Source organism: Acidobacteriota bacterium (genome assembly GCA_016196035.1).
Classification (GTDB): domain Bacteria; phylum Acidobacteriota; class Blastocatellia; order RBC074; family RBC074; genus JACPYM01.
Map to the genome: position 1 here is coordinate 57672 of JACPYM010000099.1, position 115343 is coordinate 173014.

Sequence of the window (115343 nt, forward strand, 5' to 3'; positions counted from 1 at the left end):
ACTTGTTAATTGAAATTCAGCGCTTTTGCGGCAGTCACGCTGACACGTTGCCAGCGCGGCTGCCGGGGGAGGTGCCTACTTTACGCATGAGTCGCTCAGCTTCCAAACGGCTGGCCGCAACCCGGCGCTGCCGTTGGGCGGAATTCGCCCAACGGTTGACGTTGCGTGTCCTTTTTTGGAGAAGCGAATTTGGATTCCGGCTGCGGCTCAGCGCCGCCAAAAGAGCTTGGCCAACCAAAATGGCGCAGAAGCACCGGCTCCTACGCCATTGAAAATTTCTCTAGCTTGTTTGCGTTCACTTACGACAACGCGATGTCGAACTGCTCCCGCTGCACTCCCGACGCGCGCTTGATCGAAACGCCGCCGCCGTCGAGGTACGTCTCAATCTCCCGCAAGACGTCACGTTCGGATAAGCGCCAGGCATTGGTGACAGCGCAGACACGCAAAGAACACGCCGCCCGGTAACACACCGCTACTCATTTAACGTTGACCAGCAAGCCATTCGCCGCGCGCCCCTCCGCAGACAACGCCAGATTGCCATCGCCCCGCCCGCGCAAGGAACGCGGCACCCGCAGATTGACCTGATCCAACCCAACCAAGCCTGCCACCTGGTCGGCAAACAAGACTTCAGCATTCGCCCCACCCAGCGTCGCGGTCACAGCGGTCAACGAGCTGCGCCCGCGAATGCCTGTGCCAAACAGCACCAGGAACACCTGATCGCTGGCCGTGCCCAAGTCCGGCCCCAAATCAATCGGTACGGCGACAAAGCGATTCTGCGCCGCATCGAAGCGCGCCAAAGCTTCATAGCTTTGTGTGCCGTCAGCCTTGACGCGCAACACCACGCCCGAAGGCACGCCTTGACCGTTTGCATTGGCGCTGAACAACCCCGGCGCAACCGGCAAAATCTGTAGCGTCCCGGCGGACACCACACCATTCCCACCCGTGATCGTCACGGAAGCCGTTCCGGGCAACGTGCCCAGCGGAATTTGATAATTGACCTGTGTCGGCGCGACGAAAAAGAGCGGCGCGAGCCGTTCGATGCCCAGACTGTCTTTGACCAAGACCCGCGTGCCCGCCAGCGTGGTCGGCAAAGGCACCGTGGCTGCCGCTTGCGTAGCGGTCGCTAACTCTGAGCCGAATGCCGCCACGATGGATTCAGGCGCAAAGGCGGCGGCACTGAAACTGGCGGCTGAGACACTGGCGACAGCGCCGGTCGGCAAGCGATCCAATGCCGCGATTTCATTGCTCGACAGCGCCGTGTTGAACAGTCGAAGGCGCGCCACGTAGCCGCCTGACGCCTCGCCATCGCCCACATTGTCGCGAAAGAACCGCAGCGTGTTGCCTTCGAGCAGCGCGTCGCCGTTGGCGTCCACAAACGAAAATTGATTGACGCCGTTCAGGTAGACCGCCACGCCGCCCGCCGCATTGCGCGTCATTGCCAACTGCACAAAGTTATTCGCCGCGATGACGCGATTGTTACTATCGAGGTACGAGTTATTGACGCGTTTGAAGACCAAGCGGCCTTCATAACAATACAGGCCGTTCTCGCTCGTGCCATTTTTGAAATCCAGCAACCGGCGATACTCCGAGACGGCGCTCAGCGCCAACAAAGCGACCACAGTGTACGCCTGATTGGAGACGACGCCGGCGGTCGAAAACAACGCCACGCCATTGTTCGGATCGAATTTCAAGGCGCGGCGCACACGACCATCCACCTCCACATTCTCAAAGCCGTTGCCGCCCAGATTGAGCAGCACGGGCGGAAAACCTGCCGCGCTGCCGAGCGTGCCTTGAAATTGATAATCCGCCGCGAGCGCCGGCGTCGTCGCGTTCGACACGCTGAACACGGCGTTGGTTTGCGCCTCGCTGCAACCGGCTTTGCTCAAGGCGAGCGTGCCGGTGACGGCGCCGGCAGGCACGGTCACGTTGAGTTGCGTGTCGTCATTGCTGGTGAACACCGCATTGAGGTTGTTGGGAAAGCGCACGCTCGTCACGCCGCTCAAGCCCACGCCATTGAGCAAAAAACTCGCGCCCGCCGCGCCGCTGTTTTGCGCGAAGCCGCTGGGGCTGGGGCAACCGGCCTGCGCCTGCGGCAAACGATCCAGCCCGGCAATCTCGCCGCCCGCCAGCGGCGCGTTATAGATACGTAACCGCGCCACCACGCCCGCCGACGCCTCGCCATCGTTGTCACGGAAAAAGCGCAGCGTGTTGTTCGCGCCAACGCTCGCGTCGCCCGCCGCGTCCGTGAAAAAGAATTGCCGTACACCGTTGACGTAGGCCGTCACATCGCCCTCGGCGCTGCGCGTCAGCACCAACTGGGCAAAGGTGTTGGGCGCGAGAATCAGCGTGTTGCTATCAATGTAGGAGTTATTGACGCGCTTGAAGACCAGCCGGTTGTTATAGCAATACAGCCCGTTGTCGGTTGTGCCGTTTTTGAAATCGAAGAGGCGGCGATAGCCGGAAACATTGCCGAGCGCGAACAACATCACGATGGTATAGCTTTGATTGATCGCCAGCGCCGTTGTCGGCGTCAGCGATAACCCGTTGTTCGGCTCGAAATACAACGCGCGGCGCGTCACGTCGTCAATCGTCGCGTTGTCGAACGAATCGCCGCCGAGCTGCGTCAGCATAAGCGCATTGCTGAGGGAGCTATTCAGGTCATTCCGAAATTGATAATCGGCGACGAGGCCAGACGCCGCGCGGGGATCAAAAACGGCGCGCGGTTGTTTAGCCGCTATTCGGCGTAAGCCTGATAGCGCGCAAAACAAAGCGAGCAGTAACGCAATGACAAATCGTGAGCGGTTCATGTTTCCCTCTTGTTTCTTGCTGCCCAACCGGATGTTTATGGGAAAGGCAAAATTTCAACTTGTGCCGCTGGTTTCCCGCGAATCCCGCCAACCCCGGTTGGCGGGATTCAAACGCTGCGGGGTTCACGGTTGACCGGCATTTGATAGCTGCACACCTTGCCGCCGCAGGCAAGCCAATGCGCTACGATTTGCCGGAGCCTTTGCACACCGTGCAATTGCCCGAGCCTTTGCACTTTTCGCAGTCATACGGTGGCAGGATGCTGCCGTTGGAGCCGCTGCCGTGACACTTCGAGCATTTGCCCGTGCCGTGACAACCTTTGCATTCAGCCATAGCGCTTTACCCCCTTTCGCGAAAGTTGGGCGTCGTGACCACCGCTATACCGGGCGACGAAAGGTCACGACGAAATACTCCACCAGCGATTGCCGCGCGCCGAATAACATCGCCAGACAGCCTGGCTGCACGACGACGCCGATGGTGTCCACGCGGTAAAACTCCCAGCCTTGCGCCGCCTGTTCGTTGGCAACGTTTTGCAGGTAATAAGCCGCTTCGTGGCCTTGCCATTCTTTGGCCGCGACTTGAATGGTCGGCGGCAGTTGGATCATTCGGTATTCGTAATTCATGTGTACCTCCTGGATTGAGTTTGTCGGACTGATTTGGTCAGTAAACCGACGCGGCTTGAGCCAACCACGATCACCCGCAGGAATCCATTCCATTGAAATGTTTGGTTTGATCCGTCCAGCCGATTTGCCCTTTGCTGTTTTTGACCTTCACCCACCAAATGGATTGCGGTTGCTTCAGAATTTTGAAGAACGTGACATCATAAATCTCGGCCTCGCCCAGCTTCCCTTTGTACCAAACCTTGCTGCTGCCCTCGCCGAGATTGGTCAGGATGTAAACGAGTTCGCCCGTGCTCACGCGCAACCCGCCAATCGCCGTCGGCTTGAGCGCCCGCGCTTGGCCCGGTTGCGTCGTAATCACCACGCCAGTCACGCCCAACACTTTTTCACCGCGCCGCAAGGTAAAGGTCACAGGCGCATTGTTTTGCCGCTCTTGCCGAACGACGGTTGGCGCGCTGACCGTCCAACGGCGATAGGTGCAGCATTCAAACGGACAAGCGCCATGATCCTCGTAAGGGAGCGATGGCCCGACATTGCGGCTTTGCGTCGAAGCCGCCGGTTGTTGCGGCGAACTGCCTTGAAACGTTGTGGTGGCGGCGAGCCACGCAAAAACTACGAGAGCCAACGATTGATATTTCATAGCCGTAATTCCTTGAAGGATGATCTTTGTCCCGCGACTTTTCATCAGCTTGTTTGGGCGACGACATAGTTAGTCACCGACCAACCTGGCCCATTTCCAGCGAGCATCTGTTCCTAGTTCGAAAACAAGCGTTTCGGGTTTGATGGTTCGCTTTGCCTGTCTGCCACTGAAGTTCCAACAGGAGCTATCCTTGGGCCTGCAGTTCACAACTCCGCCGGTCACTGATTTCAGGATGCGCTGCCAGGGAACCAGTCCCGTATCCATGTTTCTGATCACCTGGGCGGAATTGACCTGCCCGTCTCCCGCCCACTCAAAGCCGGCGGAGATCATTGACCTTATGGCGGCGCGGTCACGCTGCTGAAGGGCGGCTCTGAATGCAGGCCAGAACGTAGCCCAATCACCTTGCTCCGGGTTAGTAGCGACATTTCCGGAAGTTCCTTTGAGATTGGTGACGCGCACTGCCTTCACGTCATAAGTTTTGCTGGCGGCAGACCACTTTGCCCCAACGTAATCAACCTTGACGCGTGTGCCGACCTTGATGTCTTGATCTCCAATGATCTGTGGGCTGTCTTTGATTTTGCCCGGGCAACCAAGACAAAAGGTGTATGTTTTGCCGCCCGCCTCGACTACCGTGGTGTCGCCATGCGCTCCGATCTCGTATTCGATGACAATCCCTGTGATAGTGGCCGCGCCAGTGGCATTTCTGGCGGCAGGCCGTTGGGCATAACTCAGCGCTGTGAACACCAATAGAACTGCAACCGCGATTTGAACGCTGCTCATTGTTCCTCCATCAGTCCGTCGTTAAAATGTTGTCAAACTAAACTGCACCCAACGAACGCAATGCTTGCAAAATCTGGAATCCAGTGGCACGCCGCTGCCACATTGCGAACATTGTCTTTCGGCAGCTTTGACTGTCTCGTACATAGGCTCGTCTTTCATGAGCTAAAGCGCACTTGCGAGGAATTTCAGCGCAAGCGAACGCAAATAAATTTTTCTCGCGATACCGGCAGACTTGGGTTGTTATTTCCATTCGCCTTGCAACACGAAGCCCGCCCAAAAATACGGCGCGGCAAACTCGCGGTCACGCCACATCTCCAACTGCGCCGCACGCAAGGCAGCGGCGGGCGATAAGCGCGGCGCGCCCAACAGGTGTTTATAAAACTTGACCATCAGCGTGGCCGAAGCGCGGTCTTCGATCTTCCAGGCGCTGACCACCACGCGCGGCGCGCCGGCGTACATAAAGCCGCGCGCCAGACTTAGCAGCCCTTCGCCTTTGACCTCTTTGCCGAGCGCGGTTTGGCAGGCGCTCAGCACCACCAGATCGGCGTTGAGCCGCAGGTTGTAAATATCGTGCAGGCGCAGGAAGCCATCTTGCGTGCGCCCTTGTGCGTCGAGCAGCGAGAGCACCAGACCCGACAGTTCGGGATGCGCGCTGTGCAAAAAGCTGTGCGAAGCGAAATGCACAATCCGGTAATCGGCGAGCGCACCGCTGACGGCTTGCACGCGGTTGGCGGCGAAGCCCGTGGCTTTGAGCGCGCGCGCGGCGGGCACGAGCGGGGCGATGTGGTCGGCTTCCCAACCGGTGTTGGCCAGACGATGAAACTGCAATGACGCACCCGTCTCGTTGAAAACTTCCGCCGCGCGCAACAAGGCACGCGAATGCGCGGGCGACACGCCGTCCGGCGGCGTTTGCAGGCGACTTGACCCGGCGGTGCGCCCAAGTTTTTGCCCAAGCTGTTGCCCAAGCTGTTGTTTGAAGCGCGGGTCATCCGTTTCAAACACCGGGTCGGCCAGCAGTGCAAGCGTTTTCGGTGCGGGCTGCCGTCCGGCCATCTCGCGGCGCAAGACGGCTAGCGTCGAAGCCGAGGGCAGATAAACAATCTCGTGTTTTACCAGCAGCGGCTCAGGCGTGGCGGAAGCGTGGCTGGCCGGATCAGGCAGCGCGCTGAAGGGAATGAATTGCAATTTGCCCTGCGCGACGATCAGCAAGCGTTGGCCGCCCAATTGCGCGGCGACGGGGCCGAGAATCATTTGGCTCAAAGCGGCGGCCTGCGCGGGTAATTCAGCCTCGGCGCGCGTGGCGCGTTGTTGCGTCTGGCGCGGCGTTTCGCCCTTCACTTCCCGATTGCGCGCGGTCAGCAAAGAGTAAACACGCGCCGCCTGCGCTTCGATCTCCGCGCGTTTTGGTAATTCGTAACTGGTCACGGCGCGCGGCGTAACGGCGAACAGATAGCTGTGCTCTTCACCCAAGGCGTATTCGAGCAGCAGGGTGTTTTCATCCAGCAATTCGTGTTGAATCTGTTCAGCCGTCAGCGGCTGCGGTTGCGTCAACACGGCATAGCGTGGGCTGACGGCACGAATGCGCGTCTGGGTTTCTTGCAATTGGCTGAGGACGCTTTTGATTTCAGCGGCCAGGGCTGCCGCCTGCTCGGCGCTGTGTTTGCCACTGAGCAAACGCACTTGATATTCGGACTTGCCGTTGAGCAACTGTTGCAACTCGCGTTCGCGCGCGAGTAACGCGGCGTCACCACCCTGCGTAAGATTCGCGCGGATTTCACCCAACGATTCCAGCAGGCTGCGCGCCGAGGCGCGTTCGCTGAGATGCAGCGCCAGCCGCGTGTCAGCCTCACGGCGCGCCGGGTTGTGCGCCGGTTGCAGCAACAGATCGAGGTAGAACTCGTAATAGTCGCGCACGCTGGCGAGATACGAAGCACGCAAATTCTGGCTGATGACGCTGGCGCGCAACGATTCGATCAGGCTGAGTGCGGTTTCGATGTCGCGGCGCGCTTCCGGCAACAGACCGAGGCTGCGTTCGGTGCGCGCCAGCAAGAAGAGCGTCTGCGCCTCGCCTTCGGGCGCTTGCACGGCGCGGTGGAGTTGCAAGGCTTGTTGCAGGCAATCGCGCGCGGTTTGGTTGTCACCCAGCGCTTGATGAACCTCGCCGAGTCCGGTCAGCGTGGCCGCTTCGCCGCTGCGTGCGCCAATCTCGCGCCAGAGGGCCAGGGCTTGCTGATAATGTTCAAGCGCCTGTGGCTTTTCAGCGGTTGCGCTGTAAAGCTGGCCGAACAATGCCAGCGCCTCCGCTTCTCCACGCCGCTGTTTATACTTGCGGCCAAGTTCGAGTGCTTCGTTCAAGCAACGCGCGGCAGCAGCGTAATCAGCGCTCTTCAGATAGACCCGGCCCAGACTCCGCAGCACATTGCCAATATCATTCGGATCATTCGAGATGCGCCACTTGGCAAGTGCTTGCTGGTAGTTTTCCGTGGCTGCGGGCAAATCACCGAGCGTGAAATAGAGATCGCCAAAGTAGTAATAAACCCGCGCCTCACCCCAAACCTCCGCAGCTTTCCGCCAGTATTCAAGCCCAAGATTGAGCGCATCAATCGCTTTCTGTATTTCCCCCAAAGCCAGATAGGCTCTACCCAAATTCGTTACCGAACCAGCCGAGCCGCGATTATGTTCGTGCTGGTTGTAATCCACCGCTTGATAAGCCTTGAACGCCGCTTCGCCGTATTCAACGGCCTTCCGCCTTTCTCCCAACAAGTGGTAACACGTAGCCATTGAGTGGAACGTCCAGCCCACGCCCCAAGTAGCCCCTTTCCCTTGCGTCTGCCAAAGCGGCAATGCCCGTTGAAAGGCTTCAAGCGCCTGCGCGTAATCGTTGAGGTGAATGTAGGCTTCACCCAGACACATCAGCGCGTTGGATTCACCATTGAGGTCTCCCAGCGAGCGAGATAAGGCGATTGACTGGTTGGAAACTTCGGCTGCCTGTTCATACTCGCCAAGCGAATTATGAATGTCAGCCAGCATTTCAAGCACTCTTCTCTCAGTCCGGGACTCGCCGGTTCGGTGAAACAACTCGCGTGCTTTCAGATAAAGAATTTTTGCTTTTGCCAGTGACTCGCTGGTGTCCAGGCCGTGATTCCGTTGCGCCTCGGTGAACGAAAGCCAGGCCCCAACACGGTCTTTGTCCTGTTCGGTGGGAAGACGTAAAGCAGTCAGCGTAAGCGCGTAGCAGGCAGGTAGCGCACTGTTGTCAGGGTTTGAACGCACGCTCATGCCGGCACGGACTTCCACCAAGTAATCACCGGTGAATTGAGCGATAGCCGACTGTGCTGGAGAATTTTGCCCTTCCACCTCGTTGTTTTCCTGCGTGCCTTCAATTCTTTTTCCATCGGGTGTAAGCAGCGTGACGCTGAAATAAAACTTCCCCGCCAAAATCTGAAGCCGCAAATTGACATACTCGCCCGCCTGCATATACACGCGATAAAGATGCGGCTGCCCACCTTCCCACGCGCGCTCGATGGTTTGGCCGGGCGCGAGCGTGGGCAGTTCCTGCTGACGGGTGAATTCATCCGCAAAAGCGCGCGGCGTGCTGGTTGCCGCACGCTCCGCAAGAAGCAGCCATCCGCAAGCAACACTAAGCGCGACGCAAGCCGTGCGGCGGACGAAGGATTTTGTAGCTTTGGCGTGGCGCATACTTTTCCCCTCGATTGACCAAAGGAACAAGAAACTGACCGGCGCGTGATTAGTTAGGGCCGCACGATCAGCAGACGATAGTCTTCCGGCGCAACATCGGCCTGCTGCGCGCGCTCAAGACGCAACGTAGCGCCCTGATTTGCCAAACGGCGTAGATCAAGTGTGACGGATAAATGCTGCCCGGCACGGCTGCGCGCGCGGGCCACGGCCAGCGTGTGATCGGTGGCATCGAGAATGCTGATGCGATAGCCGCCCGCCGTTTGTGGTTCGCGCAGCGTAAGCAACAAACTCAAGCGAGCAGCCGGTAACTTGATAGGCGCGGCTTCCTGTCCAGCGCTACTGCGGCGTTGTGCTCCGAGCGCGCGGAAATCATTCAAATCAAGGCTGACAGCCAGCAACTCGTCAGCGGCCAGCGCAGGCTTGCCCACGACTGGCGGTGATGGTTGCGCTGTCGTTGCGCCTGCGCTTTCCGGCTGTTGGTGCGCAACCGTAGCTGTGGCTACAGGCGTGGGTTGCGTTTGGCTGACTTGCACGGTGGCCGTCCGCTCCCGCCATATCCAAACAACAGCCGCCAGTAACAACACCGCGCACGCACCAGCCCAAAGCGGACGTTGCCACATCCGCCACGCGGCCAGCCAAACGCGCCACCAACTGGCCGGTTTTTGCGTGGCGCGCTGGCGACGATGCGCCACGATGGCGGCGTGGTATTCGTTGAAGCATTCCGAACAGCGGAACAGATGCGTTTGCAAATCATCGTCGGGCAGCCGTTCCGCGCGCACGACGTTTTGCAACGCGCCAGAGACGGGGCAGCCCACGCGCTGCGGATTGGGAAAGCCAGTGGCGTAACGTTGCCGCGCGTGGGCAATCAATTCTTCGGCATCGGCAAAGCTGGGCGACAAGGCCCGGTCGCTACCGCTCACGGTACCGCTTGTTTGGTCGTGCTGGTTCATCATTTTTCTTCTTACACTCACAAGAGGGCGCGGCAGGCGAAAACGCACCCGTGCGCGAAAAAAAATCTTAAGGGTGAATTGCGCGGCTGGCTCAGTCGTTGTGAAGGTTCTGTTTGATGCGCTGGATTTCTTTAGCGAGTTTGCTGCGCAGAACGTTGGCTTGTGTGCCGAGCATGCGGGCGCTCTCTTCGTAGCTGTAACCGAGCGTGAGCAGGTTGAACAGTTGTTGGGTCGCCGGGGTCATCCGGCACACGATTTCATCTATCAGGATGTCTTGCAAGATGCCTTGGTCAGGCGCGTCAGCGGCCCGGTTGGGCGCTCCTTCCAATTCGCCGTCCGCGCCATGCTCGCGTTGACGCTGCCGCAGTTCATCAAGCACCAGGCGTTCAAAGCTGGTCCAGAGATAAGCTTCAAGGTCTTTCAGGCGCGTGCGGTCTTGCCGGGAGACGGCGGCGACGGCTTTGAACAGCAGCCGCTGCCCGGCGGCTTCGTCATTGAGTTTGGCGTGGGCATAGTTGCGGGCGCGCGGCCACAGCGCGCGGGCCACCGCGTAGACGGCGGCGTCAACGTGGCCGAATGCATCGGTGTAACTTTCGTCTAGTTCGGGCCAATCGGCTGCTTCGGCATTCATGGCAGTTTGTTGAAGAACGAGATTCTGCTTGCTTGAACGAGCGTAAGGCGGGCTGAGTTTAAGTGCGACTGCACAACTTGGCAATCGTGCCGACAAAAAGCAAAAGGCTTGCTTGCAAACGAAACCGTCTGCAAGCAGGCCTTCTTGTTAGGACTTACGCAAAAGCGCATGGAGTTCAGGCTTCAGCCTGTGTGCGTGAACTCCAAGACAGGCTGAAGCCTGAACTCCATGCGCTTGCGCCACGTTTTTTTGAGCTTCTGCGTAAGTCCTACTTGTTATTCAGACACTGCGCCGCGCTACGACAACGCGATGTCGAACTGTTCCTGATGCACCGCCGGGTCGCTCTTGATCGAAACGACGCCACCCAGATACACCTCAATCTCCTGCAAGACGTCGCGTTCGGATGAACGCAGGGCTTTGGCCACATCGGGGTGGACGCGGAGGATGACTTCGTTGGCGTCGTCCACGTCTTTGCTGATGCTGCGGGCTTCGGCCAGGATTTCGTAGGCCACGGTTTGCGGGCTTTTGACCATGCCGCCACCGCCGCAATACGAACAGGGCGTGCACAAGGTGCGTTCGAGCGATTGCTTGACGCGTTTGCGCGTGACGGCCACGAGACCGAAATCATTGAACTGGAGAATCTTCGAGGGCGCTTTGTCGTTGCGCATCTCGTATTCGAGCGCTTGCAAAACCTTGGCGCGGTTGCGGCGTTCTTCCATGTCAATGAAATCGAGCACGATGATGCCGCCCAGATCGCGCAGGCGGATTTGGCGCACGATTTCTTTGGCGGCTTCGAGGTTGGTTTTGGTAATGGTGTCTTCGAGGCGGTTGGACTTGCCGACGAATTTGCCGGTGTTGACGTCAATCGCGACAAGGGCTTCGGTTTGGTTGATCACGATGTAACCGCCGGAGCGCAGCCAGACGCGGGGTTTGACGGCTTTGTCAATTTCGGCCTGCACGCCGTAATGATCGAGGATCGGTTCGTCTTTGGTGTACAGTTTGACGCGGTTGACCATCTTGGGGGCGAAGCGGTTGACGAAATCCACCATGCGTTCGTACTCCTCTTCGTTGTCCACGCGGATGGCCGAAAAGTCGCCGGAGAGTTGGTCGCGCAGGATGCGCTGCACCAAATCCAAATCGCGGTGAATGATGGCGGGCGCTTTGACGCGGTCGGCGCGGCGGCGCATGTCGTTCCAGGTGCGCACGAGGTATTGCATGTCGTCGCGCAACTCTTCGTTGGTGCAACCGTGCGCGGCGGTGCGCACAATGAAGCCGCCCGTGGCGCCGGTTTCGGCGCGCAGCGTGTGCAACGTGCGTTTCAAGCGCATGCGTTCTTCGTCGGTGCCGATCTTGCGCGAGACGCCGATGTGTTCGACGGTCGGCATGTAAACGATGTAGCGGCCTGGCAGGGCGACGTGCGACGTGATGCGCGCGCCTTTCTGGCCGATGGGTTCTTTGGCGATCTGGACGATGATTTCCTGACCTTCGCGCAGCAGGTCGGTGATGACCGGACGTTGAAAGCGGTTGTCGTGCGCGGCGCCTCGTGAACCGCCGTGATTGCCCGTGCTGCTACTACTGCTGCTCCGGCGTTCATACGCTGGCGCAGCGATGGGCGCAGGTGCGGGCGCGAGTACCGCCACAGGCGCGGCTTCTACGTGATCGTCTTCATGAAATTCTTCGGTGTCGGCGGTGGCTTCGGTGACGGCGCGGCGCGCGGGGAAATTGCGGCGACGCCCCCGGCCACCACGGCGCGTGGCGGCCATTTCGCCGCGGTTGCGGCGTTGGCGCACTTTGGCGCTGCCTTCGGGCATTGGCTCTTCGGCGGGCGCGGTGGGATTGAGCGAAAGCACTTCGACATCGCCCAACAATTCGACGACGCCAATCTCAGGTAAGGGCATAGGCAATTCATCGGTCACCGCCGGTAACACATCTTCAGTGGCAGCGGTGGCAGGCACTTCTGGCGCAGGTTCATGCGGCAATTCGCGCGTCTGACGCTCGGTTGCAAACCAGGCGGGAGCCGTCACCGGCTCCGTCACGGCGACGAGCGCACCGGCTTCGGCACGCACAAGCGCGTGGTGTTCCGGCTCAGCGGCGTCAGCCGCCGCTGCACTGCCAGCTTCAACGGGTGCGTCGGCCAGCGGGGCGGTCGGCGCGGGTTCGGGTTCTTCTTCGTCGCGAATGCGCTCAAAGCCCGCCGGCAAATCAAGCGAACCGGTCAACGAACCGACCGTGACATCCGGCGTTGGCTCGACTTCCAACACTGTGGTGCGGAACTCTTCGGCGCGCACCTGTTCGGCGATGCGTTCCTGCATCATGGCATCTTTGAGCATCTCACCAGCCTCGGCCTCGTCGTCCCGCTCGTCATCCATGATGCGTTCAAACGGATTGTGATGAACGATCACGACAGGCTGCTGCTGAACGGCGGGAGCGGCTGCCTCGCCGTGCGTTGCGGTTTCGGCGGTCTCGGCGACTGCGACCGATTCCAGTTCAAAGGTTTCCATGGACTCCGGGGCCTCCGGGGTTTCAACTTCGGCGGTCTCGGCGCCGCCACGGCGGGGACGGCGGCGGCGGCGGCGGCGGCCTTGGCCTTCTTCGCCTGACGCATCTTCGGGCGCGCCTGATTCTTCCGAGGTGTCGGCCAGGGCTTCGACTTCGGGCGCTTCTTCGACCACTGGCGCGGGAGCTTCCAACGCCTCTTCCGGTTCGGTATAGCGCAATCGGTTGCGGCGGCGCTGGCGGCCATCGCGCGGACGCGCCTCAGCGCTGGGTTCCTCGTCTTCCTCGCCATTGAAAGCCGTGACCGAGCCAGTCGTAATAATTGTGCCGAGGCCTGCGGCGGTCAGCATTTCATCGCCGGGGGCGGGTTCGATCTCCGGCTCTTCGGCGAGGTCTGCGATGTGTTGCATGGCGACGGCGGCGAGTTCGGCATCACGGTCGGCATCACGATCGGCATCACGATCATCTACGGCGATGCGGTCAACTTCATAAGCGGCCTCGCGCGCTTCGCGGGGTTGGCGTTGCTGGCGTTCGCGGTATGACGCGGTGGTAATCGGCGGGCGCGGATCCTTTGCCGGTGGCGCCAGTTGCAGTGGTTGTTGCGGTTCGCGCGCGGCGACTTCGTCTTCGTCGAGTTCTTCTTCATCAAAGAAGTCTGAGACGTAGAGGAAGGAATCGCGTTCGAGGCCGATGTCCACAAAGGCGGATTGCATGCCGGGCAGGACTTTCATCACCCGGCCTTTGTATATGTTGCCGACGATGCCCTGGTTTTCATCGCCGCGTTCGACGTAAAACTCAGTCACGACATCGTCTTCGATAATGGCGATCTTCTTTTCGCGTCCGTTGACGCTGACGATCAATTCTTTCGACATTCGGTTCTCCTCTGCGGAAGCAGTTTTAGCACCGGATTGAGGCAGCAAAAGGTTTGTTGCGGCCCGGCCTAAAACCGGAGTCAAGCTTGGGTTGGCTGGCTGGCAGATAGTCGGAGGGCTGTCAGGGGTTGAAGCAAGCGGTCGTCGCTGACGACTCGCGTCACGACGACTGTTGGATAAAACCGGCGCAGAGAAAACGGAGCGGCGCGCCAGCAGAGCGTGAGACCGGGCGCGGCACGACGGTGTGTTAAGGGTCGTGCGCGCAAATTCTGTGTCGCCTGACGCGACAACGCTCTGCCAGCGCAGCCTCTCCCGATTGATCTTTACCGGGGAATCTTCAACTGCCGCCGAAGCGGCAAAACCTGAGTAAGACCTCTGACGCTGACCGGCTTGCGCAGCGCAAACCGGCTTGCCAGCGTGATAGTGACCCAGGTGCGCGGCGGCACTAAATCCGCGCCACCAGGGCCGTGTCGCAGTTGGTCTTTGGGAACGCTGTGGCGGTGACTGGCAAGGCTGACGTGGGGACGGAATTGCAGTGGCCTTCCGTGCTCAACGTATACCTTCAATTCACGAAGCGCCGTAAACGCACATTCATCGCCAGCCCCAGCCCAAAAAACGTGGCCAGCACCGACGATCTGCCGAAACTCATGAGTGGCAGCGGGATGCCCATAATCGGCAAGAGCCGCACAACCATCCCCACACTGACGGTGACGTGATAGAGCAGCAGCGCTGCGTAACCCGCAATGAGTAATAACCCCGTGCGGTCGCGCGCTTGCCGGGCGATTTGGAACAATCGCAGCACCATCAAGAGATACAACACCATCAGCGCAAAGCTGCCCAGAAACCCGGTTTCTTCACTCGCAACGGCAAAAATGAAATCTGTGTGAACTTCGGGCAAAAACCCGTAGCGTCCCTGTGTTCCCTGACCAACGCCTCTTCCCCACAGTCCGCCCGACCCCACGGCAATCTCGGATTGATCGTTTTGATGGCGGTAACGTTTCTCCGCCAATTCGGGCCAATAGACTGCCAAGATGCGTTGCGCTTTGTAATCCTTGCTCGCCTTGACGTGCGGGACGGCCAGCACGACGACCAGGATGAGCGCCACCGCAACTCCGGCGACCCAACTCCAGCGCACTCCGCACAGGAACAAGATCGCCGCAAAGAAAGAGGTGAAACTAAGTGTGCTGCCGGTGTCGTGTTCGAGATACACAAGCACCGTCGGCACGATCCAAATGGCGGCTGCCATCAGGACTGTCCGCAGTTTCAGCGGACGTTCGCGCACGTCGGACAAAAAGTGCGTCAGCATCAGCAAGGTAAACAGCTTGGCCGGTTCCGAAGGCTGAAATTTGACAAAGCCCAGGTTGAGCCAGCTCTTGTTGCCGTTGACTTCGTAGCCCAAGGGTGTGAGCACGAGCAACAACATCACGATTCCGACGGCGTAAAAGTACGGTGCCGCCGCGACAATGATGCGGTAATCACGCATCGTCATCACGAACAGCAGCACGATGCCAGCGGCAATTCCCCACAATTGATTGCGCCACAATCCCGGCTGCGGCTCGGAACTGGAGATTTCGAGTACGCCGAACAGCGCAATCGCCAACGCCATCCCGAACAACGGCCAGTCAAAATCATCAATTGTGCGTTTGGAAATGCCGAACATAGTGGTCAGTGGTCAGTGGTCAGTGGTCAGTGGTCAGTTGCCTGCAATTGGACACTCATTGCCAATCACTGACCACTGACCACTGACCACTGGTTCACTTCTTTGCCAAGTCCGCCTTGGGCGCCAGATCGGGGTGCGTGCGGCGGACGTAATCTTCGTAAATCGCTTTCGCGCGGGGGGCCGATTGGCGGCCACCGCGCCCGGCGTTTTCAGTCAGGATGACCATTGCCAGTTCAGCCTTGTCGCGCGGCGCAAAGCTGATGAACCAGGCATGGTCATTCGTCGCCTTTGTCATGCGGTCGTTAGAGGTGACTTGCGCAGTGCCAGTCTTGCCACAGACATCAAAGCCGGGCACAGCAGCGGCGGTGCCCGTACCACCCGCGTTGACGGCGCGCCACATGCCTTGCTTGATGATGTCGTGAAACTCGGGCGCCATCGGCACCTCGAATGGATTCTTGTCGGAGTATCGAGCTTCAGGTTGCGGGCTGCCGTTGCGGGCCACGCCTGCGCCCGCGCGCAGCAACAGATGCGGCGTGTGCATGTGGCCGCCATTGGACAGCACCCCGACATAACGCGCCAACTGAATCGGGGTCGAGGCGTTCTGCCCCTGACCGAAGGCCGAAGAGGCCATGTCGTAATCGGTAAAGCGGGACTCGCGTTGAAACATTTTCTCGTCGGCTTCGGTCCAGGGTGTTTCCTGCACGCATTTGTCGCGCGCCTCGCCTTCCAGGCCTTCTGCTTCGCAACGTTTGCGGATCGCACTTCTCACGATGCCGCGCGCATAGCTGGCCTTGGTTGTCGGGGTCGGCGCGATACCTCTGGATTCATTGGGCAAATCAATGCCCGTGCGATGACCGAACTGAAAGATGTTGACCCATTTCTCAAAGCGCTCCGGCCCCAGCTTCAACCCAAGCCGGTAAAAATAACCGTCGCACGAATGCTGAATGGCGGTCACGATATCCGGCATCCCCATGTGCGAGAGCGAGTTCATAAAATAGTTGCCGAGTTGAATGCCGCCGTCCTGCACCCGGGAACTGCTGGGCGTGATGACGCCTTCGTTCAAAGACGCCGTCGTCGTGAACAGCTTCCAGGTCGAGCCGGGCGGGAACTGACCCTGTATGACGCGGTTGTAAAGCGGCTTGTCCGGGTCTTCCTGCAACTCCCGAATCTCTTCTTTGCCTTCCTGTGTCTTGGCGCGTTGCGAAAAGGTGTTCGGGTCGTAGGCCGGATGGCTAACCATCGCCAGCACTTCGCCATTGTTGGGATTAGTCACGACAATCGCGCCGCGTCCGGCGGGCATGGTATCTGTCTGTTCCTCGGCGGTCTGTTGAATGTCCAGATCAAGCGTGCTGTAAAGATCGCGCCCCTGAATCGGATCGGTGCGATCAATCTCTGAGATGATACGGCCCCGGCTGTCCACCAGCACACGGCGTTCGCCATCCTGCCCCATCAAAATGTCGTTGTAGGTAAGCTCGATGCCGGACTTGCCGACGATGTCGCCGAGTTTGAACCCCTTTTCCTTGAAGTACTGGCTTTCGGGATTGTTCAGTTGCTTTTTGCTGACCTCGCCCACGTAGCCAAGCGCATGCGCTGCCAATTGACCAAAGAGATACAGCCGCTGCGGCGCTTCTTCAGCGCGAATCATCGGATAGTCGAACTGATGCGCCTCGACCCAGGCGACATCGGCAGGCGAAGCCTGTGTTTTCACGACGATGGATTCATAATTGGGTTCATACTTGGCCTCTTCAAAGCGGCGCTCCATCCATTCGCGCTCGATGCCCAGTTGTTCCGCTAGCAGCGTGGTGAATTCTTCGTAGCGATTGCCGACATCTTTTTTGCTGAGCACGATGTTATAGGCGGGCTGACTGGTCACCAGCACGCGCCCGTGGCGGTCATAAATTACCCCGCGCCGCGCGGGGATCGGCAGAATGCGAATGCGGTTTTGATCGGCACGTTCGGCATACCCCTCGCCATTCATCACCTGCAACCACCACAAGCGGCCAATCAAGACCGCAATGATGAGCAGCGCCAGATAAATCACAAACTGCATCAGCACGCCCGCCCGCCGCAGATCATCCAGCGAATCGAAGCCGCGCTCTTTGACGATTAAATCTGGCTGTTTGATTGGGGTCATACGTCTTCCCAACTATCTTTTAGCCAACTAAATCTCGGCCAACTAAATCTTGATCTTCTTGCTGATAAACCGCCGCCGCCGCATGCCGCGCAACGCCGCCGTGCGCCGTGCGCCCAGGCGCGTGGTAGTTTGAAACACATTATCCAGCAGCACGAAAAACGGAATCGCCGCCAGCAAATTGCCAATCAGGCCCATGACCAAAATGGCCAGCAGGCTTTCCTGTCCCGTTAAAGACGCCAAGGGGAACCGCAGGATTTGATAACCGATTAGTTGGACGAGGATGTTGATGAGGCTGGCCGCCGCAACCGTGGCGATACGGACGGGCAGATTGTCCAACACAATCACGGAGGAGATGCGATCTGCCAGGTACCCGGCTAATAAATAGGCGATGCCACTGATGGCAATGACCTGCCCGCCCGCGCTGAAATCCTTGATGACTCCCGCCAAGATGGCCGTCCACAAGGTCACCTGGTGTTCGCGTTGTTGCAGCCCGAGATAAACCACCACCAACAGGAGCCAATCTATGTGACGCAGCCCCGGATTGATGTATTGGGCGAGGGTAATTTGCAGGAACGCGGCTATCAGCAGGCTGGCGCCAATCTTGAGATTCCGCGTCGAACCTAATGCGTTTTTCTCCAATCGCGTCTACTTTCAGACCTTAGACTCCCGACCGCTGACTTCAGACCCGATTTGCTGCGCACCGTTCGCCGGCTTGCAGCCAGCAAAAGGTCTAAGGTCTGAGGTCTAAGGGCTTCAGGGCTGCGCTTCACCGCGCCGTCGCCCTGGTAGTTTTTCCTGTTGTTGTTTCGCCGTCTCTTGTTGGACAAGTTCGTCCACCTTGGCGCGAATCTGATCTTTCGGCACCTGCAAGACGGCGACGACATCCAATTTATTCAACGGCGCCGCCGGCTCGATTTCGAGTGTCTGCGGCACACCCGGAGCACCCGGCGTCAACCGTACTGTTCCCAGCGGCAACCCACGCGGGTAAAGGCCATCCTGCCCAGAGGTAATGACCGCCTCACCCGCGGCGACCTTGTCGGCGGGTCCCACAAAGCGCATTTCACAGAGCACGTTGTTTTTGCCCTTGATGACGCCAATCAAGCGCGTGTTGACCAGTTGACCGATAATCGCGCCCGCGCCGTGCCGTTCATCCGTGATCAACAAAACCCGTGAGGCCAGCGGCCCGGCGAAAACCACGCGGCCCACCAAACCTTCCGGCGTCACCACGGGCATGTCTTTTTGCACGCCCGCCAACGTACCCTGATCAATCACGACCGTGTTAAACCAGGCGGTGGCGTCACGCCCGATCACGCGCGCGTCCAGGGCCGGATAATTCAAGCCCGAACGCCATTTGACGAAAGTGTTGAGTTGGTCGGCCACTTTGGCTTGGTCTTGCGATTCAAGGAGCTTTTGGTTGAGTTGCGCCACTTGCGCTTTCAACTGTTCGTTCTCAGCCCGCGCATCGCGCAACGCAAAGTAGCGATTTCCGATCTTGCGAAACGAACCCAACCCATTCGCCAGGAAGAATTGGAAAGGATAGAGGATGGTGCTGACCACCACTTGCCCCACATATAATTCCGGGTGACTCGTGGTGCGATTAAACGAGACCGCGACTAAATGCAGCGCCAACAGCACGGCCAGCGTCCTCGTCGCATCCTGTTTAATCTTGTCTACGAACTGCACGGATAAAAGTAGTCAGTAGTCGGTAATCGGCAGCTTGGACGTGATTCGTGACTGACTACCGACGACTTCAGCTTATGACGGCAAGGTGGCGCCATCCCAGCGCACGCGCCGCAAAAGTTCAAAATCCGAGAGCATCGTGCCGGCCCCGAGCACGACCGAAGAAAGCGGGTCTTCGGATTGCGAAACCGGCAGGCCCGTCTCGCGGCTCAAGCGTGAATCGAGTTTCTTAAGCAGCGAACCGCCGCCCGTCAGCACGATGCCACGATCCACGATGTCGGCGGAAAGTTCCGGCGGGGTGCGTTCGAGCGCCACACGCACTGCATTGATGATCGTCGCCACCGAATCGGAGAGCGCCTCGCGGATTTCCTCATCGGTCACGACAATGGTTTTGGGAATGCCTTCGATCAGATTGCGGCCTTTGATTTCCATGCTCAGGGGCGTATCCACCGGGTCAGCCGAGCCAACTTCCATCTTGATTTGCTCAGCGGTGCGCTCCCCGATCAATAGATTGTATTTGCGCTTGATGTATTGCGTGATGGACTCGTCCATCTCGTTACCCGCCACGCGCACGGATTTGGAATACACAATGCCCGAGAGCGAGATCACGGCGATGTCGGTCGTGCCGCCGCCGATGTCCACGATCATGTTGCCGTGAGGCTCGGTGATCGGCAGCCCCGCGCCAATCGCGGCGGCCATCGCCTCTTCGACCAGATACACTTCCGAAGCCTTGGCGCGATAGGCCGAATCTTCGACGGCGCGCCGTTCGACTTGCGTGATTTCCGACGGAATGCCGATGACGATGCGCGGACTCACCCAGGTCTTGCCGTTGTGGGCTTTGCGAATGAAGTACTGCAACATCTTTTCGGTGACTTCGAAATCGGCGATCACACCGTCTTTCATCGGGCGGATGGCGACGATGTTGCCGGGCGTGCGGCCCAGCATCTCTTTGGCCTCTTTGCCGACGGCTTCGACTTTGTGCGTGACTTTATTGATCGCGACGATGGAGGGTTCGGAGACGACGATGCCCCGGCCCCGCGCAAATACCAAGGTATTTGCCGTGCCCAGGTCAATCGCCAGATCGCTGGAAAACAGACTGAAGATCGAGCGTAGGTTCATTGAATTTGGTCTGTGAGACTGGCCGGGTCAGCCAATGCATCGGATTGAATTGCCGTCAGCCTCTCTCCCCTTCAAACAAAGCTTTGATCCGGACGCATCGTTCAGTGCGCCCAGGTTACCGTGACCGGATTGCTTCAACGTTTCGGCGTGTGCTGTCTGTTCTTGGTTGGGTGCCAACGCGGATCAGGCCAACGCAGATCAAATTCGATCTGCGCCACGGAAAATCAATCGGCGAACGTCACATTATATAATTGCCGGGCGGGAGGATACCGCAAAAGCCCGAATTGTTGAAGTGGCACCCGGATAAAAGTTTCACCCTCCCCAGACCGCGCTGGGAAATTTCCCGCTCACCCCTAGCCTAGCGTCAACAAACGCGTCTGTCAGCGTGGAGAGCAACACCGCTGGAACCGTAACGGCAACAAGGGGAGCAAGGGCATGCCGTTTTAGGCAGGATCAATAAACCTCGTGCGGATTAGTCGCTTTAACCATTAGCCCGGTCACTCGCAAACTAGCACAGGCACGAAAACGCTTGCAATACGATTCTTACCGAAAGCCCATTAATGCCGACTACGCCGCAAGGCCAGCATAAAAATACTGGGTAGTGGCTCAAAGAGGAGAAGTCTGGCCGCGGATGAACGCTGGAAAAACGCGGAGCAGTCCTGTTAGCCAATTGAATTGATCTGCGTCGGTCTGCGGCGTGGCTCTCTCCCCATTGACCCACTACCAAATACTGAAGAGCCACGCTCCTTTCACGTTCAAAGGCGGCCTGGCTCCCCCTCAAGCTCGCCTCAGGCGGACAACAATTACTTGCTGAAATCCACCTTCGGCACTGTCTTGGCGCCCTCTTCCGCTTTGAAAAACGGCTTGTCCTGAAAATTCAACATCCCCGCAATCATCACCGTCGGGAAGGTCTGGCGGGTCGTGTTATACGCTTGCACCGCTTCGTTGTAATCCTTGCGCGCGATGGCCAGACGGTTTTCGGTGCCCGCGAGTTCGTCCTGTAACTTCAAAAACTGCGTATCTGATTTCAACTGCGGATACTGTTCGACAATCGAAAGGAAGCGTCCGCCTGTGCCCAGGATGCCGCCGCCGCCGCCGCCACCGCCAGGGATGAGACCGGCTTTGCGTGCAACAGCGGTCATCTGATTGCTGGCGTCCATTTTCTCTTCGGGTGTTGCAGTCGTGGATTGAATCTTCGCGCGCGCCTCAGCGATTTTGGTGAAAACGCTCTCTTCCAATTTGACGTAGCCTTTGACCGCATTGACCAGGTTCGGAATCAGATCGGCGCGCCGTTGCAAATTATTTTCCACCTGCGCCCATTTGCCATCCACTGCGTTGCGCGAGGCGACCAGCCCGTTATATTTCCCCGCCACCCAACCACCGAGGATTAACACGATCACCAACAACACTGCTAACACACCGAGTATCGCTTTTCCCATAGCTTTGCTCCTTTTGAACAAGTAACTCAAAACCAAATGGCACAGGGCAATCGCAAGACATCAGCGCTCCCCATTTTTTGATTTTTGCCTTTTGATTTTTGATTTTTGATTTCCAGTCTCACAGCTTGTCCACTGCCGCAATGATCTTGCTCAGGCAGTCCACATAGCTGGCGAAAAGGTCCTGCGCTTCGACTTCCAGCAACTGCACCGGTTCATCGCGCAGGCGCAAAATGCGTTCGAGTGGGGAGAGATCAAGCTCCAACCGTTCACCAACCCGCCGCACCGTCGCCAACCGGCCCAAAGGCGGCACTTCACCAAGCATATCCAGGATAGGGCGAATGTAACGCACAAAGCTGACAATGCTCTCGGTCATCAGCCGCGCCAATCGCTCAACTGAGCCGCCTTCGGGCAAATAAAGCGAGCGCAGGCGCAACAGTTTGCCGCGCAATTCATATTCGATCTGCGCGCGTAGATTATCTTTGGCGGCCTCGCGTTCGGCGATCAAATCTTCGCCGTGCAAGACGCGGTAGGCCCGTTTCAAATGGCGAAACTCGACAGCAAACACATCCAGCGAATCCACAAATTCCTGCCGCGTAAAAAACACCGGCAGCGGGAAGCCCTGCGCCACCCACCCACGCGCCGCCGGACGGGCCTTGCTCAATTCAGCCACGCCGAGTTGGTTCGTCACCACCAGCGTCAAATAATCGCCCGGCTTCACATTGCCCGGCGCGGCGATGGCCGAGCCATACGCGACCACGGAAACCAGCTTGTCCCCCAGAGCCGCGCGCAACTGATTGACCAGTTCGTTGAATTTGTCTTCCATGCCAGACCTCAGACCTTAGACTTGAAACGCCAAGGTATTAGCCACACTCGAATTACCAGCTATCGCTCGCGCCGCCACCGCCGCTGCTGCCGCCGCCAAAGCCGCCCCAATCGCTGCCACCGCCACCGCCACTATCACCGCCGCCCCAACTGCCGCCTCCGACCGAGCCGCTGCCAAACCCGCCGCCGCCGCTGTTCCAAATCATCGGCGCAGCGTGCCAGCCGGAGCTGCGGCGTCCGCCGCCCCCGCCGCCACGGCGTGCCAGCATAATCATCAGCAGGATAAAAATGATGACCGCGATGAAAATACAAATGACGCCGCCTACGACCTGGCCGCCGCTGACATCAGCGTCCGGCTGCGGCGCATAGGCGTATTGCCGGTCAATGCCTTCAACCGAGATGTTCCACTTCTGCGCCAGCGTATCCACCAGCGTGCGCACGCCGACGGTGATGCCCTGCGACCACTGTTTCTGTTGAAAGTAAGGCCGCATCCGCCGCAACATTTCGCCCGCCAAACCGTCGGGCAGATCGCCTTCCAAACCGTAGCCGACTTCGAGCCGCGATTTCTTATCGTTCGGCGCAATCACCAGCAGCGCGCCTTTGTCTTTGTGTTCGCCGCTTTTGGCCCCGATGCCCCAGGCGCGATAGAGTTCGTTGGCGTAATCCTCGACCGGGCGTTCGTTGAGCGACGGCACGGTGACAACGGCGATTTGCGCGCCCGAACGTTTTTCAAAATTGAGCAGGATCGTTTCGAGCTGCTGTTTCGTGCCCGCATCCAGCACGTTGGCAAAATCGTTGACGTGGCTGGTATAGGCGGGGAATGGTGGCTTCTGTTGCGCCGCGCCTGGCGACACGCCCGCCAACACGGTTAGCAAAACAAGCACCGCGTTTAGCAGCAAAACCGGCTTGGCAGGTGATTTCATCGGGGCACCTTATAGCGGAGAGCGGCAAAGGTGTCAATTAATGCTCCGGTAAAGCCTGGGTACGCACCGCTTCCAGCGTGCAGTCGTGGCAGCGAACGGATTGATGCTGAAAGGAACCTCTTCGGACTAATTTCGTCTGACGCCACGGCTGCACGCGGGGAAGCGTGCGTACCCAGGTTAGCCGCAAACCAGCTTCACCAACGTCCGCACACCCACCGCCGTCGGCCCCACGCCCAGATGCGGTTTGCCGTTTTCGTTCCAGGCAGTGCCTGCGATGTCCAGGTGCGCCCAGGGCGTGTCTTCGACGAATTCGCGGATGAAGTACGCGCCGGTGATCGTGCCGGCCTTGCGCCCGCCGATGTTTTTGATGTCGGCGATCTCGCTCTTGATCTGTTCGCGGTACTCTTTGTCGAGCGGCAGTTGCCAGTACTTTTCGCCCGTCGCTTTGCCCGCCGCGATGATGGCGTCCACCCATTCCTGGTTATTGCCGAGAATCGCCACGTAAACATCGCCGAGCGCAATCGAAACCGCGCCGGTCAGCGTCGCCAAATCCACGATCTTCGTCGCGCCCAGTTTGCGCGCGTAAGCCACGGCGTCGGCCAGGATCAAGCGGCCTTCGGCGTCGGTGTTGATGACTTCGATGGTTTTGCCGGTCATGGCTTTGACCACGTCGCCGGGCCGTTGCGCCTTGCCGCCGGGCATGTTTTCGACGGCGGGGACGATGCCGAGCACGTTAACGTTGGGTTTGAGTTGCGCAATCGCGCGCATGGCTGCCAGCGTCGTTGCGCCACCGGCCATGTCGTATTTCATTTTCTCCATCCCATCGGCGGGCTTGATCGAAATGCCGCCCGTATCGAAGGTCACGCCTTTGCCGACGATGGCGATAGTTTCATCCGACGCTGCCGCAGGCTTGTAACTCAGCACGATCAACTTCGGTGGTTCAACGCTGCCTTGCGCGACGCCGAGCAAAGAGCCCATGCCCAATTCGCGCATACGGGTTTCATCCAGCACATCCAGTTCGAGGCCGAATTCTTTCGCCACCTCTTCGGCTTTTCCGGCCAACGCGGTTGGCGTGATGATGTTGCTCGGCTCGTTGATGATGTCGCGCCCGAAATTGGCGGCTTCAGCAATGATGCGCCCGCGTTCAATGCCTGCGGCCAGAGCCGCCCCGTCGCCATTTGCCAGCGTCAACGAATCTACCGGCGTATCGTCATCTTCTTTCTTATTCGTGTGGTATTTGTTCGGCTCAAACAGCGACCAGAGCGCGCCTTCCGCCGCCGCTTGGGCGTGTTCGCCGACCACCGCGCCGCGCAAAGCAAACGCGATATTACGCGCCTTCTTTTTGCGCAACGCCCGCGTTGCTGTCCCGGCCAGCTTGCGTGTTGTGTGCGCGTCGAATTCGGCCTCTTTGCCCGCGCCCAGCAACAACAATCGTTTGGCTTTCACATCGCCGGGGCTGGGCAGATAGGCCGATTCGCCCGCCTTGCCGGTGAACTCGCCGGTCTCAAGCAACGAAGCGATTGTCCCGCCAGTGCGTTGATTCAATTCGCCCAGCCAGCCTTCGTTGGCCTTTTCGCCTTCGTAAACGGCGACGGCCAGCGCGTCGCATTCGATTTCAGAATAGTGCTGTGAACTCGCTTTGATTTCCATTCAATGATGTCCTCTCGATGATTTGCTGTCACTGCTCTCTTTGACGCGCAGCGTCTTTGGAGTGCGCGCGGCACAGGCCGCCGCTTTAGTAGTCCTTTGACTTGTAGCTAACGAAGGGCATACCAAAGCGGCGGCCTGTGCCGCGCGCACTCCAAAGGCTTCGCCACCTTCTTTGTTTCTCCTCCTCAATCTTCCCGCATGCGATTTTTCATGGCTGCGCGGGCTTCGCGGTCTTGCGTTTTCTTCGCTTCCTCGGCGCGTTTGTCATAGAGCTTTTTGCCTTTGGCGATGCCCAGTTCGCATTTGATCAGGTTGCCTTTGAAATAGAGCTTGGTCGGCACAATCGTCAGGCCTTTTTCCTGAATCTTGGATTGCAGCCGGATGATTTCTTTTTTGTGCAGCAGCAAGCGGCGGTCACGATCAGGGTCGTGATTCTCCCGGTTGCCGTGCGAATAGGGGCTGATGTGCGCATTCAGCAACCAAGCCTCGCCATCCCGCACCAACGCGTAAGCGTCTTTCAAATTGACCCGCCCGGCACGCGCTGATTTGACCTCGGTGCCGGTCAACTGAATGCCCGTCTCGTAGGTTTCCAGGATGAAATAGTTGTGATAGGCCTCTTTGTTGGTGGCGATTGCTTTGATTGCCTGTGTCTTGTCTGTCATTCAATGCAACTCTTCCTAGAATGAGGAAGAAGAGATTACAGAACAGACAGAAATAACGGAACACACAGAACCTCATAGCCAAGCTGCTCTCCGTCTGTTCGGTTATTTCCGTCTGTTCCGTAATCTCTCTTTCATTCGTTACGTTATGTTTCGGCTTTGAGTGGGCGCTCCATCAATTCCAGTTCCAATTCGCGCGGCGTCTTACCTTCATACAACATTTGATAAACGCCTGTGGTAATCGGCATCTCGACGTTTAGCCGCTGGGCCAACAAATAGGCCGCTTGTGCTGTCTTGACGCCTTCGGCGACTGCGCGTGTCTCACTCAAAATTTCAGTCAGTGTGCGCCCGCGTCCCAATTCAAACCCGACGCGGCGGTTGCGCGACAATTGGCCGAAGCAGGTCAGCACCAAATCGCCCAAGCCCGCCAAGCCCGCCAGTGTTTCAGACCGTCCACCCATTGCCACGGCCAGCCGCGTCATTTCGGCCAGCCCTCGCGTCACCAGCGCCGCCGCGCTATTGTAGCCCAGCCCCAGCCCATTCACCGCGCCGGTGGCAAGCGCCATGACATTTTTGAGCGCGCCGCCCAGCTCAACGCCAATCACATCATCGTTGGTGTAAACGCGAAAGCGCGGCGCGGCAAAGGCTGCTTGCACGGCGGCGGCGGCGGCGCTTTCACGCGCAGCCGCGACGATGGCGCACGGTTCATCGCGCGCGACTTCGTGGGCGAAGCTCGGCCCCGACAGCATGACGTAACGCGGCGCAAAGCGCGGTTGCAACGTCGCGCTCACAACTTCTTCCATCCGCTGTTGCGTTTCAATCTCAAGGCCCTTGGTGGCATTGGCAAAGATCATGTGCGGCTGGGCGTGCGGCGCGAGTTGCGTATAGACCGCGCGGCAGACGTGCGACGGCACGACCGTCACGACGATTTCCGCTCCGTGCAAAGCCGCGTCCAATTCGGCCACGGGTTCGATCTTGTTTGGCAGCACGAAGCCGGGCAAGTAAACGGTGTTTTCACGATGATGATGTAGCGCTTCGACAACTTCGCGGCTGTGCGCCCAGAGCTTGACCACCTGGCCCGCGCGCGCGGCGACCAGGGCCAGCGCGGTGCCCCAACTGCCTGCTCCGATGATGGCGACGTTTTTCATTGCTCAGCCCACCCTTGTCGAATGACGGCAGGTTAGAACACACAACGGCGGTGCGACAAGCTGAACGCTCGCCGCACCGCCGTTGTGTGTTGTTTATTCAGTTTGAAACCGGACTAGAACTTCAGCTTCAACGCGAACTGAATCACACGCGCCGCTTCCCCCGTCTGAATGATCGTTTGGGTAGTCGGCGGAGCGACCGACGCGCAGCACGTCTGACCGAACGTCGTCGCCAGAATGCTCGGCGAACCGGTTGAGGCGTCACGCGGGTTGTCGAAGTTCGTGTGGTTGAGCGCGTTGAACAGCTCCGCGCGGAAATCGAGCTTGAAGCGCTCGGTCAACTGGAACGCTTTGTTAATGCCCAGATCAACGTTCCAATAGCCCGGCGAGATAAAGATGTTGCGGCCTGAGCCGTCCGCGCCTGCGGCGGGAATGGCAAAGGCGCTGGCGTCGGCAAAGACCACCGGGCCGGCAACACCGGCTTTATCTTGCAACTTCGCTTCAACCGGCTTGATAACCAAAGCGCGTGAGTCGTGCGAGTTGTCCAAGGTTCTGACATTGCTGCGCACGGAGAACGGTTCGCCCGACATCTTGGTGTAGATGCCGTTCAGGCTCCAGCCGCCCACGATCATATTGGCAACCCCGTTATGCGGATCGAGCCATTTGCCCTTGCCAAACGGCGCTTCCCAGACGCCATTGACCGTCAGCACGTGCGTCCGGTCGAAGTCGGAACGTGCCCGCTCGTTGCGCCAGTCACGAATGGTGGTCGGCGCGCGTGAACTGGTCGTGGACAAGCCGCCGCCCGAAGACGCGCCCACCGGATCAAACGATTGGTCGTCAATGGATTTGGCAAACGTGTAAGCCATCCCGAACAGGAAACCTTTCTCGAAGCGTTTGCGCAGCGTGAATTGCGCCGCGTGGTAGTAAGAATCGCCGCCGGCGTCAATGTAGGTGATGATGCCGAACTGCTGATTCGGGCGCAGCTTCAGCGCCAGTGTCGTTTGCTCGATGCGCCCGGCGGTACTGCCCACGCCGCCCTGCTGCAATTCGGTGATCGTCGTGCCGGAATTGACGAAGGCTTGCGTGAGCGGGCCTTTCGGGCTGTTCGCAATCGTCGTCGGATAGTTGACGATAGAAATCAACTGGCCGCCGCTGCAACCCGGTTTGGTGGTATCGAGCGTCGCCGTGCCATCGGGGGTGCAGTTCTTGGCAATGTTCGCCTGCATCGCCCGGAAGTCGTTCAGGATCGGCGCGCCGTCAATCTGGTTGATGTCATAAGCCCGTTGCAGGTGCGTGCCACGCCGGCCAATGTAGGCCGCTTGCCCCACGAAGCCTTTCGGCAATTCGTATTGCATGCTCAGATTCCACTGATGCACCGTCGGCATTTGATAATTCGGATCAAAGGCCGCGACGGGCGAGGCATTGCTCAGCAAGGTGGCCGGCGGCGTGAAGAAGGATGACGGTTTGGTCGTCGGCGCCGCCAGCGCCAGCGGGAAGCCCTCGCCAAGACGCTTATCCGACGGCACTGCCGCACAACCCGGCGTGGGCGCGATGCCGACCGTTGACACACAGGTCGTGACCAGTCCCGGCGGGCGGCCCATGACCGCCGTCACCTGGAATGACGAGACCGGATCGAAGGCGATGCCGTAACCGCTGCGAATCACGAACTTGTTGCTCTTGCCCGGACTCCAAGCAATGCCCAGGCGCGGGCCAAAGGCGAGGTCGTGATCGCCGTTATAAAAGCTCTTGCCCTTGCCATACGTTACCAATCCCTGTGAACCGTCAATTGGCTGCTGGGCGATGTAGACACGGCCAGCGGCTTCTTTCGGTGTGCTATTCAGCTCCATGCGCACGCCATAGTTGATGGTCAGATTCGGACGCAGCTTCCATTCATCCTGCCCATAAGCGTTGTACTGCTTGATGCGCGTGCCTACGTCAAAGAGCGAGACCTTGCCGTTGGCGACGAAGGGCAGGAAGGTATCGCTCTTGATGTCGCCGATGAAAACCTGGGTCAGCCGCGCCGGAATGCCCAGCACATCGTTGACCGTACCGCGCAGCCGGGTCAGGTCGGTCGCATTGATGCCCGTCGTCGCGCCCAATGTCGGCGGCAAGACCGTGGCGCTGAACGAAAGCGAGGGCGTCACGTTGATGCCGCCCGGCTGGCCGCGTTGATCGTTGTGCTGATAAAACCGAATGTTGAGGCCCGCGCCGATCTGATGCGCGCCATGCACGATGCCCACGTTATCCAGCAGTTGCGGCGTCGTCACGCCCCGCGCCGTGCGCGGCGTATTGATAAAGGGCGTGCTGGCGTTATTGAAATTTCCGCTATTGGCAAACGGCAGCGTATTCGGGAAATCCGGATTGGCTTCGCCTTGCGTGAAGAGGAAGAAGAAGCGCGAAAAGCCAATGATCAATTCATTGTTGATCGAGGGCGTCAGTTGCGAACGCCAGCCTAACGAGAGGTTTTTCGACGCGCGGTAAACTTCGCCGAGCGGCGCGAAACCGGGGAAGACCTGCGGGCGGCCATTGAGCGGGTCGCCCTTGCGGGTGTTCTGATCGGCATAGAGGAAGCGGCCAAAGATGGAATTTTTGGCGTTGAGCGTGTGGTCAATGCGCGCCGCCCAATTCGGCCCTTGATTTTCTGTCGGCGGATTCCAGGCGTAAGTCGCCGTGTTCAACCCATCGCCGACTGCATAATCGTTCGGCTTCGGATAGGAACTGAACAGCTTGGCGACGGTCGGGTCAATCCCGATTTTGCGCGGGTCATTGGCAAACATGTCGTAACTGGCGACGCAGTTCAGTTCAGTCGCGCTGACACAGTCATGCACGCCGGCGGCATACGCGCCCGTGCGCCGGTCAACCAGCAAGGGGCTGTTATTGGTGATTGCCACTCCATTAATCCTAAACGGATTGGCCGCATCGGCTTTGAAGTAGCGGTATTTGCCCGCCAGTGCGCTTGGTGTGTAAATCGTCGGAAAACCAAACGTCTGATCAATCGGCTGGGTGAATTTCACTTTCTGGCCCTGCCAACTGCCAAAGAAGAAGGTCTTGTTTTTGATGATCGGGCCGCCGCCTTCCAAACCGTATTGGTGCAGCTTGACCTCGGGTTTTTGCGTGCCGCGCGCATTGGCGAAAAAGTCGTTGGCATTGAGCGCGGTGTTGCGGGCAAATTCCCAGACGGTGCCATGATAATCGTTCGACCCGCCGCGCGTCGCAATCGAGACCGAAGCGCCGCTGTTGCGCCCTTCTTCCGCCGTCGCGTTGTTGGTCGTGACCTTGTATTCCTGAATGTTGTCAGGGTTGATGCGGTAGAGGTTTGAAACCGGATTGGGCACCGTGGATTCATTCGCCTCGATACCGTCAATCGTCACGTTATAAGCGCGGTCGCGCGAGCCATTGACGTGAATGCCAGAGCCGATGCCGCCGAATGAACGCTGTGTCACGCCCGGTTCAAGCGTAATGAGAATGAGCGGATTGCGCCCGTTGAGCGGCAAAGCCTCAATCGCCTTTTGCGAGACGACGTTGCCGATGGTGGCGTTAGAGGTTTGCAGCCGTTCGTAACCGCCCTCGATGTTGACGATTTCGCTGGCCTGCCCGACTTCGAGCACGGCGTCCACCACGAGCGGCGTGCCGACTTCGAGCACGTTGCCGGTCTTGTTGATCGTCTTGAAGCCCTTCATCTCGACGCTGACGGTGTATTTGCCGACAGGCAGCGAAGGAAACGTAAAGAGTCCTGCGCCAGTCGTGGTTTGGTTGTAGGTCACGCCGGTCGCTTCATCCTTGATGGTGACTTTGGCGCCCGGCACCAATGCTCCTGTGGCATCGGTAATGGTGCCGCTAATGCGCGAACTGCTGGTTTGCGCCCAGGCGTTGAGGCTGACCAGCGCCAGGACTGCCAGCAACGCAAATAAGTTGGCGAAAAGATGATTCTTTTTCATCATTGCTCCTTCCAGATACAGATTGAATTTGAATTCTCGAAAAAGAGAGCAGCCAGACAGCACCAACCGATGCTGCCTGGCTGAGCACAAGCTACGAAAAAGGCCGGAGCCAATCGCTAGAAATTGATCTTGCCGGAGAACTGAATACGCCGGGCCGCGCTATTCACACTGTCGTTGATGCGTCCAAAAATCGTGGACGTCAACGTCGCGGTCGGCGCGGCAAATGACGGCGTGTTAGTGAAGTTCCGGGCATCCACCCGCAGGTCGAAGTTGAACCGTTCCGTCAGGCGGAAGTTCTTGCTCAGCGAAATGTCCGTTTGGAAGTAACGCGGTTCGAGGAAGAAATTCCGGCCCGTGTTGCCGATGGAACCGGGCGCGGGCGCGCTAAATTTGGCGCGTGACGTGGCGTCGAACCAGAAGTTCTTACCGCTTTCAACGACGAGCTTGCCTTCGTTGCGCGAGCAGCCGTTGCAATCCGCCAGCGAATTCACCACGTTGCTGAACGTCGTCAGGCCCGAATACACCGTGAAGGGGCGGCCCGAAGTGACCGTCAACGTCCCCGCCAGTTGCCAGCCGCCAATGACGGTGTCAAGACTGCGGTGAAGGCCCGAAAAGAACTTGCGTCCGTTGCCGAAGGGCAGTTGATAAACGTAGGTGCCTTGCAACGAGTGGCGGCGGTCAAAATCCGACCACGCATAATTCAGGCGGCGGTTGGCGTTGTTGAACGGCGTGCTCGAAGCGGATTGATTATTGGCCGTCGAAACCGTGCTGAAGGTGGGATCCCACGAACGGTTGTCCAGGGATTTCGCCAGCGTATACCCGAGCTGGAAACTATTCCCGCCACGCACTGTACGCCGCAGGATGACTTCGAGGGCGTGATAGTTGGAATAGTCGCTGCTATCAAAGACATTCAACCCGCCGGTGAATTGCGAGAACGGTTGCAACAGCGAGCTAAAGCCGTTGATGTCCAACAGCCGTTGGTTCAATTGCGCGCTCGTGCAAACGCCCGCCGTGACGTTGGCCGCGACGCACAGCCGTTGCGAAACATTGACCGCCAAGGCCGCCACGCTGCCCTGCGTCAACGCGGTAGTGTTCAAGGTGCGGAATAACGCGGTGCCCGCGTTGTTCGCCGCATTGCCCGTCAACAACAAATTGATCAGCGGACTGTTGTACGTCGTGCTATTGCGCACGCCGTTAAAAGCATCGAGGAAGCTTTCGCTTTGACCGGAGACTTTGGCGTTGATGTTCACCTGATTGGCGTTGTAACCGCCCGTCAAATGCGCGCCATGCTTGCCGATGTAATTGATCTCGACCACCATCTGTTTCGCGATTTCTTTCTGGTAGCTGAGCGACCACGAATGCACTTGCGGAAATTGGAAGTCGGGGTCGAACACGTTGATCGAACTGGTGCTGAAGGCCGCTGGCTGGCGCAAGGCGTCCGGCGTGGACGAAGGAACCAGCGCCGCAATGACCGGCGCTACGTTGCGGAACAAACCGCCACCTTGTCCGAACGCGGCGTTCGTCGCGCCCAAGGCATTGCCGGGAATGTTCTGAAAGACATTCGCGCCCAGCAACTGCGACGCCAGCCGGTCAGAGGCGATGCGGTAATTGCCGCGAATCGAAGTCTTGCCCGACTTGAACGGGTCCCAGGCAAAGCCGATGGAGGGCAGGATTTTCTTGAAATCGTTTTTGAACAAACTGCCCGGCACCCATTTCAGCGCGTTCGTGCCGGCATTGCCCAGCGTAAAGGGCAGATTCGGCACCAAAATCGGGCGGCCATCAGAACGCGGATTCAATTTCACTTCCCAGCGCACCCCCAGATCAACGACGAAGTTGGGGCGCATGCGCCAACTGTCCTGCCCATAAAAATCCAGTTCAGGATAGTTGGCGGTGAAATTCCAGCGCGTGCCCAACGGCGCAAACTGGCTGGGGTTGTTCGGATCGGACACAAAGGCCTGGGCGACGCTGCTGACGCGGCCCAACTGATCGTTGATGGTATTTTGCAGGCGCGTCAAATCAGTCGCATTGATGCCGGTCGCGCTCGACACAGGCAGGTTAAAGCCCGTATAGCCCGCCGCGCCGCCCAGGCTCACCGTCGGTTCCAGCCCGATGCCCGCGACCGACGAACGGTCGTCCGTGTGGCGGCCATAACGGAAATTCAAGCCCGTCTTGATGACGTGCGGCGAATAATCGAGCGTGACGTTGTCAATGAATTGCCAGGTGCGCAGCTTGCGCGCATTGCTGATGAAATTGGTGTTGGCCGTCGCCACGTTGATAAACGAAAACGAAGCGGCGGGGTCGGGTTGCGGGGTGTTAAACGCAAAAGCGAACTTGTTCAAGCCCAGGACGAATTCGTTGATCAGGTGCGTGGTCGGATTCCAGCGATAGTTGATCGCCAGATTTTTCGGGTTGCGGAAGGTGTCCACCAGGTTCGGCGAAGTCGGGAAGATCGGACGCCCGCCGTTGGCCGAATCGCCAAAGGTGTTTTGCGCGCCTTGCGCATAGCGGACATAGATGGTGTTGCGCTCGTTCAGCGTGTAATCAACCTTGGTGACGAAGTCGTACTGTTTCTCGTGTTGCGGCGAGCCGAAGTTGAAACCCGCCGTATTGAGTCCGTCGCCCGTGTTGAAATTGTTCGGCAGCGGTTGCGCGTTGAGGGCGGCCAGCAAGGTCGTATCGCGCGTGATGTTCGCCGGATTGTTGGCGATGTTGTAGGTGGCGAGGCAGAGCGTCGTGACCGTCGCGGAACAGGCCGGCACAAGCGCGTTGCCGCTGGCGTCCACCGCCGGTGTGGCTGAGCCATTCGGCGCATTGGCGCGGCCTACGACATAGCGGTAGACGCCGTCGCGCGCCGCTTGCGTATAGACCGTGCGCGTCACCAGCGCCGTGTCGTAAGCGCGCAGCAATTGCAGGTTGCCGAAATAGAACAGCTTGTTTTTGATGATCGGGCCGCCGATGCCGCCGCCGAAGATGTGCTGGACGAATTGATCTTTGGGCAGGTTGTTGATGTTGCCGGTGTAGCTCTTGGCGTTGAAACGCGGCGTTTGATAATACTCAAAGGCGTTGCCGTGAATCTGATTGCTGCCCGACCGCGTCACCAGCGTCACTTGCGCGCCGCTGCTGCGTCCGAATTCCGCTGTGGCATTGGCGGTCACGAGTTGGAATTCCTGCAAGGAATCCGGGTTCGGACGCAAGGGCGTGAAATTCGACCCACCCGCGCTCGTCTCGTTGATGTCCACGCCATCCAGCGTGAAATTGAAAGCGCGGTCACGCGAACCGTGCACGTTCACGCCGCCGCCCGTATTGCCGCCCACCACGACGCCCGGTTGAAAGTTGAGCAAGTCGAGCGGATTGCGTCCGCGCGTACCAACGATGGGCAAACTTTCCAGCGATTTCTGGTTGATCGTGCTGCCGATGTTGCCCGAACTGCTGGTTTGCACCACATCCGCCGTGGCTTCGACGGTCACTTGCGACGAGACTTCGCCCACTTGCATGGCGACATTCACCGTCGCGGGCTGATTGATTTGCGCGACGTTGTTGTTGGAAACGAATTTCTTGAAGCCGGTTTTTTCCACCGTGACCTGATACGTCCCCGCCTGGATCAGATCAAAGGCATAAGCGCCCGTGTCGCTCGTTTGGGTCTTAAACGAAATGTTGGTGGCTTCGTTCGTCAACGTCACCGTCGCCCCGGGAACGGCCGCACCGCTTTGATCCGTCACCGTGCCGGTCAAGCGTGAGGTCGTGCCCTGCGCCAGCAGCACGCTCGAACCCAACATTGCGAAAAGGGCGCTCAGCAGCGTGCTGAGCAGTAAACTTTTTTGTCTCATAAGTTCTCCTGATAACCTCGCCAAGTCAGCGAAGAGGATGATTCCGTCCGGTATGCGCTTACTGATTCGTAACTGTAGTGAGTATTTTTGACAACCGTAAAGAAAAAGCGAGGCAAGTATTATTCCGGCTGGCAGGCAATTGCAAATTTCTGGCTAAGTCCCTCGTTCTTCAGATGTAAGACTGTCACGCATGGCAAAAACCGGGGCTTGCAACCACGCCCCGTCCAAAAATCCCAAAGCCGCATCCGAAAAAATGGAGCAAGCGGGCGCAGCTAAACTTGCGATGAACTCAGGGTCTGCTGCTTCTTCATCAGCAAGCGCGTCCTTCCTGGGTACGCACCGCTTCCAGCGTGCAGTCTTGGCCGCAGACGGTTACCTGCCGGTAGGAGGGTTGTAACTGCCAAGACTGCACGCTGGAAGCAGTGCGTACCCAGGTCATTTGATCCGCACCCGCACCGTGTTCCCTGTGACACCGCTCGCATTCACCATGACATCCACCTCGCCTTTGCCAATCAAACTGCGCGGCACGCCGAAGTTGAGTTGATCCAGACCGACCAGGCCCGCCACTTCGCCCGCGTATTGCGCGGGGACTTTGACGCCGCCAATGGTGACATCCACCCCAGACAAATCTGGCCGCCGTCGCAAGCCCGTGCCAAAGAGCACCAGCACGACCTGATCGCCTTCCGGCCCCAGATCAATCGCTTCGGGCTGGGCGGGCGGCAGAGCGAGCGGATCAAGGCGCGAAATCACGACCGGCGATTGCACGCCGCCGCTTAAGCGCACGCCGTAACCGGCGGGCACGCCGCGCCCGTTGGCGTTCGCCGTGAACAAGGCCGGAGCGAGGTTGCGCACACGCTCGATGCCGAATGAAACCGCGTTGTCGCCGCTGGTGATCGTGACAGTGACAGCGCCCGCCGCCACGTTCGGCGGGATTTGATAATTCACCTGCTGCGGCGAAACAAAGAAGAGTGGCGCGAGTTGTTCAACGCCATTCGCATCGGTCAGGCGCACCGTCGTGCCCGCTAATTCCGTCGGCAGCGGGATGGATTGGGCGGCCTCGCTGCGTGTCGCCAAGCCTGTGCCGAAAGCCGAAGCGATGCCTTCGACCGCCAAGGCCTCGCGGCTGAAGCTGGCTGATGAGACGGTCACGACCGGCGCGGCGAGTTTCAGGCGGTAAATGCCGCGTCCATGCGTCGCGACGACCAGGCTGCGTGTGGCCTTTTGATAACGCACCATGAATGTGGCTACGCGCGGCATGCCGTTGCCCAAGCGCACCCAGGTCGCGCCGCCGTCCGTCGTTTGAAAAACGCCGAGGTCGGTGCCGATGTAAAGCGTGCCGGCTTGTGTCGGATCGGGTTCCACCGCCGTCACGGGCACATCCGGCAAATCGCCGCTGATGTCGCGCCAACTTTGGCCCAGGTCATCGGTCACAAACAGATGCCCCAGCGTCGTGGGCGTGCTGACGTTGAAGCCGGAATAGGCGACGTAAGCGCGTTTCGGCTCGTTCGGATCAACGCCAATGGCCGTGACGAAGCGATTGGGCAACGGCGCTTTGGTGACGTTGGTAAAAGTCGCATCGGCCAGTTTGCCTGCGTCGGTTGTGACCATCACGATGCCGTTGCTGGAACCCGTCCAGACGATTTCGCCCGGCGGCGTCGTGCTCGTGTCCAGTTTCGGTTGCGCGGCGATGGCCGCCAAACGCCCGGTCGTGCTGTTGGTCAAATCCTGGCCGAAGCCGTCCGCGCTCGGCCCCAGGCCCGTCCAGGTCACGCCCAGATCAGCGGTGCGATACAAACGGTGCGTGCCCCAATACACCACATTGCCCGGCGTGGTGAAACCTGTGTGTTGCGCCAGCGGCCCGTAAAAACCCACGCGATCATCGGGGTGCATGCTGCCGGGCACGGGCTGGCAACTGGCGCGGCAGCCGCGGTCGGTAAACGTGCCGCTGTTGCCGCTGTTCGTCGAAACGCGCGGGCCGAAGCTGGCGCTTTGCGTCGCGGTGCGGCTCTGATTCTGCTGGCTCTGCCAAACGATATTCGGATTGGTTTGGTCAATCAGCGCGAAGCCGCCATCCGCGCCCGCAATAGAAAGCCAAGCCGGATCACCGGTAAAGCGCAGCGTGCCGTTGTCTTGCGTGCCGCCGACGATGAAATTGGGATCGGTCGGATGAATCGCCACGCCCTGAAATTGCACCGTGTTGAGCGTGGCGTTGAGCGACGCCCAGGTCATCGCCGCCGCCGCGTCGGCATTGTCCGAACGCCAGAGGCCGCCATCGCTCGTGATGAAAAAGATGTTCGGCTTATTCGGCACAGCCAGCGCGAAATGCTGATCTGAATGGAGCGCGCCATTGCCGCTGCCATTTTGCGCCTGCCAGGTTTGCCCGCCATCCAGGCTGCGATAAAAGCCGACCAAACCGAAGTAAACAATGTTGGCATCCTGTTGATTGACGGCCAGCGCCAGGTTGTACCAGACCTGCGTGATGCTGGCGGGCACGCCCAGCTTCGTCCAGGTGTCGCCGTCGTCGGTGGATTTGTATACGCCGTGCAGATTGTTGCTGTTGCTCGCCACGGTCAACGCGGCATAGAGCGTGCGGCGCGTGGCGGGCGGCAATGGTGGGCCATCCGCGATGGCGATGCGGCGCACGTCGCTGGCAGGCAAACCTTCGGTGAGTTTCGTCCAGGTGCCCGGTTCGCCGCCGGCGGTGGAACGGAACAGCCCCTGCCCTTCCACGCCCGCGATCACTATGCCCGGCGTTTGCGGATTGATGAGGATGTCATTGGCGTTGGTGACCCCGCCATTGCCCAGCGGATCGAGATTGCGCCAGGTTTCGCCGCCATCAATGGATTTCCAAACGCCGCGTTGGCCGGGCGCGCCCGCCGTAATGCTGCCGCCGCCCGAAGGGCCGTAACTGCTCGCCGCGCGCGTGCAGACATACAACGTGCGCGGATTCTGCGAGTCAAACGCAATGTGCATGAGCGCGATGTTGAGGAACACCGGCACGCGCGGCGCAATGGTCGCAACCGGCCCGGTGATAACGCGCCAACTCGCGCCGCCATCCACCGATTTATACAGGCCCGCGCCAAAATAACTATCGGCGCTAGCATTGCCTTCGCCGCTGCCCACGTAAAGCACGTTGGGATTGCTGGGGTCTACCGCAATAGCGCCGATGGCGAGCGAGGGCAGGTTGTCCGTGAGGGGCGTCCAACTCGCGCCGTTGTCGCTGGATTTCCAAACGCCGCCCTGCGCCGCGCCCGCATAGATCGTCTGGTTGTTCACGCCGTCATAGCGCGGATCGAGCGCCAGCGCCGTCGCGCGGCCCGCATTGGCGCGCGCCACCGGCCCAATCGGGCGCGGCCCCAACGCTTCCCATTTGGGCTGGCTGTCGGCCACGACCTCGGCGGCCTGTCTGCCGTAAAGTTGCTGGCGGCGCAATTGCTGGCGTTCTTCCAAGACTGCCAACTGTTCGACGGCCTTGGCGCGGACGCCGAGCGGAATTTCTGACAACGGATAGGCGCGCTGTTCATAAAACCATTCATCCGCGCCTGGCTTGGCCTCCTGCGTTTCGGCGTCGGCTACTGGCTCGAATTCCAGCAGCGAGAACGAATCCAGGCGTGGGCCGCTCAGCAAAATGCCTGCGCCAAAGACGAGGGTCAGCAACGGCAGAACGCGCCGGACAAACCATATTGACGGGTACTTCATAAAGTTTCTGCTCCGTGTTTGATGAATGATGAGTGGAATGAGCCGCGCCAGTTTTGGGTTGTGAGCGGACAACTTGCAACACGCGCCGCAACGAGTCAAGCCCTGGGTACGCACGCTTCCCAGCGTGCCGCGTGGTATCAGATCGAATAACTCCGGAGGGGTTTCCTTTCAGCCTGAGTCAGTCTGACGCCACGCGGCACGCTGGGAAGCGTGCGTACCCAGGGATTTTTGTCTTTCCCAAAAGCCTGCGCTAGTATGCGCGCCCATGACCACCAAAACCTACCTCTTCATCGCGCTCACAGCGTTTGCGGCGTTCTATCTGTACACCTGGCTCACCGCCATCCGCCGCCAACCCAACCACGAACCCGCCACGCCCACGCCCTTGCACGCGGGCATCGGCTTTGTGACGAATTTCTTCGACACGCTGGGCATCGGCTCGTTCGCCACGACGACGGCGTTTTTCAAGCTCTGGCATTTGGTGAAAGATGAAGTCATCCCCGGCACGCTCAACGTCGGCCACACGCTGCCCACACTGGCCCAAGCCTTTATTTACATCGCCATTGTGGATGTGGATATGCCCACGCTGATCGCGCTGATCATCGCGGCGATTCTGGGCACCTGGCTGGGTGCGGGCGTTGTGGCGAGTTGGTCGCGCCGCAACGTGCAAATCGGCATGGGCATCGCGCTGTTGGTCGCTGCGGGTCTCACCTTGATGCAGGTATTGGGCAAAACTGCCCCACCTGGCACGGCCAAAGGATTGACCGGGACAATGCTGGTGTTAGGTTTCGCGGGCAACTTCCTGCTCGGCGCGCTGATGTCGCTGGGCATCGGGTTGTATGGGCCGTGTCTGATTATGATCTCGCTTTTAGGTATGGACCCGACGACAGCGTTCCCGATCATGATGGGTTCGTGCGCCTTCTTGATGCCGGTGGGCAGCGCGAAATTCATCAGCAAAGGCAGCTACAATCTGCGCGCGGCGGTCGGCTTGGCGCTGGGCGGCATTCCAGCGGTGTTGATCGCGGCCTATATCGTCAAATCGTTGCCGTTGTATTACGTGCGCTGGCTGGTGATTGTGGTGGTGGTGTATACGGCGGTGATGATGTTGCGCTCGGCGCTGTCTGAGCAACAAACAGCGAGCAACGCCGCCGCCTAGCATTTGAAGCGAAGAGGTTTTATGGCAACGGAAGTCACCGTCAATTTACCTGACAATGTTTACTTGCACGCAACGCGGTTGGCGCAGTTGATGAACAGCGACCTCGCAAACGTGTTGGCGGAAACCATTGAAGGCGCACTAGCCCCGCTTGGCACAACTGAGCTTGATCTAACCCCAGTGACCGCGCTTCCCAATCAGGAATTGCTGGCGGCCAGCGAGTTACGCATGAACGAAAAACAAGGCAAGCGTCTGGGCCAACTGCTGGCGCGCCAAGAGAACGGGACGTTGAATGAAGCAGACCGCAATCAGCTTGCGGCGCTGATGCAGGTCTACCACGAGTGTTTAGTGCGTAAAGCCCAAGCGTTGAATGAAGCAGTACGCCGAGGCTTACGCGCGCCATTGACATCGTGAGCCGCAAAGAAATCCCCATTGAAATTGAGATGCGTGTCCGGTTGGCGGCGGGTCATCGCTGCGGTTACTGCTTAACGCCACAACACCTGCTGCCTTGGGAATTGGAACTTGAGCACATCCTGGCGAGCGCTAATGGCGGTACTGATGACGAAGAGAATCTTTGGCTGGCTTGCCGCTCGTGCAATTCCTTCAAAGGCACCCAAATTTTCGCCCTTGATCCGCTCACCAATCGGCGCCTGCGCCTCTTCAATCCGCGCCGCCAGAAATGGTGGAAGCATTTCAAATGGAGCGCTGACGGCGCCCAGATTATTGGACTGACAGCGCCTGGACGCGCATCTGTTCTCGCGTTGAGATTGAATAACATCTTTGCAGTTGCCGCCCGGCGTGAATGGGTTTCAGCCGGTTGGTATCCGCCCAAAGACAATCCGTAAACAGGAAGTAACGTAGGATTATGGCAGAACCCAAACCCGCACTCGCCCAATTCCCCGCCCTCGCCGCTTACCAAATCGCCGAGATCGCATCCGTGCAAACGCCCGCGCTGCTCATTTACGCCGACAAGGTTGTGCACAACATCGCCGTGACCATTCGCGCGCTGGGCGGCGATGCCAATCGCTGGCGGCCCCACGTCAAAACCTCCAAGCTTGGCTTCGTGATGCATCAATTGGCCGCGCAAGGCGTCGTCAACGTCAAGTGTGCGACGACGCTCGAATTGCAAACGGCCGCCGCCGCCGGAGCCACTGACATCCTGGTCGCCTATCCGATGATGGGCGCGAATGCGCGGCGCGTCTGTGCATTGGCCGAACAGTTGCCGCACTGCCGCATCTCCGCGCTGGTCGAAAACGCCGCGCAGATCAACGCCTGGACGGGCAGCCGCGTGGGCCTTTTCATTGACGTGAACTCCGGCCTGGATCGCACCGGCCTCGAACAAGACCGCACGCCGGAACTGGTCGCGCTGGCCCAAGCCATCGAAGCCACCGGGCTGATCTTTCGCGGCCTGCATGTTTACGACGGTCACATGAGCAAGTACGCCGATCTCGCTACGCGCGAAGTGATGGCGCATCAAAATTACGATCACTTGATGGAATTGGTCACCGTGCTCAACACTGCCGGGATCATTGTCGAAGAGGTCGTCACCGCCGGCACGCCCGCCTTCCCTTGCGCGATCACGTATCAACCCTTCAACGACGCGCCCTTCATTCAGCGCGTCTCGCCGGGCACGGTCGTTTACGGTGATTGCACCAGCACGGGCCAATTGCCTGCTGAATGGGGCTACGAACCGGCGGCGCTCGTCGTCGCCAACGTCGTCAGCCAACCGACTGCCCAGCGCATCACCTGCGACGCGGGCCACAAAGCCGTCTCGGCGGATGCGGGCGTACCGACCTGCACGGTGTTGGGCCGCCCCGAATTGCAGCCCGACAAACCCAGCGAAGAGCATCTGCCCATCAATGTCCCGGCGGGCGCAACCGCTCCGACCATCGGCGAGTATTTGTATTTAGTCCCGCGCCACGTGTGCCCGACGGTCAACAATTTCGATCACGCGCTGATCGTCGAACAAGGCCGCATCGTGCGCGTCGAGCGGGTGACGGCACGCGGGCGCGAAGTGCCTTATGCAGTGCCTGGCGTATAATGCAATGTGACAATTTCCTAAGCCCTGAAAGGGCGACATCCAATAGCCCAGGGCAACGCCCTGGGTAACGGCGAAGCGAAGTAAAATACAAGCCCTGAAAGGGCGCAATAAGCGCAATAAGCTTTTCACTCATTCGAACGTGGCACCAGGGGCGTTGCCCCTGGCTATTGAATGTCGCCCTTTCAGGGCTTCACCACCTGGCGCAAATTCCTAACAAACCAAGACTCACTTAACCGCGCAACGCGCCCAACAGGAGGCTAACCGTGTTCATTCGCCAAGTCCTTTCACTCGCTCTCGTCTTTTCGTTGCTGCCCTTCCCGCTCAATGCCCAAACACAAGAGCCGCTCGATTACGCCATGCTCGGCAAAATCCGCGACGAAGGTTTGCAGCGTTCGCAAGTGATGGAACACATCGTTTGGCTCTCGGATATATACGGCCCGCGCCTGACCGGCTCACCCGCGATCAAGCAGGCCAGCACCTGGGCGCAAAAGAAATTTCAGGAATGGGGCCTCGCCAACATTCACGAAGAAGAGTGGCCGTTCGGCAAAGGCTGGTCGCTGGTGCGTTTCGACGCGCACATGACCGAACCGCAAGTCGCGCCGCTGATCGGCTATCCCAAGTCGTGGACGCCCGGCACCCAAGGGCGCATCAACGCCGAGGTCGCCCTCGCCAACATCCGCAACGAAGCCGACATTGAAAAATATCGTGGCAAGCTGAAAGGCAAAATCGTGCTGACGCAACCGGCCCGTGCCGTCAGAATGCTGGAAGACCGGTTGGTGCTGCGGATGAATGACACCGACATCAAAGAGGCCATGACCACGCCGATTCCGCCTGCGCGCCAAGCCGGTGGCGGACGTGGCGGCGGAGCGGCAGCAGGCGGCGGTGATTTCGCGCGCCTGCGTGAACTCCAAACCAAAGTGCAAAAATTTTTCCTTGAAGAAGGCGTCGCCGCTATCTTCGAACGCGGCAGCGATGGCGACCTGTCCGCAGGCGGCAGCGATCTTTCGTGGCAAACGCAGCACACAGATGGCGGCACGATTTTCGTGCAATCGGGCGGGCCACGCGATGCCGCGAACGCGGGCAAGGTTCCGCCCCAGGTCGTGCTCGCCGTCGAACATTACAACCGCATGGTGCGCATTCTCGAACGCAACCTGCCGGTCAAAGTCGAACTCAACATCCAAGCCGAATTTCACGAAGAGGCTGCCAGCAAGGGCTTCAACGTGATCGCCGAAATCCCCGGCAGCGACCTCGCCAACGAAGTCGTAATGATCGGCGCGCATTTCGATTCGCATCATTCAGGCACCGGCGCGACCGACAACGCCACCGGCAGCGCCGCGATGATGGAAGCCCTGCGCATTCTCAAAGCGGTCGGAGCCAAGCCGCGCCGCACCATCCGCATCGGCCTCTGGGGCGGCGAAGAGGAAGGGCTGCTCGGTTCGCGCGCCTACGTCAAAGAGCATTTCGCCGATCCGACCAACATGCAACTCAAACCCGACCACGCCAAGCTGGCCGCGTATTTCAACCTCGACAACGGCACCGGGCACATCCGTGGCGTCTGGTCGCAAGGCAATCTCGCCGCGATGAAAGTCTTTGAGCAGTGGGCCGACCCGTTGCGCGACCTCGGCGTCACGATCATCAGCCCGCGCTCAGTCACGAGCACCGATCACCTCTCGTTCGAAGCCGTCGGTTTGCCCGGCTTCCAATTTGTGCAAGAGCGGCTGGAATACAACTCGCGCACACACCATTCCAACATGGACGTGGTGGATCACGTCGTGCGCGACGAGATGGTACAGGTCGCCACGGTCGCGGCGGTCTTTGCCTACAACGCGGCGATGCGGAATGAAAAGTTGCCGCGCAAGGCCTTGCCCGGGCCGTCGCGCAATCCACGCGAACAAGAGAATTGAGATGCAGTACGGGGAGCGCTCACGCTCAATGGGATTAAGGCAAGCTATTTGCTAGGCGGAAGTCCTTGCCGCAAAAAGGCACAAAAAACTCCTGGTCACATCGGATTTTGTGGTGACAGCCCCGGCGGGGCGAAATGTTTATAGTTGGAGTGCGAAAAGGCACACGAGCCCCAGCGGGGCGGGATCTGCCGGCGCTCAGATGTCGCTCCTGATGGAGCTAAGTTGGAGTGCGAAAAGGCACACGAGCCCCAGCGGGGCGGGATCTGCCGGCGCTCAGATGTCGCTCCTGATGGAGCTAAGTTGCTATAAACATTTCGCGCCGCTGGCGCTGGAAAACACCAAACCACAAAATCCGGTGGGACTAGAAAAACTCAAAACCGATCAAACCACAGAATTTCGTTTGCGACTTTTGTGCTTTTTTGCGGCAAGTAATTTTCTTGCCTTATAGCGGTTTGCAGTTGAATGCGACCTGCGGCAACCACAGGTCGCATTCAACTGCAAACCGTTATAATCTCATTGCGCTCACGTTCCCCCGTACTGCCCTTCCCCTACCTTTGTCACAACGATGCTGCAACTCTTCAAAAACAAATTTGTCCTCGCCTATCTGCTCCTTTACGCTCTCTCGCTCGCCTTTCTAGTCCGCGCCGGGCATTCCGTCGGCGAGGGCCTGCTCGGCCTGCTCATCCTCGGCGTAGGCTTTTCGGCGCTGGCGTGGTGGTTGTGCAAAGGCGCTGTGCCGCTGCCCGTCTTCACCAAACCCGCGCGCAACGAGATGTTGACGGTGCTGGGTTGCGTCGTGCTTGTCACGCTGTACCTGATGGTGGGCGCGCACAGCTTCAACCAACTGTTGCCCAATGCAGTGACGGCTTCGCCCCGCGCGCTATATGTCTTCACGCTGGTCAAGAAACTGGCAGTCTTCGTCATCATTCCGTATCTGGCGTTGCGGCAAGGCTTCGGCTACCGCTGGCACGATTTCGGCCTGTCGGCGCGGGCGTTGCGCAAGCATTGGAAAGTCATCGTCGGCATGTCGCTGGCCGCCTTGTTGCTGAATTACTTTTTAGGCAGCGCCGCCGCGCCGATTCGCCGCAGTGAATTCAGCACGCGGCAGTTACTGATTGCCACGCCGCTCTGTTTCGCCTGGCTCGTCTTTGAAGTCGGCCTTGTCGAAGAGTTTTTCTTTCGCGCCGTGTTGCTCGAACGGCTGGCGGCCTGGCTGCGTTCCGATTTGAACGGCGTCATCGTAATGGCGCTGGTGTTTGGGTTGGCCCACGCGCCGGGCTACGTCTTGCGTGGCGCAGGCGCAGTCGAGGCCGTTGGCGCTCACCCTTCGATCCTGGAAGCCGCCGCCTACGCCATCGTGATCGTCTCGGCCACGGGCTTCTTTTTCGCCGTCATCTGGACGCGGACGAAAAACCTTTGGGCGTTGATACTGATTCACGCTGCGACCGATTTGCTGCCGCAGTTGGCCGAGTTTGTGCGCGTCTGGCAAGTAAGGTAAGGCGTAACCTGACTTCTGTCACTGAACCTGCCCCGCATCAGCCAAACTTTCCGGGCTTCAACCGAACTTAGCTTGACCCGCCTGCTGGCGCTGATTTACTCTGCCATCTACTTCAGACGACTGGCACGTCCCAATATAAAGCATTCATTACAGGCAAAGATTACAGAGCGTCCAGAAGCAGACGCAGCATTCTTCAACGCATCAGCCGGGATGAAAAAAGCACCAGGATTTCGGCAGTCTGCCGACCGTCACGCGGACAGTCTCACACTGCTATCCAAGATCAGCACAACCAATGGAGGTTTCAATATGTGCATCGCTCTTCGTTTTGCGCGCACGCTAGTTTTATTGGCGCTTTTGAGCGCGCTCGGGTTCGCCCAATCCGCCGTCACCGGCGCGGTCAGCGGCACTGCCACTGATCCGAGTGGCGCGGTCATTCCAAGCGCGACCGTGACCCTGCGGAATGTCGGCACGGGCAAGGAAGAAAGCGCCGCGACCGGCTCCGAAGGCCGCTACAAATTCACCAACCTGCAACCCGGCAGCTATACCGTCTCCGTCAAGGCGGCGGGCTTCTCCGAATTCAAGCTCTCCGGCGTCGTCGTCGAAGTCGGACGCACGACCGAAGCCGACGCCACGCTGAAAGTTGGGGGCGCCGACGCCAGCGTGGAAGTCACCGCTGATGCCGCGCCGGTCAACACCGAATCCAAAGAGTTTTCTTCCAACATCAATCAAGCCGCGATCAACAACCTGCCGATCAATGGCCGCCGTTGGTCCGACTTCGCGCTGTTGACGCCCGGCTCGGCGCCCGACGGCACGTTCGGCTTGATCAGCTTCCGGGGCATTTCAGGTTTGCTCAACAACAACACGATTGATGGCGGCGACAACAACCAGGCCTTCTTTTCCGAAGAGCGTGGCCGCACGCGCATGGGCTATTCGATCAGCCAATCGGCCATCCGCGAATTCCAGGTCAACACCTCGAACTACTCGGCGGAATACGGACGTTCGGCGGGCGGCGTGACCAATGCCGTCACCAAGAGCGGCACCAATGAATTCCACGGCGATGCATTCTATTTCCAGCGCAACAACGAATGGGGCGCGCGCAATCCGCTGGCGTTCCAATCCACGCTGGTCAATGGCGTGGGCACGAGTGTGGGCATTAAGCCCGAAGATGTGCGTCATCAATTCGGCGCCACGCTGGGCGGGCCGATCAAGAAAGACAAGCTCTTTTTCTTTTTCAGTTACGACCAACAGCGGCGCAACTTCCCCGGCCTAGGCGTGTTCACCAGCCCGACTTATCTGAATACCGTCAATCGCAACACGGATCCCACCATTACCACTGGCGCCAACGCCTACGCTGCGTCGCTGAAAAATCCGAGCCGTAACCTGACGGATACACAGATCAATGACACCTTGTCGTTTATCAACTCGTTGACCGGCACGGTGCCGCGCCGGGGCGACCAGCTCTCGTTCTTGCCGAAGATTGACTGGCAGATCAACAACAAGAATACCTTCACGCTGACTTACAATCGCCAGCGCTGGGATTCACCCGCCGGCATTCAAACGCAGCCGGTCAATCAGCGCGGGCGCGCCAGCTTCGGCGACGATTTTGCGGATATTGATTGGGTCACGGCGCGACTCACTTCAACGCTGAGTTCGAGAGTGGTGAATGAATTCCGCATGCAGATCGCCCGTGATCTCGAGTATGAGTTCAGCCAGAAGCCGCTGGCTGGTGAACCGGCCACGGCGCTCAATGGCAGCGCGCCGGACGTCTTCCTGACCAACGGCCTCGAATTTGGTAAGCCGACCTTCCTGGAGCGGCCCAAATACCCGGATGAAAGACGCAAACAGTTCACCGATAACGTGACCTTCTCGCTGGGTGCCAACACGCTCAAATTCGGCGTGGACATCAACCGCGTCAACGAAGAATTGGGCAATCTGCGCAACGAGAGCGGCGCTTACAGCTACAGCAACATCAATGACTTCATCATTGATTACGTCAACTGGAAGACGCCCCTCGCCGCCACCGTGCCCTGCTCGACCAGCACGCGCACACGCGGCAAATGCTACACCAGCAATTATCTGCAAGGCTTCGGCGTGCTGGGCGCCAAGCTGGCGACGACTGATTACAATTTCTTTGCGCAATACGATTGGAAATTCCTGCCGCGCGTGACCTTCAACCTGGGCCTGCGTTACGAATACCAGCAATTGCCGGAGGCGCAGATTCCGAATGCCGCCACCGATACCATCCCGAACGTGAGCCGGACGATGAACGAAGCGACGTCGTTCATGCCAAAAGACAAAAACAATTTCGGCCCGCGCACTGGGTTCGCAATTGATGTGTTCGGCAATGGCAAGACTGCCGTGCGTGGCGGCTACGGGTTGTATTACGGACGCATCATCAATTCGACCGTTTATAACGCGTTGATCAACACCGGCAACCCGGCGGGTCAAACCCAGATCAGTTTGACGCAAACGGCGGCGACCGCGCCGATCTTCCCGAACGTGCTGACGTCGGCACCCGCCGGCACAGGGGCGATTCAGTTCTTTGCCAAAGACTTTGGCAACCCGATGATTCACCAGTTCGATTTGATCTTCGAACACCAATTGTTCCGCAACCTGACGGTGTCGGCCTCGTATCTGGGCAGCATCGGGCGCAAATTGCCGACCTTCTACGACCGCAATCTGACGCCCCCGACCACCACGCAAATCTTCCCGCTGGTGGGTGGGCCGCTGGATGGCAAAACGCTGCCGGTGCAACTCTTCGCCACCACGCGCCCGCTGACCACTTACGCGCAGCTTACGGAGATCGCCAGCAAGGTGAAATCCGAATACAACGCCTTTGTGGTGCAAGCCAATCATCGGATGGCGCGCGGCGTGATGTTCCAGGCGAACTACACGCTCTCGAATGCGATTGATACGCTGCAAACCTCGACGACCTTCACGGCCAACAACACGCCGTTCAACGTCTTCGATCCCGACTCGGATCGGGGCCGGTCGAATTATGATCGCCGGCATAAATTCGTGTTCAGCGCCGTGCTGGCGCCGCGCGTCAAGGCCAGCAACAAAGCCGTGACCGTCCTGGCTGACGGCTGGTCAATCGCGCCGGTCGTCCAGATCTTTAACGGTCTGGCTTACGACGGTTCGGTGACGGGCAGCAGCGGCGGCGCGGGCAGCCTGAATCGTTCGGGCGGGAACAACGCCCTGCGAGGCTTGCTGGAACGCAATCCTTTCACGGGGCCGACCGTGAAAATCTTCAACGTCCGCGTGTCACGCCGCTTCTACATCAAAGAGAAGATGAACGTGGAGTTGCTGGGCGAGGTGTTCAACGTGCCGAACCGCGTGCAAGTCACCGGCATCAACAGCACGATGTACATCCTGAACAGCGCCATCAATGCGACGCATCCGGTGGCGACGCTGGATTACAACACTCCTTTTGGGACTGTCACAGCGGCGGATAGCACGCTCTTCCGTGAGCGGCAAATTCAGATTGGGTTCCGCTTCAATTTCTAAGCGGACGGCCCAATTCGATGTGAAAAGCGGAGGTCAGCAATGGCCTCCGCTTTTTTGTTTAGATCGGATTTGCGGCAAAAGCGCATAGCGGGACGGTACCGCGCGCGTCAGCAAGCGGAGACTGCGCTACTGCACCCGTCCGTCAGACTTGACGCGCCGCTTGCTGACGCGCGCGGTACCGTCCCGCTATGCGCTTTTGCCGCAGTGAAGATCTGCATTGCTCCGCGGTTGCGGCTTAATTTTTAACGGGAGCTGTTTGGCTTGGCGGCGCTGATTGTTGCGGTTGCGCTTCGGGCTGCGGCTGTTTCTCTTCCTTCGGCGGCGCGGGTTTGGCCGGTTGCACAATCGTCCACAGGAACAACAAGCGCGGCGTGCGATGCGTCATGCCTGACAACCCATCGCGCATCCACATCTGGCTGCCCTCGAATGACAGCACGTTGAAGCGGTACTTGCCCGGCAATTGCCACGCCAGGCGCGCACCGTGGTTGGTCATCCACATATCGCCCGTGGTCAGGCGGCGCAGCGGCGCGCCTTCCAGCAATTGCAGCATCTGCGACGAGAGTTGATTGAGCGTCACCAGCGGCGTCAGCGACAACCCGGTGCGCGTCCAGTTAAACGTCGGTTGAATATACGCCGTCAGCGTGCGTGAAGCGCCGACGCTGAAGCGTTCGCCCGCCAGCCAGTTGACGCTGACGGTGGACGTCCATTGAAACCAGGGATTGACGGGCGTCCAGTTCGTGCTGACATTCAGCGAGGTGAGGATGTTGTTGGCGCGTTGATTGACCGTGTCGCGGAACCAGTTGCGCGAACCGCCGACGGTCACGGCGAGCGCGCCCAGCTTCGGCTTTTGCAGCGTCTCGGTGAGATTGACGTTGACGCCATCGCGGCCCTGATCGGCCAAGCCGATGATGCCCGGCTGCGTGCGGTTGCTGGTCGTGGTGCGCGCAACGTTCGCGCCCACCGAAAGCATGGTGCTGAAGGTGGCGTCTTTGACCGTCTTGTGCGTCAGTTGTTTCGCCCAGTTCAGATTGACGTTGTTCAGGCCCACGTGCGCGCGATTGTCGTAGCGGAAATCGCTCTGCAAATACTGGTACTGGCCGGAAAAGGTGCCGTACAATGTGTTGCGCGAAATGGCGAAGTCTACGCCGCGCCGGTCACTCGCACTGAGTTGCGTCAACGACGCCGTCGCCGGAATCGAATAGTTGGGCGAGACATCGCGAAATGAAAAACTGATATTCGCCTTGTGCCAGGTGCCGACGAAGCCCGTGCGCCAGGCCCGTCCGAATTGCCGCCGCGCTTCGGCAGCGAGGCGATTCACATTGTTCGAGGTGATCGCGTATTCCGAGACCCAGTTCCAATCTTTGTTCAACTTGACCGCCAGCAAACTGCCATACGAATCGCCCACGCGCGGCGTCGCGAAAGCGTCAATCTGCGTGAGGGGGTTCCCTTCCACGTCATACCCGATCTTGAGCGGATGGCCGCCGACATCGTTCGCGCTCAGCCACATCAAACGGAACTTCACGCGCTCCGGGTCTTTCGTAAACGCAGGCGCGTCGTAGCTGCCGCCATAAACGCGCTGATGAAAGCCGAAGCCGATGCCTTCGCCCTGGCCTTTGTCATTGGTGTTGCGATAGAAGCCAAACGTGCCGCCCGGCGTTTTCAAGGCCAACTCGACGCCTTCGCGCGCAAAACCGGTTGAAACATATTCGGCGTTCAGAAAGCTCTGCGGCGAGACCATGCCGAAGCGCAAATCAATGCCCCACTGCGGGCCTGTCAAACCAGTTTGGCCCGGCTGGCCTGCCGCCGGATTGGGCTGCGCCGGATTGGCCGCCGCGCCAAACGGCCACTCGCGGCCAAAGTGAAAGATGTAATCGTTGAAGCGGCCCAGCGAATGGCGCGGATTGGGGCTGAGCAACGAATTGAGCAGGCCGCTGCCATTCATCTCGGTGAGCCAGGGGCCGTTTTTGTAGCGGCCCTGCATCGAGAGCGACAGGTTGTGCGTGTCCTGCTCGCTGCCCGAAATGTCTTGCTGATTGGAAGCGGCTTCCCATTTGAATTCTTTTTCGACGGCTGGCACAGGCGCCGCGCCATCGGGCGCTTGCTGCGCGGCAGCGGCCTCGGCAGCAGCCGTGGCTTCGGCATTCGCCGCGCCAGTCGCTGTCGTCGTTTGCTCCGCGTCGGTGCCTTTGGTTTCCGGGTCAGCCTGTTCGGTGGTGGCCGCCGCATTGACGGTGAAGAACCAACCCAATGCTTCTTCGCCCACGTTCAACAGAAGCTGGTGTTTTCCATTCGTCAGCGGAATCGTCGGTTGAAAAGCGACCTGCCTGTCAGTGATCTTGGCGAGCGCGCTGTAATCGGTGTCGTCAATTTGCAAACCGACCTCGCTCGGTTGAATGGGTGCGTTGAAATCAATGCTGACCGCCGGCGTCGCGGTTTTGACGAAGGCGTCAGGCAAGGGCGAACGCGCGGCGATCATGGCGGTCAGCTTGGGCGATGGCGGCGGCGCGGTCTGGGTTTGTGGCGCTGGCGGCTCTGCTTGGTTTGGCGGCGCAGTTGTTGTTTTTTGCGCCGGTTGATTTTGCGGTTCAGTCGCCGTCTTTTGTGCCGGTTGTTGTTTTGGCGCGACGGTCGTGCTTGCCGGTGTTTTGGTTTGCGCCACAGCCACAGCGTCATCCTTCTCTTTTCCAATAGCCCAACCGTGCGCACCGTAAATCGGTGAAGCGGCAGCGGGGCTTGGCGTATCAACTTCGGCAACATCGGCCTGCAATTCAGCCATCGCTGAAACAGGTACAAACGTGACCGGTGTCTCTGCCTGTGACGACTCTATAGACCGGTTCAAATCATGGGCTGCCGTGTCCCTGAAAGGGACAAATTCAATAGCCGGGGGCAACGCCCCCGGACAAGGTAGTTCCGTGCCCGACCCTGAAGGGGTCGCATTTGAATCGGTCTGCGACCCCTTCAGGGTCGGGGGATCACACGCGCTATTCCGGGGGCCATGCCCCCGGCTATTGAATTGCGCCCTTTCAGGGCTGCCAAAGCGTGTTTGTGGCTTTGCCAGCAATGCCAATTCTGCTGAAACCCCGTCGCTCCCGCTCACAGTACTGTCACGTCTGCCCGCCATACCCGCCGCCACTTCCGGCCAGGCAATCTGCCAATCCAGTTTTTCGACCGGCAACAACGAACTGGTTTTCTGCGGCTTCGGCAAAAAGTTGTAGCGCTCGCTGGTCATCAGCAAACGGCCTTTCAAATTGAAGGCTTCGACGCGCCAGTAATACAGCACACCCGGCTGAAATTTGTCGGAGAGCTTCTTTACATCCAGCTTGGCATTCGCGGTCGCAAAGCGTTTGATCACCAGTTTGCCCGCTACGTCACTGGTGATTGTCACGCGGTAAATGACCGCCGCGCGCACGGGCTGCCATTCCAAAATCGTCGTGTCCGTTGGTGAAGTCAGCGCGACAGGTTTTAGCGCGCCCGGTGTCAAACGGTTGATGCGCCGCATCGCGGCGGGTTCGCGCAAATTGCCCGCCGTCTCGACCACGCGCGCCGTCCACCACAATTCGCCTTCGGGCAAGGCTTGCCAGACGGCGAGCGGCACCTGCCATTCGGTGCCCGTCACGTCGTGCCATTGCGTGATCGTGTTAAAAAAGGGCTGCGTCGAAAAACCGATTTGGTATTTCATCGCGCCGGGCACGGGCGTCCAGCGCAACACCGGCGTCTGTTCGGCGACATAGCCCGCGCCGGAATTGGGCTCGAGCAGGCGCAACATCTTCCAGGTGCCGTTGTTGATGATGATCTCGACCGGCGGCGACTGAATCATGTTCGGCGACGTGATTTTGATTTCGAGCCGGTGCGGCCCCAGATAGATCGTCGGCAGCGGATTGTTCGGGCGCAGCGTGCGGCGCTCGCCCGCCGTGAAGTTGAGCGCGAACTGCTCGGTGACGTTGCCATCCCACAACCATTGGCCGATCACGGTGCCAGTACCCGCGCCTGCCAGCACGGCTTCGGCAATGAGTCGCTCGCCTTGCGAGATGACGGTGCCGTTGCGCGGATAGATGATCAGCACGCTGGTGATCTGCAACGGCGCGCCCAGCGAACTGCCGCCCTGCACGCGCAAAGGTTTCGTCGTGCGCGAGCCATTCGCCCCGGTGCTGGTCAAATCGGCGTTGACCACGTCTACCGCGCGCATGTTGAGCGTGGCGTTGTTGGCGACGCTGACGACAGCGTAAATCATCGTCTCGTTCACACGATTGACCGATTCGACCAGGATGTCGGCGGCGGGCATCAAGCCTGCATTGCTTTCGCTCGGGCCGATCACGACGCGCGCGCCGGGCCGGAAATTCGCGCCGATCAGCGTCAGGCGCACTTGCCGCGCGCCCTGGGCGACGGCGCTGGCGGTGACGGTGTTCAAGGTCGGCGGTGGCAACGGGCGCGGCGTGATTGTGAAGACAGCCGCGTTGGAAGTTCCGCCACCGGGCACGGGGTTGAACACGGTGATTTGAGCCGTGCCCGTGTTGGCGACATCTGCCGCTGGCACCTGCACGGCCAGTTGCGTGCCGCCGACGAAGCGCGCCGTGCGATTCGCGCCGTTCCAACGCACGACCGACGCGGGCAGGAAGCCGTTGCCATTGATCGTCAGCGTGAATTCGCCGCTGCCTGCGACGATGGAATTGGGGATGATCGCGGCGATGACGGGCGCGGGATTGTTGACGTTGATCGTCAGCGCGTTGGATTGGCCACCGCCCGGCGCGGGATTGAATACGGCGATGCTGGCGGTACCCGCGTTGAGCAAATCGGACGCGGGGATTTGCGCGCTCAACTGCGTGGCCGACACGAACATCGTCGGGCGGTTCGCGCCGTTCCAGCGCAGCACCGAATTCGCCACAAAGTTCGTGCCCGTGACTAGCAGCGTCACGCCCTGTGCGCCCGCCGCGAGCGGATTGGGCGTGGCAGCGGTCAGCGTCGGCACAGGGTTTTGCTGTTGGTTGATCGTAAAGGTCAGCGCATTGGACGTGCCGCCGCCCGCGCCTGCCACGTTGGGTGGATTGAGCACCGTCACTGCCGCCGTGCCCGCGCTGGCGATGTCCGTCGCGGGAATCTGCGCCATCAATTGCGTCGCCGACACAATTGTGGTCGGGCGGTTCGCACCGTTCCAATGCACCACCGAGGTGTTGATGAAATTCGTGCCGGTCAGCATCAGGGCGAAACCCGCGCCGCCTGCGTTCACCGCATTGGGCGTCAAACTCGTCAAGGTCGGCACGGGCGCAGGCGCTTGGTTGATCGTAAACGGCAAGCTATTCGACGTGCCGCCGCCCCCGCTGGCATTGGGCGGATTGAAGACTGCGACCGTCGCCGTGCCTGTGTTGGCAATGTCCGTGGGCGGAATCTGCGCCATCAGTTGCGTCGCCGAAAGAAACGTCGTTGGGCGATCCGTGCCATTCCAGCGCAGCACTGAACTGTTGATGAAATTTGCGCCCGTGACCGTCAGCGTGAATCCGGCGCTGCCCGCATTGGCCGCGCTGGGATTGAGGGCGGTCAGGCGCGGCACGGGATTGGGCGCGACATTGATGGTGAACGGCACCGGGTTCGACGAGCCGCCGCCGCTGCCATTGGTGTTGGGCGGATTGAAGACGGTCACGTTCGCCACGCCCGCGTTGGCAATGTCGGTCGCGGGAATTTGCGCGCCGAGTTGCGTGGCGTTGATGAATTGCGTCGTGCGATTCTGCCCGTTCCAGCGCACGACCGAACCGGCAATGAAGCCGCTGCCGTTGACCGTCAAGGCGAACGCGGGGCTGCCCGCAACTGCCGCGTTCGGCGTAATCGAAATGACGATGGGTGCGGGGTTGTTGATGTTGATCGTTAGCGCATTCGATTGACCGCCGCCGGGCGCGGGATTGAACACCACGATGCTGGCCGTGCCTGCTGCATCTAAATCCGTCGCGGGAATCAACACGCTCAACTGGGTGCTTGAAATGAACGTCGTTTGCCGGTTTGCGCCGTTCCAGCGCAACACCGAACCGGCGACGAAATTTGCCCCCGTCACCAGCAAGGTCACGCCCGGCGTCCCGACCTGAATCGGGTTCGGCGTGGCGTTGATGAGCGTGGGCACGGGGTTCTGGGCCTGAATGATCGTGAAAGGTAAGGCGTTCGTCGTGCCGCCACCGCCGCCCGCATTCGGCGGATTGAAGACCGCCACCGAAGCCGTGCCCGCGTTGGCGATGTCTGTCGCCGGAATCTGCGCCATCAACTGTGTCGCCGAAACAAAAGTCGTGGGGCGATCTGCGCCGTTCCAGCGCGCGACGGACGTGTTGCTGAAATTCGTGCCCGACAGCATCAAGGTGAAGCCCGCGCTGCCCGCGTTCGCCGTGTTTGGATTGAGGCTGGTCAGCGTCGGCACAGGCGCGGGCGCTTGATTGATCGTGAAGGGCAAGGCGTTCGAGCTGAGTCCGCCCGCGCCATTGGGATCGGTGTTAAAGACCGTCACACTCGCGCTGCCCGCATTTGCCAGATCGCTGGCGGGAATCTGCGCGCTCAATTGCGACGCCGAAAGAAAGGTGGTCGGACGATTCGCGCCATTCCAACGCACCACCGAGAACACGCCGAAATTCGTGCCTGTCAGCATCAAGTTGAGCGGCGGACTGCCCGCGTTCGCCGTGTTCGGATTGAGGCTGATGAGTGTCGGTGTGGGAGTCGGTGCCGCATTGATCGTGAACGTGACGGGATTGGAGGTGCCGCCGCCTGCGCCCGCCGTGTTGGGCGGATTGAAAACAGTCACGCTGGCACTGCCCCCATTGGCGATGTCGCTGGCGGGAATTTGCGCGCTCAATTGTGTCGCCGAGAGGAACTGCGTCGGACGATTCGACCCATTCCAGCGTGCGACCGAGCCATTGATAAAGTTCGCGCCCGTCAGCGTCAGCGTAAACGCCCCGCCGCCCGCCGTCGCTTGATTGGGATTGAGATTGATCAACGTCGGCACCGGATTGGCCGCTTGATTGATCGTAAAGGAAACAGGGCTGGACGTGCCGCCACCCACACCTGCTGTGTTCGGCGGCGTAAAAACGGTCACGCTGGCGCTGCCAGGTGCCGCGATGTCACTGGCGGGAACCTGCGCGGTTAATTGTGTCGCTGACAAGAAATTCGTCGGCAGATTCGACCCGTTCCAACGCGCGACCGATGCATTGACGAAATTCGCGCCGTTCAACGTCAACGTGAAGGCCGGGCCGCCGGCATTCGCCGCGTTCGGGTTGAGACTGAGCAAGGTCGGCGCGGGCGGCGCGGGTTGGGTGATCGTGAAGATCAGCGGATTGGAAGCGCCGCCGCCTGCGCCGGGATTGAAGGCCGTCACTTGCGCGGTGCCCGCCACGGCCAAATCCGCCGCCGTGATGAGCGCCGTCAATTGCGCGGTCGAAATGAAATTGGTCGGACGATCTGCGCCGTTCCAGCGCACGGTCGTCAGGCGGTTGAAATTCAAACCGCTGACCGTGATGGTCAAGCCGGGCGTACCGGCTTGCGCAGAATTGGGGGCCAGGCCGGTCAGTGTCGGCACATTGGTTTGCGCGATTGCCAACACGCCCGTGCTGACCAGCGCCAGCCATAAACAGACGCTCCAGGCGCGTCTGTTGAAAAGCCCGTAGAAAAAAATGCCGAATTGTATTGAGCTGCGACTCCGCTTCACAGTGAACTCTCCAGTTGACGTAAATTCGCAAAGTTATGGGGCGTCAACTACACAAGCGTTTTTTGGCCCGTAAAACACTCATCGCACAAAAAGATTTCTGCCTGTAAAAAATTCGGGGCTGTTCCCTGGGAGCGCAAGCATCTCTGCCTGCCATGAAAGACGTTGCGCAGCGCTCCTTTTCCCGCCCCAGATTGAGGTCGAAGACTAGGCTAGTACTCCATCAAGCTGTAAGTGATGGATGCTGAGAGCGCATCCGGGATGTAGGGCGGGATTAAATCCCGCCCTACATCCCTCATTTTCAGCTTGATGGAGTACTAGATCAGTTTGCATTTGAATGTACGGGTGGCGCGCTGGGGGCAGTACCGCGCGCGTCAGCAAGCGGTGCGTCAACGCTGGCGCAATACGGCACACCCTGAGTCTCCGCTTGCTGACGCGCGCGGTACTGCCCCCAGCGCGCCACCCGTACACCGCTCTGCCATCCGATCTAAGGAAAGCTACGCGGCTTTTCTTACAGCAGGCAAGGATGCCTGCGCTCCCAGATGTGCCGTCAACGCTTCACCAGCACCGGAAAATTTACAGGGAGAAAAGATTTTTCCCTGTAAATTTTCGGCGCTCGGACCGGGAGCGCCCCGCTCTACTGGCCCTTCAGGCTTCATCCTTCATCCTGCCGAAGATTTGCGCCGCGCGCTGGCGGTAAACCTCGGCTTCCTGCTCGCGCAGTTGCGTTTGGTAAAACTGCGCCAGGGTTTCCAGCAATTCGGCGACTTCCAGGTTTTGCACGCCGAGCAGCTTTTCTTTGATGGCCAGAGCGTGCAAATAACAACGTTCGGCTGCGGGCGCGCCGCTCAAGCGCGCCAGGGCCTGCCACAACACGGCCATCTCGTAATGTTCGGGGCCATACCGGCGTTCAACGATCGCCACGGCGCGGCGGTAAAGTTGTTCCGCCGCCGCGTGCCGCTGCAAATTTTCCTGAATCGCCGCCAACAGTTTCAGGTCAGGCACCAGTGCCGGATGGGCCGCGCCCAGCACACGTTCGCGCGTCACCAAGGCGCGATGGGCAAAATGTTCGGCTTCGGCCCAGTGGCCGCGCGCGATTTCCAACCGGCTCAGATCGCGGCACAGATCGGTGACGGAACTGTGCTCTTCGCCAAAGAGTGTTTCGTTGATCGCCAGCGCCTCTTCGTAATGCGCGCAGGCTTCGTCCAGGCGTTGCCGCGCTTGCAGCAGGATCGCCAGCCGATGGTGCACCGCGCCAGTTTCGGGACTGCATTTGCGAAAGGCGGTTTCCGCCAGCTCCAGCGCTTGGCGCAACCAAGGTTCGGCTTCGCTTAAGCGGCCTTGCGTCTGTTGCAAGGCCGCCAAACGCTGCCAGGTATGCAAACGCCAGCGATTTGTTTCGGATCGCGCGGCGGCGGATTGCGTCCGAGCGGGCTGTGGCCGTGTGGGCTGTGGCCTGGTGGATTCGAGCACACGCGCTAGCCGCTCATAGAGCCGGACCGCTTTGGCTTGGTCGCCATTCGCTTCATAAAGTTTTGCCAGATGATCGAGAAATTGGGCCAAGTGCAGCGGGTCATCGCCGGCTGCCGTTTCGGCCAATTGCAGCGCGCCCTGCCAGAGCGACTTGGCTTGTGACGGCTCTGGTTGGACGCGCGCGGTGACACCCAGGTTATGGCATAAGTTGCCTGATTTGGGCAATGCACCCGTGCGCGGCAACTCGCTCGCCGGCTCGCTGCTCAAATTGCTCTTGTTCGTCTCGATCATTTTCCCTTCTCCTGCTTTTTCTTTTTATCTTCACGTTGACTGCCGCATTCGCTCGCCCCCTGTTTTCGCAATTCGTTTTGGCCCATGCCGCAGAAGCCATCGCACCTGGCCCGGCACGGCTTATTTCCATCGCCAAGCCGCCCCTGAAAACGGCAACGCTCCTGCCCCACTGCGGTGGAACAGGAGCGTCCGGACAGCTTGTCTGGGGATGCCTTTCAGCTAAGCCAAGCCATCATGTAGCCGCTGCGCTGTCTTACTTGATGATCCAAGCCTGGCACGAAGCAACGCCGCCTGGGGGGCCGAGCAAGCTGATTTCGTTGCCATTGTTCTTTTTCAGAATCTGGCCGGCGGTCTGCTTGCTGTTCGTCGGGGTGCCGCCTTGCGTCGCCGAATAGTAGATCAGGGTGTTCGCCGCGATGTCTTGCGCCGTCGGGTTTTTGACGTAAAGCGGCGTGGACACGTCTTTGCCGCCACCCGGCGTGCAGGTCAGCGAGACCTTTTGCCCACGCGGAATCGGCAGCGGGCTGTTCGGGTTTTTCTTCATTTGCGCCGAAACCACCAGCGCCAGCGCCATGGTCACCAAAGACATCGTCATCAATGCGAAAAATTTGTTCTTCATACGATCTATAGCTCCTTGTATTTCTTTCCGTAGAGAATCGTGTCAACGACTCTCCAGTTTGCCCAGTGTGATTGTCGTCACCAAACGACAACCGTTGCTTGCCTGCCGCTGGGGCTAGCGGCCAGACTTAAAATTTGCGTGTGCGCCTGCCAAACCTGCTTACGCAGCTTGCTTTCAGCCTGAACCGGTCTTCATCTCCAACAGGCGCGGAGAACAAGAGACAAAGACCGGTTCAGACAGCTTCATCGCCTACCCCGTAGTTGGGGTTGCGCCGATGACTCAGTGGGGTTCAAGCCATCCGACGCCGGCGATGAAATTTCAAAGAACATTCCTCCTTCTCTCAATCGTCTCGCGTTCGGCCGCCAGCAGTTCCCGCCCCCAACAGGCGCGGAGAACAAGGAGCGGGAAACCGCTGCGCGGGCCAGTTCCATCGCCCGTGAGCGATGAAAGCTTATTCGTCTCGTTACGTCTCGCTCGTCTTTACAGTATTGCTTGGGCCATTCCGCTCTTTGCTCGAAACGCCCTGCTTATCAATCTGCTGATGACTTGTTTTTTTGCGGCTCGCTCTGTCTCGCTCACCACCGCCATCAACGAGGCCGATTCTATGCAGATGGCGGTTTGGGTGCATGAGGTTTTGGTGATGCTTTGGTGAGGTTTTGGTGAGGGCGATTAAATCGCTGAAACCAAAAAGCCAAACCGGAGCGGCTGAAAGAATTCAAGCCTCCGGTTTGGCTTTTTGTCGCTGGTCGGGTTGGGCGCAGTAGCGCTAACTCCGGAAGAGCGCACTAACGCGGCATTTGAAGCCAGGCAAGAGGGCTTCGCTGGTCAGTTCCTGGTCGGCGGTGACGACGCGAATTCGCGTCGGTGAATCGTAAATCGTCACTTCCTGCTCTACTTGCGAGACCAGCCAGACTTGCTGCACGCCCGCCGCGAAGTATTCGCGAACTTTGCGATTCACCTTGTCCCAAACATCGTTTGGCGAGATTACTTCAATCGCAAGGTCAGGAGCGATTTTCCATTTGCCGCTCGGCTCGCCTTCGGCAGGAATACGTTGCGAAAAAACAAACCCGACATCCGGCATCCGCTCATTAACACCAATCTGAAACGTCGTGTTGGAGGTGTACAGTTTTCCAATAGGATTTTGTTTGAGGTAAATACCCAGTTCAATGATCAGTTGCGCATTGATACTGCCAGGTTTGGCTCCCGCCATCTTGGCCTCCTTTTGCCCATCAACGATTTCGTAATCCAGGTCATCTTCAAATGCCGCTTGCGTTGTCGCGGTCATGAGCCTTACCTCCTAGTTGTCGATCTGTTTGCAGGCTTGCCTTACTGCACGGCCATTTTAGCCCGCTTGGAATAACGCGGCAATCAACGCGGCACGTTCAGTTCCCAAACGCGCGCCAAGGTGTCCGCTTCCGCCTGCGCCCCTTGCTGCCGCAACTTGGCGGCCAGCTTTTCCGCCCAACAGCCGCGCGCCTGGCGAAAGAGCGCGCCGCGCGCCGCATCCGCCGCCGCGATTTGTTCGCGCATCTCGTTCAACAGCCGCACGCAACTGCGCAACGCTTCGACGGCTTCGCGTTGGTGCTTCTCGTCCGGGCTTTGTTCTAACACCAGCGCCAGCGCCTGAGAGCCGCGCCAGCGTTCGCCCGCGCCGCTCTCTTCCAACAGGCTCAGCGCGCGTCGCAAGCCAGCCAGGGCTTTCGCCGTATCGCCCAGTGCAAACTGCGCCCGCGCCTGTTCAATCAAGGCCAACCCCAAACCATCCACGTTGTGCAACTCATCGGCAATGACGACGGCTTCGGTCGCCAGGGCCAGCGCGAATTCAGCTTCGTCCGTCGCCAGCCGCAAGCGCGCCAGGTCGGTCAGCATGCGAAATTCGTCAGCGCGGTCGCCGACGCTTTCGCGGATGGTCAGCAGCGCGCCGGTCAAATGCGCTTCGGCCAGCGGGTGTTGACCCAATTCGCAATACGCGCGGCCCAACAGCCATTGGGCCTCGGCTTCGATGTGAGTGTCGCCGACGCGGCGCAAACTTTCCTGCGCGCGTTTGAGCAATTCGACAGCCTCGTCATACAGCCCCTGCGCCAGCCGCGCCTGGCCGATGCCCAAATCCATCTGCGCTTCGCCGCGCGCGTCGCCGACGCTGCGAAAGTCGTCGCGCGCGCGCAGCGCCAGTTCAATCGCGCCTTCATAACGGCCCCGCGCCAGATCGGCCCAATGCCGCCGCCGCAACAACAGCGCGCGGCGCTGCGCATCGCCGATGCTGCCCATGTAATCCACCGCGCGTTCGAGCAGCGGTACGCCTTCTGAATAATGCCCTTGCAGCGCGCGCGCCCAACCCAACAGGCCAAAGGCCACCGCCGCAATCTGGCTGTTGAGCGCGACATCGGCCAGCGCCTGTTGCGCGAACTCTGCCGCCGCGTCGTAATGCCCCAGCCGTACCTGCACGCCGCCCAGTTGCAACAGCGCCAGCGCCACGCCTTCGACATCGTTGAGTTGCCGGTATAACTCCAACGCCTGCTCGGTCACGAGCACAGCTTCGCGGTACTGGCCCAGGCCCATCTGCGTTTGCCCGCGTTGCAACAGCGCCACGGCCAAGCCGCCACGGTCATGCACGGCGTTGGCGAGCGCGACGGCTTCGCTATAGGCGCGTTCGGCTTCCGGCAAATTGCCCGTGGCGTAACAGGTTTCGCCCCAGGCGAAGAGCACGCGCAGGCGTTCGGCTGGATCGAGCGGCGCGGTCGCCCCGCGCTGCACGTCGTCGGCGGCGCGGCGGGCGCGTTCGATGTTGGACATGGCTTCACTCCAGGATTGGCGGCTGCTGGCGGCTTGCCAGGCGCGCATGCTCCACTCAAAAGTGCGCAGGGCGTCACCGGCGGCTTCGTAATGTGCGCTCAAGGCTTCGGCAACGCGCTCGCGGTCGCGGCGATACACGCGCTCCAACGCTTGCGCGGCTTGCAGGTGCAACCGCTTGCGGCGGCGCGGCGGCAGGTTTTCATAGAGCACGTGACGCAGAGTCGTGTGATAGAACCGCGCGTCATTGCCCGCCGAAACGCCGCGTTCAGACAGCACACCGACTTTGACGCCGGCCAGCAGCAGGCTTTCGATTTCCTCTTCGCCGCGCCCCAGCATCTGCGCCAGCGTTTCGATGCGGAACTCATCGCCGATCACGGCGGCGGCTTCGGCCAATTCGCGCACTTCCTCGCTCAACCGGTCGAGCTTGGCGTGCGCGGCCATCACGATGGTGTCGGGCAAATGCAAATCCTTGAGGCCCTGCCATTCCCAAATCGCCTGTGTGGGATTGAACGTGATCGCGCTCTCTGACACCAACAGCCGCAGCATCTCGGTTAGGAAATAGGGATTGCCGCCCGTCACGTGATGCAGCCGCTGCAAATCGGCGGGTGGCACGTGCAGCGTCTGGTTGAAGACGGCTTCGCTTGCGCTGCGGCAATCGTCGGCGTTCAGCGGCCCGAGCGTCAGCGCGGTGTAGCTGCGCAAACTGGCCTGCCGCCGCAACCATTCAGCCAGCGGATGATGCCGGTCGTTGGCGGCTTCGGCGCGCGCCAGGCTGACGATCATCAGCGGTTCGCTTTGCAGTGTGCGCAGCAAATAGCCCACGCAATCACGGCTCGCCTCGTCGGCCCATTGCAAATCGTCGAAGACCAGCACCAGCGGACGATGCAAACTGGCGCGCACAAAACACTGGCTCAAGGCCACGACCGTGCGCGAATTGCTGCTGTTGCTGATGAGCGGCCCGGTAGTTTTTGGGATTGCGGATTGGGGATTGCGGATGGCGGATTCGGGCATCACTAGGGTGCCGGTGGTTTTGATTAAACGTGCGTTGGCATCAGCAAACAGTTCATCCGGCAAGGTGACGCCGAGTTGTTGCTGGGCCAGCGCGCGCAGATCACAGGCCGCCAGCGGCTGCGCGCATTCGCTCGCACCGGCATTCGGCACGCCCAAGACCGTGCGCAACAGATCAAGAAAGACTTCGTAAGGCGCCAACCGGCTGGCCTGATAATCGAAGAACCGCGCGGACAGGCAAAGCGCACCTTGGGCCTGCGACCAGCGCACAAAGGCCCGCGCCAGTTGCGTCTTGCCAATGCCCGGTTCGCCCAGGATCATCACCGGGCGTCCATTCCCAGCCAGCACGCGCGTGTATTCGGTTTGCAACTGTTGCAACTCGGCCTCGCGCCCGACCAGTTGGTTGTAATCGGGCACGCCCAGCCCCGCACCGGTCGTGAACGGGACGATGCCCGCGTGACGCATTGAAGGGGAATCAAAGACAGGCACGCGCTGTTCGCCGGTCACGGCTGGCGCGGGCGGAATCAACGCGGGCGCTGCCGCAGTGCCCGCGCCGCCACTGCGTTGTGCTTCCGGCGCGGGCGACGCGGCTGAGACAGGCGCGTCTTTTTGAACAACAGGCGCGGCCTCGCAAGTCACATCGGCGATAAAACGATAGCCCTGGCCGTGATAGGTTTCGATGAAGCGCGCCTGATCGGCCACATCGCCCAACGCGCGCCGGGCCTGTGAAATCGCGCGTTTCAGCACGCCATCGGTCGTGAAGGTATCGGGCCAGACGGCTTCGAGCAACTCGTCTTTGGTGACGACGCGTTCGCTGTGTTCGGCCAAAAAGCGCAGCACCTGCACGGCGCGGCGTTCAAGCGCGACCATCTCGGCGCCGCGATAGAGCAAGTCCACCTTGGCCGGAATGCGAAAGGCTCCAAATTGCAATTCGCTGTGTGACATCTTGATTCTCCAATGCGGAATGATGCGGCTGCGCAGGGCTTTGCTGACCGCTTCGTTTTTGGAATGGACGTGGAGTTTGTCGTAGATGCTGCGGATGTAATTGCGCACCGTGTTGACACTGATATTGAGTTGTCCGGCGGCGCTCTGGTAACTGTGTCCGTCGGACAGCAGTTGCAAGAGCCGGACTTCCTGGGGCGTGAGCTGGTCATCGGGCTGAGCGGATGTGCCAATGAGATGGCCGGTCTTTTGAAAGAGCGTGACGACCTTGCGCGCGATTTCGGGCGACATCGGCGAGCCGCCCTCGTGCGCTTCACGAATGGAATCGAGCAGGCGGGCGGGCGGCGTTTTCTTGAGCAAATAGCCGCACGCGCCGTTGCAGATGGATTCAAAAATCTTGTCCTGCTCGGCATAGACGGTCAGCATCAACACCTGCATCTGCGGGAAGCGTTCGCGGAAGACTTTCACACCGTCCGAACCGAGCATGCCGGGCAAATGAATGTCGAGCAGCAGCACCTCGGGCACGTTCGCGCCCAATTCGTGCAGCGCTTCTTCGACCGAACCGAAGGTGCGCGGGCAGCGAAAGCCCGGCGTCGCGTTGATCAATAAGCCCAGGCCTTCGCGCAACGAACGGTCGTCTTCGACGATGGCGACATGAATGGTGCTGGTAGCCGTTTCCATGATTTGTTCTCCGGCACCCATCCTCACGCACTTTGCGTTGGGCGTCCAGAGCATAAATATGCGCCTATTGTTGGCAGTTGGCGGTTGGCGGTTGGCGGTTGAATAAAAAAGCGACGTTGAAGTAGTAGCCAGCAACCTACAACCACGTATCAGGAACTGCCAACCGCCAACCGCCAACTGCCAACTGTCCGGCTTACGGCTTGGCAATCTTTGACATACGCTGAATACGATTGGCCTTGGGATGCTGCGCGCGCTGATCCAGTTCGGCAAAGCCGACATTGAGGATCGGATAGCGCCGCCAGTCCTTGTAATCGAAATGCCACCACTCATATTCATTGACGGCGAAGCCTTCGGCTTCCATCACCCGGCGCAACAGATCGCGGGTGCGGCGCTGTTCAGCGGTGCCGCCTTTGTAAGTGGGATAGGAACGCTCGGTCATCTCGTCATACGCGCCCGGCATCGGCACTTCCTGCCCAGTTTTCAGATCGTAAAGCGACAAATCCACCGCACAGCCGCGATTGTGTTTCGAGCCTTTGGCCGGATTGGCGACGAAGTTGTGTTTGTCGGGCGGCGTGACATCCCAAAACAACTTGGTGATCGCCCAGGGACGATAACCGTCGAAGATCAACAAGCCATAACCTTGCGCTTTCAATTTGTGATGGGCACGGACTAAAGCATCGGCAGCCGGGCGCTGCAAAAAGGCGCGCGCTTCCTGATATACCGGCTTGCCGACGAAGTTGTTCGCGGTGGCATAGCGTATGTCGAGCTTGATGGTGGAATCGAGCTTGATGAGTTCGACCAGATCAGGCGGGCGAAATTTGCCGGACTCGTTGGGCATCTCTTGCGCCCAGGCAGGCACGGCAAAAAACAATAGGATTACAGCAATGATCGGCACAAGCATTCTTTTCTGCATAAGAGTAATAGCGGAACCTATGATCTGAAGCCCTGAAAGGGCGGCATTCAATAGCCGGGGGCAAGCAGAGCGCCGCCCCCGGTAACATAGGAAAAAACAGCAAGCCCTGAAAGGGCGAAATCCAGCTATCAATTTCGCCCTTTCAGGGCTGCGTTTATTGATTTGACGTGACTATTGAATAGCGCCCTTTCAGGGCTTTCAAGCGCACAGCAATTTATAAGACTTCAAGCCCAGCGTCACCACATCGCCCGGTTGCAAGGGCAAACGGTGTGCGTCCCATTTCGTCCGCGTGACTTTGAGGACAATGTTCGCGGCAGGCCTTGCGCCAATTGCGGCACTCGCCAGCGTCAACCCGCTCTGACTCTTGGGCAACAAGCGCACGGTTAGAGATTCCGTGGCCCCCGCAAACGCGACATCCAGCACTTCGGCGCGGCCAAATTGATGCGGCGTTTCGAGGCGGCCATTCAAATGGCCCAGCACGATGTCTTCGGGACGAAAGACGATTTTGACCTGCTCAGCCCCCAGCGGTTCGTAACCTTGGCTGAACAGAAAATGCTCGTCGTCAATTTCGATGACGCGCTCGCGGGGCCGCCCGGTTACGACATTGGCGGCGCCCAGGAAGGTGGCGACGAATTCGGTCTGCGGTTCGTTGTAAACCTCATAGGGCGAGCCGATCTGTTCGATGCGCCCGCGATTGAGGATGGCGATTTGATCGCCAAGTTCCATGCCCTCTTCCTGATCGTGCGTGATGAAGATGGCCGGCACGCGCAACCGGCGCAACAGGGCGCGGATTTCGCGGCGTAAGCCGACGCGCGTTTGCGGATCGAGCGCGCTGAACGATTCGTCAAAGAGCAGCAAGTCCGGTTCGTAAGCCAACGCCCGCGCAATCGCGACGCGCTGTTGCTGGCCGCCCGAAAGTTGCGCCGGGTATTTGTCACGATGTTCGGTCAGCCCGATCATCGTCAGCATCTCGTCAGCCTTCTCAAAGCGTTGCTGCTTTTTGACGCCGCGAATCTTCAAGCCGAAGGCGATGTTTTCGGCCACGGTCATGCGCGGGAACAGCGAGTAATGCTGAAAGATCACGCCGATGTTGCGTTCGCGCGCGCGCAAATGTTCGATGTGGCGGCCCTTCAGAAAAATGCCGCCGCCATCCGGCCCGGCCAAGCCCGCCAGCAAGCGTAAGGTCGTGCTCTTGCCACTGCCCGAGGGTCCCAGCAGCACGAGGCTCTCACCTTCGGCCACGGAAAAGCTGACATCATCGAGAATCAATTCGTCCCCGATGTATTTCACCAGATGCTGCACGCGCAACGCGGTGCGCGCCTCGGCTCTGGCCTGCCCATCGGCATGCGTCTGAACCGTGCGAGTTTCAGGATAAAAGGGGATTGCCAGTTCTCTCGCCATCACAGACCTCCTTTGGTGGAGGGATGAGGAATGAGGAATGAGGGATGAAAACTTTGTGCTTCATCCTTGACCCCTCAACACTCACCCTTTTTCTAGTTTCTTGCGAGTCAATAAAATCAAGGAAAAGATCGCAAACGAAAGGATCGCCAGCACGGCGGCAATCGCATTGGCGCCTTCGACATCGCCTTCGTTGAATTTGGTGAAGATGTAAAGGGGCGCGGTTTGCGTCTTCAACGCCAGATTGCCGCTGACCATAATCGTCGAACCGAATTCGCCAATCGAACGCGCGAAGGTCAACAGCGCGCCCGTGATGATCGCGCCGCGCAAACTCGGCAAAATCACGTACCGAAACGATTGCCAACGTGACGCGCCTAAAGTTTCGGCGGCGTCTTCCAAACTGGTATCCAGGTTTTCGAGCGCCGGTTTGATTACGCCAAAGGCCAGCGGGAACGTGACGAAGATATTCGCCAGGATGATCGCCGCTGTCGTGAACATGATTTGATAATCGGTGCGTTCCAGGAATTGCCCCAGCAAGCCCTGCCGTCCCCACAACAACAACAACGCAAAGCCCGCCACCGCCGTCGGAATCGCGGTCGGCAAGCTGATGATGATCGTCAACGCCGATTCGCCGCGAAAGTTGTACTTCGTCATCACATACGCGGCGATCAATCCGAAGAAAACATTGCAGGCCGTGGCCGCGCTGCTGGTCAGCAAACTCAACTTCAGTGAAAAGAGCGCCGCCGGATTGAGTAACGCCTGCCAAAAATGCGACGGCCCTTTGCTCAGCGAATAAATAAAGATCGAAGCCAGCGGCAGCATCACCAGTGGCAGCATCGCCGTCACGATGAAGCCAATCCCCAGCGGGCGCGCCAAATCAAAACCGTGGCCAGGCAATGGTGCAGCTTGTTTTTCCCAGGCAGTACTCATCTTTGCTCAGAGTGAAAAGTGAAAAGCGAAAAGCGAAAAGCGAAAAGCGAAAAGAAAGGCATAAAGATCACTGTTCACTATTCACTTTTCACTTTTCGCTTTCAACATTCCCGGCGAATTCCATTTGAAGACGTGATAGGTCGCGGGCGTTTTGCCGACATTGCGAATCGCGTGCATTTGATTCGACGCCTGAAAGATCACCGACCCCGGCCCCAGAATGTGCTTTTCTCCGCCGACCAATGACTCGACCGTGCCTTCTTTAACAATGACGATCTCTTCGTCTGCGTGCTGGTGCGGCGCGTGGGGCGATTCGCCGGGGTTGAGCGTCGTGACGTGACATTCCAACTCATCCAGCGTCGCGGTCGGCGCCTGAAAGAATTTGCGCACCGCGCCGTGCGTGTTCGGCGTGGCGGCAATCTTGTTCCAGTCCCAGACCGACGATCCCATGATCGGTTTGTCGTCGCGCGCGAACGATACGCCCGCCCAGGTCGCACTCGCCGCCAGCAGCGCCACGGTCAAATCACGTTTGGTTAGTTTCATGCTTTGTCTAGCTCCTATTTGGCCATTTGAATCCGGCGTTTCCACACGCCTTCGATAATTTCGGGATAAGCGCGCTGCCAGCCCCCCAGGTCGCCGACGGTAAACGGCAATTCGATTTTGGCGAAACGCGGGTTGGCACGGTTCAATTCTTCAAAATTGATCGAACGAAAGTTCGCTTTGACCCAAGCCCGTTGCGCATCTTCAGACCACAAATAGCGCGCGAACAACTCCACCAGCGCGTATTTCGCGGGCGGCATCCCGTGATCCACGATCACGACCGGGTGCTCGCAAAAGATCGTGCTTTGCGGCACGACGATCTCAAAGGGCAGCTTTTTCGCCTTCAACTGTAAGGCCTCCATCTCATAAGTGATCAGCGCATCGCCTTCGCCGCGTTCCAACTGCGTGCGGGCGGCGCGCGCCGAATCGGGTGTAGCAATTACGTTCGCCCAAACTCGCCTTAGCAAATCAAAGGCCGCCGCCTCATCGCGCTCATCCTTGCGGTGTTCCGACTTGGCGATTTCGGAACCGTAAATCGCCAGCAACGACCATTGCCCGCCGCCGGATGCCGTTGGGTCAGGATGAATCAGTTTCACGCCCGGTTTGGCGAGGTCGGAGAAATCGCGAATCTTTTTCGGATTGCCCTGCCGCACCAAAATCACCATCGGTGTCTTGTTGACGATGCCGTTGTACGGCAGCCAGCGCCAATCGCTCTTGGTCGCGGCGGTATCCATTAAGCGCTGCGCATTGCGTTCGATGGCCAGAATCGCCAGATCGGCTTCCACGCCGGAGACGATCTGGTTTGTGACCATCTCCGAACCGGCAAACGAGGGCGTGAAGGTCAGGTGCTGGCCCGTCTTGGTGGCCCAGTCACGCTCAAACGCCGGGATAATATCGTTTTCGAGCGGCTCTTTGACCACGCTGAAACCGTAAACCGTGATCGTGGCTTCCTTGGCGATGTCGGACTTGCGGCGGCAATTTGTCAAAGAACTGCCCAGCAGCAAAACACAAAAGAGCCGGAGGAAGCGTGCGCGTCGGGTTCGTTTGTCAGGCGTGCAGCCGTTCATGTGTGGCGCCACTCCTCAGGTCACTGGTTTCGGGCAATCACTGTTATCGCACGTTGGCGTGGCTTGTCATTCGACGGCTTCGCACCTTGCGCCAGGTCGCGGCAGCGGCGCTACGCTAGCCTAAACAGATCGGGTGCAACAGCGTCCGGCGCACCTGTGGGAGCAATCTGTCAGTTCACTCAGGGAGATTCAGAAGGGTAACGTTCATCCAACAAATAGTGAGGAAATCAGCATTGACTGCGGCTGGGAACAGAGGCGGCTTCGGGTGCGAACAATGTCGGGTTGTCATTGTAGTGTGCATCAGCCTTCCTCTTGGCGCGGTGACCGCGCAATTTTACTGTCGCGAACTGCCAATCCCAGCGGCGTTGTCCCAAGCCTGTCTGTCTGCCTTAGCCAGGTTCCAGGTCATTTTGTCATCGGTCAATTATTGGTTTGGGCAACAAAACACATCAATTACGGTAACGAAAACGTGTGTGTTTCTATTTCGATTTTCGTGGAAAACACGTGCCTTATACACGCCCATATTGGCAAAGTCAATTCTTGAAATTGCGCGCCAAAGCTACCTTCAGCAAGCAACGCGAACGCAGCTTTGCGGTTGCCAAAAGGCGTATCCACACAGGTCAGGCGCATCCAGCAGCGCCGGCTTAAACGACTCAAAATAAGCCACCCTTCAACGCGGAAAAACCTCATCAAAGCTCTGCACCTGCTGGCTAAAACCCGGCGGCACGGCAGGCGCATTCCCCGGGCGCACAGCCAGCAAAGTTTGCAACCCGGCGGCGTGGGCAGCTTCCAACTCCGCTGTCACGTCAGAAATGAAAGCGACATGCGCCGGACTGACCGCCAAAGCCGCCGCGATGGTTTGATAACTATGTGCCGCGCGTTTCGGGCCGCTGGTGGTGTCAAAATAGCCGCTCAAGCAACTGGTCAAATCGCCTGCCGTGGTATGCGCAAAGAGCAACTTTTGCGCCAGCACGCTGCCAGACGAATAGAGGCAAACGCGCCGCTCTTGTTCATACCAACGAGCCAGCGCGCGCGGCACGTCTTCAAACATCACGCTACGCAACTCGCCCTGCCGATAACCTGTCGCCCAGATTTTCCCTTGCAGTGATTTGAGCGCGGTGGATTTGCGATCCTGCTCCATCAGCCACAGCAGATACGCCGCCGCAGATTCCAACACTGCGCTCTCAGCCCAAACTGGCGGCGCAAGCTGATGTGCGACATCGGCTGCATGTTCCGCGCGCAAGCCGAGCAAATCTTCCTGCACTTCATGCTCTGACCAATGCAGCGCCAGATATTCTTTCAGATGAAGGCGCGCGTAAGGGAACAGCACCTGATACACGAAATCTATCGGCGTCGTCGTGCCTTCGATGTCGAGCAGGATGACTGGCACTGGTTCATTCAAGCGAATCGTCGTCATAGAGCCGGGATGCTGGCGGGAAGATACGCCGCACCAAAACAAAGCGGTTGATACGCATCATCCGCGCCGCTCTCGGTGTAATTGGGCGACCAACCCGCCGGGTCTTTGAACAAACGAATTGCGCGGATGCGCTGTTCGGCGCACAAGTTAAACCAATGCAGCGTTCCTTGCGGCACACGAATCAAATCGCCCGCTTCGACTTCAATCGCCACCACAGGCGCATCTTTTGGATGGATGTGAAACAAGCCCCGGCCTTCGATGATGAAACGCACTTCGTCATCGTCGTGCCAATGCTCGCGCTTGAACTTTGCCAGCATCGCCTCCAGCCCCGGCGTCAGCGGCGAGACATCAATCACATCCGCCGTGACGTAACCGCCGTTGGCTTTCAGGCGTTCGATCTCCGGCGCGTAGGCGGCCAGAATCTCGGCGGCGGGCGCAGCGGGCGCGACCGCGTGCGCTGGTTCCCAGCGTTCGTAATCAATGTTGATGGAGGCCAGAAACTGCGTCAGTTCCCGTGCGTCTTGGATCGTGCGCTCTGCTTGCGGAATTGAAACTACAGCCATACGAGTCCCCCTTGGTTTCACTGCCATGCCCCAGGCACCCTGTGTGTTCGTTGCAACCGCCCCGTCACCTCCAGCAGGAATTCAAAAATTTCGACGTGGCGGCGCGCTTCGCTCAGGGTTCGCCCCCAGGTGTACAACCCATGCCCGCGCAGCAAAAATCCATGCGCGGCGGGTTGTTCATGCAACACCGTGGCGAGCGTTTGCGCCAGCGAGGTCATGTCCTGCGAATTCTCAAGAATCGGCAACCACTCAGCGTGCTGATGCGATTGAACGCCCGCCAGCCCTTTCAACATTTCCCAACCGGTGATGCTCAGTCCGCCCTGCGCGGCAAATTCATCTGACAACAACGTCGCCCAAACGGAATGCGTATGCAACACCGCGCGTGCGCCGCGTTGCCGCACCAGCGTCAGATGCAACGGCGTTTCATCTGAAGGCTTGCCCGCGCCACTGACCAGCGCGCCATCTTCATTCAACAGGATGAATTCTTGCTCCGTCAACTGGCCCTTGTCTTTGCCGCTGGCGGTAATCAACAACCGCAACGGATCGCCGTTGACCACCGCGCTGAAATTGCCGCTGGTACCCAACACCCAGCCACGCTGATAAAAGCCGCGCCCGCATTCCGCCAATGCGCAGGCGACGGCGGCAACGGCTTCAGTCTTTAACGAAAAGGCAGCTTCACTCATCGCGTGTCTGCCCTAGACTTCCAATTTCACCGTCGGTTTGATGTTCGGGAAAGTCTTTTCCACACTCGCCTGCTTGGGCAAGCTATACGCATTCACCGGCTGTGAGCGGTTGACCCACAACGTGTAATACAGGTGATCGGCGCGCGGGTTGTCGGTGTTGGGGTGCAGCAGAATGGTTAATCCCAGGCTGTTGAGTTGCAGCCACGGCACAATGATCGGCAACAGGTCGTTGGTGAACCCGAAGTAAAACGACGGCGTCACGTGCGGGCCGCGCGGTTCCAGATTCCAATTGCCCAACTCCACCGGAAAGCGTTCCGCCGACCATTTGCGCACCAGCGCGGCTTTCTCGTAGGTGTCTTCGTCAAAATAGAAATGCGCGTGATAGCTCTTGATGTCCGTGTAGGGGCGCGGCGCTTTGGGCAAGCCATTCTCTTCGCCCGGACGAATGCTTTTGGGCCGTGCGGTCGGCTCCTTGATCGTCTCGTAACCCCACGGACTCTTGCCCATGTCGGGCGGGGGCACAATCGGTTTGAAGCTGAGACTGGCAGGTGTGATGAGTTCCTGCGCTTCGGCTTCGGGGCTTCCGGCGGTCAGCCCTGCCGCTGTTAGTCCAGCGCCCCCCACACTAAGGATGAAGCTGCGGCGCGTCGGTGACAACAAGTCAGCCCACGCCTGATCTTCTGCCGTGTTGTGAACAATTCTTTCTTCGTCAGACATAGGTTGCTCCCTCGTTTGAGCTGTTTGAGCTGTTTGAGCCGTTTGAGCCTGATGATTTCCCGCTAGTCGTATATCACACATAGCGGAAAAAGTAGTTGACGCTTCGTTTATTTCGATTTGCCGTTGTCGGTGCGCCGTTTTTTTGAGACCACCTTCAACTTACAAGTTGTCAAACATTGCCAGAGCGCGGCGGCGCTTCCGCTCAACACGCGGTCTTTCCGTTTGACCAGAAAAAACCGCCGGGCCTGCCGTAGCCGTGGGTCACGCACAGGCTGAAGCAAGCCGGCGGCCTCTTCCAGTCTGGTCGCCCATGACGAAATCACCGCCACACCGAGCCCCGCCGCCACGGCCTGCTTGATCGCCTCGGTGCTGGGGATTTCCATCACCCGCTCGAATTCGTTCAGCCGTTCGCCCAGCAAGCGTTGCGTCCCCGCGCGCGTGCTCGAGCCCAATTCCCGCAGCAAGAGCGTGCGCCCGCGCAGATGTTCCAGCTTCACCCGGTTGACGCGGCAAAGCGCATCGCCTGTGGCGGCGACCAGTTGCAAATGGTCAGTCGCCAGCTCCACGCTTTCCAGACCCGCCGCCAGATTCAGCTCGCCAATCACCCCCAGCGGCGCTTGATAATTCAACAGCCAGTCCAGCACTTCGGCGCTATCCCCCAGGCGCAGCACTAGCCGCGCGTCCGGATACTGTGCTTGAAACCGCTGCATGAGTTCAGGCATCAGATACGCGCCCGGCGTACTGGAAGCCGCCACCGTCACCTCGCCACGCACCTGGCCGCGCTGCGCATCCACCGCCGCCGGAATCTCTTCATACAAGGCAAACAACCGGTTGATTTGTTCCAGCACAACCGCGCCCGCCGAGGTTAGTTGCATGCCCCGCGGCGTGCGTTCAAACAAAGGCTCGCCGATGGCTGTTTCCAAAGCTTTCAGATGCGCGGAAACAGCAGGCTGACTGATGAACAGTTCCTGCGCCGCGCGCGTGACGCTGCCAGAGCGGGCGACCAGGCGGAAGACGTGCAACGGGTAAAGATTGAAGTTGTCTAGCATCAGCGAAAGCTTATACCAGTCGTCAGGAAAATAGTATTTGCCTGATGTCCCGCCAATCCTTATTTTGACCCGAAAGGTTGGCAATGAAATTTTCCCCGGAACAATTCCCGGCATTCATCGCAGTGCTCAGCCTGATCTTCCTCTTCGGGCTGGAAAGCTACTTCCCTGCCGCTCGCGGGCGTCGTCAGCGTTGGCGTCACGCTTGTCTGAATCTCACGTTAGGAGGACTTAGTTCAATCACCATCGGATTGCTGACCGCCCCTTTTATCGCCCAGGTAATGGGGTGGGCGGAGCAGAGCGGTTTCGGCCTGTTGCGCATGATGCTGCGCGTGATTCCTTTACCGCCCGTGGCAGCGACCGTGGCAGCGCTGCTGCTCTTTGATGCCTGGATGTATCTCTGGCATCGCGCGAACCACGAACTCGGCTTCCTTTGGCGCTTTCATCGCGTTCATCACAGCGATCCTGAGATGGACGCGACCACCGCGTTTCGGTTTCACGCCGGAGAACTCCTGCTTTCTTCCTTGTTGCGTTTGGCCGTCCTTCCGTTGCTGGGCATCAGCCTTGGTCAACTCCTGGTTTACGAAATGCTGCTGCTGCCCGTGATCCTGTTTCATCACAGTAATCTGCGGTTCCCGGCATGGCTGGATCGTTGGATTCGCTTGGTAATCGTCACGCCCGCCATCCATCGTGTACACCACTCACGGCTAAAGCTCGAAACCGACAGCAATTATTCCAGCATTTTCTCGTGCTGGGATCGAATTGCCGGAACGTTCCGGCTGCGGCTTGATATGACACCCGTCAACTTCGGCTTGGATAAATATGGCGACGCAGCGTGGCAGCGCTTCTCAAAACTGCTGGTGATGCCATTCACGCCTCTCCAAGAAAATTCAACCGTTCTAAAAAGCTTCGCTCGATTCATTTCCCGGTGAGTATCAGTTCGAGAAGGTCACATTGCCGTTCGGATTGGCATTAACGAAAAAGCCGCGCGCATCCGGCGCACCGTTACGCAGGTATTCAAACAGCGTCCCGCGCAATTCCGTGCCGCCGGAGCGCGTCGAAAAGTTCAACGCGCTGCCGCCCGTGCGCCCGAATTCCGCCGGGAAGGAATTCGTCACAATCTAAAATTCCTGCACCGCATCCGGCGAAGGTCGCAGCGAAATGCGATGGTCGCCTTTGTCCGCTGGCAGCACTTCACAGATGAATGCCGCACTCCACCTTGCCCTGCCCTGTCCAACGCCCGCTGCGTTCGTGCGCGCCAAGCGCAACAGGGCGCGTACACGGTTCGCAACCGATGCTGGTGTAACCCGCGTCCAGCAAGCGGTTGTAAGGCAATTCGTGCCGCAATACGTAATCCCACACCTGCCCGCGCGTCCAATCGGCCAGCGGATTGAGCTTCAACAAATTGTGCTTGGCATTCCATTGCACCTTGCCGATTTGCGCCCGCGTCGCAGCCTGATCGCGCCGCAGCGCTGAAAGCCAGCCCGCATAACCGGCCAGCGCGCCCTTGAGCGGTTCGACCTTGCGCAAACGGCAGCAAACGTCTGGCTGCCGCGCGTGCAAGGCCACGCCGTATTGCGCGTCTTGTTCCGCCACCGTCAACGCGGCCTGCTGTTCAATCAGGTTCAAGCCATAGCGTTCGCGCACACGCTCTTTCACCTCGTGGGTCGCGGCGAAATGAAAGCCCGTGTCCAAAAAGATCACCGGCGTTTGCGGCGCAATGCGCGCGAGTTTGTCTATCAACACGATGCCTTCCGGCCCAAAGCTCGACGTCATCACCAGCTTCGGCGCAAAACGCCCGACCGCCCATTCCAGCAGCGCTTCAATGGATTTGCCCTCGAACTGTTGTGACCAATGCGCGGCTTCGGCTTCAGCCGCGCTGGCTTTCGTCATTGCAATTGCACTCATCTTGCGGCTCCGTTGTTTATCGTTTCAGATTTAACTGCCCAACGTGGCAAAGAATGGATTTGGCAACTGTGCTTCCGGCCATTCCGCTGCGTGTGGCATTGCCACACGCAGCCAGCCTTTGAACCATTGCACCAGTTTCATGCCGCCACTGCTTTCCCCTGCGCCCCCGCGATCAAGCCCAATTCCGCGAGTCTCGCCAGAATCTTGGCGGCGCTTTCGGCGACGGTTTCAGTATCGCTGCTGACCAGCACTTCCGGTTGCAACGGCGCTTCGTAAGGGTCGGAAACGCCGGTGAATTCTTTGATCTCGCCTGCCAGCGCTTTCTTGTAAAGCCCTTTCACGTCGCGCGCGACCAGCGTATCGAGCGAAGCCTGCACATAGACCTCGACAAACCGCGCGCCTTCGGCTTCGACACTGGCGCGCACTTCGTCACGAATCGCGCGATAGGGCGAAATCGCCGCCGCGATCACACCGACGCCATTGCGCGCCAGCAACCGCGCCACATAACCGATGCGGCGAATGTTGGTGTCGCGGTCTTCTTTCGAGAAGCCCAGCCCTTTGCTCAGATTGGTGCGGACTTCATCGCCATCGAGCACCTCGACGTTGACGCCGTGCGCTTTCAAATGCGGCACGAGTTCGTTGGTGAGCGTCGTTTTGCCTACGCCTGACAGTCCCGTAAACCAGAGGGTAAATCCTTGCGACATTCGAGAGTGATCCTTTCTGTTAGAAAAAATGTTTGCGTTGCGCCGCGTGCCAAGTTGAAAAAAGCCGGTGAGTGATGAGTGTCCACCACTCACCGCTAAGGAGTTCCATCAACTAAACACCAGCGACGAAGTAAGTTCACCGGCAAAAATAAGCAGGTCTAGACAGGATTAACAAGATTGCTCACAGGATTAACAGGAAAGCGTTGAATATCGCGTTGGCACGGGGCGGTTTGAATCCTGTAAATCCGCCGGTAAATCCTGCTCATCCTGTCAAAATGCCTGGTTGTTTTTGCCTGCCTACTTAACTCGAACAAACCAAAATTGAAGGCGGCGACCGGAATCGAACCGGTGTACAGGGCTTTGCAGGCCCTTGCCTCAACCACTCGGCCACACCGCCCAAACTATTTTTGAGTTACTCAGGCGCTGGCTTTTAAGGCCTGCGCTTTCAGCCCTTCGATCAGCACCTGCGCCACTTCGGCGCGTGTGAATTCAACCGGGGGAATTTCGCCTGCGGCCAGTAACTCACGCACCTTGGTACCACTCAACGAAACGTGTTCCGCCGCATCGTGCGGGCAGGTTTTCAACGAAGCCATCCCATCGCAGCGGCGGCAGAAAAACGTGTTGTCAAAGAACAACGTCGTGATGCCAATCTCGCCCGGCGCAAAATCGCCAAAGGCCTGTTGCGCTTCATAGGTGCCGTAGTAATTGCCCACGCCCGCGTGATCGCGCCCAACGATGAAATGCGAGCAGCCATAGTTCTGCCGAATCAGCGCGTGGAAGATCGCTTCGCGCGGCCCGGCATAGCGCATCGCGGCCGGTAACACCGCCAGTTGCACGCGGTCTTGCGGGTAGTAACCGGCGAGTAACACCTCGTATGCCTTGACGCGCACCTCAGCCGGAATATCGTCTGATTTCGTTTCGCCCACGATGGGATGCAGTAACAAGCCATCCACAATTTCCAGCGCGCTTTTTTGAATATATTCGTGCGCCCGGTGCACCGGGTTACGGGTTTGAAAGGCGACGATGCGCTGCCAGTTGCGCGCCGTGAATAAGTCGCGCGTTTGGCGCGGGCTTAACCGGTATTGCGCAAACGTCGCGGGGTTCACTTCTTCCAGCAAGCTGATCTTACCGCCCAACAGGAATTCGCCTTGTTCATAAACAGCGGCCACGCCGGGATGTTTGGCGTCGGTGGTTTTGTAAACCGCCGCAGCTTCCAACTCTTTGTTGTAGCCGTAAATCTCTTCCAAATGCAGAATCGCCAGCAAACGCCCGTCACGCGCATACAGGGCAATGTCTGTACCCGTGCGTAACGACTTGCGCGTGGCTCCATCCACCGCCAACGTCACAGGGATTGACCACACCAAGCCACTCGCCAGCCGCCGTTCATCGCGTACACGCAGATAATCGGCTTCGTTCAAAAACCCTTCGAGCGGCGAAAAAGCGCCATTCGCCAGCAGCTCCAAATCGGCCTCATTGCGCGCATTGAGCGTGACACGCGGCAAGCCCTTTGCCCGGCGCAGCCACTCTTCGCGTGCTTGTCCAGTTACTTTACGATCAACTAATGTGCCGCCGTGTGGTTGAATTAAGCTCATTTTGTTATTCCTTATATGCGCCGGCAACAGCCAGCAAGTTACTTATAATGGCGCTGCTCGTGTTACCACCAGGCACACTTCGAGTACCTTGACGCATAACAAAGCGCGCCGAAAATTCAGTTACGTCGCCTAGCGGACGAAAAGAAATGCTCAAGCCGGGCAGCCGCAAAAAGCAGCGCTGGCAGCAAAGTAACCGCAACCAGCCAAGCCAATGCAGACAGACCAAGGCTCAATAAAGCACTCGTCTTCGTCGCGCTGATTCAAGCCCGCAGGCCAGCATCAACAACAACAGCGACAACAACAACAACAGGTATTCAGGGAAGATTTGCCGGACGGCATGGAGAAAGGAGAGAAGGCGGAAATAAAAGCGGAACCAAGGGCCAGTGCGCGCGTCGGCGAACTGCCACTCGTTGTCCATCCATTTGGATTTGCCGTAGTCATTTGAATTTCCTTTTTGCTCGTCTACTGGTTTTCCTGATTAATTAGTAGCCCAATGCTCAACTCAGGAATGCTTGGCAAAATACACGCCCAAGGCGTAGCTGTCAATTCCCAATTCTTATTTGTGCAGATTATTTACGACAATTTACCGGGCAATAAATTTCATTGATAACAAGAAATAAACCTAACTGAGTAACTTAATTTTCCGCCAGATCAGAGCAGTCGCCTAACGGATAAGGATAGCCACAGCCAGGACACGGTTGTTTGCGCCCGCAAACAGCATCTGTCACCGGCGTGTCACAAACCAGGCAGCGCAAGTTATCGGCCTGGCTGTCGCGATCTATCTCTGCGTCTTTCGCGCTCATTTCAATGACCTTTTCTAAAATCATCACTGGCCCCTGGTTAGTTTTTCGCCACACGCCGCCACACCGCAGCCTCACCTTCAGTGCGTAACAACAACCGCACTTGCTGATACGCCAGCGCATACAATTCGCGCTTGGTTGCGGCATTCGCCGGACGCGCCAACCGGCGCTCCAATTCAGCAACAGTTAAGGGTTCACGTGATTTCACCTTCGCCAACGTTCGCCCTTCGCCCGCGTACCAGAGCGCCAAGCCTTCGGCCAGCCAGTGTGGCGTGTGGCCCTGTCCTAGCATTTCAATTGCCACATGCGTCAATTCGTGTCGCAAGGTCGTCGTCAAGATGCCGCGTTTTTGCAGCAAGGCCAGCGGCTGCGTTTCGATGCGCCGCCCGCGTGTGACCGCCGCCACCCAACCTGTTTGCCCGGTCGCCGTAATAAACTCCGCCGTGTTGGCGTGCACAAAAACTTCGATCGGTGAATTAACAGGCAATACCAATGACGCCTGTTCGACGCGCCGCGTCAGATCAGCCCTCGCGGTTTCAAGCAAACGCAATATCTGCTCGACCTCGCGGACAGCCAGGCTCACCGGGTAACTCACGCGAAAATGCTCGCCCGCCAGCGTAGCCCGCTTATCAGAGGTCATACCGCCGCGCGCTGCTGTCGTGTAGGTCGCGGGTGACATCCGGTCGCTCCCATTCCTGGCACCGTACCCAGCCAAGCTGCTCGCCACACCCGGAAAATAAAACGCCAGGATTTGTTGGTAGCCCAGCCCGCGCGTGGCCATCACGTGCGCGCCTTCCTGGCACAGACCCAACCCGTGGCCGAAGCCGTGACCGGTGAAAACAAAGCGTTCGCCGCGCCGTTGTACCTCGAACCAGGAGCTTTTCAGCAACTGCCAACCGAGTTTGCGTCCCACCAGCATTTTGAAATCCCAGCCGCTCAGCACACGCCGCCGTGCGCCCGTGACCGCCAGCGTTTGCGCACGCCCGCTGGCATCGCGTTGTAAGACGGCGATACTTTCCAACCGCGCGCCGACATCGGTGCGCGTGTCACCGCGCAAGGCCTGCGCCAGTTGGGCCGCCGTGATTTCGCACGTCCAGTTGCGATTGGGGCGCGTGGCGCAGTAATCATCGCGCACGCCGCGCAAATGCTCTGGCGCACGCACGCCCCAGAGCGTTTCCAGATTCGCTGTTTGTCCGCCACAGGCTGCGTGAAAATAGGATTCCGCCAAATGCCCTTGCCGGTCTTGCAAAATTTCACCCGCTGTTTGCGTCACCGCGCGCCTTACCGTTTCGCGCGTGGGTGTTTTGTCCAGCCAGAATTGCTGACAATGTGTGGTGCTGCAAAAATCAAAGCCTTCGCGTGCGTGCCGCCCCAGATTCTGCATGGCGTAAGTGCGGCTGACTACGGCCAAGGCTTTCAATGACTCCGCCTGCGTCTCGACGCTGCCCTCCGCCGCGACCACGCCCGCCACGTATGCCTCAAAGGGCAATTCTTTGATGGCGGATGGCGGAGTTTTTGATTGCGGATGGCGGATGGCGGATTGCGGATTGCCCAGCCGAACGCGCACCGTTTGTGGAAAACGCGCAGTCGAATGCACGGCAAAATCAGTGCCTCCAATCTCCCCGTCTCCCCGTCTCTCGATCACACTTGCCGCCAATCCACAATCCGCTAGTCCCAATCCGCAATCCAACATGCGTTTGGCGATTTCAGCGCCTTGCGAACCGTGCGCACGTTTGAGCAGGACGACAAAGCCGAGCTTGATCTCTTCCGGCGCGGGCAGGCCACTGTCACGCGGCGGGGCCACGAAGCCTACGAACCAGCCTTGCGTTTGAAAGCCGTTGCTCGCGGTCGAAGTCCCGGTCTTGCCGAATACATAGACCGGCAATTGATCTAACTGCGCTTTGTCCGCCGTGCCGAATTTGACCGCGCCGCGCATGCCTTCGAGCAAGACGGCGCGCTGTCGTTCGGCCAGATTTACTTTGGCTTTCAATTGCGCCCCAGCTTCCCCCTGTTGTGGACGATATAAGCGTCCGCCATTCACCAGCGCCGTATACGCCGCCAGCAATTGCACCGGCGTCACCAACAGATTGGCGCTGTCGCCCAACGCTTCCTGCGCGCGCCATTCGCCGGTAATCAGTTGCCCGGCCACTTCGCCGCCCGCGTTCACGCCCGTGCGCGCGCCAAAGCCGAACCCGGCCAGTGTCGCGTTGACGGCGCTGGCGCTGATGCGTTCGCCGACGTGACCGAAATAGTCGTTGCAGGAATAGGCCAGCGCCTGCGGCAAGTTGAAGGGCGTCGTGCTTTTGGGATGTGAGCAAAGCGTGGCGTAATTGCCGCGCGCATAACGTCCACTGCATTGCCGCGCGGTGGCGCGTTCGAGCAAATGCGCGCGCATGGCCGTCAACGCGGTAAACGGTTTGATCGTTGAGCCAGGTGGAAAAGCTTGGCTGAACGCGAGACGCGGATTGACGACCGCCAGCAAGCGTCCGGTTTGCGGATCAATGACGAGGACGGTGCCTTCGCGGTCGCCAAGCGCGGCAGTGGCGGCGCGTTGCCAACGGTCAGCATCAACGTTCAAATCAGCCGGGACAGCTTTGGATTCAGCAACGGGCGCAGAAGGATCGCGTGGTTCAGGTACCGTTCGTTGCAGGGCGCACGCGTATGCGCACGCCAAACTGAAGAGGCAAGCCGAAAGTTTTGCGCTTCGCCTTAACATCCCGTCGTCATGAATTTGGCGACTTCGGCTACAAGCTGGCCGGGTTTCGCTTGAGAAGAAAGAAACAATTTGCGCGCAGTCATGTTGTAATGAGAATTCAAGTCCGCATACAGATCCAACTTGCCATCGCCGTCTAGATCGCCGGCCCATTTCAGGTCCCAATCAATATCGCTCACCTCGCCTTCCAGGCTGCAAAGCACCTGTGTTATCACACCATCGGTCAACAAGAGTTGAGGGTCGCGCGGCAAAATGGAATCCACGCCAGGCCCCGTCCCAATGAGCTTGAGTTGATAAGATTGCGTCCCAAGCTTCAGTGACACAGGCGAATGCGTGTACAGCGAGAAAAACTCATCCGGCTTAGCATAAAAAATCGTTGTCACTGGGCCGGGCTTCAATCCCGGTACATTCTTGATCAATAGGAGCGGTTCGGTTGGATGCTCGACGCTGACGCTTTTCCCCGTCGCACTCAACTCATCTTCATCCATGATTGGATCGTTTACGAACTGAATCTTGATAGTTGACTCCATTAACTTGGAGCCGCTTTCCATCACAAACAGTCCCAGCCATTTTTCACCATTGCGTGCCTTAATCTCCGTGCCGTGAAAGCCTTCTCCGGTTTCCAGCAATTGCACACCAGTCAATGGCCTGCGCACAAGTGTGCTTGGTGGTGGCACTTGGTGCTCGGCATTCTGCAACGGCTTGAGGATAACCCCTTTCTCTGGTTGTTTGCCGAAATGCGCGGCGACACCTACCGCAATCAGCAACGTCAACGCACCAATGAAAAGCACTTTTTGCCAATGCATAGCCCTACTCCATTTCCGTTTTGATCGAAAGCGCTGTCACCTCCGCCAACGCCCCCACCGTCATCCACCACCCCACAAACACCAACAACAACGCCAGCGCCAGCCGCCCACCCAACAATCCCATCTCGACCCACGCCCCGCCAAACTGCGTCCGCGTGAACAGCAGGAAGTAGACCGCCACGCCGAACACGGCGAATAGCAACGCGTAGATCGCCACCGCGCGCGGCGCGAACGCCCGGCCCAAATGTCGGAAGAAGCCACGATAGGCGTTGCCTGCACCTTCGCGGGCCGCCGCCAGCCAGAGATGAATCGCCATCAGCGGCAGCGCCAGATACAACACCACAAAGCGCGACCAACTGAGCAGCGTGCCTTGCCAGGCGCGGCTCTGCTCGTAACTCAGCTTGCCAGCCAGCCAGCCAAAACCGAAGCTCAATAATCCGGCCACCAACAGCAGTGGCAAGCTCACCAGCAGCAGCTTCCAGCAATCCTGCAAGGCGCGTCGCAACAGGTAACCAGGCCCGACGCCGATGCGGACGTAACTCACCGCCAGCGCCTGCAACACGAAAAACAACACCACAGCGGCCAACGGCAGCACGACCAGGCTTAACAGCACGTGCGTCACGGTGCCTACGCCGGTGGTGAAAAAGATGTAAAGCACCAGCAGCAACAGGGCATAAAGCAGCAACGCAATCAGCGTCGCGCCAAAGTTGGTGAAGAGTTTGCGCGCTGCGCTGGTGATAGAGGCAAAGATGTCTTTGAGCATAGTGGTCAGTGGTCAGTTTAGAAGTTGCCCGATTATTTTCGTGGTGGCGGCAGTGGTGTTCCGCACTTGCGGCACGGCACGGTTTCATGCGCTTTGGTGCTGGGGGCCACAGTCTCGCGGCCACAGCGGGGGCAGCGCCGCGCGAGTGATTTGGCGACCGTGTGGGCCAGCAACCATTGAAAGATTGGATTCATAACTACTCTTCCAATAACTCGCTTAATGCAGCGCACGCCGTTTAACGACGCCGCCGCTTACGTCCGAGATCGGATGGATGACGACGAAGGCGTTGGCGTCAAGCTCTTCAATCAAGCTTTTCAGCCGATACAGTTCCAGCCGCGTCACGACGCAAAACAGATTGTCCATCTCGGTATCGGTCAGCCCGCCGCGTCCCTGGTACACCGTCACGCCGCGCCCCAAGTCATTGATGATCGCCGCTTTGATCGCTTCGTTCTGAGCCGACACGATGATGACACCGTTGTACTCTTCGATGCCGTGCAAGATGAAATCTATCGTGCGCGAGGCCGCAAAATACGTCAGCATCGAATACAACGCCGACTCTACGCCCAGGAAAAAGGCGGCGACCGCAAAGATGACGATATTAAAGACCAGAATCACATCGCCCACTGTCACGGGCGCTTTCTTGCTCAACAGCAGCGCGGCGATTTCCGTCCCATCCAACACCGCGCCGCCGCGCATCGCCAACCCAATGCCCGCGCCCAAAAAGAAGCCGCCGAAGACCGCCGTCAACAGCTTATCGGGCGTCACATCGGGATAATGAATCAGCGCCAGCGCCAGCGCCAATCCGGCAATCGCCAGCGTACTTTTCAGCGCGAACGTCCTGCCGATTTGCCGGTAGCCCACCAGGATGAACGGCAAGTTGAGCAGCAAAATTGGCACCCACACCGGCACCGGCGACAACGCCGCAATCAACATCGAAACGCCCGTCACCCCGCCGTCAATAAAGCGGCTGGATAGCAAAAAGCCTTTCAAGCCAAACCCGGCGGAGAGAATGCCGAGGGTGACGAAGGCGGTGTTGGTGATGGTTTGCTTCGTGGCTTTCATCTGCCGCCGGCAACTCAATCGCTGGTAATGGTTCTATAAAACCGACCTCGCCGATACAGATAACTATATCCCCCTTTTTCTGAAAAAAGGCCTACGGTGGCGTGTCTGTAGCGGAAGTGTCTTTGGGTTTCATAGTTATAATCCTTTCTGCCCTTCTGAAAAAGGTACAGGCACAGGTCGCTCGCGGGAAGCGACCTATCCAAGGTCCGTCTGACATAGCCGCCGTCTTGTTGCAGGTAAACGATCAACCGTTGCCGTTTCTCGCTGGCCCCCTTGCCCGCCTGAATGTAAACGGCATAGTCGATTTGCCCGTTGCCATCTAAATCTCCAGCGACACGCGTGATGCATTTCCGACCTTCTGATGTCTGGCTGGCAGCAAACCGCCAGTTGCCCGCGTGGCGGGTCAAATCCGCGCGGATCTCGTTGGGAAATCGCGGCGCTTTCGCTTTAGCAGCAAACGTGCTCGCACACAGCAGACCAACCGCCATGATCACCAAACAACTTTGACCTTCAAACTTCATGAAAGAGGTTCGCTAGTTCTTCGCGGCTCTGCCGCCCGATGTGCGGAAGGTCTCAGACCTTCCGTCAGCTTCTATCTAAGATTCCGGGGCTGTGCCCCGCCGGGGCGTAGCCCCAAATCCAAATTACCAGCAGCGGAAGGGCACAGCCCTTCCGCACATCCGGCGGCAGAGCCGCAAAACCGGCAACTGCCATTTACTGACCACTAACCACTGACCACTGACCACTACTTCTTATCCAGCAACGTCACCCGCCAATTCGCCGTATTCGCGCTGACAGACGGCGTATACATCAACTCCGCCCGCGCCGGAGCCGCGCGGAAATCGCCCGGCGTGATGACGCGCAACGCGTATTGGAACACATCGTCGCCGTCGAAGTAGTTCACAAACAGCGCCGTGCGATTGTCGCGGAATTCGCGGGAGCTGTACCAGTTCGACCATTTGCCGTCGCTGTAATTCAGATCCATGCCGCTAACGCGCTCGACCTGTTCACAACCCGCTGGGATGGGGTCTTCGAGCATCACGTAGCGGCCCTTGTTCCCCTGCACGTGCAACCGCGAGACGATCAGGTCGCCTGACCGCAGTTCGCCGGTCAACGGCTCGACCGTCCATTTGTTGTCGTTCACGCGCAAACGCAGGTATTCGCGCGTCAACCGCAGGCCGCCCGCCGATTGCGGCGCGACGTTCTGGTCGTTGGTGTAGTAATCCAGCGCCGACGACACATACAGCGTGCCGCGCCCCTGTTTGACGATGCGCAGTTGGTTGGAACCGCCCAGCGCGACGCCCTTGCGTTCAAAGACCAACGCCTGCCCGCTCGACACATCGGCGGCGGTAAAGCGTTTGGTGTTGATCTGCTCACCGTTCAGATAAACCTCGACCGTGTAATCGGGCGCGAGTTCGCGGCTGGCTTTGAGGTAATCAATCAACCCGAAGATCGCAAAGGCCGTGTGTTTGGTGGATTCCCAGTAATAACCGTTGCGCCGGTTGCTGACCAGCCAGCGGGCGGTTTTGGGCAACACCGCGCTTTCGGGTTTGAGTTGCGCGAGGGCTTTTAACGACAGGGCTGTCGCCTCGGTGTTGTTCTCTTCGGTGAAATCGAGCATCGGGCGGCGCGTGGATTCCCAATGCGCGTCGAGTTCGTTGGCGCGCGCGGATTTTTCAATCTCGCTCGCCACCTGTTCGGCGCGGCCTTTGTCGCCGCGCGCACGCAGGGCTAACGCAAGTAAGGCGCGTCCGTAAGGTTGCAGGTTGCTGCGTTTGCTGAACAGGTCAAGCACGAAGCGCGGGTCTTCTTCGGCGCTGGCGTTCAGCGCGTAAACCAGATAGGCGCGATCCTCAAGATCAAGCGGTTTGCCGTTTTCGGTTTTGTTCGCGTCGAGAATTTGTTTGATCTTTTCGCGCCCGTGATTGAGCCGGTAGCTTTCAACCGCGAAGCCTGCGCTGCGGGCCATCTGCAACCCATCCACGACGTAAGCGGTCATGAATGGATCGGTCGGATCGTCCTTCCACCAACCCCAGCCGCCGTCATCGTGCTGGTAGCCGTAGAGCCGATCCAAGCCCTTCTGCACTTTCTTCTGCAACAAGCCGGTGTCGCGGATCGAAGTCGTTTTGACCTCTTTCAACGCCTGGGCCACCACGACGTTGGGCAGGAAGCTGGACATCGTCTGTTCGGTACAGCCATACGGAAAGCCGGTCAGATAATCCAACGCGCCAAATAACGAAGCCGCGATGGAAGGCGAAGCTTCGACGCGCAAGGTGCGCGCCAGCGAATTGGCATTGGCGGGCAGATCGAGCGAGATGACTTTTTCGGCGGACTCTTCTGACAACGTCGTCACGCCACTCTTATGCTGATGCAAGCCGCCAGGCACGATGGGCAGTGGCAATTCGACGCCGTCTGATTCCTCGTTCGTCTTGGCCGTCGCCAGCAAACTGATGTTGCCGATTTGCGACGCTTGCACGCGCCAATCCACGCGGCGCTCGCCGTTTTGCGGGATAGTGAATGATTGTTTGGCCGCGTCCAACAGGCGCGCACCGTTGACCTGCAACTCGACTTCGGTGGCTTTGTCCGAATTCAGGTAGTTGTGCACGATGCCGGAAATCGTGACCGTGTCGCCTTCGGTCAGGAAGCGCGGCGTTTCCAGACGCAGGATCAGATTCTTGCGCGCGAGCACTTTGTTGATGCGCGAACCGACGCGCAAATCGGCCGTCACCGCCCGCGCCGTCGCCCGCCACGTCGTCAGGTTGTCGGGCAGCTTATCCAGTTTGACGGTCGCCTTGCCGTCCGCGCCCGTCACAACATCGGGCTGCCAATAGGCGGTGTCTTTGAAATCCTTGCGAATGGTCGGCTCGACCAGTTGCGCTTCGTTTTTGAAATCGGCGAGTTGATATGACGGCTTGTTCAGCGCCAACTGCATCAGCTTGTCGCCGCTAAAGCCGGTGAATTCAAACGTGGTCGAAAACGATGTTTGCACCGCGTTGTAACGCCGCCCATAAAACGCGCGCCGAATGTCGCCCGCTTGGTCGGGTTGCACGCTGTAAATCGCCTCGTCCACCACGCCCAGGCTGACCTCGACGCCAGGCGCGGGCGAGCCGTCGGCGTTGCGCGCGAGGATGGTGTAGGACGCGGGGTCGCGCGGTTTGTACTCTTTCTTATCCGGGATGATTTCCAGGTTGAGGAACTTGTCTTTGGACGGCACGCTCAGCATCTTGTCGCTGGTGTAAAGCTCACCGTTTTTGACGTATGCCACACTCAGATACACGTTTGGCGAATAGCGGTCTTCAATTGGCACATCAATCATCGCGGCGCGCCCAGCCACGTCTACGCGACGCGCGGTGATGACACGATTGAGTTCGGTCGTCACCAACAGATGCGTCTGTTCGCTCGGCAGCATCAACAGTACGTGCGCGGTTTCGCCGGGTTTGTAAGTGGTTTTATCCGGCACTAGCTTGATCGAATCCCAATCGCGGTAGGCCGTGTCGGCCCAGCGGTTGTTGCGGTCGGTGGCGTACATATAACCACCTTCCGAACGAATCTGTTTGCCGTTTTCAGTGATGATGGTGTCAATGTCTATGTACCCAACGATAGGCACCTTGTAATCGTAAAAGGCTTCGCCTTGCGCGTTGGTTGCGACTTCGGCGCTGCTGAGGTCGGTGCGGTTGACCTTGTATTCGAAATGCTTGTAGCCGTCTTCGTTCTTTTCGATGCGCTCGTAACGTTGCTCGTAAAACTTGAGCGTCACCTTGGCCGCAACGGGTTTGCCTTCGTAATCGCTGGTGCGCACCTTGAGACGCGCCGTGTCTCCCTGATAGTAAACGTAACGTTCGGGCCGCGCGCTGGCAACTACGTTGCCGCGTGTGCCAGTGAACGAAGCCTTGCCCTGTTCCTCGCGCCGCGATGAATCCGTCACCATCGCTTCCAGCCGGTAGGTATAATCGTGCGAATCCTTGGCGTCGGGTTGCGGCACTTCAAACTCGACTTCGAGCTTGCCGTTGGCGTCGAGGCGCGCCTCGCCTTCTTTCACCATGTCGTTGCCGTAGCCATAATCGTCGCCATCGCTCTCTTCGCCGCTGTCAGCCTCGCCCAAGCCATCGTCTTCGGCAGCCCACCACCAGCGGTAATAGCGCGAACGATAGACGTACCATTTCACCTCGGCACTCGCCACGGGCGCGCCAAAAAAGTATTTGGCCTCGACGGTGAACTTGGTCTTTTCGCCCACGCCGACAAATTGTTTGGGCGTCGAGACGCGCACTTTGTATTCCGGTTTCTTGTATTCCTGCACATCAAAATTACCGGTCAATTCGGTTTCATCTCCGTCGGCGCCCACGCTGGCTTTGATAGTGTAAAAGCCGAGCTTGGCGCTCGCGGGGATTTCGACCTCGCCGCTGAAGGTGCCGCGCGCGCTCAGCGGCACTTCCTTTTCAAACAGCTTGCCGCTGTCGTTGTCTTCAATGCTGACGCGCACCGTGCGGTCGCGGAAGAGTTCATAACCATTTTCACCCAAGCGGCGCAGGATGCCTTTGAAATAGACTTTCTGTTCAGGCCGGTAAACGGGGCGGTCGGTGTAAATGTAACTGGCCGCCTTGCTGGTATCGCCGCCAAATTCGCTCTCGAAATAAAACGGCTCCAAGCCTGAAATAGCGAATTCGTCATTGTGCAGCGCCATCACCAGAAAATCGGCGCTTTGGGTATCCGCCTCTTCTTCGACAGGCTCCGGCTCGCCATTCGCGCGCGGCGCGGGCGTGGGTGTGGCCGTGGCTTTCGGCTCCTGTAGCTTGGTTTTCAAAATGCCGTTTTGATCGGTGACGCCTTGGGCCACGGTTTTGCCGGAACGGATGACTTCGATGCGCACGTCGGCGCGCGGCTCGCCGGTTTTGCGATCAATCGAATAGATGAGCATCTCGCCCGCGTGCGTCGTCTTGTTGATCGTCGCCAGATCGGTCACGACGGCGATGGTATAGGCGCGCAACTTGTCGTTGACGGCTTCGATCAGATACACGCCCGGTTTCATCTGGCCCAGATTGACCATGCGTGTGTCGTACTGGTTTTCGAGTGGCGCCAGCTTTTGGCGGAAGGTGCGCACCTTTTGATCGGGGTTGAGCAGCGGCACCTTGGCGAAATCGGCCTGCTCGCTCGGTCCCTGCTCGCCGGAGCGGAATTTATCGTTAAAGGCCGTGCGCGATTCGCGGCGCAATTGGTCGCGAATGTAGTTCTTGACCGAATAGAAAATGCCGGTCTTGAACTCGCGCAACTTGTCGAGCATTGACGGCTTGGCCTGATAGGTCGAAGCGACTTCGCTGCGGTCGGCCACGCCCATCCGGTGCGGATTGTCGAGTTGTTTGAAAAACTTGACCGGGTCTTTGATTTGGTAGACGCGAAAGTCCAGATAGTTGACCGCCTGATAGTTGATGTAAATGCGCGTCTTCTCGCTGGTGCCATACGTGCGATTGGTCGAGAGCGAGAAGTTGGGCTTAATGCTGGGGCTGGGTTGTGGCGCGGCATTGGCGGGCGTTTGCGCAGGCTGTTGTTGTTCCTGCGCGCGCGGACGGAATGTTGCCAGCGCCAACGTTGTGGCAATAACCACCAGATAAACTGTGATAACCGTGAAATGATTTCTTAGCTTCATAATCTGTCCACTCCGTCTCAAAAAAACCGCTTCCGCATTGGCCCTGAAGGGGCCGCATTCAATAGCCGGGGGCAACGCCCCCGGAACGCGCCGCGCGCCGGCCCGGCCCTGAAGGGGCCGCATCAAGCGTCAATCCCACAAATAGCGTTCGTCATACTCGACATCATACTTTTGCAACAACTCGAGCAATTCATCTTCAAACTTCACCCGTTGGTGATGAATCTTCTGTTTCGCCAAATAGGCCCGCAGGTTCGGAGTCTGTGATTTTCCGATTGAAAACGCGCCGTACCCGTCCTGCCAATGAAATCCCGCGAACTCACACCCTTTGGCTTTGATCCACTTGGACGAATCCTGTTTCAAATTCTGCAAGAGGTCTTTCAAGGCGATGTTTTTCGACAGCGAAACCAGCAGATGCACATGATTCGCTGTACCGCCCGCCGCCAACAAAGGCGATTGGTGATTGGCCGCGATGCCGCCGAGATAGGGGTAAAGCTCCGGCTCGATTTCGGGCGTAATCAAATCCGCGCGGTGTTTGGTTGAGAAAACAATGTGCACGAGCAAGCTGGTTAAGGTTTGTGCCATTGCAAACCTCTTGACGACAGATGCGGCCCCTTCAGGGCCGGTGATGTATTCACGCTCTTCCGGGGGCGTTGCCCCCGGCTATTGAATTTCGCCCTTTCAGGGCGGGGCGAAACGCTCACTGCAAAATCTTCAATCTGTAAAACCCCAAAAAAATTTTATTCCCTTCGACAGGCCGCCAGCGCCGGTCTGGATGTTGCTCCAACACTGACAAGCGCACCTTCTTCACTTCGCCTTTATCTTCAGCGGAACTGCCAGTGTGATAGACGACCCAATCGTGCGCGCCTTCGTTGGCGTGGCGCGCTTCGCCCAAAAAGAGCATCACGTGATAGGGGTATTTCTGCACCCAGGGCTGGTGATAAAAGAGCAAATCGCCCGGCTGCGCTTGACGCCAGTCGCGGCTGACAAACGTCGTGTTGTAATTTTTCAGCGTCCGTGCATCGGCAAATTCTGACAGCTTGCCGTTCGTCAAATCCGCTTCCTGAAATGAACCGAATTCGGCGCGAAAGAGCTTTTCACCAACCGGCGAACGGTCGAGCGTGTAGGCGCGCACGTCAGGCGCGACGGCTTCGACGCCGTCACCCATGCCTTGAAACCAAAGGCGGTCGTGTTTGCGCAACGCTTCGCGCCAGGCGAAACGTACCAGCCCTGCGCAATCACGTTGCTCAGCATTCCATTGCGCGCTCAAGCGATAAAACTGTAGTTCGGCCAGCGCCGTGAACCAGCGGCGGAAGCTTTCGCGGTCGGCATACGAACGCAACTCCATTGCGTCGGGCAGGCCATCAGCATCCCCATCATTCAAAGTATCAGGCAAGGTCGGTTTTGCCGGAGGAGTAGTCGTGGCGCGTGTGGTGTGCGCTTGCGGCGGCTGTCCGCAGGCGAGCAAACCCAGGCTCAAGATGAGTATGGCCCAGCCATACCGCTGGAGAGGGGACACCACTGTTTTCGGATGTGGCACGTGCTGCATCACTCGTTTAACCTTCTCCGGTTGCGCCTGTTGGGAAGAATAATCTCGTGTGACTTCGGTGCGTACTATAAGCGCGTGACGGCGGCCCTGCCAATAGCGCCAAAGGTCTTGGATGTTTCCCCATTCCTCCAACGCCAGCCCCTTGCGATGAGCCGCCGCCACGTGCCGGATCATCGCGCGTTTGCCGGATGCCGCCTACCCGGCCAGCTTCTGTGGACATCTGTGGATTGCCACATCATTTGCATTTTTCGAGCGCCGCAATGACCTGCTGCAAAGCTGCGGCTTCGTCGGGTGCAGGTGTTTGTTGCGCCTGCAAGGCTTCGCGCAAGGCGCGGCTGCGTTGATAAGCGGTGCAGGCTTCGCGCCGCAACTCGGTATTCCTGGCGCCTAGCTTCACCGCCACGTCCCCGATAAAGGCATACGAACCGGCGAGGTCGCGCTTGATCTCGGCATTTTGCGGATCGGCCTGCACAAGTTCTTCGCGCAATTTGGCGGCTTGGCGATGTTGGGCGAGCGCAGCGTCGAACTCAGCGCGTGCGGTCAGCACCAAGCCGAGCTTTTCGTGATCGAAAGCCAGATCACTTTTCGTTTCGGCGTAATCCGGGCGCAGGCGCAACATCTGCTCATCCAGCGCGAGCATCTGGCGATATTGCGTCAGCGCGCCGTTCGGGTCATTCAGCTTTTCCAGCGTTTCGCCCAGCTTGCCGTAACTGGTCGCCAGGTCGCGTTGGGCTTCGACATTCTGCGCATCGGCGGCGGCCAGCTTTTCCCGCAGCGCGAGCGCCTGCCGATACTGTTCCAATGCCGGCGCGGCCTCATTGTTGGCAAGCAAGCCGTTGCCGAGTTTGTCGTGCGCGATGGCTAATTCGCGTTGTGCGCGGGCGTCGTTGGTGTCGGCGGCGGCAGCGGTTTGCGCCACACTCAACGCCTGCCGGTAACTGGCGAGCATGGCCGGTTTGTCGCCGATCGCGCCTTGCCGGTCGCCGAGTTTGATCAGGCCGATGTAAAGGTCGCGGCGCGCCCGGCCATCATTCGGCGCTTCGCCAGCCAGCGCGCTGAGCAGTTGCAAGGCCTGTTGTTGCAGGGCCAACGCTTCGGGGCGTTTGCCGCTCAGGGCCGTCGCATCGCCCAAACGTTGCAGGCTCGAGGCCAGGTCGGCGCGCGCGGTGCGGTCTTGCGGGGCGACGGCGCTCAGCGGTTCGCGCAAGGCGCGCGCTTGTTGGTAATGCTCGATGGCTGGGCCGAGCGCACCGCTCATCCGCAAGGTATCGCCCAACCGATCCAAGTTGTTGGCGTGTTCGCGTTGCAAGGCGACATCGCTGGGCATGGCAGCCAGCAGCGGCGCGCGCAAGGCCAATGACTTTTTGTAGCTGTCGAGTGCGCCCGCCGCATCGCCCAGGTTTGGAAAACCGGGACGCCCTTGCACATCGCCGACTTTCAAATAGGCGGCGGCCAATTCGCGCTGCAAGCTGCGGTCGCCCGCTACTTCCTGCGACAACCGTTCCAGGTATTCGAGCGCGCGTTTGACCACCAGTTGCCGCGCGGGTGTCGCGCCAGGCAGCTTCTCAATCGCGTCGTGGAATTCAAACAGATAGACATTCGCCAATTGGCGCACTTCGTTGAAACGCCGCTCGGCGATGCGCGCCTGGCGCACGGCGGACACCAGCCCGGTCACCAAACTGATGACGACCAGCAGCGCCGCGATGACGCCGGCCTTGTGCCGCTGGATGAATTTGGTCGCGCGGTAACTCACCGTGTTCGGGCGCGCCAGCACGGGCAGGCCGGCCAGATGGCGGCGTATGTCTTCGGCCAGTTGTTCGGCAGAGGCGTAGCGGCGCTCCGGTTCTTTGCGCAGCGCCATCATCACGATGTTGTCGAGGTCGCCCCGCATCTGGCGGCGCGCACGTTCGGGGTCGAGTCCTGCCAGGCTCGCTTCATCAAAAGCTTCGGTGGCCTGTGTAGCCGGCGCGGGATGCGCGACGGCAGTTTTCACCGAGGCGCGCAAAATAGCCTCGCGGCGCTTGCCCGATTGCGCGGCGTGGGCCAGTGCCGTGCTGGGGCGTTCAGGTTCGGAATCACAAACCGCCTGTTCAATCTCGCGCACCGATAACCCCGCGATTTCATAAGGCCGCCGTCCGGTCAGCAATTCGTAAAGCAACACGCCCAGGCTGTAAACATCGCTGGCGGTCGTGACGGCCCGGCCGCGCACCTGTTCGGGGCTGGCGTAAGCGGGCGTCATCGGGCGCACCGAGGCTTGGGTCTGGGCGTCGGTCAGGTCGAATTGCGTGGGGTTGAGCAGCTTGGCGATGCCGAAATCAAGCAGCTTCGGCGTACCGTCGTGACTGATGAGAATGTTGCCGGGTTTCAGGTCGCGGTGGATGACCAGATTCTGGTGGGCGTAATGCACGGCGGCACAGACCGTGCGAAAGAGTTCGAGGCGTTGCGGCACCGTCAGTTTGTGCACGCGGCAGTATTCATCCAGCGGTTCACCCTCGACGTATTCGAGCGCGAAGTAGGGCGTGCCGTCTTCGGTTGCGCCGCCATCCAACAAGCGCGCGATGTTGGGGTGTTGCAGCCCGGCGAGAATCTGACGTTCGTAACGAAAGCGGCGCAACACTTCGCCGTGCTCCAACCCGCGCCGAATCAGTTTCAACGCGACGCGCTGACGGAATTGAGCGTCGGCGCGTTCGGCCAGATACACCGCGCCCATGCCGCCGTGTCCCAATTCGCGAATAATTTGATAGGCCCCGATGCGCTGGCCCGCCACGTCTTGTGTGCGGCTGAGCAACCGGGCCACCAAACCGCCGTTGACGCCGCCTTCCACGGTTGTCCCGGGTTCAGCGGGCAAGGCGTCTTGCTCTTTCAGCAACGATTCCACCTCGACCTGCAACGTGCCGTCGCCCGCGCAGGCCTCGGCGACGTAAGCCAGCCGTTCGCCTGGCGCGCGGTCAAGCGCGGACTGAAAGATGGCCTTGATGCGTTGCCAACGTTCTCCCGTCATGGTGCACGCTCCTTCAGGTTCACAACCCTGGGAGCGCAGGCCTCCTTGATGTTGTTGGCGAATTCGGCAAGCTGTTTTTCAAGCCCTGAAAGGGCAGGATTCAATAGCCGTGGGCAACGTCCACGGAAAGTGTGAGAGCCGTTTCCGGCCCTGACAGGGCCGCATTGAAAGCCGGGTGCGACCCTTTCAGGGTCGAGAAATAAGATCTCCCGTGGGCGTTGCCCACGGCTATTGAATGTTGCCCCTTCAGGGCGTCAACCCTTGCCTGCCGAATTCGCCGACAGGATCATCCTTGCCTGCGCTCCCAGGAAAGATCTGAAACGTAAACTCCGTTCTGCGTTAGCTTGATTCTTCCGGCTTGTCTGCCATTTTCTCTCCGCGCCGCAATTCGCGCTGCAACCAGGTGCGCGCGGTTTGCCATTCGCGTTTGATCGTGGCGGGCGACAGGCCGAGCACGTGGGCCGTCTCTTCGATGGTCAAATCGGCGAAGTAGCGCAATTCGACCAACCGGGCCAATTGCGGATCGAAGGCCGCCAGCCGCGTCAGCGCTTGGTCCAACGCCAGCAGTTCGATTTCGTGCGCATCCACCGAGGCGTCGAATTGCGCCGCCGTCAAACTGATGCGTTGCCAAGCGCCGCCGCGTTTGGCGGCAGCGTGGGCGCGCGCGTGGTCAACGAGCACCTGGCGCATCACTTGGGCAGCGATGCCAAAGAAATGGGCGCGGCTTTCCGCTTCGGCGAGTTGCGGTGGATGACCGATCAGGCGCAAAAAAGCTTCGTGCACCAAGGCCGTCGGTTGCAAGGTGTGACCGTCACGTTCACGGCGTAAATAGCTGTCCGCCAGCCGCCGCAATTCGTCATAGACCAAGGGCAGCAAGTTCGATAAGGCTTCTGCATCACCTTGCCCCCAAGCGGCCAGCAGGCGCGAGACTTCGGCTTGCGTGGCGGCGGGCACGGATGGAGATGACGGCGCTGACATTCCGGATTCCTCGCTTTAGATTGCCGTGGGTAATTTGCCTTGGGGGATTGGCACGCAGCTTAAAGGGCGCGACCGTGGAGCGCAAGCGTCACGTCCGACACAAGTAGCCGAATCGCCTTGCCCTCGCCTACAATACGCGCACGATGCGACTGAAGAGCCAGCGTAAAACTTCGATCATCTTTTTCACCGTGTTGGGCGCGTGTCTGGTGGCACTGGCGGCGGCGCTGAACGTCGGCTGGGTCATTCTGAACTGGCGCGAGGTCGCCTTGATGGTGGCCGGGGTGATCTTTTTTATCGTCATCATTGCCGGGCTGGTGCTGAACACGATCTTCCTGATCCGCGAAATCCGGCTCAACGAGCAACACGATAGTTTCATCAACGCCGTCACCCACGAATTGAAAACACCGATTGCCTCGATCCGCCTATATCTGGAAACGCTGCAAACGCGCGAAGTGGACGAGGCCAAGCGGCAGGAGTTTTACCGCATCATGCTGGCCGACAGCGACCGTTTGTTGCACACGGTCGAACAGGTCTTGCGCGCCGGACGCACCGGCCACAGCCAACGCCAGATTCAGCAGGCGGTGATCGAATTCAATGAGTTGGTGCGTGAGTGTCTGGAACTCGCGCGCATGCGGTTGAACCTTTCTGAGACGGCGTTGCGTTTCAAGTCCAGTCTCTCCGCCGATGAAAAAGCGCTGGTCAAAGGCGATCCCGAGGAATTGCGCGCGGCCATCTCGAACCTGATAGACAACGCGGTCAAGTATTCGGACAAGCAACTGGACATCGCCGTTGAATTGGCCGCGCCTACGCCCAAACGGGTCGAGTTGCGCGTCACCGATCAGGGCATCGGCATTCCGCGCGAACAGCTCAAACGCATTTTCAAACGCTTTCATCGCGTGCCGCGCCGGGTGGCGTTGGCGATCAAAGGCAGCGGCTTGGGCCTCTTCATCGTGCGTTCGGTGATTGATAAACACGGCGGCAAAGTATTCGCCGAGAGCGCGGGCGAAGGCTTGGGCAGCACGTTTACCATCCAATTGCCCCGCGTGCCGGAACCACGTGCCAAGCCGGAAACGAAATTGAGCAAAGTGGAAGCTACACAATGAAACGGGTCTTGCTGGTCGAGGACGAACAACACCTGGCCAACGTGTTGCGCTTCAATTTGGAAGCGGAAGGCTATGCCGTCGAGATTGCCGGTGATGGTGAAACGGCGCTGGCCTTGCTGCTGCAAAAACCGCAACCGTTTGATGTCGTCCTGCTCGACGTCATGCTGCCAGGCAAAAATGGCTTTGAAGTGGCGGCGGAATTGCGCGCGGCGGGCCAATTCGTCCCGATCCTGATGCTGACGGCGCGGGGCCGGGCCGAAGACGTGTTACAAGGCTTTGAGGCGGGTGCGGACGATTATCTACCCAAACCTTTCGAGTTGAGCATCCTGCTGGCGCGGCTGGGCGGCTTGTTGCGGCGACATCAATGGTTGCATCAGGCAAAGGGCGAAACAGCGCCGGCGAGCGCGGGCCAAGTTCCCCTGGAAGCGGAACCGGCGATCTTTCAATTTGCGGGCAAGACGATTGATTTTGGCGCGCTGGAATTGCGCCTCGGCACGCGCACCGTGCAATTGACGCTGATGGAAGCCGACCTGCTGCGCTACCTGATCAAGCACGAAGGCCAGGCCGTTTCGCGCCGCAGTCTGTTGGAAGAGGTGTGGGGGCTGCACGAAGACACCGACACCCGCGCGATAGACAATTTCATCGTGCGCTTGCGCCGCTACATCGAAGAGGAACCCTCGCAACCAAAACATCTGTTGACCGTGCGCAGCGTGGGGTATCGCTTTGTTGCCGGAGACCAGAGATAGAACATGGTGCCGCAAAAAAGCGCACAAGACACAAAAAGGATTTCTACCGGCTTGAATCGGTCTGATTTCCTTTTGTGACTTGTGCGCTTTTTTTGCGGCGGCCTATAGAAGCGCTACACTACAGCGGTTTTACTTTGGATGTGCAGGTAGCAAGGTGTAAGGCGGGTTAGTAACCCGCCTTACACCTTGCGCGGCCCTGAACACACAAGTTGAAAACCGCTATAAGATGCCCGAAATGCGCCAGTACGGAACCGGGACCGGGTGACTCGGCGTGAGACCTATGCGGGAGTACCCGGTCGCTATCGCTCCCGGTTCCGTACCGCTCCGCTGGCTTTCCGACCCGACATCTTGGTGTGTTTTCCCTATAGCTCACCACTTCACTTCCTGCCCCAATTCACGGAAGCGCTTCAATTTCATATTCAACGTTTGCACACGCAAGCCGAGCATGGCCGAAGCCCTGGTCTGGTTGCCGCCCGTTTGGCGTAGCGCCGTTTCGATCAGCGTGCGTTCGTAATCATCCACCATCTGCGGCAGGTCAACCCCGGTGTCAGGAATCGCCCGCAGTGTGGCGAAGCGCAAACGCGAAGGCAGCAACGATTCATCAATTTGTGGCGGCGGGGTGGCTTCGATAGCGCATTCCAACACCGCTTCCAACTCGTCAATGTTGCCCGTCCAGTTATATTCGGTCAGTACGCGCATGGCAGGCGCGGAAATCTCATGCTGCCCTTTGCCCAACTTGCGCGTCAGGCGCTCAACCAGATGTCGCGCCAAATAGGAAATGTCCTCGCTGCGTTCGCGCAACGGTTTGACCGTGAAGCTGTATGGTTTGAGCAATTCGACCAAGCCATAGGCGATGCGATTTTCAGCCCGCATGCCCGCCGGGTCATATTCGGTGGCGAAAACCAGCCGCGGCCCTTGCGCGCGCCCGCTATGCGCGCGCCAGCGTTGTTCTTCCAAGTGGGCGGCAAAGCGCTGTTGTAACAGCGGCGGCAGGCTAGTCAATTCGTTGATGTAAATGGTGCCGTGCGGATTGCTTTCGATCATCCCGCGCGAGCCGAATAACAAGGTGTGCAATGCCTCATTGCTCAGGCCGTGCGCGTTGACCGACATAAAGGGTTGCGCCCAATCTTCGCTGGCCTGATGCAAGACGCGGGCGATTTGCTCTTGCCGCAAGCCGCGTTCGCCGATGAATAAAACAGCCCCGCCCAGCGGGCGCTGGGCGGCCTGCACGCCGATGAACTCTTTGAGCGCGGCTACATTCGGGCTGACGCCGAGAAAACATTCGGAATGTTCCAGGGCAGTAATGCGCTGCGTGTTGACCAGGGTCAGCGCCGGGCGCGGTTGCAAAGCAGGCTTAATGGATGGGACGGTTTGGACGTCTAATGCTTCTGCACTTTTCATTGGTGTTACCTCTACCTCATCTTCTCTGTGAAGGTGCTCGTTTGAATCTGTCTACTGCCGCACAGGGCAGCGTGTTGAAGAAAAAAGTCCGGCCAGAACTAAACAATCTCTGTGCCAGCTTTTCTGCTGAAGCTAAGTACGCAGGAAACTGAAGCTTGAACGCAGCCGACTGCGGGGATTGCAGCGTTTCTTGTCCGCTTCCGGGATTGGCATTGTCCGGTAGCGAACTCAACGTCCGCAGTCAATTTATCAATTCATCAATTCTATTTCTCAATCGTGTTATCAAGTAAGCAGCGGTTCGGATGATTGAACATTTGCAATTACGGGGAACACTTCGGAAAGTTCCCGCGATGTTGGTGCGAAAAAGGCGGGCCAGGTTTCACTGTTCGGAAGGAAAACATGACAAGTTTGGATGGGGTCGTTAAGATGCAGGCGCCAACAACGTTCCGGGCAGAGGAGGCAAGTTCACCGTGGCATATCCGCAAAGTAAATTCCGCTTTACGCCGGAAGAGTATTTAACTTTTGAACGCGCTGCTGAAACAAAGCACGAATATATTGACGGATTTATTTATGCGATGGCAGGCGGCAGTCCGCCGCACAACCGGATCTGTTTCAATGTCATTGCGTCAATTGGCCCGCACCTGCGCGAGACAGAATGTTTTGGCTTCACCTCAGATCAGAAAATCAGAACCGATCCTCAGGATTTGTTTTCTTATCCCGACATCACGATTGTCTGTGGCGAGCCTGTCTTTCACGATCATCACAAAGATGTTGTGCTCAACCCCAAAGTCATTATCGAAGTCTTGTCGCCCTCGACCGAAACACACGACCGCGTGGAAAAATTTGCCCGCTACCGCACGATCAAGACGCTGACCGACTATCTGTTGATCGCCCAGGATCGCGCCAGCATCGAACACTTCAGCAACCAAAAGGGCAAAAGCGAGTGGCTGTATTCGGCAGCCATCGGCTTGCCGTCCGCTGTTAAACTCACCTCAATCAATTGCGCCTTAAAGCTCGCCGCTGTTTACGACCGCATTGTGTTCCCGCCGCCCAAACCGGTGCTCGTCCCTGTGCCTGACAAAGAAGTGAAAGAGGCGCTCGCCGCGCAAAAACCTAAACGCGCGAAGAAACGCTAGCTTTCTTCTTCAGTGCTATTCTGACGTTGAAAGTATTCCACGATCCGCTCCGCCTGCTTCTCGCCCACAAATGGCCGCAACTCCACCAAGCTCGCTTCACTGACACGTTTCAAACTGCCGAAATTGCGCAGCAGCCGTTCGCGCAGTTTTTCGCCCACACCCGGGATCGCATTCAGTTCCGAAGTGAAATCGCGCGCGGTGCGGCGCTGCCGGTGGAAGCTGATGGCATAGCGGTGCGTCTCGTCGCGAATCATTTTTACCAGCCGCATCACGGGCGAGGTCGGTTCCAGAAATACCGGTTCGTCTTCCCTGCCCCAGACCAGCAGGTGGCTGATCTCTTCGTGTTTGCGCGGCGGTTTGACCAACCCGACTAACGGCAGCGTGCCCAAGCCCAATTCAAACAACGCCGCCGAAGCCGCCGAGAGTTGCCCTTTGCCGCCATCAATGAAAATCACATCGGGCAATGGCTTCTCCTCTTTCAACAGCCTTGAGTAACGCCGCGCGACGACCTCGCGCATCGAGGCGAAATCGTCCGCGCCCGCGACCGTCTTGATGATGAACTTGCGGTAATCGCTCTTTTTCATCGTGCCGTCTTCGCACACCACCATGCCGCCGACGTTCTCGGCGCCCTGGATGTGCGAGATGTCAAACGATTCGATGCGCTGCGGGATGCCGGGCAAGACTAAGACTTCCTGCAATTCCACCAGCACGCGCGTCCAATCCGGCTTGATGACGCGAAAGCGCTGCTCGAAACCGATCTTGGCGTTCTTTTCGACCAGATCAATCATCTCGCGCTTCTGCCCACGTTGCGGATCGAGGATGCGCACGCGCCGCCCGCGCTTTTCGGTCAAGACCTGCTCCAGCAATTCGCGGTTTTCCCAATCCACCGGCACGTGGATTTCGAGCGGCACGTAATTGCCGATGGTGTAATACTGCTCTAGTACTGCGCCCAGAAATTCGCCCGGATTGAAATTGTCCACCGACACATCTTCCCAATAAAATTCGCGCCGCCCGACGATCTTGCCCTCGCGCATGGTGAAAAGCTGCAACGCCAACTGCTGCGCTTCTCGGTAATAGCCAAAGATGTCAATGTCCTGATCCGGCTGCGCCATCATCTTCTGCTGTTCGCGCAGGGCACGCACCGTGCGCAGCAGGTCGCGATACTTGGCCGCCTGCTCAAAGCGCAATTCCTCCGACGCCGCGAGCATGCGCCCTTCCAACGAGTCGGCCAGTTCTTTGTCTTTGCCGTCCATCAGCAAGCGCACGTCATTGACCGTTTCGGCGTATTGGGTCGGCGTGCACAAATCTTTTTGGCAAGGCCCCAGGCAGCGTTTGATCTGGTATTCCATGCACGGACGTTTGGCGCGTTTGTAAATCTCGTAGACCTCGTCCGAACAACTGCGCAATTGAAATTCGCGGTTGACCAGCGTCAGCGTTTTGTCAGCCAGCGACGCGGGCAAATATGGGCCGTAATACATCCCGCCGTCTTTATCAACGCGGCGTGTTTTCAGCAGGCGCGGAAAATCTTCGTTAATGGTGAGCTTCAGATGCGGATACTGCTTATCATCCTTGAGCATCACGTTGTAACGCGGCTTGTGCAGCTTGATCAGATTCGATTCGAGGACGAGGGCTTCTTTCTCACTGTCGGTGACGATGTACTCAAAATCTACGATGCGAGCGACCAGTTCGCGCGTCTTCAAATCCACAATGCGCGCCGTCTGGAAATACTGGCGCACGCGGTTGCGCAAGTTCTTGGCCTTGCCGATGTAGATAATCTGGCCCTTGGCGTTCTTGTGCAGGTAACAACCCGGTTGGAGGGGCAGGCTTTGCAGTTTTTCGTCGAGCGTCATGGCCGTAATTCTTCACCAAGTGCGGCAGAAAACAAAAGCGGGCTGGAGATTGAGTGGTGTCCTATGCGTGTGTTGCTGTCTGAAAACAGGAACTGCTGTCCACGAAGACACCCGAAGTACACACGAAGAGTAGGGCAGAACTTCGTGTGTACTTCATGTGTCTTCGTGGCCGAGATTTTTCGCGGCGACAGCAACACAGCTTTAGGACATCACCGGAGATTGGTTCTCAACCTTTGACAGGCCAAGCTCGTGGTTGACTTTGCCTGCTATGCAATTCAACCCCGAACTAACTGAGGCACCCCGGTCCCAACACAATGGCGCTGTATGCAACCGCCACTTCCGCTTTTAGCAGAGAATTTCCGGCAGCATTCAATTCGCCGCCAGTTCGTGCGCTTGCTCAACGATAACGGCGAGGTTCGCCAGCAGGCTGGCAGCGGCAGCGGCATCCAGGCCCAGGCGTTGCGCCGCCGGATGCGCGGCCAATTGCTCCGGGCTAAAGGTCAAGAGCGCTTCCTCTAAGGCGGCGCGTGGCATCCCCAGGGCAAAATCGGCCAGATAATCCGCCAGGGTCGTGATCGGAATATATGGGTTTTCGGTCTCCAACCCTTCGACGCAATGGTGATACGCCATCGCCTGAATGACGGTCGCGGGCAATTGCCATTTTTCGCCGACCAGACGGCCAATAGAAGGGTGGAAGTCCTGTACGACCTGTTGAATCATCAGGGTCGGAAAGGGGCCAGAGCGCGCATCGCGAATCAAAATGTCCTGGATCACCGAATAGAGAACGTTCATGCCGAAATCCATCATCAACCCGCACAAAAACGCGACATTGCGTTCCAGCCGCAGCTGCGCCGCCAACGCCCGCGCCACAAAGGCCGCCGTGGCAGAGTGCAGCCAGAGACGGCGCTTGTCTTCGGCAAAGACATCACGCCCCAGACGGCGGGCTTGCAACGAAGCAGCCAGCACGATGTTGACGACCTCATCAGCGCCCAGACGTTGCAACGCCGCCGCCAGCGAAACGATTTCACGTTCGGCCCGCTGGCGGGCTGAATTGGCATAGCGCAAAATACGGGCGGCGACCGCCTGATCGGCCAAAATCGCATTGCCGAGATCGCGCAATGAGTAGTTGGGCTGCCGGGTCAATTCCAGCACGCGCGCCGCCAATGGCGGCATGGCGGGCAGGTTGAAATCTTCCCGCATAATGTGGTCCATGATTTTGAAGCGTAAGGTTTCGGCGGGATTCAGCAAACCGGCGGAATGGCCAACCGTCGCCACTTCGTCCAACCTGGCTGCGACTGGCGGCTGGACAAGCGGGCCAGTGGCCCGGCGCAAGATCGCGTCAGCCGCGAGGCGCAGATTGACGACTGACACCCACAACGGCAGTGCGCCTTCGTCAAAGGCAAACCGGCCCACGGGCCATTTGAGCACCGCGTTAAACGCACCCATCACTTTTTCCGGGTTATCCAACACGGGATGATTGCTGGCCGCAGCGGCGGCGATTTCCCCTTTCGCAAAGAAAATCTCGATGCTGTAATTTTCCCGTGTCACTTTCAACGAACCGGAGCGCTGGTTAAGCGCCAGCCATTGCACAAGGTCTGACAAAGGCAGGATATGAATTTCTCCCTGAATCATACGGTTCAACGCTGGGGAACTGGTGAATTACGGATGAGCAACCGCAGGGCGGCTAGTGGAATTACCGCTGAAAGTTGCCGAAAAACATGCGCAACAGGATGCTTGGCACTGACGTTCGTGAGTTGCGGCCTGGAACCGGATTAAAGCGCAGAAAGATTCCGAAAAGCAACCATTATTTGCCGCATTAATTCGTGGTAGATTTCGCCGGGCCTTCGGCCAACCGCCTCAAGCTGTTTGATCGTTGAATTTCGGCAACGCGCCACTGACCAGGCGGCCCGATAAAAGCGGCAAGCGGCCGGTCGCGCTTTTCTCCCAGCGAATCCATTTCAGGTCGAGCACAAAGATCGCATACAGCGCAGGCACCAACAGCTTCGTCACATAATTCGCCAGAATCAGCCCGCCGATTTGGGCGTAACACAGCCCTTCCCACAACGGCCCGCCGTGCATGGCCAGGGGAATCAGGCCAAAAACCGTTGCCCCTACGGTAATCATCACGGGCCGCAGGCGCACGACGCCAGCATCCAACAACGCCTCGGTCAGTGGCGCGCCCTGTTCGCGTTTCTCTTCGACAAAATCGAAGAGCACGATCACGTGTGAGACGATTACGCCGATCAGGCTGGCGATACCCAGGAAAGCCATAAAGCCAAAGGGCACGTCCGCCAACGCCAGCGCCGCCAGTGCGCCCACCAGGCCGAACGGGATCGCCGAAAAGACCAACAGCGGTTTGAGCGCATGTTTGAACTGCAACACCAGCGCCAGAAAGATCGCCAGCACCGACACCAGCAACACGACGCCCAAATCCTGGAAGCCTTTGAGCCGCTCTTCGCGTTCGCCGCCGATTTCCAGCGTGTAACCGGGCGGCAGCGTTTGCGCGAAATCGTCGAGTTGTTTTTGCGCCGCCTTGAAGACTTGCGACGGCAAGACGCCAGGCACGGGCACGCACGAGATAGTGATGGTGCGGAATTGATTGCGGCGCACCAGCTTGGCCGCCTCCATTTTGTAATCCACGCGCGCAAGCTGCCGCAGCGGCACTTTGTTCGCGTTTTGTTGCGCGTAAACATAGAGGTTTTGCAAGTCGGACAACTGCGCGCGTTCCACCGCCCGCAGCCGCGCCACGACGGGGATTTGCTGTTCCCCGTCGCGCAGCGTCGTCACGCGCATGCCATTGATCCCCGCCGCCGAAGAAGCCGCCACATCCAGATTCGACACATTCGCCAGATTGGCGCGGTCGGCATTGACGTTCAGATTGGCGGTGAAACTTTCGGCGCCCCAATCGTCGCGGATGCGGTCGGCTTGCGGGATGGCGCGGAAGATGGCTTTGACCTTTTCGGCCTGCGCGCGCAGGGTCGCGCTGTCTTCGCCCGCCAGACGCACGGCGACGGGAATGCCGACGGGTTTGCCGTTTTCGAGTTGCCGCACGTCCACACGCGCGCCGGGGATTTGCGCCGACAGCGCCTGTTGCAAGGGCGCGACCAGTAGCGCGGTGTCGTGCTTGTCGTTCACCTGAATCACGACTTGCGCGTAATTCAACTGCGGCTGTTCGGGCGCGGCGGAATACCAGAAGCGCGGCCCGCCGCCACCGACAAACGACGTGAGCGAATGCAGCACATCCCGGCCCGCGTGTTCTTTGCCGTAACGCGCGGCCACTTCGCGCACGATGGCTTCGGCTTTGCTGGCCGCATTGTTGGTCGCCGCGAGCGGCGCGTCTTCGGGCAGATAAATGTCGAGGTACGAGAGGTACGACAAATCCTTCGGGAAAAACTCCGTGCGCAACTGCGTCACGGTCAAGCCGCCGCCCACCAACAACAACGCCAGCGAGGCCAACACGACCTTGCGCCGGTTCTCCAAGGCCCAGATGCCCGCGCGGTAATACAAGCCTGAAAAGCCGCGCGCGCGTTGTTCGGTCAAGGTGCGTTCCGGTTGTGCGCTCGGTTTCAGCAGGTGATAGCCCCGCAGCGGAATGAAGGTCATCGAAACGATGCGCGAGGCTACCAGCGAACACGCAATCACCACGGGCAAACTGTAAATGAATTGCCCCACGGTGCCGCCCACCAACAACAGCGGCAGATAGGCCACGATGTTGGTCACCGTCGCATAAAAGATCGCCTGCGCCAGTTTCATCGGCCCCAGCCAGGCCGACATGCCACGCGGTTTGCCCGCCGCCAATTCGCGTTTGATCGCATCGCTGGCCACCACCGGATCATCCACCAACAAGCCCAGCGCGATGATGAGCGAGGCAATCGAAACCTGCTGCAAATCAAGGCCCAGCAGGTGCATCAACCCGAAGGTCAGCGCCAGCGCCACCGGAATCGAAAGCGCCACCAGCGCCGCCGAACGCCATTCGCGGAAACCGATAAAGGCGATGATGACGACGAGCAAGATCGCTTCCCACAGGCTGCGCATAAACAGGCCGATGCTTTCCTTGACTTGCAGCGGTTGATCCGACGTGCGCGCCAATAGCAAATCCGCCGGCAGTCGCGGTTGCAAAGCGGCCAGTGCGGTGTCTACGGCTTGACCGAAGGCGCCGATCTGTTCGCCCGCGCGCATCTGCACGGCCAGCGTGATGGCGCGGGTGCGTTGCCATGGCCCGCCGGCGTCGCGCCAAGTGTAGTAGTTCAAAAAGCGCGGCGGGTCTTCGTACCCGCGCGACACGTCTACCAGATCGCGCGCATAGACCGGCAAGCCATTGGCCGAAGCCGTCACTACCGCGTCGCCGATTTCGCGTGCGCTCTTGAATTCGCCCGAAGGATTGACGGCCAGGTTCTTGTCGCCGATTTCCAGCACCCCGCCCGGCGCGGCGCTGTTGCGCGCCCCCAGAACTTGCCCCAAGGCCGCCGGTTGCACGCCCAAGGCCGCCAGCCGCTCTTGCGAATAATCCAGAAAAACGCGCTCGGCCAGACGGCCCGTGCGTGTGACTTTCGACACCAGCGGCACGGCCTGCAAGGTGCGCGCGATCAGGTCGGTGTGGTCATCCAATTCGCGGTAACTGTATTTGTCGGGCGCGGCGGCGCGCAGTTTGGTTTCGGTTTCTTGCAGATCACGGATCATGACCGGTTGCCACAGGTCGGGTTGAAAGCCTGCAACTGGCAACGCTTCGCGCAAGCTGTGTTGCGCGGCGGCGATCAACGTCGCGTCGTCACGCCCTTTGTCTGCAATGCTGGCGAGATCAAAGCCGATGAAGCCGTTGCCGGTGAAACGGCGGACTTCGCCGCTGATGCCTGTGGCGTGCAACGCGCGCGCGACGGCTTCCTGCGCGGCGTTGACGTGGCGCGGCGTGGTGGCGGGTGGCAAGCCGATGACCAGTGCGGCGCGGTTCTCGGCTTTGTCAGCGCGTGTTTGTTCAATCACCTGGCGCACGGCGCGCGCGTTGCGCGACGACCATTTCATCGGCGCGCGGACTGGCGACGGTCAGCATCAGCGCCGCCGTGTCGCCGAAATCCTTCAAGAATTCAACCGGCCCCGCGCCCGGCGGCAGGTCGCGGATGCTGTCGAGCTTTAACCGAATGTCGTCGAATTCCTTGCCGATGTCTTTGACCTTTTCGTCGAGCGATACGTAAACGATGGCCGCGCCCGTGCGCGCGCTGGCTTCGATTTTTTCGACGCGCGGGTTGAGCGCAAGCTTGGCTTCGAGCTTGCGGACGACTTGCTGTTCGATGCGTTCGGCGCTGACGCCGGGCCAGGCGCAGATGGCGACGGCGCGGCGGATGGCGACTTCGGGGTCTTTGCGCTTGGGCATCGCGTGGTAACTGTACGCGCCCCACAACAACGTCACGACGAACAGCACCCACGCGATGTGACGCGTCTCGGTAAAGAAGCGCGCGGCATTGGGTTTTTCGAGCAAGGCTTGGGTACCGTGATTGGAATTGGACATGATGATTTCTCCCGTCAGCAGCTTAGTTTCCGTCGTAGAGCTTTTCCGCAGGCGCTGGCGGCACGTCCCGCAAGTTTGCCCGCTTCGCCTTTACCTTGCGCGCCAATGCTTTGTCGGGCAGGATGACGAGCGACCCTTCCAACGCATCGCCTGAGACCTGGAATTGCCAGAGGCCGTGCGTACTGCCAGCCGTGAATTCGCAGGAAAGCGTTCCTTTCGTTTGGTCGTATTGAAACTCCAGCGCGCCCATCGGCACTCTCTCTCCGTTGATGATCTTATCCGCCAACAACCGCATGACAGCGGGCTTGCCCGCGACCGGCACGAAGCGGTAAACCACGACTTCATACTTACAGGCCGGGCGGTTGCCGGCGCAGACGGATTCGCCTTTCCAGGTGCCGGCGACCGATGGCGCGTTGGCCGTCTGCCCCAGTGCGGCAGCGGCGTACGCCGCCAGCAGCATTGCGCACAGGCCAGCCCGTTGGCTGGTTGTTTTCATCGTTTGCCAAACCATAAGACCTCCAAAGATGTTTTGTTCTCTCAAGCCGAACGCTAAAGCGAAACAACCGCCAGCGCTACACACAGCGTTTACCGGCCCCTGCGGGCGCAAGCGTTCAGAGTTCCGCCTTTAGGCGGTCAGCGCGCCGCAGGCGCGTCAAACAAGGCGCTACGCGCCTGACCGCCTAAAGGCGGAACTCTGAACGCTTGGTTGCCACGGCTCAGCTTTCGACCAACGTTTCAAAGAGCCGGTTCAGCGCGGAAGCGCAGCGATGAGAGCCAGGAAAAGAAGCTCTCCTTCCTTCTCCCTTGGAGCGGTCTGCCTTCGCTGCGCCTCCGCGCTAAACCGGCTTCAGCCGCGCTGTTTATTCGGTGATTTGCACTGGCTCGCCTTCACTCACGACCGTCGCGCCGTTGCTGACGACTTGTTCACCGGCCTGCAAGCCTTCGACGATTTCGATCAGATTGCCGAAGGCCGCGCCCAGCTTGACCGCACGCCGCCGCACCATCTGTTTGCCTTGTTCATGCGCGACGACCAGCACGGCGTAACTTTCCGTCTGCGCGCGCACAATCGCGCTGAGCGGCACGACCAGACGCGGCGCGGAGGCGGGCGCATTGGTTTCGGGCACGACCAGCGTGGCGATCATGCCTGCGCGCAAGGCGGCGGGTGGCCGCGCGATGGTCACTTCGACCTCAAAGACGCGCGTGCGCGCATCCGCCGTCGCCCCGATGCGCGTGATGCGTCCTCTTAACTCACCCTTGGGCAGTTCCTCATTCGCCAGCGCCTCGCAAGTCAGTGCCAGTTCTACGCCCAGTTTCAGATTCGTCACGGTCAGGTCGGGCACGGCGAAGACGGCCTTGACCGCGCCGGCTTCGGCCAGCGGCAGCCTGGGCGCGCCGGGCGCGCCCAGGCTGCCTTCTTCAAAGTTGCGGCGCAGCACCAGCGCGTCAAGGGGCGCGCGCAAGACGGCGTCGCCCTGCGCCAGTTGAGCTTCGCCAATGACGGCGCGGGCGCTGTTGATCTTGGCCGCTACGACCTGGGTTTGCGCGCGCGCGGCTCCGACTTTGGCCTGGGCCAATTCGGTCTTGGTCTTGGCCGCGTCGAATTCGGGGCGCGTCAGGCTGTCGGCCTCAAACAGGTTGGTCGCGCGTTCGAGGTCGCGTTGGGCCTGGCGCAAGGCGGCTTCGGTCTCGGCCAGTTGCGCCTGACTGGTGTCGCGCGCGGCCTGGGCTTCGTTCAGTTGGGCCTGTGCGCCGTTGACCTTGACGGTGAAATCAGCGGCGCGCAACCGCGCCAGCACCGTGCCGCGACGAATCCAATCGCCTTCCTGCACGGCGCGCAACCGGCCATCGGCCCCGCGCACCTGCAACAGCTCTTGCAAATAGCCGCCGTGTTTGAAGGCCAGTTCGAGCTGTTGTGCGGGGCGAATCGTCGCCGAATAACGCGCGCCGCTGCTTTCGGCATCGGGCGTGTATGGTTGAACGGCCTGCACGCGCACAGGCGTGAGCGGCTTTTCGTAGGCTTTGGCGTTGCGGCAACCGACGGCGGCAGCGGCGGCCAGCAACAGCCATAGCAAACTGCAATAATTCGATTTCATTTCCTCTTTCTCCTTTCCCACGAAGACACACGAAGGATCACGAAGAGCATTCAACCAGCTTCGTGCTTCTTCGTGTGGCTTCGCGGGAAGATGCTTTGGGCTTATTCGCCGATTGCTTTTTCAAAGTCGGCGCGCGCGGTCAACAACGCCAGCAAGGCCTGTTGATATTGATGATTCGCGTCGGCGACGGCGGCCTGTGTTTGCAACACGTCTTTGAGCAGCGCCGCTTCCTGTTTGAATTTATTGCTCGCCACGCGCAGCTTTTCCTGCGCGGCCTGTTGCGCGATTTGCACGACGCGCAGCAGCGCGCGCGCCTCTTCCAACTTGCGGAAACGCGCGTTCACGTCCAGCAACACCTGCGCCTCGGCTTCGCGCAAGGCGTTGTCGGATTGCGCGAGGCTCTTTTCGGTTTCGGCCAGTTCGCGGCGCTTGCGGCCCCAATCGAAGGGTTCCCACTTGACCGCCACGCCCGCGCCGAAGACCTGCCGCGGCAGCACCGCCGTGCCCGGCGGCGCGAAATAGCCCATGGTCAAACTCACGTCGGGCAGCCGTTCGGCCTGGCGCAAACGGCGCTGCAACTCGGCCTGGCGCTGTTGCAGGCGCGCCGCACGGATTTCACTGCGTTCGCCGAGCGCGCGGTTCTGCGCCGCCTCCAGGCTCAATTCATACAGCACGTTTTCGCTGACGTTGACCACGCTGAATTGCGTGCGCAGATCGCGGCCCAGCACGACGCCGACTTTGAGGCGCAACGCTTCGGCGAAGGTGGGGAAAGTTGGCCAGACTGGCTGCTCACGTTGCGTCTCCGGCGCGAAATAATCGCCGGGATATTCCGTCGTAACGGGCGCCAACGCCGCGGCAGGCGGCCCTGCCGGGGACTTCACGGCTGGCGTTGCCGTGAAGTCGGGCAGTTCCATTTGAACCGTCGTTCTCATTGCGCCCTCCTTGCTGGCGTAATCCCGCCCGCGCCGCGTGGATGCAGACTGTTCAAAATGTTGACCGGCAGCATCTGTGTGAACAGCACGCCGCTCAACGCCTCTTCGCGCGTCGCATAGATGCGGAAGACCAAGGTCAAGCCGGCCAAATCGAAAATGCGCTGAACGCGCTCGTTCAAAGAGTGAAAGGCCATGCGCCCATTGGCATAAGTGATTTGTTTGAACGCGCGCAACAACACGCGCAAGCCGCTGGTGCTGATGTGTTCGACCTGGGTGCAATCAAAGACCAAATGCGTTTCGCCCTGGGCAATCAGCCGCAACAACTCGGCTTCAAAGTTTTTCGGCATGCTCGTATCGAGTCTTCCTTGCAATTGCAGGCAGAGAATCGTTCCCAATTTGCCGGATGTAATTTGCATTGCTCCCTCCTTCGCGTTTCTGCGGTTGAGAAACGTCTGTATTTTTCCTTCCGCCTAACATGCGTAAAAACCGGCGCGAATTGTGTGCGCGCCGCAAAATTTTTCTTGCTGTAAATTTTTCGGTGACAACGTAGGGGGCAGACCTGGGTGTCTGCCCCGGTGGCAGCAGACGGAATCGAAGGTATCAGAGGCGACCGGGGCAGACACTCAGGTCTGCCCTACGTTGTCATCACCGGATTTTTTACAGGAAGAAATTTTCTCGCTGTAAATTTTCCGGCGCTGGCAAAGAATCGAAAGCCCCTGGGAGCGCGGGCAGCCCCAATTCTTTTACAGCAAGAAATTTTTCTGCTTCGCACTCCCCACTGGCGGCAAAGCAAAAAACACCACAACCAAGTTTTATTGAGATAAAAACCAATCCGGACGTGCCCACCCGGTTGGCGCGTGCGCAAGCCGAACGTGGCCTCAATGGTTTTCCAGCGGCCTGAAGAACGTTCAAAAAGTTGCTAGTCCTACCGGATTTTGTGGTTTGAGCGTTTTCCAGCGCCAGCGGCGCGAAATGTTTATAGCAACTAGGCGCTTAGCTCCGTTAGGAGCGACATCTGAGAGGCAGATACCGCCCCGCTGGGGCTCGCGTGCTCTTTCGCACTCCCACTATAAACATTTCGCCCCGCTGGGGCTGTCACCACAAAATCCGAGGTGATCAGAAAAGTTGCGAAAAACGACTGGCAGGCAAAGGGCTTATGTTTCGCAGGGCTGGGCTGTAATTTGGCGACGCGGCGGCGTATCATCCGCCTCTATTTTCACCACCACCAACGAGAGGAAACCCGATCAATGAACCGACGCGACTTTATCCAATCCACTGTCCTGACCACGACCTTGGCGGCCTTGCACACCACGCCCGCAGTGGCCGCCAAGGTCAATTGGCCCATCGGCTGTTTCAATCGCCCCTGGACGAAATGGAGCTTTGACGAAACCTTGAAACAGACCAAAGCGGCGGGCTATCAAACCACTGGTTTGCTCACGACGACCAGAGACGAACCGTTCATCGGCGCAGCAGCTACGCCCGAATATCTGACCAAGCTGAAAGCGCGCCTCGCCGCCAACAGTTTGAAAGCGAACATGGGCGCGCTGCGTTCGCGCCACAACATCCCCCTGCAAGAATCCATCAAAGAAGTGCGCCAGCAACTCGATAACGCCAAGTTCCTGGGCCTGCAATTCGCGCTCACGTTCGGCGTGGATAAGCCGGAAGAGTACGAGCATTACTACAAGGTAATGAGCGAGGCGGCGGCTTATGCGCAGGACAAAAAGATTAAGCTGGTGATGAAACCGCACGGCGGCGGCAGTGGCGCTTCGGAAGAGATTCTGCGTTGCATCAACGCGGTCAAGCAACCCAATTTCAAAATCTGGTACGACGCGGGCAACATCATCTACTACACCGGCAAAGACCCGATTGAGGAATTGAAACCCATCGCGCAACACGTGACCGGTTTTTGCGCCAAAGATTGCGCGGCAGTCAAAAGCGACGTGATGATTCAATTCGGCGCGGGCAAAGTGGATTTCGCGGGCGTCTTCAAAACGCTGAAAGCCGCCGGATATAAAGGGCCGCTGATGGTCGAATGTTGCAAACTCGGCGCGACGCCCGAAGAGACGACCGCCAACGCGCGCGCCAATCGCGAGTTTCTGGAGAAAGTGCTGGCGGCGGTTTAAGCGTTGCTGTTTGCCACGGGCGCAAGGCTGAGCGTAGGATGCGCCTGTTTCCGCTTCCCAAACACTTCCTAACACTGAGGTCACCAACCATGCGACAAATCAAATTCCGCATCATTGCCACGTTGCTTTTCGTGCTGCTGCTGGCGCTGCCTGGTTATGCCCCCGCTTACGCACAGGATGCCAGCCAAGTGTTGCGCACATCGGTCGGCTTCCGCACCGTCAAAAACACGGCGCAAATGGATGAAGCCACGCGCCAGGCCGTCACCAACCTGGAAAAGCAGGCGCAGGCTGCCAACGCCGCGCAAAAATACGGCGAGGCGCTCAAACATTACGCGCACGGCATGGTGTTGATGCGCAAACAGGAATGGACGCCGCGCCGCGCCTTTGAGACGGCGTTGCAGCTCAAGCCGAACAAGCTCATCTTCGATCCGGGCGAAATCGCGCATATCAAAGTCACGCAAACGTTCGCGCTCGATGAACCGCTGTCCGGCAAATTCACGCTCACGCTGGCGCTCTCGCAAGCGCGCACACAACCCGGTGTAACTACCAGCGTCAGCGCCGCACCGCCCCCAGTATTGAAAGAGCTGAAAACGCTCAAAGAGGTCGCGGCGGATTTCAGCAAGGAATTGCTGCTTGAAGCCGTCTTGCCGCAGGCGGGCGACGGCAATTACCAATTGCTGCTCACGCTGACGCCGGTCGAGGGCGCGCCCATCGTCAAACCGGCCAGCATTCGCATCGAGCGCGAGTTGAACGCCAAAGCGAATCAACTCAAGGCGCGCATCGCCGCCGTGCGCACCGATTTGGAGCAGCGCAATCAGGATGTCAATCATCAGGAATTGTTGCTGGCGTTACCGCGCGCCGATTACACGGCCTTGCTGATTGATATGGTCAACGACGGATCGTTGCCGCTCGACCGCGTGGCATGGGCCAGCGAATTCGCCAATGCACATGCCATGCTCGACCAGATCAGTAAGGGCGTTAATCCGCTCAAAGGCAAACGCGGCGACATCCCCTGGGCCTACAATTCGGCGGTGGATAACACGGTGCAACCCTACCGGCTCTTTGTCCCGGCCAAGTACGACGCCAAACAGAAATGGCCGCTCATCGTCGCGCTGCACGGCATGGGCGGCGACGAAAACAGCTTTTTCAACGGCTATGCCAAAGGCGCGATCAAAGAAGAGGCCGAGAAACACGGCTATCTGATTGTTTGCCCGAAAGGCCGCGGCTCGGCTTCGATGTACCTGGGCGCGGCGGAACGTGACGTACTGGACGTGCTGAAAGAGGCCAAACGCCAATTCAACATTGATGAAAATCGTGTGTATTTGATGGGGCATTCGATGGGCGGCTACGGCACCTGGTCGGTCGCGGTGAACAATCCCGAACTGTTTGCCGCACTCGCGCCAATTTCAGGCGGCGGCATTCCGCCCGTCGTGCTAGGTCTGAAAAAGATCGCGCACGTTCCCTGGATCGTGACGCACGGCGATAAAGACCCGACCGTCTCGGTCGAAGAATCACGCAAGATGGTCAAGGCGGGCAAAGACCTGGGCATTGAAATCAAATACAACGAAGTGCCCGGCGGCGATCACGGCAGCGTCGCGGTGCCCGCCTTTCCGGAAATCTTCGATTGGTTCGACGCCCACAAACGCCAGCCCAAAGCGGCGGTGAAAACGGCGGGCAGCGGGCAATAGACCCGCCTCTGGGTACGCAGCGCTTCCAGCGTGCGGGCTTGGCGTCAAACGCAAAAATGCCGGAGATTCGTTCGTTCGCTGCCAAATCCGCACGCTGGAAGCGCTGCGTACCCAGGTTCAGTTCGCCGCGCCCACGGCGACAAAGCCCGCCCAATAAAACGGGTGCCGATAAGGGCCGCGCAACAGCTTCAACGCCGCCGTGCGCAACGCGGCGGCTTTCGTGAGAGTGCCGGTCGCGGCGGAAGCCTGGCGCAATTGCCGGTGGAATTCGATCATCAAGGCGGTGGTCGCGTCCGCATCCACTTGCCATTGGCTGACGACGACGGTCGGCGCGCCCGCGATAAAGAGCGCCCAACTCAAGCCCAGCACGCCTTCGCCGGGAATGACCGCGCCGCGTCCGGTTTCGCAAGCCGAGAGCACGACCAGATCGGCGCGCAAATCCAGCTTCATCAACTCCCATGCTTCCAACAAGCCATCTTCGCTGTTGCCGGGTTCGCCCGCACTGACCGGGCCTATTACGCCAGCAGTGTCTTGCGCGAGCACGATCTGTGAATAGAGCGGCCCGGCATCGTTGAGCAACCCGTGCGCCGCCAGATGAATGACATCAGCGTCGGCGGCTTCGGCCTTAAACCGGTCTTCGCGCGCGGCGGCGCCGGTGTAAATGCGGCTGTGCGCCGCGCCGTAAAGCCGCGCGAGCGCTTTCACTTCGGTCTCGGCTTGCGGCAACGCTTTGGTGGGCAGCGCGCGCAACGCGGCGGCGGATTCGCCCATTGATGAGGTTGCCGGTGTGGCGGCGGTAGCGGGCCAAGCCGGATTGCCGAGCGCCAGCAAGGTGGCGTCGTGCGGGCGCGGCCCACGCCGGGCGCGCAGCTTTTGCATCTCGACCAGCACGGTCAGCGACGGCGCGCGGGCCAGCGTGAAATCTTCGAGCAGATAACGCGGCTTGCCCGCGCCGCCGGTTTGGCGCAAGGCTTCAAACGGCAATTCCCAAAGCGCGTTGTCGGGCACGAGCACGAGTTGCGTTTTGCCGCGCAACAGCGCCGCCGCCGGTTTGAGCAATTCGTCGTAAAGCTGCCCGGACATGGCGACGAAATTCAAATTGCGCGCAGCCAGCAAGGCGCGGAACTCGCGCACCCGCATTTGCACCTGCGCGCCCGTCAGCGGCAGTCGGAAGACTTGCAACGCGGGTTGCGGCGCGCGCGTGACGACGAAGAGAAACGTCTCGTGATCGCGCACGACATATTCGAGCAGCGCCGTGCGTTCATCAGGCAGCAGCGCAGCAGCGGTGGCGAGCGTGAAAGGCGGCGGCATGCCGCGTTGCACACGCAGGTCGGGATGCGCGGCGAAGAGCGTGTCTTGATTGGTTTCATAAGCGAGCCGCGCTTCCGCCAACTGCGCGTCCAGTTCGCTCAGGCGCGCGGCGGCGGGTTGCGGGCGCATCTGTTCGCGCTGGCGCTGCACATTGAGCGCGCTCATGGCTTCGTTCAAGCGGCGCTCTTCAACGCGCTCAGTTTCAGTCATGGACTTGCTGACATCGGCGCGCCCGTGCTGTAGCAGGTCAAAGAGCACGCGCGCCTTGGCCTGTTCGGCATAGGCCAGCGCCTCAACCGGCTGCGCTTCGGTGAGGGCCAGACTCATCAATTCAAAGTAAGGCAGCAGGCGGTGACGCAGAAAGCGCGGCTCGGCCAATTGGCCGCCGCCGAGTTCGCCGCGCATCGCTTCGAGCAGGGCGAGCGATTTGTCGAGCATCTGGTGCGCTTCATCCAAGCGCTTCAGGCTATGCAGCGCAGCGCCTGCCACGGCGTAATCAAACCAGAGTTCGCCACCCAGTTTCTTTTCTGCGGTCAGCGTGATTGCCCGCTCGAACATGCGTAAGGCGTCGGCGGGGCGGTCTTCGAGATAGTAATACATCGCCAGATTGCCGTAGGCGCGCAGCCGTTTGTAGGGACTGCCGGATTGTTCGGTCAGCGCCAGGCTTTGCTCGAACAGGCTCCAGGCTTCGACTTTTTGCCCGCTGTCGTAGGCGATCTCGGCCAGATGCTGCACGGCTTCGGCGCGCAGGTCGCCGCGTTTGAGCGTATCGGCAAGCTGCAACGCCTGCTGATACTGAGCGCGCGCGGCGGCGTGTTCGCCTTGCGCTTGATAGACGCTGCCGATGTTGATGAACAAGGCGGCCAGCGCGGGCGTTTCGCCTGACTGTTGCTGGCTGGTCTGCGCCT

General features: G+C 59.2%; 78 protein-coding genes, 1 tRNA gene and 1 pseudogene (1 of these 80 only partly in view). 14 read left to right on the top strand and 66 right to left on the bottom strand.

From position 1 onward, the window contains the following. Nucleotides 1-299: 299 nt before the first annotated feature. The 24 genes from HY011_28280 to HY011_28395 all read right to left on the bottom strand — a co-directional run bounded on the left by HY011_28280 (nucleotide 300) and on the right by HY011_28395 (nucleotide 38188). On the bottom strand, nucleotides 300-446 hold the full coding sequence (locus HY011_28280; protein MBI3426845.1) for a hypothetical protein: 147 nt from the start codon (nucleotides 444-446) through the stop codon (nucleotides 300-302). Between the two features lie 30 nt (nucleotides 447-476). Then, complete coding sequence (locus HY011_28285) at nucleotides 477-2630, bottom strand: hypothetical protein (GenBank protein MBI3426846.1); 2154 nt, start codon at nucleotides 2628-2630, stop codon at nucleotides 477-479. 358 nt (nucleotides 2631-2988) lie between these two features. After that, nucleotides 2989-3138, bottom strand: a complete 150-nt coding sequence (locus HY011_28290) for a hypothetical protein (protein MBI3426847.1) — start codon at nucleotides 3136-3138, stop codon at nucleotides 2989-2991. 44 nt (nucleotides 3139-3182) lie between these two features. Then, a complete protein-coding gene (locus HY011_28295) occupies nucleotides 3183-3428 on the bottom strand; it encodes a DUF4177 domain-containing protein (protein MBI3426848.1) in 246 nt (81 codons plus the stop codon). A gap of 70 nt (nucleotides 3429-3498) precedes the next feature. Further along, entirely contained in the window at nucleotides 3499-4065 is a 567-nt protein-coding gene (locus HY011_28300; GenBank protein ID MBI3426849.1) for a hypothetical protein, read from the bottom strand. 69 nt (nucleotides 4066-4134) lie between these two features. Further along, the gene (locus tag HY011_28305; protein MBI3426850.1) at nucleotides 4135-4845 is read right to left on the bottom strand and encodes a hypothetical protein; all 711 of its coding nucleotides are present in this window, start codon (nucleotides 4843-4845) and stop codon (nucleotides 4135-4137) included. Between the two features lie 240 nt (nucleotides 4846-5085). Beyond that, the gene (locus HY011_28310; GenBank protein MBI3426851.1) at nucleotides 5086-8544 is read right to left on the bottom strand and encodes a CHAT domain-containing protein; all 3459 of its coding nucleotides are present in this window, start codon (nucleotides 8542-8544) and stop codon (nucleotides 5086-5088) included. 53 nt (nucleotides 8545-8597) lie between these two features. Next, nucleotides 8598-9497 (bottom strand): anti-sigma factor, encoded by a 900-nt coding sequence (locus HY011_28315; protein MBI3426852.1) that lies wholly within the window; start codon nucleotides 9495-9497, stop codon nucleotides 8598-8600. 88 nt (nucleotides 9498-9585) lie between these two features. After that, nucleotides 9586-10125 (bottom strand): sigma-70 family RNA polymerase sigma factor, encoded by a 540-nt coding sequence (locus tag HY011_28320; GenBank protein ID MBI3426853.1) that lies wholly within the window; start codon nucleotides 10123-10125, stop codon nucleotides 9586-9588. 296 nt (nucleotides 10126-10421) lie between these two features. Continuing rightward, the gene (locus tag HY011_28325) at nucleotides 10422-12626 is read right to left on the bottom strand and encodes an Rne/Rng family ribonuclease (GenBank protein ID MBI3426854.1); all 2205 of its coding nucleotides are present in this window, start codon (nucleotides 12624-12626) and stop codon (nucleotides 10422-10424) included. Between the two features lie 1429 nt (nucleotides 12627-14055). Further along, nucleotides 14056-15153, bottom strand: coding sequence for a rod shape-determining protein RodA (locus HY011_28330; protein MBI3426855.1), 1098 nt, complete (start codon nucleotides 15151-15153; stop codon nucleotides 14056-14058). A 94-nt stretch (nucleotides 15154-15247) separates the two neighbouring features. Next, complete coding sequence (gene mrdA / locus HY011_28335; protein MBI3426856.1) at nucleotides 15248-17287, bottom strand: penicillin-binding protein 2; 2040 nt, start codon at nucleotides 17285-17287, stop codon at nucleotides 15248-15250. A 42-nt stretch (nucleotides 17288-17329) separates the two neighbouring features. Then, a complete protein-coding gene (gene mreD / locus HY011_28340) occupies nucleotides 17330-17926 on the bottom strand; it encodes a rod shape-determining protein MreD (GenBank protein MBI3426857.1) in 597 nt (198 codons plus the stop codon). Between the two features lie 114 nt (nucleotides 17927-18040). Then, complete coding sequence (gene mreC, locus HY011_28345) at nucleotides 18041-18970, bottom strand: rod shape-determining protein MreC (GenBank protein MBI3426858.1); 930 nt, start codon at nucleotides 18968-18970, stop codon at nucleotides 18041-18043. 72 nt (nucleotides 18971-19042) lie between these two features. Then, nucleotides 19043-20086 (bottom strand): rod shape-determining protein, encoded by a 1044-nt coding sequence (locus HY011_28350; GenBank protein ID MBI3426859.1) that lies wholly within the window; start codon nucleotides 20084-20086, stop codon nucleotides 19043-19045. A gap of 803 nt (nucleotides 20087-20889) precedes the next feature. Next, the gene (locus tag HY011_28355) at nucleotides 20890-21525 is read right to left on the bottom strand and encodes a LemA family protein (protein MBI3426860.1); all 636 of its coding nucleotides are present in this window, start codon (nucleotides 21523-21525) and stop codon (nucleotides 20890-20892) included. Nucleotides 21526-21643: 118 nt separating this feature from the next. Continuing rightward, nucleotides 21644-22348, bottom strand: coding sequence for a hypothetical protein (locus HY011_28360; GenBank protein ID MBI3426861.1), 705 nt, complete (start codon nucleotides 22346-22348; stop codon nucleotides 21644-21646). 52 nt (nucleotides 22349-22400) lie between these two features. After that, the gene (locus HY011_28365; protein ID MBI3426862.1) at nucleotides 22401-23270 is read right to left on the bottom strand and encodes a TPM domain-containing protein; all 870 of its coding nucleotides are present in this window, start codon (nucleotides 23268-23270) and stop codon (nucleotides 22401-22403) included. A gap of 177 nt (nucleotides 23271-23447) precedes the next feature. Then, a complete protein-coding gene (locus HY011_28370; GenBank protein ID MBI3426863.1) occupies nucleotides 23448-24920 on the bottom strand; it encodes a leucyl aminopeptidase in 1473 nt (490 codons plus the stop codon). A gap of 185 nt (nucleotides 24921-25105) precedes the next feature. Beyond that, nucleotides 25106-25582, bottom strand: a complete 477-nt coding sequence (smpB, locus tag HY011_28375) for an SsrA-binding protein SmpB (protein ID MBI3426864.1) — start codon at nucleotides 25580-25582, stop codon at nucleotides 25106-25108. A gap of 143 nt (nucleotides 25583-25725) precedes the next feature. Then, entirely contained in the window at nucleotides 25726-26727 is a 1002-nt protein-coding gene (locus tag HY011_28380) for an NAD(P)-dependent glycerol-3-phosphate dehydrogenase (protein ID MBI3426865.1), read from the bottom strand. A 113-nt stretch (nucleotides 26728-26840) separates the two neighbouring features. Continuing rightward, on the bottom strand, nucleotides 26841-30662 hold the full coding sequence (locus HY011_28385; protein ID MBI3426866.1) for a TonB-dependent receptor: 3822 nt from the start codon (nucleotides 30660-30662) through the stop codon (nucleotides 26841-26843). A 116-nt stretch (nucleotides 30663-30778) separates the two neighbouring features. Continuing rightward, the gene (locus HY011_28390) at nucleotides 30779-34489 is read right to left on the bottom strand and encodes a carboxypeptidase regulatory-like domain-containing protein (GenBank protein MBI3426867.1); all 3711 of its coding nucleotides are present in this window, start codon (nucleotides 34487-34489) and stop codon (nucleotides 30779-30781) included. Between the two features lie 435 nt (nucleotides 34490-34924). After that, nucleotides 34925-38188 (bottom strand): hypothetical protein, encoded by a 3264-nt coding sequence (locus HY011_28395; protein ID MBI3426868.1) that lies wholly within the window; start codon nucleotides 38186-38188, stop codon nucleotides 34925-34927. Nucleotides 38189-38453: 265 nt separating this feature from the next. Between HY011_28395 and HY011_28400 the strand changes: the two genes are divergently transcribed. The 7 genes from HY011_28400 to HY011_28430 all read left to right on the top strand — a co-directional run bounded on the left by HY011_28400 (nucleotide 38454) and on the right by HY011_28430 (nucleotide 48288). Beyond that, complete coding sequence (locus HY011_28400; GenBank protein MBI3426869.1) at nucleotides 38454-39341, top strand: sulfite exporter TauE/SafE family protein; 888 nt, start codon at nucleotides 38454-38456, stop codon at nucleotides 39339-39341. 21 nt (nucleotides 39342-39362) lie between these two features. Further along, on the top strand, nucleotides 39363-39752 hold the full coding sequence (locus HY011_28405; protein MBI3426870.1) for a hypothetical protein: 390 nt from the start codon (nucleotides 39363-39365) through the stop codon (nucleotides 39750-39752). Nucleotides 39753-39781: 29 nt separating this feature from the next. After that, complete coding sequence (locus HY011_28410; protein MBI3426871.1) at nucleotides 39782-40183, top strand: HNH endonuclease; 402 nt, start codon at nucleotides 39782-39784, stop codon at nucleotides 40181-40183. Between the two features lie 20 nt (nucleotides 40184-40203). Next, complete coding sequence (locus HY011_28415) at nucleotides 40204-41379, top strand: alanine racemase (GenBank protein MBI3426872.1); 1176 nt, start codon at nucleotides 40204-40206, stop codon at nucleotides 41377-41379. Nucleotides 41380-41735: 356 nt separating this feature from the next. Further along, nucleotides 41736-43283, top strand: a complete 1548-nt coding sequence (locus HY011_28420) for a M20/M25/M40 family metallo-hydrolase (protein ID MBI3426873.1) — start codon at nucleotides 41736-41738, stop codon at nucleotides 43281-43283. A gap of 565 nt (nucleotides 43284-43848) precedes the next feature. Next, the gene (locus tag HY011_28425) at nucleotides 43849-44781 is read left to right on the top strand and encodes a CPBP family intramembrane metalloprotease (GenBank protein ID MBI3426874.1); all 933 of its coding nucleotides are present in this window, start codon (nucleotides 43849-43851) and stop codon (nucleotides 44779-44781) included. Nucleotides 44782-45087: 306 nt separating this feature from the next. Further along, nucleotides 45088-48288 (top strand): TonB-dependent receptor, encoded by a 3201-nt coding sequence (locus HY011_28430; protein ID MBI3426875.1) that lies wholly within the window; start codon nucleotides 45088-45090, stop codon nucleotides 48286-48288. 235 nt (nucleotides 48289-48523) lie between these two features. On the opposite strand, the gene HY011_28435 is transcribed toward HY011_28430, so the two are convergent. The 3 genes from HY011_28435 to HY011_28445 form a co-directional block, all read right to left on the bottom strand. Further along, nucleotides 48524-55960 (bottom strand): hypothetical protein, encoded by a 7437-nt coding sequence (locus tag HY011_28435; protein ID MBI3426876.1) that lies wholly within the window; start codon nucleotides 55958-55960, stop codon nucleotides 48524-48526. A 645-nt stretch (nucleotides 55961-56605) separates the two neighbouring features. After that, nucleotides 56606-57721, bottom strand: a complete 1116-nt coding sequence (locus HY011_28440) for a tetratricopeptide repeat protein (GenBank protein MBI3426877.1) — start codon at nucleotides 57719-57721, stop codon at nucleotides 56606-56608. 253 nt (nucleotides 57722-57974) lie between these two features. After that, on the bottom strand, nucleotides 57975-58340 hold the full coding sequence (locus tag HY011_28445) for a hypothetical protein (protein MBI3426878.1): 366 nt from the start codon (nucleotides 58338-58340) through the stop codon (nucleotides 57975-57977). A 310-nt stretch (nucleotides 58341-58650) separates the two neighbouring features. Here HY011_28445 and HY011_28450 point away from each other — a divergent pair, with 310 nt between their 5' ends. Next, nucleotides 58651-58992 (top strand): hypothetical protein, encoded by a 342-nt coding sequence (locus HY011_28450; GenBank protein ID MBI3426879.1) that lies wholly within the window; start codon nucleotides 58651-58653, stop codon nucleotides 58990-58992. A gap of 114 nt (nucleotides 58993-59106) precedes the next feature. Here HY011_28450 and HY011_28455 read toward each other — a convergent pair whose 3' ends face one another. The 12 genes from HY011_28455 to HY011_28510 form a co-directional block, all read right to left on the bottom strand. After that, entirely contained in the window at nucleotides 59107-59625 is a 519-nt protein-coding gene (locus HY011_28455) for a Uma2 family endonuclease (GenBank protein MBI3426880.1), read from the bottom strand. A gap of 83 nt (nucleotides 59626-59708) precedes the next feature. Then, nucleotides 59709-63764 (bottom strand): AAA family ATPase, encoded by a 4056-nt coding sequence (locus HY011_28460; GenBank protein ID MBI3426881.1) that lies wholly within the window; start codon nucleotides 63762-63764, stop codon nucleotides 59709-59711. A gap of 193 nt (nucleotides 63765-63957) precedes the next feature. Continuing rightward, the gene (locus HY011_28465; GenBank protein MBI3426882.1) at nucleotides 63958-64677 is read right to left on the bottom strand and encodes a M15 family metallopeptidase; all 720 of its coding nucleotides are present in this window, start codon (nucleotides 64675-64677) and stop codon (nucleotides 63958-63960) included. Between the two features lie 198 nt (nucleotides 64678-64875). Next, entirely contained in the window at nucleotides 64876-66078 is a 1203-nt protein-coding gene (locus HY011_28470) for an ABC transporter ATP-binding protein (GenBank protein ID MBI3426883.1), read from the bottom strand. Nucleotides 66079-66159: 81 nt separating this feature from the next. Next, nucleotides 66160-67005: an ABC transporter permease gene (locus tag HY011_28475; GenBank protein ID MBI3426884.1), complete on the bottom strand. Its 846-nt coding sequence runs from the start codon at nucleotides 67003-67005 to the stop codon at nucleotides 66160-66162. 81 nt (nucleotides 67006-67086) lie between these two features. Continuing rightward, the gene (locus HY011_28480; GenBank protein MBI3426885.1) at nucleotides 67087-67545 is read right to left on the bottom strand and encodes a cupin domain-containing protein; all 459 of its coding nucleotides are present in this window, start codon (nucleotides 67543-67545) and stop codon (nucleotides 67087-67089) included. A gap of 14 nt (nucleotides 67546-67559) precedes the next feature. Further along, nucleotides 67560-68528, bottom strand: coding sequence for a sulfate ABC transporter substrate-binding protein (locus HY011_28485; protein MBI3426886.1), 969 nt, complete (start codon nucleotides 68526-68528; stop codon nucleotides 67560-67562). Between the two features lie 751 nt (nucleotides 68529-69279). After that, nucleotides 69280-70026 carry an acireductone synthase gene (gene mtnC / locus HY011_28490; GenBank protein ID MBI3426887.1) on the bottom strand — a complete coding sequence of 249 codons (747 nt, stop codon included), beginning with the start codon at nucleotides 70024-70026 and terminating at the stop codon, nucleotides 69280-69282. Continuing rightward, nucleotides 70023-70589: a cupin domain-containing protein gene (locus tag HY011_28495; GenBank protein MBI3426888.1), complete on the bottom strand. Its 567-nt coding sequence runs from the start codon at nucleotides 70587-70589 to the stop codon at nucleotides 70023-70025. The genes mtnC and HY011_28495 overlap by 4 nt, the downstream gene beginning before the upstream one ends. Before the next feature lie 17 nt (nucleotides 70590-70606). Beyond that, entirely contained in the window at nucleotides 70607-71272 is a 666-nt protein-coding gene (mtnB, locus tag HY011_28500) for a methylthioribulose 1-phosphate dehydratase (GenBank protein ID MBI3426889.1), read from the bottom strand. A gap of 12 nt (nucleotides 71273-71284) precedes the next feature. Beyond that, nucleotides 71285-71989 carry a DOPA 4,5-dioxygenase family protein gene (locus HY011_28505; protein MBI3426890.1) on the bottom strand — a complete coding sequence of 235 codons (705 nt, stop codon included), beginning with the start codon at nucleotides 71987-71989 and terminating at the stop codon, nucleotides 71285-71287. A 107-nt stretch (nucleotides 71990-72096) separates the two neighbouring features. After that, entirely contained in the window at nucleotides 72097-73122 is a 1026-nt protein-coding gene (locus tag HY011_28510; protein ID MBI3426891.1) for a LysR family transcriptional regulator, read from the bottom strand. Here HY011_28510 and HY011_28515 point away from each other — a divergent pair. Further along, entirely contained in the window at nucleotides 73122-73967 is an 846-nt protein-coding gene (locus HY011_28515) for a sterol desaturase family protein (protein MBI3426892.1), read from the top strand. The two genes, HY011_28510 and HY011_28515, sit on opposite strands and share 1 nt — an antisense overlap. A gap of 3 nt (nucleotides 73968-73970) precedes the next feature. On the opposite strand, the gene HY011_28520 is transcribed toward HY011_28515, so the two are convergent. The 17 genes from HY011_28520 to HY011_28600 all read right to left on the bottom strand — a co-directional run bounded on the left by HY011_28520 (nucleotide 73971) and on the right by HY011_28600 (nucleotide 94549). Next, nucleotides 73971-74153, bottom strand: coding sequence for a hypothetical protein (locus HY011_28520; protein MBI3426893.1), 183 nt, complete (start codon nucleotides 74151-74153; stop codon nucleotides 73971-73973). 76 nt (nucleotides 74154-74229) lie between these two features. Continuing rightward, nucleotides 74230-74943 (bottom strand): phosphoadenylyl-sulfate reductase, encoded by a 714-nt coding sequence (locus tag HY011_28525; GenBank protein MBI3426894.1) that lies wholly within the window; start codon nucleotides 74941-74943, stop codon nucleotides 74230-74232. 137 nt (nucleotides 74944-75080) lie between these two features. Beyond that, nucleotides 75081-75647, bottom strand: a complete 567-nt coding sequence (gene cysC, locus HY011_28530; protein MBI3426895.1) for an adenylyl-sulfate kinase — start codon at nucleotides 75645-75647, stop codon at nucleotides 75081-75083. A 325-nt stretch (nucleotides 75648-75972) separates the two neighbouring features. After that, nucleotides 75973-76044, bottom strand: a tRNA-Cys gene (locus HY011_28535). A gap of 19 nt (nucleotides 76045-76063) precedes the next feature. Next, nucleotides 76064-77239, bottom strand: a complete 1176-nt coding sequence (sat, locus tag HY011_28540) for a sulfate adenylyltransferase (GenBank protein ID MBI3426896.1) — start codon at nucleotides 77237-77239, stop codon at nucleotides 76064-76066. A gap of 229 nt (nucleotides 77240-77468) precedes the next feature. Next, nucleotides 77469-77657 (bottom strand): hypothetical protein, encoded by a 189-nt coding sequence (locus HY011_28545; protein MBI3426897.1) that lies wholly within the window; start codon nucleotides 77655-77657, stop codon nucleotides 77469-77471. A gap of 217 nt (nucleotides 77658-77874) precedes the next feature. Next, nucleotides 77875-78069, bottom strand: a complete 195-nt coding sequence (locus HY011_28550; protein ID MBI3426898.1) for a hypothetical protein — start codon at nucleotides 78067-78069, stop codon at nucleotides 77875-77877. A 10-nt stretch (nucleotides 78070-78079) separates the two neighbouring features. Next, nucleotides 78080-80617, bottom strand: a complete 2538-nt coding sequence (locus HY011_28555; GenBank protein ID MBI3426899.1) for a SpoIID/LytB domain-containing protein — start codon at nucleotides 80615-80617, stop codon at nucleotides 78080-78082. A 131-nt stretch (nucleotides 80618-80748) separates the two neighbouring features. After that, complete coding sequence (locus tag HY011_28560) at nucleotides 80749-81558, bottom strand: hypothetical protein (GenBank protein ID MBI3426900.1); 810 nt, start codon at nucleotides 81556-81558, stop codon at nucleotides 80749-80751. Nucleotides 81559-81562: 4 nt separating this feature from the next. Then, nucleotides 81563-82321, bottom strand: coding sequence for a hypothetical protein (locus HY011_28565; GenBank protein MBI3426901.1), 759 nt, complete (start codon nucleotides 82319-82321; stop codon nucleotides 81563-81565). Nucleotides 82322-82537: 216 nt separating this feature from the next. Beyond that, on the bottom strand, nucleotides 82538-83383 hold the full coding sequence (locus tag HY011_28570) for a YitT family protein (protein MBI3426902.1): 846 nt from the start codon (nucleotides 83381-83383) through the stop codon (nucleotides 82538-82540). 14 nt (nucleotides 83384-83397) lie between these two features. Further along, nucleotides 83398-83904: a hypothetical protein gene (locus HY011_28575; GenBank protein ID MBI3426903.1), complete on the bottom strand. Its 507-nt coding sequence runs from the start codon at nucleotides 83902-83904 to the stop codon at nucleotides 83398-83400. A 224-nt stretch (nucleotides 83905-84128) separates the two neighbouring features. Beyond that, nucleotides 84129-89024: a hypothetical protein gene (locus HY011_28580; GenBank protein ID MBI3426904.1), complete on the bottom strand. Its 4896-nt coding sequence runs from the start codon at nucleotides 89022-89024 to the stop codon at nucleotides 84129-84131. A gap of 129 nt (nucleotides 89025-89153) precedes the next feature. Then, entirely contained in the window at nucleotides 89154-89606 is a 453-nt protein-coding gene (gene tnpA / locus HY011_28585; protein MBI3426905.1) for an IS200/IS605 family transposase, read from the bottom strand. Between the two features lie 115 nt (nucleotides 89607-89721). Next, complete coding sequence (locus tag HY011_28590; GenBank protein MBI3426906.1) at nucleotides 89722-90744, bottom strand: DUF1175 family protein; 1023 nt, start codon at nucleotides 90742-90744, stop codon at nucleotides 89722-89724. A gap of 61 nt (nucleotides 90745-90805) precedes the next feature. After that, nucleotides 90806-93571 carry a serine/threonine protein kinase gene (locus tag HY011_28595; GenBank protein ID MBI3426907.1) on the bottom strand — a complete coding sequence of 922 codons (2766 nt, stop codon included), beginning with the start codon at nucleotides 93569-93571 and terminating at the stop codon, nucleotides 90806-90808. 339 nt (nucleotides 93572-93910) lie between these two features. Beyond that, on the bottom strand, nucleotides 93911-94549 hold the full coding sequence (locus HY011_28600) for a sigma-70 family RNA polymerase sigma factor (protein MBI3426908.1): 639 nt from the start codon (nucleotides 94547-94549) through the stop codon (nucleotides 93911-93913). A 143-nt stretch (nucleotides 94550-94692) separates the two neighbouring features. Here HY011_28600 and HY011_28605 point away from each other — a divergent pair, with 143 nt between their 5' ends. Continuing rightward, nucleotides 94693-95652 (top strand): HAMP domain-containing histidine kinase, encoded by a 960-nt coding sequence (locus HY011_28605; protein MBI3426909.1) that lies wholly within the window; start codon nucleotides 94693-94695, stop codon nucleotides 95650-95652. Next, nucleotides 95649-96398, top strand: coding sequence for a response regulator transcription factor (locus HY011_28610; GenBank protein MBI3426910.1), 750 nt, complete (start codon nucleotides 95649-95651; stop codon nucleotides 96396-96398). The genes HY011_28605 and HY011_28610 overlap by 4 nt, the downstream gene beginning before the upstream one ends. 369 nt (nucleotides 96399-96767) lie before the next feature. On the opposite strand, the gene HY011_28615 is transcribed toward HY011_28610, so the two are convergent. Beyond that, nucleotides 96768-97799: a sigma-54-dependent Fis family transcriptional regulator gene (locus HY011_28615; GenBank protein ID MBI3426911.1), complete on the bottom strand. Its 1032-nt coding sequence runs from the start codon at nucleotides 97797-97799 to the stop codon at nucleotides 96768-96770. A gap of 470 nt (nucleotides 97800-98269) precedes the next feature. Between HY011_28615 and HY011_28620 the strand changes: the two genes are divergently transcribed. After that, nucleotides 98270-98935 (top strand): Uma2 family endonuclease, encoded by a 666-nt coding sequence (locus tag HY011_28620; GenBank protein ID MBI3426912.1) that lies wholly within the window; start codon nucleotides 98270-98272, stop codon nucleotides 98933-98935. Here HY011_28620 and uvrC read toward each other — a convergent pair. The 8 genes and pseudogenes from uvrC to HY011_28660 all read right to left on the bottom strand — a co-directional run bounded on the left by uvrC (nucleotide 98932) and on the right by HY011_28660 (nucleotide 110225). Further along, a complete protein-coding gene (gene uvrC / locus HY011_28625) occupies nucleotides 98932-100785 on the bottom strand; it encodes an excinuclease ABC subunit UvrC (GenBank protein ID MBI3426913.1) in 1854 nt (617 codons plus the stop codon). The genes HY011_28620 and uvrC overlap by 4 nt on opposite strands. Before the next feature lie 369 nt (nucleotides 100786-101154). Continuing rightward, a complete protein-coding gene (locus tag HY011_28630) occupies nucleotides 101155-102417 on the bottom strand; it encodes an HDOD domain-containing protein (GenBank protein MBI3426914.1) in 1263 nt (420 codons plus the stop codon). 225 nt (nucleotides 102418-102642) lie between these two features. After that, a pseudogene (locus HY011_28635) lies at nucleotides 102643-106288 on the bottom strand (efflux RND transporter permease subunit). A 22-nt stretch (nucleotides 106289-106310) separates the two neighbouring features. Next, nucleotides 106311-106799: a hypothetical protein gene (locus tag HY011_28640; protein MBI3426915.1), complete on the bottom strand. Its 489-nt coding sequence runs from the start codon at nucleotides 106797-106799 to the stop codon at nucleotides 106311-106313. A 349-nt stretch (nucleotides 106800-107148) separates the two neighbouring features. Beyond that, nucleotides 107149-108381 (bottom strand): efflux RND transporter periplasmic adaptor subunit, encoded by a 1233-nt coding sequence (locus HY011_28645; GenBank protein MBI3426916.1) that lies wholly within the window; start codon nucleotides 108379-108381, stop codon nucleotides 107149-107151. Nucleotides 108382-108482: 101 nt separating this feature from the next. After that, nucleotides 108483-109313, bottom strand: coding sequence for a TolC family protein (locus tag HY011_28650; protein ID MBI3426917.1), 831 nt, complete (start codon nucleotides 109311-109313; stop codon nucleotides 108483-108485). Beyond that, nucleotides 109310-109729: an STAS domain-containing protein gene (locus tag HY011_28655; GenBank protein ID MBI3426918.1), complete on the bottom strand. Its 420-nt coding sequence runs from the start codon at nucleotides 109727-109729 to the stop codon at nucleotides 109310-109312. Before HY011_28655 ends, HY011_28650 begins: the two co-directional genes overlap by 4 nt. 241 nt (nucleotides 109730-109970) lie before the next feature. Then, nucleotides 109971-110225, bottom strand: a complete 255-nt coding sequence (locus HY011_28660; protein MBI3426919.1) for a hypothetical protein — start codon at nucleotides 110223-110225, stop codon at nucleotides 109971-109973. Between the two features lie 335 nt (nucleotides 110226-110560). On the opposite strand from HY011_28660, the gene HY011_28665 reads away from it, so the two are divergent. Together HY011_28665 and HY011_28670 are read left to right on the top strand one after the other, a co-directional pair. After that, complete coding sequence (locus HY011_28665) at nucleotides 110561-111436, top strand: sugar phosphate isomerase/epimerase (protein ID MBI3426920.1); 876 nt, start codon at nucleotides 110561-110563, stop codon at nucleotides 111434-111436. 89 nt (nucleotides 111437-111525) lie between these two features. Further along, nucleotides 111526-113124 carry a prolyl oligopeptidase family serine peptidase gene (locus tag HY011_28670; protein MBI3426921.1) on the top strand — a complete coding sequence of 533 codons (1599 nt, stop codon included), beginning with the start codon at nucleotides 111526-111528 and terminating at the stop codon, nucleotides 113122-113124. A gap of 117 nt (nucleotides 113125-113241) precedes the next feature. Here HY011_28670 and HY011_28675 read toward each other — a convergent pair whose 3' ends face one another. Continuing rightward, nucleotides 113242-115343 carry the 3' portion of a CHAT domain-containing protein gene (locus tag HY011_28675; GenBank protein MBI3426922.1) on the bottom strand. 973 nt of this gene lie beyond the right edge of the window, so only the last 2102 of its 3075 coding nucleotides appear in the window; its start codon lies off the right edge, out of view — the gene reads right to left on this strand; it ends in the stop codon at nucleotides 113242-113244.

Coding starts and splice junctions, on each gene's coding strand:
- cysC (MBI3426895.1), bottom strand. CDS start 75,647: ATGTCGCAAGGATTTACCCTCTGGTTTACGGGACTGTCAGGCGTAGGC.
- HY011_28425 (MBI3426874.1), top strand. CDS start 43,849: ATGCTGCAACTCTTCAAAAACAAATTTGTCCTCGCCTATCTGCTCCTT.
- HY011_28325 (MBI3426854.1), bottom strand. CDS start 12,626: ATGGAAACCTTTGAACTGGAATCGGTCGCAGTCGCCGAGACCGCCGAA.
- HY011_28285 (MBI3426846.1), bottom strand. CDS start 2,630: ATGCTGACGCAGCTCGGCGGCGATTCGTTCGACAACGCGACGATTGAC.
- HY011_28475 (MBI3426884.1), bottom strand. CDS start 67,005: ATGAGTACTGCCTGGGAAAAACAAGCTGCACCATTGCCTGGCCACGGT.
- mtnB (MBI3426889.1), bottom strand. CDS start 71,272: ATGAGTGAAGCTGCCTTTTCGTTAAAGACTGAAGCCGTTGCCGCCGTC.
- HY011_28515 (MBI3426892.1), top strand. CDS start 73,122: ATGAAATTTTCCCCGGAACAATTCCCGGCATTCATCGCAGTGCTCAGC.
- HY011_28670 (MBI3426921.1), top strand. CDS start 111,526: ATGCGACAAATCAAATTCCGCATCATTGCCACGTTGCTTTTCGTGCTG.
- HY011_28595 (MBI3426907.1), bottom strand. CDS start 93,571: ATGACGGGAGAACGTTGGCAACGCATCAAGGCCATCTTTCAGTCCGCG.
- HY011_28440 (MBI3426877.1), bottom strand. CDS start 57,721: ATGATCGAGACGAACAAGAGCAATTTGAGCAGCGAGCCGGCGAGCGAG.
- HY011_28305 (MBI3426850.1), bottom strand. CDS start 4,845: ATGAGCAGCGTTCAAATCGCGGTTGCAGTTCTATTGGTGTTCACAGCG.
- HY011_28445 (MBI3426878.1), bottom strand. CDS start 58,340: ATGAAGAACAAATTTTTCGCATTGATGACGATGTCTTTGGTGACCATG.
- HY011_28430 (MBI3426875.1), top strand. CDS start 45,088: ATGTGCATCGCTCTTCGTTTTGCGCGCACGCTAGTTTTATTGGCGCTT.
- mtnC (MBI3426887.1), bottom strand. CDS start 70,026: ATGACGACGATTCGCTTGAATGAACCAGTGCCAGTCATCCTGCTCGAC.
- sat (MBI3426896.1), bottom strand. CDS start 77,239: ATGAGCTTAATTCAACCACACGGCGGCACATTAGTTGATCGTAAAGTA.
- HY011_28365 (MBI3426862.1), bottom strand. CDS start 23,270: ATGAAATCACCTGCCAAGCCGGTTTTGCTGCTAAACGCGGTGCTTGTT.
- HY011_28405 (MBI3426870.1), top strand. CDS start 39,363: ATGGCAACGGAAGTCACCGTCAATTTACCTGACAATGTTTACTTGCAC.
- HY011_28460 (MBI3426881.1), bottom strand. CDS start 63,764: ATGGAAACGGCTACCAGCACCATTCATGTCGCCATCGTCGAAGACGAC.
- uvrC (MBI3426913.1), bottom strand. CDS start 100,785: ATGACGCTCGACGAAAAACTGCAAAGCCTGCCCCTCCAACCGGGTTGT.
- HY011_28300 (MBI3426849.1), bottom strand. CDS start 4,065: ATGAAATATCAATCGTTGGCTCTCGTAGTTTTTGCGTGGCTCGCCGCC.
- HY011_28605 (MBI3426909.1), top strand. CDS start 94,693: ATGCGACTGAAGAGCCAGCGTAAAACTTCGATCATCTTTTTCACCGTG.
- HY011_28470 (MBI3426883.1), bottom strand. CDS start 66,078: ATGGCGAGAGAACTGGCAATCCCCTTTTATCCTGAAACTCGCACGGTT.
- HY011_28640 (MBI3426915.1), bottom strand. CDS start 106,799: ATGGTTTGGCAAACGATGAAAACAACCAGCCAACGGGCTGGCCTGTGC.
- HY011_28420 (MBI3426873.1), top strand. CDS start 41,736: ATGCTCGGCAAAATCCGCGACGAAGGTTTGCAGCGTTCGCAAGTGATG.
- HY011_28310 (MBI3426851.1), bottom strand. CDS start 8,544: ATGCGCCACGCCAAAGCTACAAAATCCTTCGTCCGCCGCACGGCTTGC.
- HY011_28360 (MBI3426861.1), bottom strand. CDS start 22,348: ATGGAAGACAAATTCAACGAACTGGTCAATCAGTTGCGCGCGGCTCTG.
- HY011_28370 (MBI3426863.1), bottom strand. CDS start 24,920: ATGGAAATCAAAGCGAGTTCACAGCACTATTCTGAAATCGAATGCGAC.
- HY011_28290 (MBI3426847.1), bottom strand. CDS start 3,138: ATGGCTGAATGCAAAGGTTGTCACGGCACGGGCAAATGCTCGAAGTGT.
- HY011_28390 (MBI3426867.1), bottom strand. CDS start 34,489: ATGAGACAAAAAAGTTTACTGCTCAGCACGCTGCTGAGCGCCCTTTTC.
- HY011_28295 (MBI3426848.1), bottom strand. CDS start 3,428: ATGAATTACGAATACCGAATGATCCAACTGCCGCCGACCATTCAAGTC.
- HY011_28315 (MBI3426852.1), bottom strand. CDS start 9,497: ATGATGAACCAGCACGACCAAACAAGCGGTACCGTGAGCGGTAGCGAC.
- HY011_28655 (MBI3426918.1), bottom strand. CDS start 109,729: ATGCAAATTACATCCGGCAAATTGGGAACGATTCTCTGCCTGCAATTG.
- HY011_28615 (MBI3426911.1), bottom strand. CDS start 97,799: ATGAAAAGTGCAGAAGCATTAGACGTCCAAACCGTCCCATCCATTAAG.
- HY011_28410 (MBI3426871.1), top strand. CDS start 39,782: ATGCGTGTCCGGTTGGCGGCGGGTCATCGCTGCGGTTACTGCTTAACG.
- HY011_28415 (MBI3426872.1), top strand. CDS start 40,204: ATGGCAGAACCCAAACCCGCACTCGCCCAATTCCCCGCCCTCGCCGCT.
- HY011_28525 (MBI3426894.1), bottom strand. CDS start 74,943: ATGAGTGCAATTGCAATGACGAAAGCCAGCGCGGCTGAAGCCGAAGCC.
- HY011_28505 (MBI3426890.1), bottom strand. CDS start 71,989: ATGTCTGACGAAGAAAGAATTGTTCACAACACGGCAGAAGATCAGGCG.
- HY011_28600 (MBI3426908.1), bottom strand. CDS start 94,549: ATGTCAGCGCCGTCATCTCCATCCGTGCCCGCCGCCACGCAAGCCGAA.
- HY011_28570 (MBI3426902.1), bottom strand. CDS start 83,383: ATGAAAGCCACGAAGCAAACCATCACCAACACCGCCTTCGTCACCCTC.
- HY011_28350 (MBI3426859.1), bottom strand. CDS start 20,086: ATGAACCTACGCTCGATCTTCAGTCTGTTTTCCAGCGATCTGGCGATT.
- HY011_28560 (MBI3426900.1), bottom strand. CDS start 81,558: ATGCATTGGCAAAAAGTGCTTTTCATTGGTGCGTTGACGTTGCTGATT.
- HY011_28650 (MBI3426917.1), bottom strand. CDS start 109,313: ATGAGAACGACGGTTCAAATGGAACTGCCCGACTTCACGGCAACGCCA.
- HY011_28320 (MBI3426853.1), bottom strand. CDS start 10,125: ATGAATGCCGAAGCAGCCGATTGGCCCGAACTAGACGAAAGTTACACC.
- HY011_28545 (MBI3426897.1), bottom strand. CDS start 77,657: ATGGACAACGAGTGGCAGTTCGCCGACGCGCGCACTGGCCCTTGGTTC.
- HY011_28580 (MBI3426904.1), bottom strand. CDS start 89,024: ATGAAGCTAAGAAATCATTTCACGGTTATCACAGTTTATCTGGTGGTT.
- smpB (MBI3426864.1), bottom strand. CDS start 25,582: ATGACAGACAAGACACAGGCAATCAAAGCAATCGCCACCAACAAAGAG.
- HY011_28380 (MBI3426865.1), bottom strand. CDS start 26,727: ATGAAAAACGTCGCCATCATCGGAGCAGGCAGTTGGGGCACCGCGCTG.
- HY011_28645 (MBI3426916.1), bottom strand. CDS start 108,381: ATGAAATCGAATTATTGCAGTTTGCTATGGCTGTTGCTGGCCGCCGCT.
- HY011_28385 (MBI3426866.1), bottom strand. CDS start 30,662: ATGAAAAAGAATCATCTTTTCGCCAACTTATTTGCGTTGCTGGCAGTC.
- HY011_28480 (MBI3426885.1), bottom strand. CDS start 67,545: ATGAAACTAACCAAACGTGATTTGACCGTGGCGCTGCTGGCGGCGAGT.
- HY011_28665 (MBI3426920.1), top strand. CDS start 110,561: ATGAACCGACGCGACTTTATCCAATCCACTGTCCTGACCACGACCTTG.
- HY011_28355 (MBI3426860.1), bottom strand. CDS start 21,525: ATGGGAAAAGCGATACTCGGTGTGTTAGCAGTGTTGTTGGTGATCGTG.
- tnpA (MBI3426905.1), bottom strand. CDS start 89,606: ATGGCACAAACCTTAACCAGCTTGCTCGTGCACATTGTTTTCTCAACC.
- HY011_28565 (MBI3426901.1), bottom strand. CDS start 82,321: ATGCTCAAAGACATCTTTGCCTCTATCACCAGCGCAGCGCGCAAACTC.
- HY011_28330 (MBI3426855.1), bottom strand. CDS start 15,153: ATGTTCGGCATTTCCAAACGCACAATTGATGATTTTGACTGGCCGTTG.
- HY011_28450 (MBI3426879.1), top strand. CDS start 58,651: ATGAAATTTCAAAGAACATTCCTCCTTCTCTCAATCGTCTCGCGTTCG.
- HY011_28495 (MBI3426888.1), bottom strand. CDS start 70,589: ATGGCTGTAGTTTCAATTCCGCAAGCAGAGCGCACGATCCAAGACGCA.
- HY011_28465 (MBI3426882.1), bottom strand. CDS start 64,677: ATGCAGAAAAGAATGCTTGTGCCGATCATTGCTGTAATCCTATTGTTT.
- HY011_28455 (MBI3426880.1), bottom strand. CDS start 59,625: ATGACCGCGACAACGCAAGCGGCATTTGAAGATGACCTGGATTACGAA.
- HY011_28590 (MBI3426906.1), bottom strand. CDS start 90,744: ATGATCCGGCACGTGGCGGCGGCTCATCGCAAGGGGCTGGCGTTGGAG.
- HY011_28575 (MBI3426903.1), bottom strand. CDS start 83,904: ATGAAGTTTGAAGGTCAAAGTTGTTTGGTGATCATGGCGGTTGGTCTG.
- HY011_28610 (MBI3426910.1), top strand. CDS start 95,649: ATGAAACGGGTCTTGCTGGTCGAGGACGAACAACACCTGGCCAACGTG.
- HY011_28400 (MBI3426869.1), top strand. CDS start 38,454: ATGACCACCAAAACCTACCTCTTCATCGCGCTCACAGCGTTTGCGGCG.
- HY011_28395 (MBI3426868.1), bottom strand. CDS start 38,188: ATGAAGTACCCGTCAATATGGTTTGTCCGGCGCGTTCTGCCGTTGCTG.
- mrdA (MBI3426856.1), bottom strand. CDS start 17,287: ATGACCCCAATCAAACAGCCAGATTTAATCGTCAAAGAGCGCGGCTTC.
- HY011_28630 (MBI3426914.1), bottom strand. CDS start 102,417: ATGATTCAGGGAGAAATTCATATCCTGCCTTTGTCAGACCTTGTGCAA.